The organism is Serratia sp. Ag1, from assembly GCF_000743355.1.
Lineage (GTDB): Bacteria > Pseudomonadota > Gammaproteobacteria > Enterobacterales > Enterobacteriaceae > Chania.
Map to the genome: position 1 here is coordinate 1 of NZ_JQEI01000026.1, position 115343 is coordinate 115343.

Here is a 115343-nt window from a genome sequence, read left to right on the forward strand (position 1 = left end):
CTTATATCAGTGTTGCTGACATCTCCTCAGGCTTGGATGTCCTGACTTTAATATCTGTTAACGCCATGATTATCCCCTCCCCGTTGGTACACGCATTATCGAACCCAAAATACCATCATCTGTACCAACATCTGTTGGTAGATGTGGGTTGATGTCGGTTGACACTGAGAGAGTTAATATAGCGGGAAAGGTAGGTAAATACTGGATTTCAGACATAAAAAAAGACCTCAGTTGAGGTCTATTTACATACTGTTGGTGCGAAGGCCGGACTCGAAAAATTCACACAATCAATTGAAATAGTTGATTTAAATTTATAAAAATATTTTTACCGACCCCCATTCTGACCCCTACACAGTTTTTCGATGGAAATTATTGCATAAAAAATAGACTCTACGATTGCAAATCGTATCCTTTGGGATACTCTAAAAACCATGAATATACTGATCCGCACCGCCGAGTTTGATACTTGGTTAAGACAGCTGAAATTTGGTAGCCAGCCCCTCGCAACTCTGGAGCATAAAGAATGAAAGACCTCAACTTAGCACCATTCGATACTACTTAGCATAGTCACTAACGTGACCGTAATGTATGGTTTTAATTATTGATTATGCAAAGGCTCAGGTGTTTTGACTATTTTAGTGAAGTAATTCACTACTGTTTTTTCAAAATTTCCCGAGCGGTACAATCTATTTTCACTAAAGGTTGATTTGGCTTCCCCCGTAATCTTATCAACAAATGCTCTATTACCAATAGTTGTCTTCAATTTTACATACTCCACAAACCTCCCCCATATTTCATCTAGAATGGAAATATTTTCACTTATAACACATGGGTCAATGTCCATCCCTTGTTTAAAAAATAGCTGGTTGTAAGCATATATTTTAGCATATGTGTCTTTCTGAAGCCTAATATTGGGCTTTCTATCTTTAAGTAACTGACTAAAAACGTAATATCCTACATAGAACCTATCTAGTGAATCATTATTGTTAATATCAAAATTTGGAAATCTATTCTGTTGAAATAATTTTTTCTGAGATCCAAGATTTATGTGACCATTGGCTGAATAATAAATTCTGAAGAACTGATTTCTTTCCACAATAACAGAGCCTTCGATATACCCTGATAAAATTCCATCAGAAAATTCTCCTCGTTTTCTCTCATACAAAATTCCATATCTATCAAAAATTTTCTTCTGTATTGCCTTGTGAAATGATTCATTGGCGAATCTGTCAGCGTTAATTACAGGAGTTTGTTGATTAGTTGCATTTGAAATGTCGTCAATAAGATTAAGTTTATCTTCATCATTACTGTTATTCATTAATGTTATTACTTTAAGTAAAACTTCTTTTCCACCAAAAATGGATTCAAGATCCCCATCTTTGTTTTCCTCATATATTCTGCTAAGCGTATATGTAGTTTGTCCACCGTTAATAATCTGTGGGTTTTTTACTCTTAACTGGGCTCTATTTTTTTGACCTATCCTCTCGTTAATGTAAGTTTCATCAGATAACATAGTTATTCCATTGTTATACAGGGCGAATTCATTTGTTTCTTTATTGAGTATTGTTTCTCTAATAGAGCTATTTACTTTCCTTCCCTCTAGATCCAAATAACTTCTTGGATTAAATTTTAATATTGAGTTCTTATACTTTGTCATCATTTTCGCCAACTCTATTGTTGGCACAAAAAGGGCTGTTATTTCACACTCACTGGCTTTTGTATTTACGGTATAGCTTATTTTTGCTCCTGCGTTTTTATTAGACAAATCGATAGGAATGCTTATATCGCTCGCAGTAAAATATGTACCACTAATTACAGGGAAGACAAGATTTTCATAAGTTTTCATTGCATCAAAAACATCAACAGGATAGCCGCCGGATAGTAGCTTAAGCTTTGCAAGACTGATCCCAGAAAGGTTTGCCAAAACAATCACTTTGTATGTATATCTTGCAATGTCATCAATCTGAGAAACTTCTCTCTGCAACTGTTTTATTTTTCCGTTATATTCGTTGCCGTTTTCGTCAAAGTTTTCTCCTTCTAAAATCCTGTTTATATCCATAGAAAGTAACTCTTCTAGTGTAATTTCCTTTTGTTCAAAGTTAGTTTCATTGGTTCTAAACTTGGCTTGTAGAAGATATAAACACTTTGTTTCTTGGTCAATATAATATCCATCAATTCCACCATCATATGACCCATCTGTAATAACTCTTTCTCTTTCCTCAAAATCGAGCAAACCAAAAGAGACTTTCAAAAACAAATGAATACTTGCCCGTGATCTAGCTTGATTCAATTTTTCAGAATCGAACTCTTCAATTCTATACCTAGCAAATTTTTGGGGTGCTTCTTTTATAATTTGATCAAGGATATTTAGATATACTTTATATTTCATGGTTTTTTTAGTTCCATATGAGAATTAACAACTTATATAGAAAGAGCCCTATCAATGCGATCAGAAATTATTCTACCAGCTTTTATCTATTTTTTACGAACTATAAGTTAACGCTTATTTAATTGTTATTCCATGTATTTTCTATGCTTGATGAATCAGTCTACAAATTATATACAGTCAGTTCACGGTTATAAAAATATCACTCTAGCAGCATTTCTGTAAATTTATCCATTTTTTTGCAATTTGGACAGTAAAAGAAACGATTTTTGATATCTGTTAACATCCGCTTCTGGCACTAAACAGTCGGTTGGATTATCGCAAAACTTATCTCCCTAAATGTCCCCCGAAGATAAACCAGTACAGCTAAATCAAACCAACACCTTCAACCCATGTTTCTGCACCACACTAAGCAGTTTCAGCGATAACCCACTAGGGCGCTTTACGCCACTTTCCCATTTCTGCACCGTTGACACACTGGTATTCAGGTAGCTAGCGAAAACCGGCTGGCTGACGTTCAGCTTCTCACGCAGTGCCTTTATCTCAACAGGTTGAAGATCTTCCACACTATTGAGACATGCTTTGTCAAAGTTGCGCATGGTTTCCTGTGGGATAGCATCAACGCTGAATAATCCAGAAGCCGCGCTGTGGATTGCTTCAAATGCAGGACTCTTGAACTTAGTTTTTGCGGTCATGGCAAATCTCCACCAGTTCTTTATTCTTAATCAGTACCGTAATCTTTTCGTCAGCAAGTGCTGCATAATGCTTTGCCAACTCTCGGAATCCTGACAGTTCACTATCATCAATGTTCGCCATTTCCTGTTTGGCATAAAGAAACGTGTAAAACCAATGATCTCCACCTTTAGCAAGGATGATGGCGCGATCGCGATTCTGGTTCAGGCGTTTTTTGTAAACTCCCCCGCCGAGATCGTCTGCTTTCCCTTCCATTACCGCATCAATAGCCCGGCACAACTCACTATCTTTAATAGCATGGGATTTAGCAGCTTTGGTGAACCATTTGGTTTTAAATACACGCATTAGGCTAACATCCTGTCACCTTAACTATAGCACTTAGTGCTATATTACTCTCTTTAATCACAGAATCAAAGCACTTGAAGTCAGTAAAGCTTTGTCGTAACTTTATCACGTTACTTAGCTGCCAACGACAGCACCCAATGTTTCCAATATCAGGATGATACGAGTGATCTGCGAGAAACGCCTTCGGGTGGTCACAAACCCAAAGTCATAAGGAATGGAGTGTGCTCTGAGACTGACGCTTTCGAGCGACCACTAAAAAGCTACCGAAACCTGAAAGGAAGCGCTTTAAGAGCGGTAACCCCCCTGAGCCTTTGAAAGCGGGGATCGCAGTAAATGCGATGAAGGTATACTTATCCCAGTGAAATGGCTAACAACAAGCATTTCTTAGCCGCCAGTATTGCCAGCCGAGGATACTGTGATTGGCTTTCAACCAAGTGACGACTAGCCATTATCAGGCAACGGCTTTCTAAGCCCCAGACCTGCTAGAGTGCCACTGTCATCACATCCTTAATCCGGGTTGCCCCGCTGCAACTCAGGTTATCTATACCCAAAATCTCTAGCGTCCATTAAACGCTGCTGGCTGCGCTCTGCTATGCCGAAAGGCATATGCTAGCGCCTGCCCTGCTGCGTTTGGTACACGGCGTCACTTTTACTTGTGAAAGTGACGCCGCAGCACGGACCCACTTCAGCATTAGAGATACGCAACTTCACACAAAAGTCATGCATCTGACACACATGTTCTACGTCGGGCTGACCATTTTTTACAGGAGAGTTGAACTGATACCGAGGCAGGCCACAACGGCCTGAGGGGACACCTGCATCGCAGGAGGCTGCACAGAGTGCATTACCGATACCCCGCCATACCTCAACTGCTGCCGCTCTGGCGCACAGGTATCGTTCCAGGCAGATCATCTTGATGCTTCTGCCGTTTAGCCCATGCGCCAGAGAAATGCAGCGTGTTGATATTGTGAGAAGTTTGCTATGAGTAAATTAAGCCGTGAAATGAAAATGCTGGCGAAGCAAGTCGGCGGTAGCTTTAAAACCGTGCATGATCGTACCCGCATTATGGATAGATTTTGTCGTCACCTGCTTGCGCTCAATATTCAGATTCGTGATGTTCAACATCTAAAATCCAAGCATATCGAAAGCTATATTGCCGCTCGTCAATCGGCAGGTATCGCGATCCGTTCCCTTCATAACGAAATGTCGGCACTGCGCACGGTGTTTCGGATGGCGGGTAGGGAAAAGCTAGCCATGTCTGAACGTCTGACCAATAAAGCGCTGGGATTAAGCGGAGCGAGCCGTGCAGGCACCAAGTTCGCGATCCCAGAAGAACGTTTCCAGGCCGTATTACAAAGCGCAAAACAGCATGACAAAGGGCTGGCTTGTGCTCTTCAACTTGCCCGGTTGCTGGGGTTACGTTCCCAAGAGGCGGTGCAATGCGCTAGCTCACTGAAAAAATGGGAACAACAGCTTGAGCGCAATCAATCCACTCTCACCGTTGTTTTTGGTACGAAAGGTGGCAGGCCACGTGAAACGCGGATCATCGATCGCAACGCGGTTCAGCAGGCGGTAAAAGACGCTTTACTGGTTGCTCAAACACGTAACGGCAAATTGATCGATAAACCTGATTTAAAAACCGCCATGAACTTCTGGCGCTCTCATACCGCACGCTTAGGGCTCACTGGCCATTATTCCCCACACAGCCTGCGCTACGCATGGGCGCAGGACGCTATTCGTTTCTACCTGTCACAGGGATTCTCTCACAGTGAAGCCAGGGCGCTCACCTCAATGGATCTTGGGCACGGTGATGGCAGGGGGCGCTACGTTGAGCGCGTTTACAGCAGGAAGGAGGACTAATCATGGCGGATATCAAGTTGTTGCGCTTAACAGATGTGATGCAAAAAACTGGATTCAAGAAATCATGGATTTACCTTTTGATAAATCAGGGTGGTTTTCCTCCTGCGGTCAAAATCGGTTCCCGCTCTGTAGCTTGGGTGGAAAGCGAAGTGAACGCATGGATTGCTGAGCGTATCAACAAACGCGAGGAGACGCTCAAATGATAAATTCTTATTTTTTTCTGGCGGGCCATTTACGATATAATGCTGATGTTGCGGCAAAATCCGCAACCGGAATTGGCGTTCCGAATCCCCTGACGGTTCTCAAATACGCACACAGAGTGTATTTGAGAAATGCTCGTGCACACCTGTTGTCTATGGTAGTCCGGGCAGGGCTTCCGAAAGGAAGGCCGGTATCCGTTGGGGCCGGTACGCCAACCCTGTTCGGGCTACCACCCAATGGGCTTGGCGTCTCTGGTGGTAGCGTAAAAAATACCCCAACGGAGGCGGCCCTATGGCTACTACCCTTCCTTTTTTATACCCGCAATTCTTCATTTCTTCTGCGGGGGTGCATCATGTATGACCCCACACCGCTTACGCTGCAAGAACTCATCGATCAATGCAGGGCGTTGGCTTATGCCATTATCGAACTGAGTAATCCCCTCGCTAAAGAACTGCTGACGTTTATCCTGTGGGAGCGTCTCAACCAGTTGGACCAATCACTGGAAGCGGAGGTGCCTAACGATGAGTAAATTTGTCTCGGATATCGCCGCTAAATGCCGCCACCACTGGCCGTCTGTTCTTGCTGCGCTGAATATCTCGATCCTACCAGGAGGAAAACACGGCCCTTGCCCTGCCTGCGGTGGGAAAGACCGCTTCCGCTTTGACGATAAACAAGGCCGGGGAACGTGGTTCTGTAATCAATGTGGTCATGGTGATGGGCTCGATCTGATCGCCCTGGTAAAGCAATGCGATCTGTCAGCCGCTGCAAAACTGGTGGCGAGTCTGACATTACCAGCATCCACAGCGCCAGCCAGGGAAAAAGCTGTTAACCGTTTACCGCCTCAAGAAAAAATCCAGCATATGCTGGCCCATGCAAGCAGTGGTGAAAGCGCGTATCTGAAAGCCAAAGGTCTATCCGCAATTCTTCCCTGCCTGACCGCACAACAAAAAATGCACATCAGCGGCATTACATTCGATGAAGGTAGCCTTCTGCTAACGCTGCATCGTGTATCTGGTGAACTCACCGGCGCACAGTTGATTAGCACCAGCGGGGAGAAACGGCTAATGCCAGGCTCTCAGTTAAAAGGGGCTTTTATCGCGGTAAGTTTCCTAAAATCACCTGAAACCATCGTGATCGCTGAAGGTTACGCTACCGGCCTTACTCTCAGCCAGATCACAACAGCGGCAGTTGTCGCGGCGGTTTCTGCCAACAACCTGATGAATGTCGCTAAAGCCTTACGCAATGAGTATCCCGAGGCCACCATTATTCTGGCGGGCGATCATGACATTCACACCGATGGTTCAACCAACATCGGTAAAGAGCTGGCAGAAAAGGCCGCGCTAGCCGTGGATGGCTGGGTTTCATTACCTCCTGCCACTACTCTCTGCGACTGGGATGATTTTCGCCAACAATACGGCCTTGAAGCCACCAAAACCGCTTTCAACCAACAACGCTATAAACCAAGTATCATGCCGATACCTCTTACCCGCATTGACTACACCGCACCGGAATTCAACACCTCACTTCCTCTGCGCAAAGGTTCTGACGGCTTTGATACGCGGCAGGACTACCTGATTAAAGGCTATTTACCCAGTTCGTCTGTTGCCAGTGCTTACGGTGCCAGCGGGTCTTATAAATCCTTCCTGGCTGTATCTTGGGGATGCCATATCGCCACTGGCAAACCCTGGGCTGGCAAACCGGTTACACAGGGAGCCGTAATTTATGTCGTCGGTGAAGGTGGGATCGGCGTTCCCCGCCGTATCCGGGCATGGGAACAAACGATTAACGGCGGTAGCCCAATTGATGCGCTTTATCGCGTCGACTGCCCCATCTTTCCGGCCAGCCCTGAGAGCGTGCAACAGGTGATACAAGCCGCCAGCGATGTTAAGGCCGCAACCGGTATGCCGATTCGCCTGATCATTCTGGATACGCTCGCCCGCTGTTTTGGTGGTTCAGATGAGAACGCAGCCAAAGACATGGGCGCTTTCATTCAAGGGTGCGACTACATCAAAGCGGCAACGCAGGCCACGGTGTTGATTATTCACCACTCAGGTAAAGATCAGGACAAAGGCGCACGCGGCTCCAGCGCCTTTCGGGCCGCTTTGGATGTGGAGTTCAACGTGCGCCGTGAGGGTGATGGCGGCGCGTTGATCCTTAGTTGCACCAAAATGAAAGATGCAGAAGAGTCGTCACGACGCGCCTATGACCTGAATTCTGTCGACCTATACGTTGACGATGACGGTGACCTGATCACCTCACTGGTCCTGAACGATGAAGGCCGCGAAGTCAGGGAAGATGATGTCGCTAACGATCCCGATTTAGCCGGTATTTCTCGGCTGACGGAAAATCATGTCGCCCTGTGGCAAGCCATTCGTTCACGCACGGCCAGCGGCGATAGCTGCACCCGCGCCCTGGTTAGAGACGATATGAAAGCGATGGGATTTGATGTGTCCAAGAAGTTTGCCCGTTGGCTGGACAAGCTGGAAAAAGACGGCCTGATCGCATTCGACGGTGAGCACATCACACCGTTACCGCACCGAAACAAAGTGGGGGATTAACTGGGGGGGATGTGGGGGAACCTGGCTATCGGGTTTTAATATCCAGCATGTTCCCCCACTTCCCAGATGTATATATACGCTAAGTGGGGGAAATAAAATAAGCATCTAATAAATAACACTTTTAAGTTAAAATTGGAAACAAGGTGGGGGGAAGAAGTGGCCCACACTTAAGTGGGGGATAAAGTGGGGGAAACTCTTTCTGATCGCTCACCTATCATTCCCCCTTTTCTACTCTGGCCTTTCTCTCAAGTAATCTCCCCGAATCATCAAAATAACGGCTGGGCCAAATCTCCGCAGGGTGTATTTCAAGTGCGTTTGCCACAAGCCATTCCCCTTTCGGCCATGGACGAGAAAGAACATTGCCAAGTGTTGACGAGCTTAGCCCTGCCGAACGTGATAACGCTGACATAGTGGTCCCTCTTTTCCGTAATGCGGCAATGATATCTGCCTGATGCCAGTCTTTTTGTGGTGTCATACCCGCTCCAGTTAAGATCTCAAGTAAACGTCAATACTAAGTATTACTTAGTATATTTTCAAGGCACACAGATGAGAATCGCGACAAGGCACGTTTGAAATCAGGATTCTCATGCTACCCCATCGCTTAAAAGCCGCACGTTTAAAGGCTGGCCTTTCACAGGAACGCTTAGGGATCCTGGCCGGAATCGATGAAGCAACGGCCAGCGCCCGCATGAACCAGTACGAACGCGGTATCCATACGCCAGACTTTGAACTGGCCTGCCGGTTAGCTTCGGTAATGAATATTCCGGCATGTTATTTCTATGCGGTGGAAGATGATCTGGCTGAAATGATACTTGAGTATTATGAATCGCAGAAAAAATCTTCTACATAAGAAAAATGGACGTCATCCTCCTAAAAAAAGAAATTTGTGTGAACAGTATAAAAAACCATCATAGCAACTACGTAGTTTAAAAATTAATACGTAGTGATTCACTAGTCAGTTTAAATAGTTACATACAACTAACCTACAAGACTCTCATCAATTTATTATGGTATTGAAATTTCCATAAGTACTAACTTTTCACTAGTCTATCACATTGATAGGCTTCAATATTAAAAATACATTTTCATTTATAAAATAACCTTTTCAGTTTATAAAAAATAAGGTATTTTTATTACAGTAAGTTAATTAACAACATTTACATTATCCAGCTAATAATTTAGCTGGTTATCAGTAGACAGTTATCGATATTATCTCGCCTATATCTCTCTATTAAAATCATCATGTATCATAGCATCATTTCCCGGAGAATACTCTCGAGATAACCAACTCACCATTATGTACAACATCAAAAGGTTTCGATCTATTATACTCACTATAAATACAGCTCACATTTTCAAAAAAAATACCGGCCAAAGTTGATGCGACGATATGTGGTTTCGGTCCAAACTGAATAATTGATATGTTGTAATCAGACCTAAGTGGCTGAATTAATTGACATAAATTCTCAAATGTAACAGATAAGCTTGATATAGGCAGTTTTAGTAAATTTTGGCCTTCTGATAGCTGATGATCTATAAAATCCTTATTACGGTTTAAAGCAATTTTTTCATAATCAGGTAGTGCACCAGGTGAAGCAATAATACCAAAACTTAATTCTGGCTCTAAAAGATTAAAAAAACTTTGAGGGCCAACATTATCAAATCCCAACATAAAAATCGCACATTTCTTTTTCTTGGTTATTGATGATCCCTCACATCCAGGTAAAATTTTTATATCACCTAATTCAAAATCATAAAAATCATCATTCTTAGGATATTCTGCTGAAGAATAGACCAAATCAATAACAACTTTTTTTGGAAAGAAACGAATGACATAGTTTAGTATAGCAGAATACCAATTTCTGGACATTGAACTATAATCTACTAGTATATGTATACTATCTTTTTCTATCTTAGATAGGTATTTATTCAACGTACCATATACTTCTTTTACATTAGAATGCTCTAACTCTATCGTATGCATTTTGTTAGACCATTTTTTTAAAAGATATTCATAACTTTTAATTTTACTAGAGTTATCTTTACTTTCAACAAATGAAAAAGTAATAATTTCATTTATAGCATTAGTATCCAGTAATTTTGAAACGTATGTGCAGCGAGGTTCGTAACCTAATCCGAGAAAGACAATATCGTATTTTGAACTTAACAATTCAGTTCTAGATATATCTACTATTTTAATCTTCATTGTTAAAGAGCTCCAATTGATCCTCTTCATTAGAGGTTTTGGTGTTGCGAAATATATGATGAAACTTCACAGGTTTACCTACTCTTGGGAAAAGGTTAAAATTAGGTGCTAAACAATTGGCTAAGATAAAGCGACCTTCCTTTGATGGAAATAATGACTTAGCATTCCTATCCTTCTTTATATATGGATAAATCAACCCTAAATCGACAGCAGTTTTTATGCTGTTCCAATGATCATCAGAAACTGTATTATCTATAAGGAAAGACTGAGGTGTATCCGTACCTATCTTTTCCACAAGACTTTTATCCCTAAAATAACTGCCTATTCTATTTATAAAGTTAAACGCATTTATACCATCTTTTTCAAATTTTATAACTTCTAACTCTCTGTAAGAGTAACTCTTTAATCTTTCGCTTTGGCTCGCATCTGCTATTCTATTTTTTTGGTCTTTTAAATTACTCAACAGATGGTTAAACAACCTAAAAATTCGCCTTGGATTACCATCAGAGCATCTGGAAATAATTGCAACACCAGAATACAGGGTAGAGGAGGAGTTCCCAGATTTGTTATTATATTCTTCTCTTAACAACAGTAAACCTCGCAATTTCCTTACGATTGTGTCATCAAACTTTTCTTTATCCGTTGAGTGTAATATCTCAGCTCTTTTTATAGTGTCTTCATTACAGTGTGTATTTATCAATTTAATGACGTAATTTAACTCAGCAATATCTGGTGTTGATTGGCTTAGAACAGATTTTCCAACTAAATCTTCAAATGAGATCTCAGTTTTACCATGAAATTTTAAACGATTAAAAAACAGCCTTTCTGCAAAATCTTGAATTACTGCATCAGATGTCTGTTGATTTAAATGTGATGTCCCAAGTTTGTCTATATAGACATATTCTAAATCATGACCAATATTAATATTCGCATTAACATCAGTATTTAATGTATGGTGTCTATACGGCATTGTCGTAATTTTGAAGACAAGATCACTTGCCGAACGCATAAACGTGTTCAATGTTTTATGATGCGATTTAGTCAGAAACTCTGCTTCGTCAATGCAAATTATCCATTTACTTTCCTCGGGAAGAGCCAATAATCTTTTTGCAATTTTAGCCGCGTACTCAAATGGTTTAAATAATGTAGTATGAAAGCTTTCACCTATTCTCTTTTCATCATTTGACAGTTCAATACTCATTGACTCTTTATTAAACGCAAGATTTTTTTTATACTCCGTTTTCTCAAGCTCATCTCTAATTGAGTTTAAATTATTGAAAACATCGTCTGAAAACCATATTCCAGATATACCTTTACAAATATTTTTTTCAACTACTAACTGTTCGAATTCATCATGTATATAGCAATCAATACAACTTCTTATCGTATCTAATAGCTTAGCACATAAGGATAAGTTTAGACTCCAAACAAAATATTCTTCTTTTTTTTCTTCAAAGTTATTTAAGGAATTCACCCATTCCACTCGCAATGGAACGTACGTAGCTATAAATTTTCTTGAGTCAATTATTTCTTTCGCCTTTGGATAAAGGTCAGACAATTTACTAAGATTGTCATGTGAAAGCATCTTAATTAATGCTGTTTTTCCAGATCCTCTAGACCCTAAAATAACTTGATTTTGGCTTGAAAAAAGCAAATCAAATGATTCAGTCCATATAAACTCACTTGTGAGCTGATTTGTATTCAGACTTCTTGCGTTTGAACTTTCGAATAGTGTACTAATATCATTATAATTCATTATGCTATTCCGCCCATAACAACACAAAATCATCATTTTTACTTGGCATTACTTCATATTGTAACTCTTGTGACAAATCATCAATTACATTCAACAAGAGTATTCTATTACAGTATTTCAAGCTAGATTCTTTCAATATAACATCTGTCCATTTTACATATTTTTTAATGGTTTTCCACTCTGAAATTTCTTTCTTCAATATTCTCTTTAGCTTACTTTTAGACAATACACTTCCAAAATACTCCTCATGACTAATCCTATCTCTATCGTATAGAGAACGTTTCCACTTATGATTCGTAAAGTATGACCATGAGATGACTCTACCTCTTGAATAGTTATTTTCCGGGCAAAAATCATGATGTTCAATTAAATGAATAAAGTTAGCCACCCCATTATGCCAATCCTTTAATTGAGCACTAAAACTTCCCGCACTAAGAATATTTACAGCATAGCCATCTGCATCGATTTGAAAGTTAAAACGGGGAATATGTTTATGACCATGCACAATAAAGTTAAACTCATTCATGCTAGCAAAATGTAAGAAATCCTCTGCATTCTTCATTTGGCTTAAATCTGCATCAGGAAAAGTTCTATCAGTATAAATCTTGGGGTGATGATGTGTTAGTAAAATTTTCAATCGTCTATCTTTCTTTTCTTTCATCTCAAGAAGTTTCTGCTGTAATGTGGATAGACATTTTAAATCAACTTCTCCAAACTTAATTTCTTTATCACAACTATCATATGCGGAAGAGTTTACACCGACGACAACAATTTCATCACTTTCCCAAATAGCGGAAAATGGATCCTTATAGTATGAGGAAAACACTGAGTTATCTAAAATACTTGAGAAAAAATCATTACTTTTGATATTTATATATTTTGCCGATCTAACTTTTTCTAGCTTATCTCCTCTTGAAGACGACTCTCGCTCATGCACCCAGTTTCCATCGTGATTACCAGGAACAAAAAAAACGTTCTTAATATCGATATTTAATATATTTATTATGTCCTGTATTCTCTCTGCTGCCATTTCAAACTCAGATATTTCCCCTCTATCAGTAATGTCACCAGCTATTAATAGATGTGTTGCACTGAGATTTTCAGACTGAACCAATTCTTTGAAATCATCAATAAAATTTTCTGTAATCGCAGAGGCTGAATCGCTATTTAGCGTACAAAAATCTTTAGCACGAGCAGTTGTTCCAACATGTAAATCACTGATTACCAATATTTTCATATAGTTACATGATTCATTAGTTTTTTAATAGCTTATCATTGTTTTGTTCTAATCTACAGTGGGAATGATAAACCTACCAATAGATAATATAATCAAGTTGGGTTGAACTCATACGGCACCACATGCGCCTTGCGGTTCGCATCCAGATAATCCGCCCACCATTGTAGCATCAGCTTACGTTCTTCGATGTGTTCAGCCTTATGGATATAAGCCGCCCGCACGCTATTGCGTTCCTGGTGGCTCATTTGCCGCTCTACTGCGTCCTTTGACCACTGCCCTGACTCAACCAGTGCGCTACAGGCCATGGTGCGGAAACCATGCCCGCATAACTCGGTTGTGGTGTTATATCCCATTACGCGCAACGCATTATTGACGGTATTTTCACTCATGGGTTTGGTAGGACGATGATCGCCAGGGAAAATAAGCTCATGGTTGCCGCTGATCGCCTTGATCTCTTCCAACAGTGCTAAAGCCTGCCGGGATAAAGGCACCAAATGCTCGGTACGCATTTTTGCCCCACGTTGAGAGTGTTTTACACCCGGTATCGCTTCACGTTCAGCCGGTATGGTCCACATAGCACGTTTAAAGTCGATTTCAGTCCAACGGGCAAAGCGCAGTTCGCTGGAGCGGATAAAGACACATAGCGTTAACTTTAAGGCTAAGGTGGTCAACGTCCGACCTTTATAGTGCTCAATCCTTGCCAGAAAATCCGGTAACCTCTCCAGTTTCAAAGCAGGGCGATGGGTGGCCTTTGGCGAAGCTAACGCCCCAGAGAGATCTTGGGCGGGATTACGCTCTATCAGATCGTTCTGTACGGCGTAGCGCATAATGTCGGTCACCCGCTGACGCAGCCGTGACGCCAAATCGAGATGGCCGTTTTGCTCCACCACTTTCAACGGCTCAAGCAAGTCTTTGGCTTTCAGGTCAGCAATGTGTCGCTGCCCTATCGCTGGCAGAATATTGCGTTCCATATCACGCCATACCCTTTCAGCATGCGTTTTTGACCAGCGATTCTGACTAATTTGCTGGAACCAGTCATGCGCCACTTTTTCGAAGGTATTCAGCGCAACCTGCGCTTCTTCTTTTTCTACTTCCCGTTTTTCTGCCGGATTGATGCCATCGGCTAATAACAGCCGTACCTCATCGCGCTTCTCTCTGGCCTTAGCCAACGAGATCAGAGGATAGGCACCAAAAGCAATCCGGCTCTCCTTACCAGCAAAACGGTACTTGAGATACCAGCGCTTAGAGCCGTTAGGATTTACCAAAAGATACAGGCCATGCGCATCCGCGAGTTTGTAGGCTTTCTCGCGTGGCTTGGCGGTTCTAGCTACAACGTCTGTCAGGGCCATAATTGGGGGTCAACTCATTATCGAAGTGGGTTGACCCTCATCTTGACCCCCAAATCATCTGGATGTCAATGGACGAAAAAAGACCACCGTGGATAAAGTAGACAGTCCGTGAAGGTGTAAGGGGATAAAAAATATGTTATTTAACAAAAAGATATGGACTTCAATGGAAGATTGTGGACATAAAAAAAGCCACCCTAAGGTGACTTAATTTCATACTATGGTGCCGAAGGCCGGACTCGAACCGGCACGTATTTCTACGGTTGATTTTGAATCAACTGCGTCTACCGATTTCGCCACTTCGGCACGAAGCAGTATGCGGAAAACGTGGGCATTATACATTCCCGCTTCCCGCACGCAACACTTATCAAGCATTCAATGAGTTGAATGTTGAAAAAAACGCCATCAGGCTATTTACTCCACGCCTTTTGTCTATTTATCACACCCATTTTGATTGCTCAGCACTCGGGCGTTATCCCTGCGCCTGGCCTAATGATTCACTCTGCTATCTTGTGCAAAATAATAGTTGCAATGGCGTATGCTGCGGAGGAATATCTCATTCTGGAACGATGTTTCATTATGAGGAAGACGATGAAAAGGAATATTAAGTCATTATCCTTTATGGTGATTTTTCTGCTTGCTCTGACGGGGTGTGATAACTCGGATAGCGCTACTGCCTCGACGAGCAATCCCGTTAATCCTGCCGAACCCATTAACCCTGTTAATCCTATTGACCCCACTGTACCGATTAATCCCATTGCCCCTGTTGATCCTTCTCCTGTAGAACCTGTGGCCCCTATTGAGCCTATTGAGCCTATTGAGCCCGTTGAACCAGTGACACCACCGGCAGACCGCAGTGGTGCTTGGCCAGCCGCAGCACTTAACGATCCTGAGCTGGTTGGCAAAGAGCCGGTCATGCCCGTGGTCTGCAAAACGCTCTCAGCTGAGTTGACTCAGAATGCAAAAGGGTTGTTGGATGATGCTATCGACGCCGACCCGGATAATTCGCAGCCGGATGCCAGCCGCATTCAGGCAGCGATCAACGCCTGTAGCAGCGGTGCCGTTAAACTGGTTGCAGGCAGCGATGGGGAAAATGCGTTCCTGAGCGGCCCACTGATGCTAAAAAGTGGCGTGACGCTGTGGGTAGAGCAGGGCGTTACCCTGTTTGCCTCACGTAGCCCGGCAGATTATCAGATTGACGCTAAAAATAACTGCGGTGAAACGGCCAGTTCGGATAATGGCTGTAACGCGTTGATTACTGCCACTGATGCGGTGGACAGCGGCGTCGTCGGCGAAGGTATTATCGATGGGCGCGGCGGGGCAGTGCTAACCACGGGTAAATACGCCAATACTCTGACCTGGTGGGACGTCGGCGCACTCACCAAGACGGTTTCAGGTGCCAACCAGAACAACCCTCGGTTGATTCAGGTAACCAACAAGAACTCCGCCAAACCGACCAGCAAGAATTTCACTCTGTATAAGATCACGTTGCAAAATGCGCCTAAATTCCACTTTGTGCCGAGTGGGGTGAATGGCGTGACCGTCTGGGGCGTAAAAGTCTTAACCCCTTCTCTGGCCTATACGGTGCCGGGTTATGACTGCCCGGAAGGCACCACACCGGCAACGTCTGGCACCCCTAACACCACGCGGGCCAGTACCTGTTTTACCCCGGATACCACCAAAAACACCGACGCGATCGATCCTGGTCAATCGCAGAATGTGTTGATTGCCTATAACCATATCAGCACTGGTGATGATGGTGTTGCCATCAAATCCCACAATAGCAGCGCCTGTGTTCCGCCGATTGCCGATAAATACCTGGGGCAGTTATCGATTTATACCGTCAGTAACGTCAAAATTCTGCATAACAGGCTCTACTTTACCCATGGGATGTCGATTGGTAGCGAAACCGACTGTGGGATCAAAGATGTGGAAATCCGCGATCTGACGATTGATGGCCATGATGCTGCTTTTGCTGTCGGCGTGCGTATCAAAACGGATATGAGCGTTGGGGGAGAGGTGAAAAACGTCAACTATGATGGCGTTTGCATCCGCCGCGCCCAAGAGGCGCTAACCATCGATACCTATTACAGCAATAAAACGGGTCAGGCTTACCCGGATATTCACGATGTCACCATCAAGAATTATCACTATGTGGATACCCCTGATTCGATTTATAACGGCAACAACGTTCGGGTGACCTTGCGTGGGTTCAGTTCGGATGGTCAGGATCTGCCACTGAGAAATATCGTGCTCGACAACACGGTGTTTGATAGCACACCGCAGTTAGCCAATAAAGCCTCGGGGAATATACCGGCGTCGCCGTCCTATGCCCAGATCGCAATGGGCCCCGGCTCGGTATCTTTTGCCAACCTGTTGCTGGGCGCGGTAGAAAATAGTGCACCGGAGTTTGAGGTGCTGGATAACCGCAATCTGCCTGCAGAGAATGCCGAAGCGCCTTACGATTGCAGCCAGGCGTTTGCACTCTACCCCTCAAGCGCATCGGCTCTGTAACCGATTAAAGAGTGGGGGATTTCCCCACTCTTTTCACGACGCTATCTGCGTTTCAACAGCATATATATGCTAAGCAGCAGGAACAGCAAGCTCGGCAAAAGAGCCCCCAGCACTGGCGGTATATTGTAAACCAGGCTCAGCGGGCCGAAGATCTGATCCAGCACGTAGAACAGGAAGCCGAAGCTGATACCGGTCACCACGCGCATCCCCATAGGGACGCTGCGCAGCGGGCCAAAGATAAACGACAGTGCCATGAGCATCATCACTGCTACAGAAAGCGGCGAGAAGATTTTGCTCCACATATTCAGTTGATAACGGTTGGCTTCCTGACCGCTTTGCTTCAGGTACTTCGCATAATTGTGCAACCCGCTGATAGACAGCGAATCCGGATCTAACGCCACTACGCCCAGCTTGTCTGGCGTCAGATTGGTTTTCCAAACGCCGGTCAGCGTCTGGGTGCCCGTCACCTGTTTCGCATCGGTCAGATCAGACGTATCCACCTGCGAAAGTTTCCATTCGCCATCTTCAAAATTGGCACTGGCAGCGTAACGCACTTTCTCCAATCTGCGCTGATCGTTAAAGTGATAGATGTTTACCCCAGACAGCTCAGTCTCGCCGGACACCCGCTCGATATAGATGAAGTCATTGCCGTCTTTTGCCCATAATCCGCTTTTGATGGAGAGCAGTGAGCCGCCGTACATCTGCTGTGCACGGTAGTTACGCGCCATCTGTTCACTCTGCGGTGCCACCCATTCGCCAATTGCCATGGTCAGCAACACCAGCGGGATCGCCGTTTTCATCACCGAACCGGCAATTTGCAGACGGGTAAAACCAGCAGCCTGCATCACCACCAATTCGCTACGTGTAGCCAGCGTGCCTAAGCCAAGCAGGGCTCCCAGCAGCGCGGCCATTGGGAAGAAGAGCTCAATATCTTTCGGGGCGCTGAGAAGGGTAAATACCCCTGCGCTGAGCGCCGTATAGTCACCCTGGCCGACTTTACGCAACTGCTCAACGAACTTGATGATGCCGGAAAGCGATACCAGCATAAACAGCGTCATCATAATGGTGTTGAAAATCGTTTTACCGATATAACGGTCTAATACACCAAACATCAGGCCGCTCCTCTCAGGCGTTCGCGCAGTCTGCGCATCGGCACGGTATCCCACAGGTTAAGTACCAGCGCAATCGCCAGATACGCCACGTTCACCAACCATATCCACAGCATGGGATCCAGCTTGCCTTTACCGGCATTGGAGCGCAGCGACGTTTGTATCAGGAAGAAAATAAGATACAGCAGGATAGCAGGCAACATGCTCAGCACGCGGCCCTGACGTGGGTTCACCACGCTTAATGGCACCACCATCAGCGCCATCAGGATGACAGAAACCACCAGCGTCAGGCGCCAATGGAATTCAGCCCTGGCATCCGGGTCGGACGACTCCCACAACATACGCATCGACAGCTGTTCAGACTGGGTGTTATCCAACGTGACGGGGCGATGGCCAATCACCGCTTTGTAATCGCTGAAATCCGTAATACGGAAATCACGCAGCAGCGCGGTGCCCTCAAAGCGGGTGCCTTTGTCCAGCGTGACCACCTGTGAACCATCACGTTTCTGGTTAATCACCCCGTGCTCTGCCACCACCACCGAAGGCCGCTGGTTGCCACTCGGGCGTAACTGTGCCAGGAACACATCATCGAAAGTGTTCCCTTTCACGTTGCCGACAAACAGCACGGCAGTGCCGTCCTGTGAAGGGCGGAACTGGCCTTCGGCCATCCCGGCAATGCTCGGGTTGGCTTTGGCTTCCGCTATCACTTCGTCCTGATTACTGGAAGCCCATGGCCCCAGCCAGAACACGTTTACCGCAGCCAAAGCTGAAGTGAAAAACGCCAACACCATGGCGGCAATAATCAGGGTGCGTTTACCCAGGCCACAAGCGTGCATGACGGTGATTTCGCTTTCGGTATACAACCGCCCAAGCGTCATCAAGAGGCCAAGAAACAGGCTTAACGGCAGGATTAGCTGCGCCATCTTCGGCACACCTAATGCAAGCAGGGATAGTACTAAGTTTGTCGGGATATTACCGTTGACCGCATCACCTAACACCTTGACCAGGTTCTGACAAAAAAAGATCAGGAGCAGGATAAACAGGATGGCAATTTGGCTTTTCAGCGTTTCCCGTACCAGATATCTAATGATGATCACGCTTATTACGCCTGTGAAAACTTGTCTTTTTGCAGGAAAATCGCTAGTTTCATCGCTAATCCGCCATTTTTTATCATCATGTGGCAACCTTCACAGCTAAAATAGTATTAAAACATCAAGCCGTTTGGGTGCCCTATAGGAACAACCCTATAGCCGCCAAAACAGAACATTTACGCAGTTCAGGTTAACATACTCAGTTAACTCAATGACGGAAGTACGCTATGAAGTGGGTTATTCTAGCCGTAGCTACCGCCGTTGTCTTTAAGATTCAGGAGAGTGCATGGAGTTCAGTGTAAAAAGCGGTAGCCCGGAAAAACAGCGTAGCGCCTGTATTGTTGTCGGTGTTTTCGAACCGCGCCGGCTGTCACCTATCGCAGAGCAACTCGACAAAATCAGCGATGGTTACATCAGCGCATTGCTGCGCCGTGGCGAACTGGAAGGCAAGGTCGGGCAGACGTTACTGCTGCACCATGTGCCGAACATTCTCTCCGAACGCATCCTGCTTATCGGCTGTGGCAAAGAGCGTGAGCTCGATGAACGCCAGTACAAGCAGGTGATTCAGAAAACCATCAATACCCTTAACGATACCGGTTCCATGGAGGCTGTCTGCTTCCTGACAGAACTGCACGTTAAAGGCCGTAACACTTACTGGAAGGTGCGCCAGGCGGTAGAAACTGCCAAAGAAACGCTCTACACCTTCGATCAGCTGAAAAGCAACAAAGTCGAACCGCGCCGCCCGCTGCGTAAAATGGTGTTCAACGTGCCGACGCGCCGTGAACTCACCAGCGGTGAACGTGCTATTCAGCACGGCCTGGCAGTGGCTTCCGGCATCAAAGCTGCCAAAGATCTCGGCAATATGCCACCAAATATCTGTAACGCCGGGTATCTGGCGTCACAGGCGCGTCAGTTGGCGGATGCGTTCAGCAGCCATATCACTACCCGCGTCATCGGTGAACAGCAGATGAAAGAGCTGGGGATGAATGCCTATCTGGCAGTGGGTGCTGGTTCGCAGAACGAGTCCTTGATGTCCGTGATGGAATATAAAGGGAATCCGAACCCAGACGCTAAGCCGATCGTGCTGGTGGGCAAAGGGCTGACCTTTGACTCCGGCGGTATTTCGATCAAACCGGCTGACGGTATGGACGAGATGAAGTACGACATGTGTGGCGCCGCCACGGTGTATGGCGTCATGCGCGTCGTTGCCGAATTAAACCTGCCGTTGAATGTGATCGGCGTGCTGGCGGGCTGTGAAAACATGCCCGGCGGGCGTGCTTATCGCCCCGGCGACGTGCTGACTACCATGTCCGGCCAAACGGTCGAAGTGCTGAACACCGACGCCGAAGGCCGCCTGGTGCTGTGCGACACCCTCACTTATGTGGAGCGTTTCGAGCCAGAACTGGTGATTGATATCGCCACCCTGACCGGTGCCTGCGTGATTGCACTCGGCCATCATCTCACTGGTTTGATGTCGAACCACAATCCGCTGGCGCATGAACTGTTGGGTGCTTCTGAGCAGGCCGGGGATCGCGCGTGGCGCTTGCCGCTGGCGGATGAATACTACGAGCAACTGGATTCCAACTTCGCAGATATGGCGAACATCGGTGGCCGCCCAGGTGGGGCGATCACTGCGGGGTGCTTCCTGTCGCGCTTTACCCGTAAATACAGTTGGGCGCACCTGGATATTGCTGGCACTGCCTGGCGTTCCGGCAAGAATAAAGGGGCCACTGGCCGCCCGGTAGCGCTGCTGGTGCAGTTTTTGCTCAATAGAGCCGGTCTGAACGGCGACGATTAAATCCGCGCGGTAAATCAGGTATAATTACCAAGGGCACAGCAAGCTGTGCCCTTGCATTTTTTACCGGCACCCGGCTTATACCCAATAGCTTTCAAGTTGCAGCAAGTCGGCAACCGAAGGAATCCCCAGGAGCTTACATCAGTAAGTGACTGGGGTGAGGGAGGGCAGCCAACACAGCTGCGGCTTGAAAGATGAAGGGTATATGAAACAGGCAACGTTCTACCTCCTCGAACACCCCGATCCCGTTGGCGCGCTCAGTGCACACGAGGCGGTGGCCTGCGCCGTTGCCGCCGAACGCTGGCGCGCAGGCCAGCGGGTGCTGATTGCCTGTGAAAGCCAGGAACAGGCCCAACGGCTGGACGAAGTGCTGTGGCAGCGCGAGCCGCACCAGTTTGTGCCGCACAACCTCGCGGGCGAAGGGCCGAGCTATGGCGCGCCGGTCGAGTTGTGCTGGCCCGGCAAACGCGGCAATGCCCCGCGCGATCTGCTGATCGCCCTGCTGCCGCAGTTTGTAGATTTTGCTACTGCTTTCCATGAAGTGGTAGACTTCGTTCCTTACGAAGACACCTTGAAACAGTTGGCGCGCGAACGTTACAAAGCCTATCGCAGCGTCGGCTTCCATTTGACCACGGCCACGCCGCCAACTTACTGAACAACGAAGCACAATGGAAAAGACAAACAGTCATCTCGATACCGCCTACGACCCGACACAGATCGAACAGAAGCTGTACGATCACTGGGAAAGCCAGGGTTATTTCAAACCGAATGGCGATACCAGCCAGGAAAGCTTCTGCATCATGATCCCGCCGCCGAACGTCACCGGCAGCCTGCACATGGGCCACGCGTTCCAGCAGACCATCATGGATACCATGATCCGCTACCAGCGCATGCAGGGCAAAAACACCCTGTGGCAGGCAGGTACCGACCATGCCGGGATCGCCACCCAGATGGTGGTTGAGCGCAAGATCGCCGCAGAAGAAGGCAAAACCCGCCACGATTATGGTCGCGATGCATTCATCGAGAAAATCTGGCAGTGGAAGGCAGAATCTGGCGGCACCATTACCCGCCAGATGCGCCGCCTCGGTAACTCGGTTGATTGGGAGCGCGAGCGCTTCACCATGGACGATGGTCTGTCCAACGCGGTGAAAGAAGTGTTTGTCCGCCTGTATAAAGAAGATCTGATCTACCGTGGCAAGCGCCTGGTGAACTGGGATCCGAAGCTGCGCACCGCCATCTCCGATCTGGAAGTGGAAAACCGCGAATCCAAAGGTTCCATGTGGCACCTGCGTTACCCGCTGGCTGACGGCGCAACCACCGCTGAAGGCAAGGATTACCTGGTGGTGGCTACCACGCGCCCGGAAACCGTGCTGGGTGATACCGGTGTCGCGGTCAACCCGGAAGATCCGCGTTATAAGGATCTGATTGGTAAAGAGATCATCCTGCCACTGGTTAACCGCCGTATCCGCATCGTGGGTGATGAGCATGCCGATATGGAAAAGGGCACCGGTTGTGTGAAGATCACCCCGGCGCACGATTTCAACGACTACGAAGTGGGTAAGCGCCACGGTTTGCCGATGATCAACATCCTGACTTTCGACGGTGATATCCGTCAGGAAGCCGAAGTGTTCGATACCTTGGGCGAAACCAGCACCGCCTACAGCAGCGAGCTGCCAGCCCAGTTCCGTGGCCTGGAGCGTTTTGCCGCGCGTAAAGCCGTGGTAGCAGCTTTTGACGAGCTTGGCCTGTTGGACGAAATCAAACCGCACGATCTGACCGTGCCTTACGGCGACCGTGGTGGTGTGGTGATCGAGCCAATGCTCACCGATCAATGGTACGTGCGCACCGCGCCGCTGGCGAAAGTGGCGGTAGAAGCGGTTGAGCAGGGCGAAATCCAGTTCGTGCCGAAGCAGTACGAAAACATGTACTTCAGTTGGATGCGCGACATTCAGGACTGGTGTATTTCGCGCCAACTGTGGTGGGGCCACCGTATCCCGGCCTGGTACGACGCTAACGGCAACGTGTACGTGGGCCGTAGCGAAGAAGAAGTGCGTCGCGAAAACAACCTGAGTGCCGACATCGCACTTAATCAGGATGAAGACGTGCTGGATACCTGGTTCTCTTCCGGCCTGTGGACCTTCTCCACGCTGGGTTGGCCAGAGCAGACCGCAGCGCTGAAAACTTTCCACCCGACCAGCGTGATGGTCAGCGGTTTCGACATCATCTTCTTCTGGATTGCCCGCATGATCATGCTGACCATGCACTTCATCAAAGATGAAGACGGCAAGCCGCAGGTGCCGTTCAAAACCGTGTACATGACCGGTCTGATCCGCGACGACGAAGGGCAGAAGATGTCCAAGTCGAAAGGCAACGTGATCGATCCACTGGATATGGTAGACGGCATCTCGCTGGAAGATCTGCTGGAAAAACGCACCGGCAACATGATGCAGCCGCAGTTGGCAGAGAAGATCCGCAAACGTACCGAGAAGCAGTTCCCGAACGGTATTGAGCCGCACGGCACCGACGCCCTGCGCTTTACTCTGGCAGCGTTGGCTTCGACTGGTCGTGATATCAACTGGGACATGAAGCGCCTGGAAGGTTACCGTAACTTCTGTAACAAGCTGTGGAACGCCAGCCGCTTTGTGCTGATGAACACCGAAGCACATGATTGTGGCTTCAACGGCGGTGAGATGCAGCTTTCGCTGGCCGATCGCTGGATCCTGGCCGAATTCAACCGCACGGTGAAAGCCTATCGTGAAGCGCTGGACACCTATCGCTTTGATATTGCGGCAGGCATTCTGTATGAATTCACCTGGAACCAGTTCTGTGACTGGTATCTGGAACTGACCAAGCCAGTGGTCAGCAACGGCAGCGAAGCGGAGCAGCGCGGCACGCGCCATACGCTGATCACCGTGCTGGAAGTGCTGCTGCGTTTGGCGCACCCGATCATTCCATTTATCACCGAAACCATTTGGCAGCGCGTGAAGCCTCTGACCGGCGAAACCGCAGATACCATCATGCTGCAGCCATTCCCGGCCTATGATGCTGCGCTGGAAGACCAACAGGCGCTGAACGATCTGGAGTGGATCAAGCAGGCAATCACTGCGGTGCGTAACATCCGTGCCGAGATGAACATTGCGCCAAGCAAAATGCTGGAAGTGTTGCTGCGCAACGCTAACGGCGATGCTGCGCGTCGCGTGCAGGAAAACCAGAGCTTTATCGAGAGGCTGGCACGTTTGGAATCCATCAGCCTGTTGCCTGCTGGCGATAAAGGCCCGGTATCGGTCACCAAACTGGTGGAAGGCGCGGAGTTGCTGATCCCGATGGCGGGCTTTATTGACAAAGACGCCGAGATCGCACGCCTGACCAAAGAGATGGGCAAACTGGACGCCGAGATCGCCTCTATCGAAGGCAAGCTGTCTAACGAAGGCTTTGTGGCCCGTGCGCCGGAGGCGGTGGTCGTGAAAGAGCGCGAGCGTCTGGCTGCCTGCCAGGAAGGCAAACTGAAGCTGCAGGAACAACAGGCGACCATCGCCGCGCTGTAACTGCCGCTGGGGTGGCCAGGTAGCCGAGTAAAAACAGCGGGTGATTTCCCCGCTGTTTTTTTATCTCGATTGCCAACAGTTGGCCTGAGATGGTATTAAAAAGCACCAAGTGCGGATCATGCCGCAATAACAATGATCTTGATGGCGAGTGTAAACATGACAACAGCAACCCCAGTGTGTCTTCTGGTGCGCCCAATAACGGCGGATGACAACGCCGCTATTGCTCACGTCATTCGCGAAGTCTCTGCCGAACATGGCCTGACGGCGGATAAGGGTTATACCGTTTCCGATCCCAATCTGGACACGTTATACCAAACCTATAGCCAGCCACTCAGCGCGTATTGGGTGGTAGAGATTGATGGCCGGGTTGCGGGCGGTGGTGGCATTGCACCGCTGCAGGGCGGCGAAGCTGACGTTTGCGAATTACAGAAAATGTATTTCCTGCCAGAGTTACGTGGTCAAGGTCTGGCAAAACGCCTGGCGTTACAGGCGCTGGAGTTTGCCCGTGAACAAGGGTTTCGCCGTTGTTATTTAGAAACCACGGCGACTCTGCAACAGGCGATCGGCCTGTATGAGCACCTTGGCTTTGAGCATATCAATCACGCCATGGGCTGTACTGGTCACGGCGACTGCGAAGTCACCATGCTCAAAACGCTTTAACCTTCACCGCTTTCCTACAGGGCCCATTTTGGGCCCTGAGGTTGATGACAAAGTGGCTTTTTAATCCGAGATACCCGGGTCTAGCGCACCGAGGGGCGCTCCGGCGGCTTACGCCGCTACGACCCCTTCGGCACGCTCCCCCTAATAACAGGCTTTATCAACAGTCTGAGGGCCCATTTTGGGCCCTGCATCATCATGGCACCGAGAAGCTAACGGGTTGCCTGCCTGTGATATCAACCGCAAGTTAATCCGCATCGTCCTTAAGGACGATAGTCAGTGTTTTCCTTTCCTTCCTATAGTGATATTGCCGCCTTTGGTGGCCACAACACCAGTTAACCACTGCGGGTCAAACACTATAAAGAGGAAGCAACCATGAACCTGTCGTCACGGCTTCATGCCCAGCTTGAACGGGGTAAGGTCGGGTTCCCCACCACGCTAGCCAGTTCGGTTGGGGTGATTATGGCCAGCCCGGTGATCCTGACCGTGACCAGCGGTTTTGGCATCGGTGGCGATACCTTCGCGCTGGCGATGTTGATCGCCTTTATCATGATGCAAGCGCAACTGACTACCTTCTCCGAAGCGGCGGCGATTATGCCGACCACCGGTTCGGTATATGACTATATTTCCTGCGGGATGGGGCGGTTTTTTGCTATTACCGGCACCCTGTCGGCCTATCTGATCGTGCATATCTTTGCTGGCACCGCTGAAACCATTCTCTCCGGCATCATGGCGCTGGTGAACTTTGAGCATCTCAATACCCTGGTGGAAAGCCACAATGCGTCTTGGACGATCGGCATCGGCCTGGTGATCATCTTTGGTCTGCTGAATGCATTGGGTATTGAGGCCTTCGGCAAAGCGGAAGTGGTACTGACGTTCTGCATGTGGACCACGCTGATGATCTTCTCGATCGCCGGGCTGCTGTTACCCCATGCGGTGCCGCTGGAGGGCTGGTTCGGCAGTACGCTCGACGTGGGCGATCCGCTGGCGGTATTCAGCCTGGTGGGCATGGCGATGTTCATGTTTGTCGGCTGCGAACTGGTGACGCCGATGGCACCGGAGATTAAACGCTCACACCGCGTTATTCCGCGCGCCATGTCGTTGGGGCTGTGCGGTGTGGCGACCTGTATGGCGTTGTACGGTGCCGCACTGAGCCATCAGGTGGAGAACGTGGTGCTTGATGCTGCCAATAACGTCCATCTGCTGGATACACCGATGGCCATCCCGGCATTTGCTGGCCGGGTAATGGGGGACTTTGGCAAATACTGGCTCGGCGTCGGGTTGCTGCTGGCCGGTGCCGCCACCATCAACACCCTGATGGCAGCGGTGCCACGCATCATGTACGGCATGGTGCTGGACGGTGCGCTGCCGCGCATTTTTGCTTACCTGCATCCACGGTTTAAAACCCCGGTGGTTGCGATTGCCGCTGCAGTGTTGATCCCTTGTGTGCATGCCATCGCCATTCAGGGCAATCTCGATCGCATCATTCCGATGGTGCTGGCCGCAGTGTGTGCCTGGGGCGTGGCCTATCTGCTGGTCACCTGTTCGGTGGTGATCCTGCGTATCCGCCGCCCGGATTTGCCGCGTGCCTATAAATCCCCTTGGTTCCCGCTGCCGCAGATTGTTTCCAGCATCGGTATCGTGCTGGCGATCTGCTACATCACACCGCCGGGTATGAACCCGCGTGATGTCTATATTCCGTTCGGTATCATGATTGGCCTGACGGCTGCTTATGCGCTGTTCTGGACTTTGTGCGTGCAGAGAGTGAACCCGTTTAAACCGGTGCCGGTTGAAGAAGTGCTGGAACGTGCCTTTGCCAGAGCGGAAAATGAGGAGGTGGCGTTTGATCGGCTTACTTCCCTCACTTAATCGCGTTTGGCGGCGCGATCCTCCCGGCTATCAACCGGGGGCCACTCTGAACCGTCTGGCCCATAATCTGCAGCCCTATGCCTGCGAGCGGCTGGCGGGCAGCCAACTGCGGCTGACACTGCCGCAGGGGCCGACCATTGATATCTACGAGCAGGTGCAATCGCTGTTTCTGGCGCATATCGTCACCCACCGTTTTCGCCTGCAGGGCCGCACCCGCTTGGCAGAACCGTTGGTGCTGAAGGTGATTACCGGCGGTTGGTTACGCCGCAATGGCGTGATTTATCGCACCAAAGCTCACCATCAGGGTGCTCAGCGGCTGCTTGCTTTGTTGCACCAATATCCACAAATCGCAGCCACCTTGGAGCAGCTCGATTTCCGCCGCGTCACGTTCACCGTGCAACAGGGGCTCTGGCAGTTGGAGATTGAACATTTTGCCGCTTCCGAAGTGGTCAGCCGCTTGCCCGCCAGCCGCCGCTATTTGCGGTTGGAGGCCGAACAGCGGCGTTTGCTGCTGAGCTGCTTCCTGATGTTCAGCCAGTTGATGGAGAAATGCGATGAGTAGAGTGGTGGTGATTACCGGCGGTGGCACCGGCATTGGTGCCGCCTGCGCGCGGTTGCTGGCACAGCAGGGCGACCGGGTGTTTATCATTGGCCGCCGCCATGCGCCGCTGAACGCGCTGGCGGATGAGATCGGTGCGCAGGCCGTGGTGGGCGACGCCGCCAGCGGCGAAAGCTGGCAGCAGACGATCTTACCGGCAATTTTAACCCAGGCCGGGCGTATCGACTGCCTGATCGGTTGCGCTGGTGGTATGGGGTTGGGGCGTATTACCGAAATGAGCGACAGCCAGTGGCAGCAGGCATTGGACAGCAATCTTAACAGCGCCTTTGCCAGTGCGCGCGCTTGTTTGCCGGAACTGGTGAAGCGCGGTGGCAATTTGTTGTTTGTCGCCTCGATCGCTTCATTGGCCGCCGGGCCAGAGGTTTGTGGCTACGTGACGGCTAAACATGCGTTGATCGGCCTGATGCGTTCTATCGCCCGCGATTACGGCCCGCAGGGCGTGCGTGCCAATGCGGTATGCCCAGGTTGGGTGACCACACCAATGGCTGATGAAGAGATGCAGCCGCTGATGGCGGCACACAACGTAACGCTGGAACAGGCTTACCAGCTGGTCTGCCGCGATGTACCGCTGCGCCGCCCGGCCAGCGCTGAAGAAATTGCGCAGGTGTGCCGGTTCCTCTGTTCGCCGCAGGCATCGATTATTACCGGCGCGACGCTGGTGGCCGATGGCGGTGCGACGATTGTCGATGTCCCTACCCTAGCTTTTACCTCTTTGTAAGGAGCAACAGATGAGTTCAGAAGCGGTATTTATTCAGGTTGGCGCACTGGCGGAAGGCTTTGCCCCGCACAGCCATACGCTGGAACAGCAGGATTTGGCCGGTGTTGAGCTGGTTTTCCATTTCTCCGCAGGGGAAACGGTGAACTGCTCTTTCAATGACGACCAAACCCTGCAGTGGGCGGAGCAGCGCGTTGATTATCGTGCTACCAGTATCCGCTCGGGGATCCTGTTTATCGATTTTCTCGAACCGCAGCGTGCCAACGGCAGCATCACGTTGGTGTGCGATCGCCAGCAGGGCAATTTCACCGCAGTGTATGGCCAATTACCTGATGAAACGCAGGTGCGGTTAGACGCTTTCACCCGGGTTGAACAGGGGTTGCCATTGACGGCGGTGGAGGTGGAACTGCGTTTTGGCCGTTTGGATCGCAGTACCGCGCCGTTGCCGCAGTTGACTAACGAACTGATCGGCATGCGTAATCTGTATACCTACAGCCCGACCGAACGTTACGAACATATCTATCTGAATGACAATTTCTACGCCTGGCAGTGTTTAGATGGCGTGGAAAAAGGGCTGGCGGATGTTGATCGCTGCCATTATGTGAAAGTAGCTGAAAAGCTCTACCTGTTCGTCTGGCGCGAAAAGATCGTGCCGACGCTCGGCGTGGTGATGATCGATCTGCAAAGCATGCGCACCGATGGCAAGATCCTTGGCTATCAGGGCAGTGATTTCAACGCGTTGAGCAACTTTGCCGTGGGCGCTCATGCGCAGATCCTGAATATCACTCAGCACCCGTAACCCGATCGATAACGAGTTGCAGCGCCGTTGGCTGCAGCTCTAGTTACTGCTCGTCGGAATCAATCGCTGTGTCGTCTGGTTGTTTATCACCTAACTGAGTCAATTCCCCCAGCAACCCCATCAGTTGCTCCATCTTCTGGCGCGAAAACGCCGCTTCAATTTCCTGATACCCCTGTTCCACCTGATGGCGTGCCAATTCATACAGCTCTTGGCCCTGCTGGGTCAGCGAGACGTACAGCTTGCGCTGATCGTTGACTGGCTTAAGGCGGAAGATCAGTTTGTCCCGCTCCATGCGTGACAGAATACCGGTCAGGCTGGGGCGCAGGATACAGGTTGCTGCGGCCAGTTCGTGGAACTCAATCGAACGGTTATTGGCCAACACGCGAATGATACGCCATTGCTGTTCCGTCAGATTATGGCTTTTCAGGATCGGTCGGAAGAACCCCATAGCGGTTTCACGCGCCTGCAACAGGGCGATGGTGAGCGATTCATGCATGTATATGGCCTTTACTTTCAAAACGTTCAGTCTGTTGAAGAGGGGTTTTGTTAACAACTTAATAGTAGCCAACTTTGCAGCACGGGAGGAAGTAAAAGTACCCGCCGTAATGAAATAAAACCCTGTAAAAAGTTAACGGATTGAATAATAGCAGCAATGTTTTTATTTTGTGAATATTTCGTTATCGCGATCACAAATTAAATTAACCGCATTGCGTAAAAGCTGAACAGCGTATAAAAGTAATTATTAACATATTAATGAATAGTGACTGCGCTGTTTTTGCCATCGAAGGAGTTTCTATGAAAGGCACCGTATTCTCCGTTGCACTAAATCACCGTAGCCAGCTTGATGCCTGGGATCAGGCGTTTCGCGCGGCCCCGTATCAAACTCCGCCAAAGACGCCGGTATGGTTTATCAAACCGCGTAATACCCATCTCATCAATGGCGGCAGCATTCCGTTTCCTGCCGGTGAAACCGTGCAAAGTGGCGCGACGCTGGCGGTCGTGATCGGCAGCACCGCCCGTAAAGTACCGGTTGCGAAGGTGGCTGATTATATCGCCGGTTACGCGCTGGCGAACGACGTTAGCCTGCCGGAAACCAGTTTTTACCGCCCGGCGATCAAAGCCAAATGCCGCGACGGTTTCTGCCCGCTCGGCGAAGTGGTGCCATTGAGCCATGTCGAGCAATTGCAGATCGTCACCGAAATCAACGGGGTAGAACAGGATCGCTGGTCAACCGCCGATCTGGTGCGTTCGGTGCCGGAACTGATCGCCGCCATCAGCGACTTCATTACTCTGCAACCGGGCGACGCGGTGTTGGTGGGTACGCCGCACCAGCGGGTGGAAATCAAACCGGGCGATCAAGTCACGGTGCGTGCCGTAGGCTCACCTTTACCAACCCTGACTAACCGCGTGATGCAGGTAGGAGAATAATCATGAAACACGCTCGTATCCGCCACCAGGGCCAGATTGTTAACGTCACCGTTGATGACCATTTGCAGATTACGCTGCCAGACGGCAGCACGCTTGATGAATACGACGTTGAATGGCTGCCGCCCGCGCAGGGCACGGTGTTTGCCCTCGGCCTGAATTACGCCGATCACGCCAGTGAGCTGGAGTTTAAAGCGCCGGAAGAACCGCTGGTATTCCTCAAAGGGCCAAACACGCTGACCGGTCACCGCCAGGTATCGGTACGCCCGGCGGGCGTTGATTACATGCACTACGAAGCCGAGCTGGTGGCGGTGATCGGCAAAACCGCGCGCAACGTCAGCCGCGAGCAGGCCATGGAATATGTGGCCGGTTACACCCTGTGTAACGACTACGCGATCCGCGACTATCTGGAAAACTACTACCGGCCCAATCTGCGGGTAAAGAGCCGCGATACGTTGACGCCGATCGGCCCGTACATCGTCGATCGTGACGATGTTAACGATCCACACAACCTGACGCTCAGCACCTACGTCAACGGTGAACTGCGCCAGCGCGGTACCACCGCTGACATGATCTTTGATATTCCATTCCTGATTGCTTACCTGAGCGAATTCATGACGTTGCACCCGGGCGATATGATCGCCACCGGCACGCCAAAAGGCTTGGCTGATGTGCAACCAGGTGACGAAGTGGTGGTGGAGATCGAAGGCATTGGCCGTTTGGTCAACCACATTATCAGTGAAAAAGAGTACGAGGAGAGCCTGAGATGAAAACCATCAACCATTGGATCAACGGTAAAAACGTCGCCAGTAAAGAATATTTTACCACCACCAACCCGGCCAACGGTGAAGTGCTGGCGGAAGTGGCTTCCGGCGGCCAGTTGGAAATCGATCAGGCGGTGGCTGCGGCTAAAGAGGCTTTCCCGAAATGGGCCAATACGCCGATGAAAGAGCGTGCACGCCTGATGCGCCGCCTGGGTGAACTGATCGACCAGAACGTACCGCAGATTGCCGAGATGGAAACCGCCGATACCGGTTTGCCGATCCATCAGACCAAAAATGTCTTGATCCCGCGCGCTTCACACAACTTTGAGTTCTTTGCCGAAATCTGCCAGCAGATGAATGGCCGCACCTACCCGGTGGACGACAAAATGCTCAACTACACGCTGATCCAGCCGGTAGGCGTGTGTGCGCTGGTGTCGCCGTGGAACGTGCCGTTTATGACCGCGACCTGGAAGACCGCGCCTTGTCTGGCATTGGGCAACACCGCAGTGCTGAAAATGTCCGAATTGTCGCCGCTGACCGCCGACCGTCTGGGGGAACTGGCGTTAGAGGCCGGGATCCCTGCCGGGGTGCTGAATGTGGTGCAGGGCTACGGTGCGACCGCAGGGGACGCGCTGGTGCGCCATAAAGACGTGCGGGCGGTGTCATTCACCGGTGGTACCTCGACGGGTCGCCGCATTATTGAAAGCGCCGGGCTGAAGAAGTTCTCGATGGAACTGGGCGGCAAATCGCCGGTGCTGATCTTTGAAGATGCCGACATTGAGCGTGCGTTGGACGCTGCGCTGTTCACCATTTTCTCCATTAACGGTGAACGCTGCACCGCCGGTTCGCGCATTTTTATTCAGCAGAGCATCTACCCGGAATTCGTCAAACGCTTTGCCGAGCGTACCAACCGCTTGCGCGTTGGCGATCCGCAAGATCCCACTACTCAGGTGGGGGCGCTGATCAGCCCGCAGCACTGGGACAAAGTTTCTGGCTATATCCGCCTGGGCATTGAAGAGGGGGCAACCCTGTTGGCGGGCGGCCCGGACAAACCGGCGGGCCTGAGCCACGGCAACTTCCTGCGCCCGACGGTGCTGGCGGATGTCGACAACCGTATGCGCGTCGCGCAGGAGGAGATTTTCGGGCCAGTGGCCTGCCTCCTGCCGTTCAGATCAGAAGAAGACGGCCTGCGCATGGCCAACGATGTGGAGTATGGCCTGGCATCGTACATCTGGACGCAGGATGTGAGCAAGGTACTGCGTCTGGCCCGCAACATTGAGGCGGGGATGGTGTTCGTCAACACCCAGAACGTCCGCGATTTGCGTCAGCCGTTTGGCGGGGTGAAAGCCTCTGGCACCGGGCGCGAAGGGGGCGAGTACAGCTTCGAGGTGTTTGCCGAAATGAAAAACGTCTGTATCTCCATGGGGGATCACCCGATCCCACGCTGGGGCGTGTAACTCGTTCCGCGCCCTTTAGTTTAACCAAGGATTTATATACCTAATAGATTTCGAATTGCAGCCGACCACGCTGCAATTTGAAAGATGAAGGGTATGGAGGATATATGGGTAAGTTAGCATTAGCTGCAAAGATCACACACGTTCCCTCGATGTATCTGTCTGAGCTGCCGGGTAAGCACCACGGCTGTCGCCAGGCGGCCATCGACGGCCATAAAGAGATCGGTGCACGCTGCCGTGAACTGGGCGTCGACACCATTATCGTATTCGACACCCATTGGCTGGTGAACAGCGCCTACCACATCAACTGCACCTCACATTTCAAAGGGATATATACCAGCAACGAACTGCCACACTTCATCCGCGACATGGCCTATGAATATGACGGCAACCCGGAACTGGGCCATCTGATCGCTGATGAAGCCTGCAAGCTCGGGGTGCGCGCCAAGGCACATGAGATCCCAAGCCTGGAACTGGAATACGGCACGCTGGTGCCGATGCGTTACATGAATAGCGACCGACACTTCAAGGTGGTGTCGATTTCTGCCTTCTGTACCGTGCATGATTTTGCCGACAGCCGCCGCATGGGCGAAGCGATCAGAACCGCGATCGAGAAGTACGACGGCACCGTGGCGGTACTGGCCAGCGGCTCGCTGTCACACCGTTTTATCGACGATCAGCGTGCCGAGCAGGGCATGAACAGCTACACCCGTGAGTTTGACCATCAAATGGATGAGCGCGTGGTGAAGCTGTGGGCGGAAGGGCGCTTCCCCGAGTTCTGCGAAATGCTGCCGGAGTATGCCAACTACTGCTACGGCGAAGGCAACATGCACGACACCGTGATGCTGCTCGGCCTGTTGGGCTGGGATCAGTACCACGGCCAGGTGGAGTTTGTCACCCCACTGTTTGCCAGCTCCGGTACCGGGCAGGTGAATGCTGTGTTCCCTCTCCCTGCTGAAGCCTGAGGTGCCTGAATGCCCCACTTTTATGCTGAATGTACTGACAATATCCGCCAAGAGGCGGATTTGCCCGCGCTGTTTGCCAAGGTGCATCACGCGCTGGCAGAAACCGGTATTTTCCCGCTGGCGGGCATCCGCAGTCGCGCCATCTGGCTGGATACCTGGCAGATGGCCGATGGCAAGCAGAACTACGCCTTCGTGCATATGACGCTGAAAATCGGCCATGGCCGCAGCCTGGAAAGCCGCCAACAGGTGGCAGAAATGCTGTTTATCCTGATCAAGGATCATTTTGCTGCGTTGATGGCCAACCGTTATCTGGCGCTCTCGTTCACCCTGGAAGAGCTGGATCCGGTGCTGAATTACAAGCAGAACAACGTCCACGCGCTGTTTAGTAAAAACTGAATAAGAGGAAGGGCCATCCATGCTGGATAAAGACGTACTGAGCCGAGCCGTGCAGCGCCTGCATCAGGCGGAACAGAACCGGGAACAGATCCGTGCGCTGTCGCTCGATCACCCGGAGATCACCATCGAAGATGCCTATGCCATCCAGCGCCAATGGGTTGAGCTGAAGATTGCCGAAGGGCGCACCTTGAAAGGCCACAAGATCGGCCTGACGTCGCGCGCGATGCAGATGAGTTCGCAGATCACCGAGCCAGATTATGGTGCGCTGCTGGACGATATGTTCTTCAACGACGGCAGCGATATTCCTTTCGATCGCTTTATTGTGCCGCGTGTGGAAGTGGAACTGGCATTTGTGCTGGCGAAACCGCTGCGCGGGCCGAACTGCACGCTGTTTGATGTGTACAACGCCACCGACTACGTGATCCCGGCGCTGGAGATCATCGATGCGCGCAGCCACAACGTCGATCCGCAAACCCAGCGGCCACGCAAGGTATTCGACACCATCTCAGACAATGCTGCCAACGCGGGCGTGGTAATGGGCGGGCGGCCAATCAAGCCGGACGCGCTGGATCTGCGCTGGATCGCGGCGTTGCTGTATCGCAATGGGGTGATTGAAGAGTCTGGCGTGGCGGCGGCGGTGCTGAATCACCCGGCCAACGGCGTGGCATGGTTAGCGAATAAGCTGTTCCCGCATGACGTAGAGCTGGAAGCCGGGCAGATCATCCTCGGGGGATCGTTTACCCGGCCAGTGCCTGCACGGCGTGGCGATACCTTCCATGCAGACTATGGCCCGATGGGTTGCATCAGTTGCCGCTTTGTCTGATCGCCCCCCTCTCCCTGAGAGGAGAGGGGGAAATACCTGATGGAGAACACCATGTTAACTAACCAATTTAAACAGGCCTTGCAGGAAAAACGCCCGCAGATTGGCCTGTGGCTGGGGCTATGCAGCAGCTATAGCGCCGAACTGCTGGCGGGATCCGGGTTTGACTGGCTGCTGATCGACGGCGAGCACGCACCAAACAATGTGCAGACGGTGCTGGGCCAATTACAGGCGATAGCGCCCTATCCCAGCCACCCGGTGGTACGCCCGGCCTGGAACGACGCGGTGTTGATCAAACAACTGCTGGATGTCGGCGCGCAGACCTTGTTGATCCCGATGATCCAGAACGCCGAGCAGGCGCAGGCCGCAGTGCGTGCTACCCGCTATCCGCCACAGGGTATTCGTGGCGTGGGCAGTGCGCTGGCACGGGCTTCTCGCTGGAACCGGGTGCCCAACTATCTGCAACAGGCCGACAGCCAGATGTGCGTGCTGGTGCAGATCGAAACCCGCGAAGCGGTGAGCCATCTGGACGCCATTTTACAGGTGGAAGGCGTAGACGGGGTGTTTATCGGCCCGGCGGATCTGAGTGCGGATATGGGCTTTGCGGGCAACCCGCAGCACCCGGAAGTGCAACGCACCATTGATGACGCCATCGCACGCATCAGCGCTGCTGGCAAAGCCCCCGGCATCCTGACGGCGCAGTTGGAACTGGCGCAGCATTATCTGGAGTCCGGTGCGCTGTTTGTCGCCGTTGGGGTGGATACCACTCTGCTGGCGCGGGCGGCTGAATCCTTGGCAGGCCAATTCAAGCGGGGCAAACCGGCTATGCAGCCCCCGGGCGTTTACTAATCGGAGTCATTATGAGCAACGTCGATTCGCTGAAGCCGCTCAACCCGGCACAGCAACATAAAGCGTTAACCGCCACCGAGCAGTCGGTGATTAAAAAGTTATTTCGGCGCCTGATTATTTTCTTATTTGTGTTGTTTGTTTTCTCGTTCCTTGACCGCATCAACATCGGGTTTGCCGGTTTGACCATGAAGCAAGACCTCGGTCTTAGCTCTACCATGTTCGGCCTGGCCGCAACGCTGTTTTATGTTACCTACGTGATCTTCGGCATCCCCAGCAACATCATGCTGAGTATCGTCGGTGCGCGGCGTTGGATCGCCACTATCATGGTGCTGTGGGGTATTGCTTCTACCTGCACCATGTTCGCCACCGGGCCGACCAGCCTGTATATCTTGCGGATGATCGTCGGTATTACCGAAGCAGGTTTTCTGCCGGGGATCCTGGTGTATCTCACTTACTGGTTCCCGGCGTTTTATCGCGCCCGTGCCAACGCGCTGTTTATGATCGCCATGCCGGTGACCATGGCGTTGGGTTCACTGGTGTCTGGCTATATCTTGGCGCTGGACGGGGCAATGAACCTGAAAGGCTGGCAATGGCTGTTCCTGTTGGAAGGCATTCCTTCGGTGATCCTGGGCGTGGTGGTGTGGTTCTATCTCGATGACACGCCAGCCAAAGCCAAATGGCTGACCGACGAAGAGAAAAGCAGCCTGAAAGCGATGATGGAAGCCGACAAACTGCAACTGGTGCAGCCGGGTGGGCCAAGCAGCCATCGGGCCTTGCAGCAGCGCAGTTTGTGGCGAGAAGTGCTGACGCCGATTGTGCTGATGTATACGCTGGCCTATTTCTGCCTGACTAATACCCTGAGTGCGATCAATATCTGGACGCCGCAGATCCTGCAAAGCTTTAACCAGGGCAGCAGCAATATTGTGATCGGCATTCTGGCAGCGATCCCGCAGATCTGTACCATCGCCGGTATGATTTGGTGGAGTAAGCGCTCGGATCGTCTGCAGGAGCGTAAATACCATACCGCGTTGCCGTACCTGTTTGCTGCGGTAGGCTGGCTGCTGGCTTCGGCCACCAATCACAGCATGATTCAGTTGCTGGGGATTGTGATGGCGTCGGTAGGTTCCTTTACGGCTATGGCGATCTTCTGGACGACGCCGGATCAGTCGATCAGCCTTGAGGCGCGCGCGGTAGGGATCGCGGTGATCAACGCGACCGGTAATATCGGTTCAGCCGTCAGCCCGCTGCTGATCGGCTGGTTTAAGGATGTGACCGGCAGCTTCAATTCCGGGCTGTACTTTGTTTCGGTGTTACTGATCATGGGTGCCGTACTGGTCTGGCGTATCCCGATGAAAGATTCGCGGCCACGTGCCACGCCTTAAACTCAACAACCAGGGGTTCAGGTTAGGCAGAACCCCGCTATTGTTATTTTCGGAGGACAGCGTGCAGAAAAATACCGGCTTTATCGTCAATATCGATATTTGCAAAGAGTATGACGCGCATTATGCCGCCGATGAAGTGCACTACGAAACCTTCGCTGGCTTGGCGGCATTTTTTGGCCGTGATATGCAGGTGCACTGGCATGAAAGCTTCTTTCAGGTGCACTTTCTGGAAACCGGCAAAATAGAGCTGCAACTCGACGATCAGCATTATTCGGTGCAGGCTCCGTTGTTCATCCTCACGCCGCCTTCGGTGCCACACACCTTTTTCACCGAGCCGGACAGCGACGGACACGTGCTAACGGTGCGCCAGGAACTGGTCTGGCCGCTGCTGGAACGCCTGTACCCCGGCAGCAATCTGGTGCTGGAGATGCCGGGGATTTGCCTTTCCCTGGCCGATGCACCGCAGGAATTGGCGGCGCTCAACCATTATTGGGCGTTGATCCGCCGTGAGTTCAGCCAAAAGATGGCGGGGCGTGCGCAGACGCTGGCGCTGTTGGCGCAGGCGGTATTAACACTGCTGTTACGCAATACCTCTTTAGAAGATAAGGCCGCAAGCGGGATGCGTAGCGAACTGAAGCTGTTTCAGCGCTTTAACAAGATGGTGGATGAGCGCTTCCGTGAGCATCTGGCCGTGCCGGAATATGCGCAGTCGCTTGGGGTAACGGAGTCGCGGCTCAATGATTTGTGCCGCCGTTTTGCCAACCGATCGCCCAAGCGGCTGATTTTTGATCGCATGCTGCGTGAGGCCAAACGTATGCTGCTGTTCAGTGCCTGTACGGTGCACGAAACGGCTTATAGTCTGGGGTTCAAAGATCCGGCCTATTTCGCGCGCTTTTTCAACCGGCTGGAAGGCTGTTCCCCATCGGTTTATCGCTCCCGCTGAGGGAGATGCCCTGAGTTATTCGAGTTGCCGTTAATACGGCGGCAACTCGAATTATTTTGGGTATCTATCAGCCTTTATTGGCCACTAACTCGCCCACCAACCGATTGACCGGATCGCTCATATTGGTGAACTTGGTCAGCTCCGAGCGGGTCACCACCACGAAGACGCCGATATTTTTATGCGGCACCATCGCCATATAGGTAATAAAACCGCCGCCGCCGCCGGTTTTCTGAATGATACCCGGCAGGCCATCTTTCGGTGACATATACACCCAGCCTAACCCCAGTTCATCTGCTGTACCGGGAACATCCATCCCTGTCAGCGATGCCAGATCTTTACGCTGGAAATACATGGTTTGCTCACTCATGGCCGTCAGCTTGCGTGGCCCGGTCAGGTTAGAGGAGAGAAACTGCTGCATCCAGCGTTGCATATCGCGTGGGGTGGAATAAATGCCACCGCTACCGGCAGCGGCGGTGGTATCACGGCAGGTACTTGATCCAGTGGCGGCAACCATCAGGCGTGAGCACTGTTCGAGACTGGGGGTCAGTGTGGTATCCACCATCCCCAGCGGGGCGGTGATTTGTTCACGCAGCAACGCGTTGTAGGATTTGCCCGCAGCGCGTGACAGGGCGTCTGCCAGCAGATCGTAAGCCAGGTTGGAGTAAGCGGCCCGCACGCCCGGCGGTACGGTGATGTTGGCATGTGCCAGCCACTGCCAGCGCTGGGCTTTGGTCGGCCAGGTAAAGACCGGCGTTTTAGGCGGTTTCTTGCCGGGTTGCTCACGCGGCAGGGAACTGGTGTGAGTGGCCAGATTCAGCAGGGTAATCGGCTGGCGTGCGTTGTAAGACGGGACATTGGCCCCTTTGGGGGCATACTTGCGCAGCGGATCTGTGAGCTTTATTTTGCCTTCGGCTGCCATTTTCACCATCACTTCGCTGGTCATCAGCTTGGTGATCGAGGCAATACGGATCAGCGAATCCGGGCTTGGGCGCACATCGTTGCCCGGTTTGGTATCGCCAAAACTGCGGTTAACCACCTGATTATTATCGATGACGACCAGCGCCATGCCGGTTGCACCGCTATTGAAGAAAATGTGTTCGGCATACTGATCGACAATCTGTGACGTCAGTTGTGTGCTGGCCTGGCTGACCAGCGGCGTGGCACATAGGCCCAGCGCCAGCAATAAAGCGGAGAATGAAGTCTTCAACGGTCTTTTTCCATTTCAAAGAGCTACAAGGAAAAGCAAAAGTCGCTGCTTATACCCTTCATGCTTCAGGTTGCTTGGATGTTGGCTTCGTTACTCGGCTCGCCCCTTTGGGGCGCTGCAAGCAACTCGAATTATTTTGGCTACAGTGTAATGCGCGATCGGCGGAATGACCTATGGAAAAAGGCCCGATGGTGAATTTTTCCTACGACAATGTGCCAGCCAACGCCCGGTTGGCGGTCAACACATGGCGTTTTGTGCACTGTTAGCTCGTTGAATATTGTTACGGCCACTGCTTTTGGCCCGATAGAGCGCGGCATCAGCGGAGCAGATGGCAGAATCGACATCCAGTTTGTCCAGGTTGGCAATACCGGCACTCAGCGTCACCCTGGTGATCTCCTGCGGATGGAGATGATGCTGGATGAGCAATTCCTGCACGGATTGGCGCACGCTCTCTGCCAGAGAAGTTGCGTACTCTTCGCTGACGTTAATCAGCAGCACCAGAAACTCTTCACCACCGTAACGCACTACGATATCTCGCGAGCGCACGGTATCACGAATGGTACGAGCCACCTGCAGCAGCGCCTGATCGCCCATGGTGTGGCCGTAGCGATCGTTGTAAGCCTTGAAATGATCGATATCGAGCAGCAGCACGAAATGGCCGCCAGTGGTGGGTGCCTGCAACTGATTGAGCCTATTTTCCAGACCACGGCGGTTATAGAGGCCGGTTAATGGATCCAGCATGCTCAGATCGCTGAATTTATCCCGTTCATGGTACAGATTGGTCACCAGAGCCTGGGTAAAGGCTTCACTGCGTTTCAGCATCAGGTGATGAATTGAAAAAGCCACAATTGGCAACAGAATCGTGAACAGGATGCGCAGGGTATTGTGCATGTCGTCCAGCCACAGAATGGTCAGCGCCGAGGGCAGAGCGTTCAGACAGAAGGCAATCACGTTATCCGTCAGGGAAATCGCGCTGATAAAGAAAATGCTGAGCAGGCTGATTAGCAGAAAGCTGTGGCTATCGTTGGGAAGGTATTGATGTTTGATGTAGGTATGTGCCGCCCACAGCAGGCCGAAAACGGTAGCAGACAGGTTCAGTTTTCTGATGTATTGCCGTGGTGAACGCCGTATGTACTCTATGGCCGCCAGACAGCATAGCGGAATACCGATTAATGGCAGCGTGAAGGCTGGCGTTGCCTGGAAAGGTATCAATAAAGTAAAGACGGCAGAGACGGTATTTATTGATATAAAAAGCAATAACGATAATCGGTGCTTGTTGTTTTGCAGCTCCAGATAAGAACGTGCATTCATACAGGGATCACTCTTTGCCCAATTGTTCTGCCGGAAGAAGAAGGTTGTAGAAAATTCCCAGTGCGTAGGTTGAGCACCTGCGGTGAATAGGTATAGTTAAGTATTGCTAATGGACTAATTTTTCTAGGAATTTACTTAGATAAATTATCATTTTTTCACCGGGCCGTCATCAGTGTTCCGTCTGTTGGGGTAAATGATGCGTCGGGAAAATAAATGCTATATGATATTGCTTATCATTATCATTTTTTGAAATGAGGTTATCATGATTACCGCAATAATTACGGCATGTGGGCTCTGGGCCATCAGTGGGTGCCTGGGGCAACGGCTGGCCAGCGCTTGGGGGATATTGCTGCCCGGTGCTCTGATGCCGTTAATTGTGCTGATTGATCTCAATATGATGCAGTTGCGTGCTCTGATCGTCATTGCCATGCTGGTGACGTTGGCGATGTTGTTTAACCGCCACCTGCGGCATTATTTGCTGTTGCCTTCTTTTATGGCGTTGGCTGGCGGATTAGCGGCCATCAGCCTGCGTTTCAGCGTGGTTGGCTAACAGAGCAATATGCATTAACGTGTGGGTTTATAACGGAATTTAACGCTGAGGAATTGCTGGGGAGAGTTCATCAATTGGTGCGAAGAGAGGGACTTGAACCCTCACGTCCGTAAGGACACTAACACCTGAAGCTAGCGCGTCTACCAATTCCGCCACCTTCGCACAGTCGATGTTGTTGCTTTGCTTTCGATTTATATCACCAGCTTGGTGCGAAGAGAGGGACTTGAACCCTCACGTCCGTAAGAACACTAACACCTGAAGCTAGCGCGTCTACCAATTCCGCCACCTTCGCCTTGATGCTGTGCAATATAAATCATGTGGTTATTGGTGCGAAGAGAGGGACTTGAACCCTCACGTCCGTAAGGACACTAACACCTGAAGCTAGCGCGTCTACCAATTCCGCCACCTTCGCTTACCAGAAACACTACCGGAGTAATGCTACCACGGAGGCGAATTCTAGAGATTTTGGCGGGTACGTCAATAGTTATTTCCTGGTTTAAGGGCGTTCGCTGTAAAAAACGCCACATCCTCTTCCTCTTTCAAGCTGCAGCGTTGTTGATAGCCCTCAAACAGAGCAATCAGCCAATCAATCAATACCCTGACGCGTGGCGCAAGGAAGCGGCCAGGGGGATACATGATGTAGATCGGCATCGGCGGCGGCGGTGTTGCCGCCAACACCTCCACCATTTCCCCGGTCTTTAACCAGGAGGCCACCGAGTAGCGGGAGCCTTGAATCAAGCCCATCCCGGCGCGACAGGCGCTGGTATAGGCATCAGCACCGCTGACGCTCAGCCTGCTTGGCAATTCACGCAGTTCGAGCTTGCCGTCGCGGCAGAATTCCAGCGGGTAATTGCGGTTATTAACCAACGAAAAATAGCCCACCGCCTGGTGGCGCTGCAGATCGTCGATTGACTCCGGGATGCCGAAGGTTTGCAGATAGGTGGGGGATGCACAGGTCAATTGTGGCATTTGGGCAATCAGCCGGGCGACCAGAGTGTCGTCTTCGGTGTCCCAGGCGCGCAGCACACAGTCCACACCTTCACGCAGCAGATCGACATGGGTGTCGTTGGCACCGAGCGCTAGCTCAATCTCTGGGTAACGGTGATAAAAATCCGCCAACGCCGGAATCACAATCTCCCGCGCCAGCGAGTGTGGCATATCGATGCGCACTTTGCCCGCAGGCTGCTGTTTGTGCTGGTGGAACAAGGTATCCGCTTCTTCCAGTGCATCCAGCAGTTGCAGGCAACGCTGATAATACAGCGTGCCCTCGGCGGTGATCTGTACCTGCCGTGTGGTGCGTAATAACAGGCGAACGCCGAGCCGTTGCTCCAGCCACTTCAACGCATTGCTGACCGTGGCGCGCGGCAGTTGCAGGCGTTCCGCCGCGCGGCTGAAGCTACCCAGTTCGACGATCCGGGTGAAGATACGCATGGCCTGAATCTGTTCCATTTCTCCGCCATTGTTAGCTATTTATAAACAGTGATGTGCGATCTGCATTATTTATCTTTGTAGCGTAAACAACCAGACTTTGTTACGACATAGACCGCTCAATAAGGAAAGTGCAATGCAACAACGTAAATTAGGTTCTAATGGCCCCGCCGTTTCAGCCCTGGGTTTAGGCTGCATGGGAATGAGCGATTTTTACTCGACCGCCAGTGATGAAAAAGAGGCGATCGCCACGCTGCACCGGGCATTGGAACTGGGCGTCACGCTGTTGGATACTGCCGACATGTATGGCCCGCATACCAATGAGCAACTGATCGGCAAAGCGATTAAAGGCAAGCGCGATAACGTCTTTCTGGCGACCAAGTTCGGTATTGTGCGCGATCCCGCCGATCCTAACGCGCGTGGCGTGAGCAGCAAACCGCAATATATCCGCCGCTCGGTCGAGGGCAGCCTGCAACGTTTGGGGGTGGAAACCATCGATCTTTATTATCAGCACCGCGTCGATCCACAGGTGCCGATCGAAGAGGTGGTGGGCACCATGGCGGATCTGATTAAAGAGGGCAAAATCCGCTATATCGGTTTAAGCGAAGCCTCGGTTGCCACGCTCGAGCGGGCACACAAAGTGCATCCGATTACCGCATTACAGACGGAGTATTCACTGTGGACACGGGATGCAGAACAAGGGCAACTGGCAACCTGCGAGCGCCTGGGTATTGGTTTTGTGGCCTACAGCCCGTTGGGGCGCGGTTTCCTGACTGGGGCGATCCAGCGCCCGGAAGATCTGGCTGAAGACGATTTCCGCCGTGGGAATCCACGTTTTCAGGGGGAAAACTTCGCCCGCAACCTGGAATTGGTGGAAAAAGTCAGTGAACTGGCCCGGCAGAAGGGCGTTGCACCTTCACAGTTAGCGTTGGCGTGGGTGATGGCACAGGGGCAACATATTGTGCCTATCCCCGGCACCAAACGCAGACGTTATCTGGAAGAAAATGTGGCAGCAGCGGAGATTAGGCTGAATGCGCAGGAACTGGCGGCGATCGAAGCGGTATTCCCATTGGCGGGTGCGGCTGGCGCGCGTTATACGCAGGTGGGGATGGAGTTTATTAACGGCTAGTTGGGTAACACGGGCGCTAAATGCGCCCGTATCATTGTATTCAGAAAACCCCCAGCTAGGCTGGGGGTTCCGTCAAGCTTCCAGCTTTGAGTCGGCTCTTTTAATGGCCAGTAACGCTTGTGGTCAGGTAGCAACAAAGCACCTCTGGAGATAGGTAAACCGCTAATAGTTGCTGAGAAAGGCTTAGCGCATACCCGATGAATGAGAGAAGTACCCACACGTTACTTATTCAGTGTCTTGGGGGGTAAGTACAAAGGAAACTGTCATATGCGCTAAGGAAGATATGTGTATAGAAAGATGTGGTGGTAACTACAGTCGCCCTTACATTGATGTAGCCCGTTTACGGGCAGTAAGTAACAGAAGTAATGCAAATGTGAGGTAGTCATGCGCCTGTTAGGGCGCGGCAGGTAAGAGAGCCTTACAGGCGCATATGAAAAACCTCCGGCTATGCCGGAGGATATTTATTTTAATGCAGCGTTATTTTTTCTTCTTCGGATCGCGCGGCGGGCGGCCAACGGTGGCCTGATACACCTTGAAACGGCCATTCTGCGCCAGCACTTCATGGCTGCCGAAGGTGGCATCCAGAATATCCGGGTACGGTAAGAAAGCATTGGCGACGATGCGCAGTTGCCCACCGATTGGCAGATGCTTTACTGCGCCACGGATCAGGGTTTCTGCCGCAGTCAGGCTGGTTGCCAGGCCATCGTGGAATGGCGGGTTGGAAATGATCATGTCAAAGCGGCCAGTAATATCGGAATAGACGTTACTGACGATCACTTCACCTTCAATACCATTAGCCGCCAACGTGGCACGGCTGGATTCTACCGCAGCGGCATTCACGTCGCTCAGCGTCAGCTTCACTTTGGGGGACAGTTTCGACATCACCGCAGCCATCACACCGGCACCACAACCCACATCCAGCACTTTGCCTTTCATGTGCTTTTCCAGCGTCGACAGCAGCAACGAACTGCCGACATCCAGCCCATCACGGCTGAAGACACCCGGCAGGGTTTTCACTTCCAGGTCGTGCAACTGATAGCTTTCCCACCAGTCGGCCAGAGCGAAGGTGGTTTGCTGATCAATGCGGCCATGATACAGGCCACAACGGCGCGCGCTGTCGATTTTTGCCAGCGTTGCGCGGCCTTCCAGGATTTGCTCTGCGCTGCGCACACCGCTGCGGTTTTCACCGACCACAAAAATTTCTGCACCAACCGGCAGCAAAGATAACAGATTGCACAGTTGGAACTGCGCTTCCTGTTTGCTCTTGGGCCAGTAATAGATCAGCGTGTCGCAAGCGGCAGCGAAAGTAGGATCGACCGTCAGGCCAAATTGTGCATTGTCGCCCATCATCCGGTTCAGTAACTGCCAATGATGGTATTGCTGGGTGTGGACACGCACGTCAGCGGCCTCGAATTGGGCCGGCAGGGTATCCTGCAGATCGCCTGCGAACAGGACGCGGCGTTCAACAAACTCATCACTGTGGCGCAGCATGACTTCACTGGCGGGGGTTAATGCAGACATCAGTTTTTGGCTCCTCAAGATTAAGCTGGCGATTATAGAGCTTTGTGGCGAGATGTTCGACGGGTTTATCCACACTTGGCTAGATATGCCATAGCGTGAGCTGAGCGGGTTTGTTAGCATAGCGCGGCACAGGGTAGGCATTGTGCGCAACACACGGGAATCGGTATGGCATCAAAACGTGATTGGCTGTTACAACAACTGGGGATTACGCAGTGGACATTGCGCCGCCCTGGCGCGTTGCACGGCGAGATCGCTGTCAGCCTGCCTGCAGAAGTACGCCTGCTGGTGGTGGCGCATAGATTGCCCGATCCGCAGGATCCTTTGTTCTGCGACGTGTTGCGCAGCCTGGGGCTGCAACCGGTGCAAACCTATGGTTTGACACCCGATCAGGCCGCGATGCTACCGGCAGACACCGAATGTAACAGTTGGCGGTTGGGCATTACGGAGCCGCTTGCGGTAGCCGGTGCGCAGCTATACAGCCCGGCGCTGGCCGAGCTTTCTCAAGATGCGGGTGCTAAACGCGCACTCTGGCAGCAGATTTGTCACCATGAACAGCATTTCTCCCCTGACGGCAGCCGATCTGGCCACCGCCTTCAAGATTGAACAAACCAGCCATGCTTTCCCCTGGACGGAAGCAACATTTGCCAGTAATCAGGGCGAGCGCTATCTCAACCTGAAGCTGGAAGCCGCTGGGCAGATGGCGGGTTTTGCCATCACCCAAATCGTGCTGGATGAAGCCACGCTGTTTAATATTGCCATCCACCCGGATTGGCAGCGCCAGGGTTTTGGCCGCACGCTGTTAACTGCGTTGATCGCACAGCTCGAAGCGCGTGGCGTGGTGACGCTGTGGCTGGAGGTGCGTGCTTCCAACCGTGGGGCGATTGCGCTTTACGAAGATCTCGGGTTTAACGAAGTGACGGTACGCCGCAACTATTATCCGGCTGCCAATGGCCGCGAAGATGCGATCGTGATGGCGCTGCCGCTGGGATAGCGAGAGGCTCGATCGTTCTATGCCTGATTTTATCTGCTGACCGGAAAAACCATTGATTGTCAGCGGTTGGTAAATCAGCGAAAATGCCCCACTGTGACCTTTTCATTACCGCTTTGCCTGGCACCGCTATTGACGCGTTTGCGATGATTGCAGGGCGGACTAACTGTAGAATCTGAAAAACATGTCTCCTAGTGAATTCGCTCGCGAAGTCTCGAAAAGAAGAACTTTCGCTATTATCTCGCACCCCGATGCCGGTAAAACCACCATTACCGAAAAGGTGCTGCTGTTCGGACAGGCCATTCAGACCGCCGGTACGGTAAAAGGCCGTGGCTCAAGCCAGCACGCCAAATCCGACTGGATGGAGATGGAAAAGCAGCGTGGTATTTCGATCACCACCTCGGTGATGCAGTTCCCCTACCGCGAATGCCTGGTCAACCTGTTGGATACCCCAGGGCACGAAGACTTCTCTGAAGATACCTATCGTACTCTGACTGCGGTGGACTGCTGCCTGATGGTGATCGACGCCGCAAAAGGCGTTGAGGATCGTACCCGCAAGCTGATGGAAGTGACCCGTCTGCGTGATACGCCGATCCTGACCTTCATGAACAAACTTGACCGTGATATCCGCGATCCGATGGAAGTGATGGATGAAGTGGAGCGTGAGCTGAAAATCGCCTGCTCGCCGATCACCTGGCCAATTGGTTGCGGCAAGCTGTTCAAAGGGGTTTATCACCTTTATAAAGATGAAACCTACCTGTACCAGACCGGTAAAGGCCACACTATTCAGGAAGTGCGCATCGTCAAAGGGTTGAATAACCCGGATCTCGACGCCGCCGTGGGTGAAGATCTGGCAGCGCAATTGCGTGAAGAGCTGGAACTGGTGCAAGGGGCTTCGCATGAGTTTGAGCTGGAAGCCTTCCTGGCCGGTGAACTGACCCCGGTATTCTTCGGTACTGCACTGGGTAACTTTGGTGTGGATCATATGCTGGACGGCTTGGTGGCTTGGGCACCTGCGCCGATGCCACGCAAAACCGATACCCGTGAAGTGGTGGCCGCAGAAGAGAAATTCACCGGTTTCGTGTTTAAAATTCAGGCGAATATGGATCCGAAACACCGTGACCGCGTGGCCTTTATGCGTGTGGTGTCTGGCCGTTATGAGAAAGGCATGAAATTGCGCCAGGTTCGTACCGGTAAAGATGTGGTGATCTCCGATGCGCTAACCTTTATGGCCGGTGACCGTTCTCACGTGGAAGAAGCCTACCCAGGCGATATCATCGGTTTGCACAACCACGGCACCATTCAGATTGGCGATACCTTTACGCAGGGCGAGGATATGAAGTTCACCGGCATCCCGAACTTTGCCCCGGAACTGTTCCGCCGCATCCGCCTGCGCGATCCACTGAAACAGAAGCAACTGCTGAAAGGGTTGGTGCAACTGTCGGAAGAGGGTGCAGTACAGGTGTTCCGCCCAATTTCCAACAACGATCTGATCGTTGGGGCTGTAGGTGTGCTGCAGTTCGATGTGGTGGTTGCGCGCTTGAAGTCCGAATACAACGTGGAAGCGCTGTATGAGTCGGTAAACGTCTCTACTGCCCGCTGGGTGGAGTGTAATGACGTGAAGAAATTCGAAGAGTTCAAGCGCAAGAACGAACTGAACCTGGCGTTGGACGGTGGCGATAATCTCTCCTATATTGCACCGACCATGGTGAACCTCAACCTGACGCAGGAACGTTATCCAGACGTGGTGTTCCGCAAAACCCGCGAACACTAATCTGCCGTATCGGCACCGTATTCTCGCGGTGCCGATTATCCTCTCCGCTATTGCACATCCAGCAATTATCTTGCTAATTAATAAAATTAATTTATCTATTTCACTTTCATTTATTGACTAAAAGCGTTGTTGGTATCCTGCTGCAGCTTTTATCTGATGGGCTATATTTGTCAGGGGAGATGTCGTTTGATAAGTAAAAATAACTGCTATTCAATGACTTTCTAGAAGGTTATCTTGGGTTGTTGCTGATTGACGACGGTTGAGTGCGAGCAATATCAATAAGATAGCAAAAATCGGCTTGAATAGGGCTATTACTGTCGTTGATAGGCAACATTTTTTGGCTTAAACACGATGCTTCGGTTCTTTTATTATTGAATTTAAAGGATTTTAAATATTGGCATAGACATTGCTTCAGTCTTGTCGTGAACGTTTGATAGTAGAGTAATCGTGAAGTATTCACTCAAGCTTGCCGTGATATCACGGTATAGGAGTCCACCGCCGAGGGGGATTCACAAAATAAGAAGGAAGAGATCGATGAAAAATACCAAGTTTACGCATTCTTTGATGGCTATCGTGTTGGGTGCTGTTCTGGTGAATGGTAATGCGTTGGCGCAAGAATCGCTGCTCAACAAAGCCACCAGCGTGGTTGATAAAACCGGTGACAAAATCGATAGCTCGATGAAAAAGGTCGACAGTTACATGGATGACAGTGCGATAACTGCAAAAGTGAAAAGCGTGCTGTTGGAAGACAAAGCTATCAAAAGCACTGAGGTCTCGGTGGTTACTGAGAAAGGAGTGGTAACGCTCAGTGGTTTTGTCAGCAGCCAGGCACAAGCTACCCGGGCCGTTGCGGTAGCCGGTAAGGTGGCAGGGGTGAAGTCTGTCAGCGATAAATTACACGTGAAAGATGAGGCTACGCAGTCTGTGAAGGCTTACGCGGGTGATGCTGCAACCACCAGCGAGCTGAAAGCCAAATTGCTGGCGGACGATCTGGTCCCTTCCCGCCATGTAAAAGTAGCAACCACCGATGGGGTGGTGCAACTTTCTGGTACGGTGAAAACGCTGGCGCAATCCGAACGGGCAGAGAGTATTGCCAAAACCATTGATGGCGTGAAAAGCGTTAAGAACGATCTGGCAGTTAAACCCTGAACCCAGTTTTAACGCGTTATCAAGCTTAGTTCCTTTTCTCGTTGTTGGAGAGTTCAGTCATGAATAGCGACATCATTATTGGCCGCTGGAAGCAGTGGAAAGGCCAGGTCTGGCAGGCGTTAGCGGAGTTCTCCGGTAGTGATTATGCCTGGTTGTCCGGGAGTAATGACTGTCTCTCCGGTGTATTGCAAGAAGATTACGGAAGAGAGCAAGAAGAGTTATCCTCAAGAAAACAGCCACATTAAGGATGCAGGCTGGAGATAGTGAAATCGTTCTTCGGGTGATTTTTCTGTGGGTGATAGAGGTGTGCTGTGAATTACGTTTTTACCGATACCCACTGCCATTTTGACTTCCCGCCCTTTAGCGGGCACGAGGCCCAAAGCCTGATGCTGGCCGCACAAGCTGGCGTGCAGCGGATCATTGTGCCCGCAGTAACGGCGGATCGTTTTGCCCTGGTGTTGAAGCTGGCGCACGATCATGCCCCTGTGTTTGCCGCTCTGGGGCTGCATCCGTTGTACATTGCGCAGCACCAGAGTGAACAGCTCGAACGATTGGCAGAGTTTCTAGCCATTCAACCAGCCAAACTGGTGGCGGTGGGGGAAATTGGGCTGGATCTGTATATGGAGAACCCTCAGTTTGATCGTCAGCAGGCGTTGCTTAAGCAACAGCTTGAATTAGCGAAACGCTACGATCTGCCGGTGATCCTGCATTCCCGCCGCAGCCACGATCAACTGGCGGCTGCATTGCGCCGTGCCGATGTGCCACGCCGTGGTGTGGTACATGGCTTTGCTGGCAGTTTGGCGCAGGCGCAGGCGTTTATCCGGTTGGGATATTCTATTGGCGTTGGCGGCACCATCAGCTACGAACGAGCGCAAAAAACACGCAGCGTAATGGCACAATTACCGCTGGAATCATTGTTGCTGGAAACCGATTCGCCGGATATGCCGCTGGCGGGTTATCAGGGGCAACCGAACCGCCCTGAACGGGCTGCCGACGTCTTTCAGGTGCTTTGCCAGTTACGGCCCGAGCCGCCTGATGAGATTGCTGCACAGTTGCAGTTGAACACCGAGTCTTTATTTCACCTGGTTTCTTGTCCGCCAAAAACGTGATTTGAATCACGTTATTAAATTTCCATTTGCATCTTGTTGTATTCATCTGTGACATATAGTGAGGCGAATTTCGCAGCGCTCAGTATAATTGCTCCCTGTTATCTACTCCAAAGCAACCCTGCAGGTTCACCTGGCAGGGATTTATTACTTTTTCGCAACAGGGATATTCTCACATGCAACTCATCATGAGCCTGGTCGGTATGTTGGTACTGATCGCCATTGCTGTGCTGCTTTCCAGCAACCGACGCGCTATTAAAGTGCGCACCGTGCTCGGGGCATTTATTATTCAGATCGCCATTGGCGCTCTGGTGCTGTATGTCCCTTTGGGCCGCCGCATTCTTGGTGGTATGTCTGAAGGGGTTGCCAACGTCATTGCTTATGGTAATGAAGGGATTTCCTTCATTTTTGGCGGCCTGGTTTCCGACAAAATGTTTGAAGTGTTTGGCGGTGGTGGTTTTGTGTTCGCGCTGCGCGTGCTGCCGGTAATCGTATTTTTCTCCTCGCTGATCGCCGTGCTCTATTATCTGGGCATCATGCAACTGGTGATTAAAGTGCTTGGTGGCGGCCTGCAAAAACTGCTGGGCACTTCGCGCACCGAATCACTGTCAGCAACGGCCAACATTTTCGTTGGTCAGACCGAAGCGCCTCTGGTGGTACGGCCCTATATCGCCACCATGACCCAGTCTGAACTGTTTGCGGTGATGTGTGGTGGTTTGGCGTCGGTGGCGGGTTCGGTATTGGCAGGCTATGCCCAGATGGGCGTGCCGTTGGAGTATCTGATCGCGGCATCCTTTATGGCTGCACCTGGCGGGTTGCTGTTTGCCAAGCTGATGGTGCCGGAAACCGAGAAAACTCACGATAAAGACGATGCGATGAAGCTTATCGCCGAAGAGGATCGCCCGGCTAACGTGATTGACGCAGCGGCTTCAGGCGCGGCCTCGGGGATGCAACTGGCGCTGAACGTGGGCGCAATGCTGCTGGCGTTTATTGCTCTGATTGCCTTGCTGAACGGCATGCTGGGCGGCATTGGTGGCTGGTTCAACTTCCCGCAGCTGTCGCTGGAGCTGATATTGGGGTGGATCTTCTCCCCGGTTGCTTACCTGATCGGCGTGCCGTGGAGTGAAGCCATGGTGGCCGGTTCGTTTATCGGCCAGAAAGTGATCGTCAACGAATTCGTCGCTTATATGAACTTTGGCGCGTACCTGCGCCCGGACGATGTCGTGGCCGCTGAGGGCTTGCAGGTGTTGTCACAGCACACCAAGGCGATCATCTCATTTGCGCTGTGCGGCTTTGCTAACCTGTCTTCGGTGGCGATTCTGCTCGGTGGTCTGGGCAGTATGGCACCGAATCGTCGGCACGATATCGCCCGTTTTGGCCTGAAAGCCGTGGCTGCCGGTACGCTCTCTAACCTGATGAGTGCCACCATCGCCGGGTTCTTTTTGGCGCTGTAAGCTAAACTTGAAACAGTCCCCGGCAGTTCTTGCTGGGGAAACTGCGCGATTTCCTGATACGGGCATTCTGTGGAGTGCCCGCCATTGATTACCCACCCGTTTAACGAGTTTGTGAACGAAGTCGCGTTATATTGTGATTTAAATCACATATAATTCTATTTCGTTGCATTTTTATTTCATATTATGTGAATTAAAACACGAATCAGCCAAGGCTATCGTGTTCCAATAGCTGACGATATACGCGGTGAGAAGGAGCTCAGTTGCCGCCGTGAGGAAGTTGCTCAGTGGCTGTCTTCAAGGAACCAAGTCCGCTCGCCAACACCCATGCAACTTGAAGTATGACGAGTAAAGTTGGAGAGTTTTATGACCGAACTAACCGCAGCAGCGCAACGTGCGCTGAACCTGATGGATTTAACCACGCTCAATGATGACGACACCGACGAGAAAGTGATCGCGCTGTGTCGCCAAGCCAACAGCCCGGCGGGGCATACTGCCGCCATCTGCATCTATCCACGCTTTATCCCGATCGCGCGCAAAACGTTGCGTGAGCAAGGGACGCCGGATATCCGCATTGCAACCGTGACCAACTTCCCGCATGGCAATGATGACATTGACATTGCGCTGGCAGAAACCCGCGCGGCGATCGCCTACGGGGCTGACGAAGTGGATGTGGTGTTCCCGTATCGCGCCTTGATCGCGGGTAACGACAAGGTGGGCTTTGAGCTGGTGCAACAGTGCAAACAGGCCTGCGCTGCTGCCAACGTGTTGCTGAAAGTGATCATCGAAACCGGTGAACTCAAACAGGCGAATCTGATCCGCCAAGCTTCTGAAATTGCTATCAACGCCGGGGCGGATTTTATCAAAACCTCCACCGGTAAAGTGCCGGTGAACGCCACGTTGGAAAGCGCTGAACTGATGATGACGGTGATCCGCGATCTGGGCGTCAGCAAAACTGTGGGCTTTAAACCTGCCGGTGGTGTGCGCACGGCGGAAGATGCGCAACATTATTTGCAACTTGCTGCTCGTATCCTGGGGGCTGGTTGGGCCGATGCGCGCCATTTCCGCTTTGGGGCCTCGAGCCTGTTGGCCAGCCTGCTGACGACGCTGGGCTACAGCGCTCAAACGGCCAGCAACGGTTACTGATGCTGTAGCGCATTGCGCTGATGGCGCGGTGAAATTAATTAGCTCAAACAGGGGGATGCCTTGTTCCTGGCGCAAGAAATAATCCGTAAAAAACGTGACGGCCAGCCGTTGAGCGAAGCGGAAATCCGTTTCTTCATCAATGGGGTGCGTGACAATGTGGTTTCCGAAGGGCAGATTGCCGCGCTGGCGATGACCATCTACTTCCACGATATGAACATGGCAGAACGCGTGGCGCTCACCATGGCGATGCGTGATTCCGGTACGGTGCTGGACTGGAAAAGCCTGGCGCTGAACGGCCCGATTGTCGATAAGCATTCCACTGGCGGCGTAGGCGATGTGACTTCACTGATGCTTGGCCCAATGGTCGCGGCCTGTGGCGGCTACGTGCCGATGATTTCTGGCCGTGGTTTAGGCCATACCGGTGGTACGCTGGATAAGCTGGAAGCCATTCCGGGCTTTAATATTTTCCCCGACGACAACGCGTTCCGTAAAATGATCAAAGACGTCGGTGTGGCGATTATCGGCCAAACCAGCTCGTTGGCACCGGCGGATAAGCGTTTCTACGCCACGCGCGACATTACTGCGACCGTCGATTCCATTCCGCTGATCACCGCCTCGATCCTGGCAAAGAAGCTGGCGGAAGGGTTGGATGCGCTGGTGATGGATGTCAAAGTGGGATCGGGTGCCTTTATGCCGACTCATCAGCTTTCGCAAGATCTGGCGCAGGCGATTGTCGGCGTAGCCAACGGTGCAGGGTGCAAAACCACCGCGTTGTTGACCGACATGAATCAGGTGCTGGCTTCCAGTGCCGGTAACGCGCTGGAAGTGCGCGAAGCGGTGCGCTTCCTGACCGGTGAATACCGCAACCCGCGTCTGCTGGAAGTGACCATGGCGCTGTGTGTAGAAATGCTGCTTTCCGGTGGCTTGGCGACGGACGGTGTGGAGGCTCGGGCCAAACTGCAGGCGGTATTGGACAATGGTAAAGCGGCAGAGGTCTTTGGCCGTATGGTGGCGGCGCAACAGGGGCCGGTGGATTTTGTCGAGCGTTACGACAACTACTTGCCGACCGCTACCTTGAGCAAGCCGGTTTATGCCGAAAAACCAGGTATCATTACCGCGATGGATACCCGGGCGCTGGGGATGGCGGTGGTGGCATTGGGCGGTGGCCGCCGCCGCGCTGCCGACAGTATCGATTACAGCGTTGGCCTGACGGAAGTGGCGCGTTTGGGCGCCAACGTGGGGACACAGCGCCCGCTGGCGCTGATCCACGCTAACGATGAAGAGAGTTGGCAACTGGCGGCAGATGCGGTGCGCAAGGCGATGGTGATGGGCGATAAAGCCCCGGCAGCCACGCCGGTGGTGTACCAGCGCATCACGGAATAACCGCGATTTTTAAAGAATCAGGAGCAGTAGCGGCTGGTACGCTGCTGCCCGTAGCAGGAGAACAGAATGAAACGCACCTATATTATGGTACTGGATTCGTTCGGGATCGGCGCAAGCGCCGACGCCAAACGTTTTGGTGATGAAGGTTCCGATACTCTTGGCCATATCGCGGCAGCTTGTGCGCGCGGTGAAGCCAATGTGGGCCGCAGCGGCCCGCTGACGCTGCCAAACCTGAGCCGTTTGGGCCTGGGCAAAGCGGCGGAGGAATCCACCGGCAAATTCCCGACAGGATTGGATCAACATGCCGAGATCATTGGCGCTTACGGCTATGCCAGCGAGCTTTCCTCCGGTAAAGACACGCCGTCTGGTCACTGGGAAATCGCCGGTGTACCCGTCTTGTTCGACTGGGGATATTTCCACGACGAACACAACAGCTTCCCACAGGAACTGCTGGACAAACTGGTGGTGCGCGCCAACCTGCCGGGTTACCTCGGCAACTGCCACTCTTCCGGCACGGTGATCCTCGATCAACTGGGTGAAGAGCACATGAAAACCGGCAAGCCGATTTTCTACACCTCGGCGGATTCGGTGTTCCAGATCGCCTGCCACGAAGAAACCTTTGGCCTGGATCGCCTGTACGAACTGTGTGAAATCGCCCGTGAAGAGCTGACCGAAGGCGGTTATAACATTGGCCGCGTGATTGCGCGCCCGTTCGTTGGCGACAAGCCGGGCAATTTCCAGCGCACCGGCAACCGTCATGATTTAGCGGTGGAACCCCCGGCTCCGACCGTGCTGAAGAAGCTGGTTGATGAAAAAGGTGGTGAAGTGGTTTCCATCGGCAAGATTGCCGATATCTACGCCAACGTCGGCATTACCCAGAAAGTAAAAGCCAACGGCATTGATGCGCTGTTCGATGCCACACTGCGCGAAATGGAAAAAGCCGGTGATAACACCATTGTGTTCACCAACTTCGTTGACTTCGACTCCTCCTACGGCCACCGCCGCGATGTGGCCGGTTACGCCGCCGCGCTGGAGCAGTTTGACCGCCGCTTGCCGGAACTGCTGGAGCGCGTTACCGGTGACGATATCATTATTTTTACTGCCGACCATGGTTGTGATCCGACCTGGGCAGGTACCGATCACACTCGCGAGCACATTCCGGTGCTGGTGTATGGCCCGAACGTGAAGCCGGGTTCGCTTGGGCACCGTGAAACGTTCGCCGATATCGGCCAGACCGTCGCCAGCTATTTTGGTCTGTCGCCGATGGACTACGGTAAATCCATGTTTTAAGACTTTTTAATAAGCATTGAGGGAAGAGATTATGGCTACGCCACATATTAACGCTGAGATGGGTGATTTCGCTGACGTGGTGCTGATGCCAGGCGATCCGCTGCGGGCAAAATACATCGCTGAAACCTTCCTGGAAGGGGCGGTGGAAGTGAACAACGTGCGCGGCATGTTGGGTTTCACCGGCACTTACAAAGGCCGCAGGATCTCGGTGATGGGCCACGGCATGGGCATCCCGTCTTGCTCTATCTATGCGCGCGAGCTGATTGCGGAATTTGGCGTGAAGAAAATCATTCGTGTCGGCTCCTGCGGTGCCGTACGTGATGATATCAAACTGCGTGACGTGGTGATCGGTATGGGAGCTTGTACCGATTCCAAAGTGAACCGTATGCGTTTCAAAGATCATGACTATGCTGCGATTGCGGATTTTGACATGGTGCGTAATGCGGTAGACGCAGCGGCGGAGCAGGGCATCCCGGCGCGCGTGGGCAACATTTTCTCCGCCGAACTGTTCTATACGCCAGATCCAGATATGTTCCAGGTGATGAAGAAGTACGGCATTCTGGGTGTGGAAATGGAAGCGGCGGGCATCTACGGCGTAGCCGCAGAGCTGTATGAAGAGTTCGGCTGTAAAGCGCTGACTATCTGCACCGTGTCCGATCATATCCTGCGTCACGAAGCCACCACCGCTGCAGAGCGCCAGACCACCTTTAACGACATGATCGTTATCGCGCTGGAGTCCGTGCTGCTGGGTGATAAAGCGTAAATAGCGTGTGGGCGCAGCGCGCTGCGCCCTTTACCAATCTATTCATATTGCCATAAACCTATCTGATTAATTCTTTACCTTTCCGCTAATTAGCGCTATTACTCTATTTACCAATCTATTCACTATTCTATTCAATCATGAGCACTGTCGAGCAAATTTTGCGTCATGGCCCAGCCACGGCTCGCGCCCTCACCGACGCGCTGGGTATCAGCCAGCCAACGCTATCGCGCCGGATCCGCGCTGTGGCGGGAGCGGTGCTGACCATCGGTAAAGGCAAGGCGACGCGCTATGTGTTAAGGCGTGAGATCGGCGGTGAGGCACATTTCCCGTTGTACCGTATTGATGAGTTGGGCAAAGCGCATGGGTTTGCCACGCTTTATCCTTTGTACCCGGCAGATAGCTGTGCGGTGCGCTATGAGCAAAGCGGTGAATGGCGGCTGTACGAAGGCTTACCCTGGTATCTGAACGACTTGCGTCCGATAGGCTTTCTTGGCCGCGCCTGGGGAAAAGGCGCTGCACGACAACTCAGGTTGCCGGAAGACGTTCGGCTATGGAATGAAGATCAGCGTCTGCTGGCGCTTGCTCACTATGGCGAGGATATGAGTGGCGATCTGTTACCGGGGGTAGGCAGTTATCAACGCTGGCTGATGCGTGATCCTGAAATCCCGGTTCCGTTGGCGGACAAAGCCGTACAGTACGCCGCGCTCTCTGCACGTGCGTTGGCAGGGGAACTGATTGGATCTTCCGCCGGTGGCGAACAACCCAAGTTTATCGTCTATGCCGAACTGGCAGGGGCGCGCTATGGTCATGTTTTGGTGAAATTCAGCGCCGCGCCGGAGAATGTTATTGCCCGGCGTTGGAGCGATTTACTGATCGCCGAGTCATTAGCGTTGCAGGTGGTGGCGGAAGCCGGATTGCCTGCTGCACCTGCAAAGCTATTGTTTGGCGAGAACCGGCAGTGTTTTTTGGAACTTGAGCGCTTCGATCGCGTTGGTGAATATGGTCGCGTTGCCATGGTTTCGCTGGAGGCTCTGGATGCCGAATTCAGTGGTAGTGGTGGCGCTAACTGGGTCACGGCGGCTGAACGGCTATTACAGCAAGGAATCATCAACCGTCATACTTACCAGAAAATTGCCCTGTACTGGGCGTTTGGCCGGTTGATCGCCAACAGTGATATGCATCAGGGAAATCTATCGTTTCTGCGCCCGCAGCAGCAGCCCGTGGAACTGGTACCGCTGTATGACATGTTGCCAATGGCGTTTGCACCAGCCAATAGCGGCAATATGCGGCAGGAAACGTTGGAAATCAGCTTGAGCAACGAAGTCAGCGGCGCGGTTTGGCGGCAAGCCGAGCTGATGGCGCTGGAGTTCTGGCAACGCACGGCGCAACACCCACAGATCGGCAAGCCATTCCGCACTATCGCCGCACACATGCAAATACAGATCCAAACGCTGAATGAACGCATTCAGCGTTTGGCTTAGTCCTTTTTCACTTCTTCTGGCTCTTCTGCCTTGTCGTCATCGCCTTCTGCCAGCGGTGTGTTGGCCGTTAACAGGTACGGCGACTGCTGCCAGCGGCTGCGGCGACCCTGCAATAACGTGCGGGCCAGAATAATGCCGATAGCCAACGCCAGCAGGATCATCAGGCGCAGCAGGTTGGTGGTGTTATCCACCTGCTTGGTTTCGGTGCCCAGCACGTGAGTATCAAGCGTGACGCGGATAAAGCCGATGGGGCCATCTTTGCCCTGAATTGACTCGACCAACTGATGATTGAAATAGCTGCCCGCGCGTTTGCCGTCGAGTGACAGACGATCGCGCACGCTGATCTGTTCGCCGGAGTGGGCCATCAGTGTGCCATCGAGCTTGTAGACGCTGGCGTCAAGAATGCGGCTGTGGTGGGTGAGCTGTTGCAGAATGCTGTCAATACGCTGGTTGTCGATATCGCCGTCATCATCCAACAGCGGAGCCAGGCTAAAAGCCACTTGCTTGGTCAGCGTTTTTGCCAGTTCTTCTACCTGTTCCGAGCGCGCCATTTGGTGGCTCAGGCTAAAATAGGAGGCACCTTGCATTAACATCACCAGCAAAGCCAGGCAAATCAGAATAATAGCGGTGCGGTGCAGGCGGAATTTCAGTTTTGCTTTAGCCATACGGCTTCCTTGGTCTTTTGGACGCTTTATGTTGCCAGAAGCAAGGGCTATAGGATAGCTTTACCCGTCGTCTTTCAAGCTGCAGTTTTTAGGAGCCAATAATGCCAAATCGTCTGACCTATTGCGATCTCCCGGCGGAGATCTCTCAATGGCCGGGTCTTCCCCTTTCGCTGAGCGGTGACGAAGTCATGCCGCTGGATTATCGGGCAGGCCACACCGGTTGGCTATTATATGGCAGAAAACTGGACAAAGAGCGCATTACCCAGTTCCAGCGCAAGCTGGGGGCGGCGATGGTGATCGTTGCCGCCTGGTGGGTGGAAGACTATCAGGTGGTACGTTTGGCAGGAGCGCTGACGGCGCGTGCCAAGCTGCTGGCCGCTGAAAATGGGCTGGATGTGGCGCCGCTCGGCAAGATCCCGCATTTGCGTACGCCGGGCCTGTTAGTGATGGATATGGACTCTACCGCGATCCAGATTGAATGCATCGACGAGATCGCCAAACTGGCCGGGGTCGGCGAACAGGTAGCCGAAGTTACTGAACGCGCGATGCGCGGTGAGCTTGATTTCACCGCCAGCTTGCGGCAACGCGTCGGTACGCTAAAAGGGGCTGATGCCAATATCCTGAAACAGGTACGTGATGAACTGCCGCTGATGCCTGGGCTGACCAGCCTGGTGGGCAAACTGCAGGCGCTGGACTGGCATGTTGCCATCGCTTCCGGTGGTTTTACCTATTACGCCGAATACTTGCGCGATAAGCTGAAACTGGTGGCCGTGGCCGCCAACGAGCTGGAAATCCGCGATGGCAAATTAACCGGTGAAGTGCTGGGGCCGGTCGTGGATGCACAACATAAAGCCGACGTGCTGGTGAAACTGGCAGAAAAACTGGGCATTCCGCCACAGCAAACTGTGGCGATCGGCGACGGTGCCAACGATCTGAAAATGATGCAGGTGGCCGGGTTAGGTATTGCCTACCACGCTAAGCCCAAGGTGTATGAAAAGGCGCAGGTGTCGATTCGCCATGCCGATCTGCTGGGGGTGCTCTGTGTGCTTACCGGCAGTTTGAAACATGAGGTGAGGTAATCGTGGCTAAAGCAGTAAAACGGGCGTTTGTCTGTAATGAATGCGGGGCTGATTATCCGCGCTGGCAGGGGCAGTGCAGTGCTTGCCATGCCTGGAACACCATTACGGAAGTGCGCCTGGCTGCGGTATCTGCATCTTCTGCCCGTACCGAGCGCTTCAGTGGTTATGCCGGTGATGCGGGCGTCAGCCGGGTGCAGAAGCTGTCGGACATCAGCCTGGAAGCGTTACCGCGCTTCTCTACCGGCTTCCTCGAGTTTGACCGCGTGCTGGGCGGTGGAGTGGTGCCGGGCAGCGCCATTCTGATCGGCGGCAACCCTGGGGCGGGTAAAAGTACCCTGCTGCTGCAAGTGCTGTGCAAACTTTCCGAACAGATGAAAACCCTGTATGTCACTGGCGAAGAATCGCTGCAACAGGTGGCGATGCGTGCTCACCGTTTGGGCTTGCCAACCGGCGGCCTGAATATGCTGTCGGAAACCAGCATTGAGCAAATTTGCCTGATCGCTGAGCAGGAACAGCCAAAGCTGATGGTGATCGACTCGATCCAGGTGATGCATATGGCGGATATCCAGTCTTCGCCGGGCAGCGTGGCGCAGGTGCGTGAAACCGCCGCTTACCTGACGCGCTTTGCCAAAACGCGCGGCGTGGCGATCGTGATGGTCGGCCACGTGACGAAAGACGGTTCGCTGGCCGGGCCAAAAGTGTTGGAACACTGTATCGACTGCTCGGTATTGCTCGACGGCGATGCCGACTCCCGTTTCCGTACCTTGCGCAGCCACAAAAACCGCTTTGGCGCGGTGAATGAGCTGGGCGTATTCGCCATGACCGAACAGGGCCTGCGTGAAGTCAGCAACCCTTCCGCCATCTTCCTCAGCCGTGGCGATGAAGTCACCTCCGGCAGTTCGGTGATGGTGGTGTGGGAAGGCACACGCCCGCTGTTGGTAGAGATTCAGGCGCTGGTGGATCACTCGATGATGGCCAACCCGCGCCGCGTAGCGGTGGGGCTGGAGCAGAACCGTTTGGCGATCCTGCTGGCGGTGCTGCATCGCCACGGTGGATTGCAGATGTCCGATCAGGATGTGTTCGTCAACGTGGTGGGCGGCGTGAAGGTCAGTGAAACCAGCGCCGATCTGGCGTTGTTGCTGGCGCTGGTGTCCAGTTTCCGCGATCGTCCGTTGCCTGACGACTTGGTGGTGTTTGGCGAAGTCGGGCTGGCAGGGGAGATCCGCCCGGTGCCAAGCGGCCAGGAGCGTATCTCCGAGGCGGCAAAACACGGCTTCAAACGCGCTATCGTGCCGCATGCCAACGTGCCGAAAAAGTCACCAGCGAATATGCAGGTGTTCGGCGTGAAGAAACTGGCGGATGCCTTGAGCATTCTGGATGAGCTTTAGCAGTGTCCAAGGGCGGGTAGAATATGCTATTTTGTTTAGCATATTAAACAGGAGGGGTTATGCGGCAGTTCGATTACCTGAAAGCAGCAATTAAGCAAAAAGGTTGTACCTTACAACAGGTGGCCGATGCCAGTAGGATGACCAAAGGCTACCTTAGCCAACTGCTGAACGACAAAATCAAAAGCCCCAGTGCGCAAAAGCTGGAAGCGGTACACCGTTTTCTCGGGCTGGAATTCCCGCGCCGCGAGAAAAAAGTCGGTGTGGTGTTTGGTAAATTTTACCCGTTGCACACTGGCCATATTTATCTGATCCAACGTGCCTGCAGCCAGGTAGACGAGCTGCACGTGATCCTGTGTCATGACGAGCCGCGCGATCGTGAACTGTTCGAGAACAGTTCGATGTCACAGCAGCCGACGGTCAGCGATCGCCTGCGCTGGCTGCTGCAAACCTTCAAATACCAAAAAAACATCCACATTCACTCCTTCGACGAAAAGGGCATTGAACCTTATCCGCACGGCTGGGATGTGTGGAGTAATGGTATGAAGCACTTTATGGAACAGAAGGGCATCGTGCCGAGCTTTATCTATTCCAGCGAAGAGCAGGATGCACCGCGCTATCGTGAACACTTGGATATCGAAACCATTCTGGTAGATCCCGAGCGTTCGTTCATGAACATCAGCGGCCGCCAGATCCGCCAGGATCCGTTCCGCTACTGGGACTATATCCCGACCGAAGTGAAACCGTTCTTTGTGCGCACCGTGGCGATTTTAGGCGGTGAATCCAGCGGTAAATCCACGCTGGTGAACAAGCTGGCGAATATCTTCAATACCACCAGCGCCTGGGAATATGGCCGTGATTATGTGTTCTCCCACCTGGGTGGTGACGAGATGGCGCTACAGTATTCCGATTACGACAAGATTGCGCTTGGGCAGGCGCAGTATGTGGATTTTGCGGTGAAATACGCCAACAAAGTGGCGTTTATTGACACCGATTTTGTGACCACTCAGGCGTTCTGCAAGAAATACGAAGGGCGCGAGCACCCGTTTGTGCAGGCGTTGATCGACGAGTACCGTTTCGATCTGGTGATCCTGCTGGAGAACAATACGCCGTGGGTGGCTGATGGTCTGCGTAGCCTGGGGAGTTCGGTCGATCGCAAAGCGTTTCAGCGCCTGTTGGAAGAGATGCTGCGTGCTAATAACATTGAATATGTACACGTAGAATCCAGCGACTATGAGGAGCGCTTCCTGCGTTGCGTTGAACTGGTCAAGCAACTGCTGGCGGCAGATGCCAGCCGGTTGGTGGGCGTTTCCCCCCTGTTGCGTTGAAAGAAGGGCGCAGCAGGCTGCGCCCTGAAATCGTTAGTAAACAATCACCAACTTACCCTGCATATGGCCTTGCAACAGCTTGGTATGAGCAGCGGCGACCGTTTCCACCGTCAGGCCATGCAGTGTTTCGCTCAGCGTGGTGGTCAGTTTCCCGGCATCCAGCAGTTGCGCCATTTGCTTGAGGATTTCCCCTTGCTGGGCGATATCCGGCGTATTAAACATGCTGCGGGTAAACATAAATTCCCAATGCAGCGCGGCGCTTTTCAGCTTCAGCGCGTTCTGATCCAGCGGCTGGCTGTTCTCTACGATGGTGCAGATATGGCCCAGCGGAGCGATCAACTCGCTGATGGCTGGCCAGTGGCCGTCGGTATCATTCAGGCACAGAATATAATCGACGTGCTTGATGCCCTCTTTGGCCAGATTGGCTTGCAGATCGCGGTAATCCACCACCAGTTCGGCACCGCGCTCGCGGCACCAGGCGGCAGACTCCGCACGTGACGCGGTGGCAATCACTTTCACTTTACTGCGCTGTGCGGCCAATGGGATCGCCAGTGAGCCCACGCCACCGGCTCCGCCGATGATCAGCAACGTTTTATCTGCTGTCGCATCCTGGATCTGCAAATGTTCAAACAGCGCTTCCCAGGCTGTGAGGGCGGTCAGCGGCATGGCGGCGGCTTCGGCCCAGTTCAGCGTGCGCGGTTTGTGCGCACTAATACGTGAGTCGATCAGTTGTTGAGTGCTGTTGCTGCCAGGGCGGGTAATATCCCCGGCATACCACACCTCATCACCCGGCTTGAACCCCGTGACGTGGCTGCCGACTGCCAGCACCACGCCGCTGGCATCCCAGCCGAGAATGCGTGGTTGCTGTAGGCCATTTTTCTGCAGGTTAGCATGGACCTTGGTATCGACCGGGTTAACGGAAACGGCTTTCACCTCCACCAGCAGATCGTACTGGCCCGGCGTGGGCTGTTCTGGCGCGATCTCGATAAAGCGGGCGGGATTTTGTGGATCGACGGCAATGGCCTTGATTGACATGATGCTGCTCCTTCGAATGAATGCCTTTAATCTCTCCGGCGGATAATATAGTCCGGTGCGGGTTTGTTTCAGTGCAGATGATGCGTAGGGATAAGAAAAAGCCCGCAGAGTGCGGGCTGAATCAGGTTACTTGGTGACTCTTTTGTACTTGATGCGGCGGGGTTCCAACGCTTCGGCACCCAGAGTGCGCTTTTTGTACTCTTCGTATTCGGTAAAGTTACCTTCGAAGAATTCAATTTTGCCTTCATCCTGATAATCCAGAATGTGGGTGGCAATACGGTCAAGGAACCAGCGGTCGTGCGAGATCACCATGGCGCAGCCTGGGAATTCCAGTAAGGCGTTTTCCAGCGCGCGCAGGGTTTCGATATCCAGGTCGTTGGTCGGTTCATCGAGCAGCAGCACGTTGCCGCCAACCTGCAGCAGCTTGGCTAAGTGCAGACGGCCACGTTCACCACCGGACAGCTCACCAACGCGTTTGCCCTGATCGACACCCTTGAAGTTAAAGCGGCCAACGTAAGCACGGCTTGGCATTTCGGTGTTGCCGATGCGCATGATGTCCTGACCGCCGGAAACTTCTTCCCACACGGTTTTGGAATTATCCATGCTGTCGCGGAACTGATCGACAGACGCCAGCTTGACGGTATCACCCAGCGTGATGCTACCGGAATCAGGCTGTTCCTGACCGGACATCATGCGGAACAGGGTAGACTTACCTGCGCCGTTCGGGCCGATAATGCCGACAATCGCGCCCTTCGGTACCGAGAAGGAGAGATCGTCGATCAACAGGCGATCGCCGTAAGATTTGCGCAGGTTGCTGACTTCCACCACTTTATCGCCCAGGCGTGCGCCCGGTGGGATAAACAGTTCGTTGGTTTCGTTACGTTTCTGGTATTCGGTGCTGTTGAGTTCTTCAAAGCGTGCCAGACGGGCTTTACCCTTAGACTGACGGCCTTTAGCGCCTTGACGCACCCACTCCAGCTCTTTCTCAATCGACTTGCGGCGAGCGGCTTCGGCAGAAGCTTCCTGTGCCAGACGGGCGTCTTTCTGCTCCAGCCAGGAAGAGTAGTTACCTTCCCACGGAATACCCTCGCCACGGTCCAGCTCGAGGATCCAACCCGCGACGTTGTCGAGGAAGTAACGGTCGTGGGTGATCGCCACTACGGTGCCTTCGAAGTCGTGCAGGAAGCGCTCCAGCCAGGCCACGGATTCAGCATCCAGGTGGTTGGTGGGTTCGTCCAGCAGCAGCATGTCCGGTTTTTCCAGCAGCAGGCGGCACAGCGCAACGCGGCGGCGTTCACCACCGGAAAGGTTGGCGATTTTGGCGTCCCATTCCGGCAGGCGCAGCGCATCGGCGGCGCGCTCAAGCTGGGTGTTGAGGTTGTGGCCATCGTGAGCCTGAATGATCTCTTCCAAGCGGCCCTGTTCTGCAGCCAATTTGTCGAAATCAGCCCCTTCTTCCGCGTACAGTGCATACACTTCATCAAGGCGTTTCAGAGCCCCCACCACTTCTGCCAACGCTTCTTCTACCGACTCGCGCACGGTATGTTCCAGGTTGAGCTGCGGTTCCTGTGGCAGATAGCCAATCTTGATACCCGGTTGTGGGCGCGCTTCCCCTTCGATATCGGTATCGATGCCGGCCATAATGCGCAGCAGGGTGGATTTACCGGCGCCGTTCAGGCCCAGCACGCCAATTTTGGCCCCAGGGAAAAAACTCAGGGAGATATTTTTCAGAATATGACGCTTCGGCGGAACCACTTTGCCGACGCGATGCATGGTATAGACGTATTGAGCCACGTTGCTCCGAGCCTCTTAGTTACTAGTGTTTATGATGTCCCACTCTTCTCATGGGGCATTTTTGCTTAACTTTGAATTTAACAGTGCTAGTTGGCCAGTATTGTGATCTGGTATCCAGTCGTCGTACACATTAAACAGCCTCTGCGTCGAGGTATGCCCATCTGTGTTGAAATAAACGCAGGATTAGCTCCAGCAGATAATGACCAGCACACATAAGTATGGCGAGACTGGTACGCCTTACGATGCCGTAGTTTAGCCCGTTTCAATGTTTTATCCCAGTTATCAATGTTTGCATTTGAAGAGCAGTGACATCCAGCATCGTTTTGTGAACCTCCCACTGATGTAATCACAGCTAAGAAAAGGGAACGGTCGCTCACATTTTTAATAGACCCCTGATTATTCTCAATGAATCTATAGACTGACTAGTCAATAGATTCAAGGGGGGGAGTTATATTAAGATTTTTCGAGGAGTATTATAGATATTAAAAATTTCTTGACATCTCTGATGTTTGCATGGGAGTAGTTAGGATTTCTACTTCATACTCCAGATATATCAAAAGTACTAGATACCAACTCACAACGATTAAATCTTATCTTGAAAACAATCTGTTTGGCTATTTGTGATAATAGGTACTATTTTTGGCCAGGAGTTTGAGTATTCTTCATTTTTTTAAACTAACTTCAAAATAAACTTCCGGCATAAAGCATGACATTAGGTTATAGGGGCTGTAAAATATCCTTGATATATGAAAATGCTCTTTTAATGATAATTTGAGAACTCGGTAATCAAATCCCATATGGTCAAAGTGAAAATTAAAATTGGAGGTTATTTTTCCGACAGGCCTGTTTTTGGGAGGGTTTTTTAGGGTGGCTGAAATTATGTGTGATATTTTTGTGTCGAAAGTATTTCTCCGACGCGTTAGGCGGAATAAGCCCTTGTATATGGCTGGAAAACCAATTTCAACAGGAACGCCAATTATTAATTTCCCATCATTTTTCAATATGCGTGTAATGTCTCTTAACGCCTCTATGGTTTCATTATTAGGTAAGTGTTCAAAAACCTCCAAACAAAAGACATAATCCATGCTTGAGGATGGAATAGAGTTTACATCTTGTGTAAATGACACATTTTTTACGTTTGACAAATTTTCTTTTGCTTGTTCAATTAGCTCGGGTGACGGTTCATAACACGTTAGTAACGTGTTCCCTTCAGGGACTAGTTTCAAAAGCTCCCCATTACCTGAACCAAAATCACAAACATGCATTATCCTTTCAGAATCAGAAGGTGTATAGCTGGATAGTGCGATAACAAGCCTTTTTCTCTGTAAAGCTCTTTTTATTGGATTTTTATCCAAAAACGTAATGCTTGAATATGACATTATCGACTCATTCATGAAAATCAACTTAGTCAACACACTATAAATGTCAGAGTTTTTTTTTTCAATGCCTGCATGTAATAAGGTCTATATAGCATAAAAATGGTTTTCTTTGGGAGAGGCAGAAAGAAAACGCCCGGCAGAGTGTGCCGGGCGCTGAGTTCAAGCGGATGCAGGGATTATGCTGCTGGTTTGCGGTTCGCCCGGATACGGACGATAACCCATTTCTCAACTTCCACAATCAGGAACAGCGCGATCGCAATCAGCAGTGTGATGCCCCAGTAGAACAGCGGCAATGGTGCGGTACCGAACAGCGAGTTCATGAATGGCAGATAGATGATAGCCATCTGCAACAGCAGCAACACGCCACTCACCAGCCACAGGCCTTTGTTCATAAACACCTGACGATTCAACGGGAAGCGATCGGCGGTGCGGCAGTTGAACATGTAAACCCATTGCGCGGTCACCAGGGTTTGCAGCAACACGGTGCGGATGAATTCGCTGCTGTAGCCGCGTGGTGCCATCCAGGCTTCCAGTATGAAGGCGCTGATAGCGATCAGAATACCGACAAAGCCGATGCGCCAGATGGCATGCAGATCCAGCACGTTGCTGCCAGGCACGCGTGGTTTACGGTGCATCAATCCTTTCTCAGCCGGTTCATACGCCAGGCCGAACGACAGGGTGGTTGAAGTGGCCATGTTCATCCACAGGATCTGGATCGGGGTTAACGGCAGTATCGCACCCGCCAGAATGGCGATGATGATCAACAGACCCTGCGCCAGGTTGGTGGGGAGCACGAACAGGATGGTTTTTTTCAGGTTGTCATACACCCGGCGGCCTTCTTTCACCGCACTGGCGATGGTGGCGAAGTTATCGTCGGTCAAGACCATATCAGCGGCTTCTTTGGTGACCTCGGTGCCTTTGATCCCCATGGCGATACCGACATCAGCCTGTTTCAGTGCTGGCGCATCGTTGACCCCGTCGCCGGTCATGCCGACCACTTCACCCCGGTTCTGCAACGCTTTCACCAGGCGCAGTTTGTGTTCCGGGCTGGTGCGGGCAAAGATATCGTAGTGCGCTGCGGCTTCTGCCAGCGCTTTATCATCCATATGCTCCAACTGGTTACCGGTGATGGAGTCCTGGCTGTTGCCAATACCGAGCATGGCACCGATAGCCATGGCGGTGGTCTGGTGATCGCCTGTGATCATCTTCACGCGGATACCGGCCTGCTGGCATTCTGCGATCGCTGCAATCGCTTCAGGACGAGGTGGATCCATCACCCCGGCGATACCGATAAACACCATCTGCTGGCGGATATCGTCATGACCCAGTTCCACCGCGTCATCTGGCGCGGTTTTGCTGGCGGCAGCCACCATACGCAAGCCTTGTTCGGCAAAGCGTGACATCTCCTGTTCCCAGTAGTCGCGGCGGAACGGTTTGATGCCGGATTCGGTCAGTTCCAACTCGCACAGCGAGAACAACACATCGGGGGCACCGGTGAGGAACACCTGATTTTTACCCGCCACCTGGCTGCGCACTGCCATGTATTTATAGCTGGAATCGAACGGGATCTTCGCCAGTTGGCGGGCTTCGCCGATCGCCAACTCGGCTTTCATCGCCAACACTTTCAACGCACCTTCGGTCGGGCTGCCGGTGATGATCCAGCGGCCACTGTCGTCCTGTTTCACCTGGCTGTCGTTACACAGAGTAATGGCGGTGATGAACTGGGCCAGCGTAGGGATATCCTGTACCCGCGCCTGTTTGTTGCTGTCGGCGAAGAAAATGCCGCCGGTGGGTTGATAACTTTCGCCTTCTACGCGGAAGGCGTGGTCGGCCATGATGACGTTTTTCGCCGTCATTTCGTTCATGGTCAGGGTGCCGGTTTTGTCGGAACAGATCACCGTCATTGAGCCAAGGGTTTCTACCGTTGGCAGTTTGCGGATGATCGCACGGTTGCGCGCCATCGCCTGCACGCCCAGCGACAGAATGATCGAAATGATCGCGGGCAGACCCTCTGGCACCGAGGCCACTGCCAGGCTGATTAACGCCAGCAGTAATTCCCCGATCGGCATATCGCGCAGCGTTAAGGCAAACAGCCCCAACAGCACCATCATCACCAGAATCAGGATAAAGATCCCTTTGCCCAGACGATCCATTTGTTGCAGCAATGGGGTGCGCTGGGTTTCAACGGTGGAAATCATCTCGCTGATATGGCCGAGTTCGGTGTGGCCACCCGTGGCGATGACCACGCCTTTGGCGTTCCCGGCGCTGATGGTGGTGCCGGAAAACAGCAGGTTGGTACGATCGCCAATCATGACTTCTTCAGCGATTGCATCGGTTTGTTTGGAGACCACGGTTGATTCACCGGTCAGGATCGCTTCTTCCACCTGCAGGTTGTGCGATTCCAACAGGCGCAGGTCTGCTGGGATTCTGTCCCCAGGGCGCAGCAACACGATATCGCCGGGTACCAGGTCTTCAGCATTCACCGTATGATTAATCCCGTCACGTACCACAAGCGCCTGGCTGGAAAGCATGTTCTGAATGCCTTTCAGTGATTTCTCGGCGCTGTTTTCCTGTACGAAACCGATCAGAGCATTGATGACAGCAACGCCCAGAATAACTACGGTATCGATCCAGTGGCCCATCACTGCCTTAAGAAACGCCGCAGCCAGCAGGATATAAATCAGCACATCTTTGAAGTGGGCAATAAAGCGCATAAAGGCGCTTTTCCCGGCTTTTTCAGGCAGCGCGTTGGGGCCGAATTTTGCCAGGCGCGCTGTGGCCTCTTGCTCACTCAGGCCTTCGGGCTGGCTGTCTAAATGCTGAAGAGTCTCTTTGATATCATACTGATACCATGCTTTCTCCGGTGTAATGGGAGCATGGTGCTCATGGGGGGTATGTGTTGACATTTAACGCATCTCCTAAACGTAAATTGAATCTGTATTCCCACTGGCGTTGGCAGCCCTTTTGCCGGGTTTGATATCCCTTGCTTTGTTGTTATGCAGGTGTGGATGTTGATGATTTTCAATATCTCTGTGGGTAAGTTATTGGCCGCAGCTTAAGAAAACTATAGAACACCACACATTTTGTGTGATGAAAAAAGTGCAGATAATCAGGTGAGTTATCAACATTATCAGGGGGAGCGCGACTGCTGCATAATGCACCCCCCTGAAGCAGTAAACTTCTTATACTGTAATGAATGGATAGGCGTTTCTGCTGTCTATGATAGATATCAAGTGCTGCCGTGGTGCAGAGCTTCTTGGCAAGACAACCCAGTAAGGAAAGAGTAAGTATGGATAAATGGCGGCTTTTGGCATTGGGCCTGTGTCTCACTGCATTTTCTGGTGCAACACTGGCGGACTCTTTGGATGCCCAGCGTCAGCGTTACCTGCAAGTCAAACAGGCTTGGGACAGTAATCAGACAGCGGTCGTGCAGCAATTGATGCCGACGCTGCGGGATTACCCACTGTATCCGTATCTGGAATACCGGCAGCTGACGCAGGATCTTTCGACGGCCAGCGTTGCGCAGGTGAGCCAATTCCTGCAGATGCACCCAACGTTGCCACCAGCCCAATCGTTGTCAGCCCGCTTTGTCAATGAATTGGCAAGCCGCGAGGACTGGCGCACGCTGCTGACATTCAGCCCGCAGGCACCAAAGCCGGTTGCGGCGCGTTGTAATTACTATTACGCCAAATGGGTGACCGGCGATCAGCAGGCTGCCTGGAGTGGTGCAGACGAGATCTGGTTGAGCGGTAAAACCTTGCCAGGTTCCTGTGACAAGCTGTTCGGTGTTTGGCAGGCGGCTGGCAAGCAAACGCCGCTCAACACGTTGGCGCGTATGAAGCTGGCACTGGCCGAGGGTAACAGCAGCCTGGTGAACTACCTGTATCGCCAGCTACCCGCTAGTTATCAGACCATGGGCGATGCTTTGGTGCGCTTGCAGAATGATCCAACCACGGTGGAATCCTTTGCCCGTAGCGTTGGCCCAACCGACTTTACCCGTTCGGCTACCAGTATCGTTTTCGCCCGCCTGGCGCGTCAGGATGCGGAAAGTGCTCGTGCGATGATCCCAACCCTGGCCCGTTTGCAGAAAATGAGTGACAGCGAGAAACTGGAGCTGGAAGAAGCGGTGGCCTGGCGCCTGATGGGTAGCGATGCCACTTTTGAGCAGACTCAGTGGCGCGATCAGGTGATCTTGCGCAGCCAGTCCCCAGCGCTGCTGGAGCGCAGGGTGCGTATGGCGCTCGGGGTTGGCGATCGTGCCGGGGTGAAAACCTGGTTGGCACGTTTACCGGAAGAGTCGCGTAATAAAGACGAATGGCGTTACTGGCAGGCCAGTCAACTGATTGACGACGGTCAGCGCAGCGAAGGGGAGCAAATACTGCGTAGCCTGATGAATGAGCGCGGTTTTTACCCCATGGTAGCGGCACAAAAACTGAATACGCCTTACCCGATCAAGGTGCTAGCCGCCACCAAGCCTAGCGCTGCTTTGGTGAATGGCCCGGAAATTGCCCGCGTGCGTGAACTGATGTACTGGAATATGGATAACCTGGCGCGCAGCGAATGGGGTTCATTTGTCGCCAGCCGCAGCAAGCCGGAGCAGGAAGCTTTAGCGCGCTATGCGTTTGAACAGAAATGGGCCGACCTGAGCGTACAGGCTACCATTGTCGCCAAACTGTGGGATCATCTGGAGGAACGTTTCCCGATGGCATGGTCGCAGGACTTCCATCGCGCCACCGAGGACAAAGGTATTACGCCAAGCTATGCCATGGCGATTGCCCGGCAGGAAAGCGCCTGGAACCCGAAAGCCCAATCACCCGTGGGCGCATCCGGGTTAATGCAGGTGATGCCGCGTACCGCTCAGCATACGGTGCAGATGTACGGTATTCCCGGGTATGCCAGCCCGAGTCAACTGTTTGATCCTCAAACCAACATCAACATTGGTACCAGTTACCTTGAGTCGGTATACCAGCAATTTGGCCGCAACCGTATTTTATCTTCGGCTGCGTATAACGCTGGCCCATCGCGGGTGAATACCTGGTTGGGTAACACCGATGGCCGCGTTGATGCGGTGGCGTTTGTCGAAAGTATTCCATTCTCGGAAACCCGTTCTTATGTGAAGAACGTTTTGGCTTACGACGCATTTTACCGTTACTTTATGCATCGCCCGGCCAAAGTGTTGACCGATGCGGAGTGGCAACGGCGCTATTGATGTTGAAGGCATGCCCTGCTGGCCTGAGTTTGGTCGGCCAGTGGGGATATGTTATGCTCTCGTACTAGTTTAATAGTATGGTGGCTGCCATGACGCAATTATCACTCAACGATCCCGCCCTCTCCGAACAAGGCAATGACGATTGGCTGCGCTTTGTGGCGCTGTTGCAAAGTTCGTTTGCCCAAGACTTGCATCAACAACTGATGCAACTGCTTTTGACACCGGATGAACGCACCGCACTCGGGACACGTGTGCGGATCATTCAGGAATTGATGCGTGGTGAAATGAGTCAGCGCGAATTGAAGAATGAATTGGGTGCAGGGATTGCCACCATTACCCGTGGTTCAAACAGCCTTAAAGCGGCATCTCCAGCGCTGAAGCAGTGGTTGGAGCAGCAGTTGCTGGGCGATGCACAATAGCATCACCTCAGCGGATTTATTGATGCGGTGTATTGCTAGTGTGGTTGCGATAAATCGGGTTGTGGAATGGCACCAGTGCCAACAGCAATGCCTGATGGTAAACGCTGGTGCGGCTCAGCCTGCCATCAGTGAAAATACCGATCGCGCCGCCTTGGCGTTTGACCTCGGTATTGCCCGTCAGCTCTGCCATTTCACTGCCCAGTTCGCGACCAGCTCGGATTCCCTGTAAAATAGCTTCTGGCAGCATCAGGCTGGCAGAACGCGATTCACCACGGGTTTGTGGGTTTTCTATCGTCATCCAGGCGAAGGTCATGTTTTCTTCGATCCCGGCTTCTACACCAACCCAAAAATCGGCTTCTGGCCGCACTTGCCGTGCTTCCATTACCCGCTGCCGGGCACCGGTACGCGTTTCGACATTGCCTATTGGCTGCATTGAGACTCCGCTGGCGACGTCGACGGACTCGATGCGGCACTGGCCTTCGCCAAAAGTATCTTCAAAGGCCAGTTGAATAGCCTTAATCTTTGCCGGGTTGGTAGTTGCAGCAATAACATGGTACATAACGGGTCTAATATCCTTCTAGCCGATACGTCAGGCGCCGTTATAAGTGGCCGCCGGGCGCAGATAAACTCAAGTTTCACGCAGTATAACGGAAAACAAACATGTTACAGGTATACCTTGTTCGCCATGGTGAAACGGAATGGAACGCGGCACGCCGTATTCAAGGCCAGTCCGACAGCCCATTAACCGCCACAGGTGAATATCAGGCACAACAGGTTGCCAATCGCGTGTGCCTTGAAGGCATTACGCACGTGATTACCAGCGATCTGGGCCGCACTCGTCGCACCGCACAAATTATTGCTGAGGCGTGTGGTTGTGACGTGATTAATGATGTTCGGTTGCGCGAGCTGCATATGGGGGTGCTGGAGGAGCGCCTGATCGACAGCCTGACGCCACAGGAAGAGCAGTGGCGTAAACAGATGGTCGATGGTACTGCTGATGGCCGTATTCCTCAAGGTGAATCCATGGTGGAGTTAGGCGTGCGCATGCGTGCTGCGCTGGAAAGCTGCCTGCAGTTGCCGCCAGGCAGCAAGCCGTTGCTCGTCAGCCACGGTATCGCATTGGGTTGCCTGATAAGCACCGTGCTGGGGTTGCCAGCCTATGCAGAGCGTCGCCTGCGTTTGCGTAACTGTTCACTGTCACGCGTCGATTATCAGCAAAGCCCATGGCTGGCTTCTGGCTGGATCGTCGAAACCGCAGGTGATGTCTCGCATCTGAGCATGCCAGCGTTGGACGAACTGCAACGCTAACGCCGGATCGGGATCAGGTAATCACACTTGATCTCGGTCGATGCTTGCGGCGGTCTGCGGTCACTCTGCGGATAAAAGCGCTCAATATCATGGCCTTTACGGCGCGTCAGTTCGAGCGCCGGTAGGCAAGTGCCATACAGCATCAGGATAAAGTCCTGCAGGCCCGAGCTTGGCCCCTGATAGTTAAACCTGACATACTCGCCACCCGGCAGTATCACGGGCTGGCCTTCCTGCGCGTTCGCCGGAACGTGGTTCGGTTCCAGTGCGGTGGTATACAGCACTTCCTGTTCATCGTCTCTTTCTGGGTTGGGCCGCGAATGGTGCAGGCCGTACAGCACTGGTGGCAGGGTTTCCGCCTCACCCAGAAACTGACACCAGAACTGCGCACGCAGCTCATTACGGAAATTGGAGATTTGCTCCAGGTTGCAGGAGTAGCTCTGGGTCAGGCCAATCAGGTGCTGTTCCGGCTGAGTGACAAACTCCGGCTTTGGCAAGGTGAAGGCCCCCAAACGTATTGGTGGACAGATACCGAAAGCGCTCCAGTCTTCCAGGCGGCGATACAAGGCTGGGGTTTGAGCAAATTGTTTTTTGAACGCGCGGGTGAACGTCTGCTGTGAATCAAAGCGATATTGTAGGGCAATATCCAGAATCGGGCGGCTGGTTAAGCGTAATGCGACAGCGGCTTTGGATAGCCGTCTGGCGCGGATGTAAGCGCCGATGGCATGACCAGTGATATCTTTGAACATCCGTTGTAGATGCCATTTAGAGTAACCCGCTTTTGCGGCCACGTTGTCCAGTGACAAAGGTTGGTCCAAATGGCTTTCCAGCCAGCTAAGCAGATCACGAATGATACCGGCTTGATCCATAGATCTTCCTCGTAAAACTGTGGGGTCGTAACCCGAACGATTTAATTTATCACGCTGGTACCTGATGCTAACTGACTCATTCATTAATCAGTTGCACTGCACGCATGCCCCTCTCTCTGCGCCGGGAGGCTGCGTGGGAGGGAATGCAATAGCGGGCACAAAGAAACGATAACGCCGCATAATAGCAACTTTTTTACTCTGCGACTCCCAAAGATTTTTTCTCCGCGCTGTGTTAAAAATGGCGACTTGGGCCGAGAAAATCCCTTATCTGTGACGTAAAACATCAGCGTTCTTCATGAGTGCCTCGTTTTCCCTTAGGCTGTTCTCTAGGAGTTAAGTGAATGAAAAAAGGATGGATATTCTGCTTTAGCCTCGCTTGCGCTGCTATCGGTAGTGCACAGGCGGAACAGGTGGGCTCCGTCGATACGGTATTTAAGCTGTTTGGCCCAGACCACAAAATCGTGGTTGAAGCGTTCGATGATCCTGACGTTAAAAATGTAACCTGTTATATCAGCAGGGCAAAAACCGGCGGGTTAAAGGGCGGGCTCGGGTTGGCAGAGGATACCTCGGATGCCGCCATTTCCTGCCAGCAGGTTGGGCCGATTGCCTTGAGCGACAAGATTAAGAATGGTAAATCGGAAGGCACCGTGGTGTTCCAGAAACGGACTTCACTGGTGTTCAAAAAGCTGCAGGTCGTGCGTTTTTATGATGCCAAACGCAATGCGCTGGTGTATTTGACCTATTCAGACAAAGTGATTGAGGGCTCCCCGAAGAACGCGTTGAGCGCGGTGCCAATCATCCCATGGGGCGAAGCCAGATAAAGCAAAAGGGGTTCAGTATCCTGAACCCCAAACTCAACCGTTGCAGCCGTTATTCTTCCAGATCGCCGCAGAAGCGGTAACCTTCACCATGAATGGTGGCAATGATCTCCGGTGTATCCGGCGTCGATTCGAAGTGCTTACGAATGCGGCGGATGGTGACGTCTACGGTACGATCGTGTGGTTTCAGCTCGCGACCGGTCATCTTCTTCAGTAACTCGCCACGGGATTGGATTTTGCCCGGGTTTTCACAGAAGTGCAGCATGGCGCGGAATTCGCTGCGTGGCAGTTTGTATTGTTCACCTGCCGGACCGATCAGCGAGCGGCTGTTGATGTCCAGTTCCCAGCCGTTGAACTTATAGCTTTCAACCAGCTTGCGTTCTTCACCGACGCTACCCAGATTCATGGTGCGTGACAGCAGGTTGCGCGCACGGATAGTCAGTTCGCGCGGGTTGAAAGGTTTGGTGATGTAATCATCAGCACCAATTTCCAGGCCAAGGATTTTATCCACTTCGTTATCACGGCCAGTCAGGAACATTAACGCTACGCTGGCTTGTTCACGCAGTTCGCGTGCCAGCAGTAGGCCGTTCTTGCCCGGCAGGTTGATATCCATGATAACCAGGTTGATATCATTTTCAGACAGGATGTTATGCATTTCTGCACCATCATTGGCTTCATGAACAACGTAGCCTTCCGCCTCGAAAATGCTCTTCAGGGTGTTACGAGTGACTAACTCGTCTTCGACAATCAGAATGTGCGGGGTCTGCATATTTGCTACCTAAAATTGCCAACAAAATAGAAAATAGGAAGTACAGAAGTCTTTGTATTCTTCTTGGAGGGCAGAGATACCGCTCACATTCCCTCAATGGTCAAACGACTAAAGTACGTAAACTCGTTCTTGATGCACTTTCCATCAATGTCAACAAGATCGCTAGCTTGGAGGAGACGCTGTTATCAGCATTCCCAAATGATGCCAAAACGGCGCATATCCTAACCCTATTAACAGCAATATAACAGTGCGTGCCGAATTCATCACCCAACAAAACTACGCTTTGTTGACATATATCAAATTCAATTCTAGCACGTTAACAGATTTGTGAAAAACACTTACAGAAATGCCAGCTTAAGTCATAGATTAACAAATACTGTGAACGATTCAGCATTGCTATAGCCAATGCGCTACAATCGTTGTTTGAATGCGATTGGTTTTTTATTAACTCAATGATTAATAATTAGATTAATGATATTTATTTAATTATAGGTGTTTCGTTATATTTACATAACTAACGGTGTGTTTTACAACATTGTTGGAGTGGATTAGTATGTTAAGTATTTGTAAATATAATCATGCTGGCCGCGACAATAAAAGAACTATTTCTACTTTTTTGCTGGAGTAATGATGCAGTTTCATATCGTGTTAGTGGCTCCGGCCAGGCCAGAAAACGTGGGTGCAGCGGCGCGGGCGATGAAAACCATGGGGTTCAATTCGTTGCGTATTGTGGATAGCGAAGCCCACCTGCAACCGGCAGCGCGCTGGGTGGCCCACGGTGCCGGTGACATTCTGGACGCAGCGCAAACATTCCCCTGTTTGCAGCAGGCGCTGGCCGATGTGGACTTTACCGTTGCGACCACCGCCCGTAGCCGCGCTCGTTTTCATTACTACTGCACGCCACAGCAACTGACCGGCCAACTGCAGGAACGCCAGCAATGGGGGCAACAGGCCGCATTGGTGTTTGGCCGCGAGGATTCCGGCCTGACCAATGAGGAGTTGGCGCTGGCAGATTTGCTGACCGGTGTGCCGATGGTTGCTGATTATCCTTCGCTTAATCTCGGTCAGGCGGTGATGGTGTATTGTTACCAGCTTGCTGAACTGATGAAAGTCACTGCGCCGCAAGAACCGATAGCCCATGCTGGGCAACTGCGGGCCTTGCGCGAGCGGGCAGATCGGTTGTTGCACGCGCTTGAGGTCAGTGATGACCAAAAATTGCACGATTGGCTCCATCAGCGGCTGGGCGTATTACAACAGCGCGATATAGTGATGTTGCATACGCTGTTGCATGACATTGAAAAAAAATTACTGAAGTGATGTTAATGTTATTTTTTGTAAAACCAGTGTAATTGACTGCTTTATTGGCTTTTTATCGATTTTTTATTCCGTCATTCGGTGGCTTGTCTGTTGCATTGCGCACAATCCGGTTTGGTTGTTAAATGATCAAATTGAAGAAATAATTTGACTTGGGAAAGCGATTGCTTTAACCAATATAGGGGACAAGATTCTAATGAGACAGACAGACCAATGCGTTACATCAGCCTGAACACCACAATTATTACCACCACCGATACCACAGGTAACGGGGCGGGCTGACGCGCACAGGAAACAAAAGAAAAAGCCCGCACCTAACCAGTGCGGGCTTTTTTTTCGTCATAAATTCAGGAGATAACATAAATGCGAGTGTTGAAATTTGGTGGAACTTCGGTGGCGAATGCAGAACGCTTTCTGCGCGTTGCCGATATCGTGGAAAATAACGCGCGTCAGGGACAGGTAGCCACGGTATTGTCCGCCCCCGCCAAGATCACCAATCACTTGGTGGCGATGATAGAGAAAACGGTGGCAGGCCTTGATATTCAACCCAATATGAGCGATGCAGAGCGCATTTTTGCTGAGTTGCTGAGTGGTCTGGCCAAGGCATTACCGGGCTTTGAGTACGATCGCCTGAAAGCGTTGGTCGATCAGGAGTTTGCGCAGCTGAAACAGGTGCTGCATGGCGTGGCGTTGCTGGGGCAGTGCCCGGATAGCGTCAATGCTGCCATCATCTGCCGTGGTGAAAAGCTTTCGATTGCCATGATGGAAGGCGTATTCAAAGCCAAGGGTTATCCGGTTACCGTGATCAACCCGGTGGAAAAACTGCTCGCGCAGGGTCATTACCTGGAATCAACGGTTGATATTGCCGTGTCCACACAGCGTATTGCCGCCGCTGCAATTCCTGCGGATCATATCGTGCTGATGGCAGGTTTCACCGCCGGTAATGACAAAGGCGAACTGGTGGTGCTGGGGCGTAATGGTTCCGATTATTCCGCTGCGGTGCTGGCGGCCTGCCTGCGTGCAGATTGCTGTGAGATCTGGACTGATGTCGACGGCGTTTATACCTGCGATCCGCGCACAGTGCCGGATGCCCGATTGCTGAAATCGATGTCGTATCAGGAAGCGATGGAGCTTTCTTACTTCGGTGCCAAAGTGCTGCACCCGCGTACCATCACCCCGATTGCCCAGTTCCAAATTCCCTGCCTGATTAAAAATACCGCCAATCCGCAAGCTCCCGGCACCTTGATCGGTGGCGAAAGCGTGGATGCGGATATGCCGGTGAAAGGGATCACCAACCTGAACAACATGGCGATGATCAACGTGTCCGGCCCTGGCATGAAAGGGATGGTGGGCATGGCGGCGCGGGTGTTTGCTGTGATGTCGCGTGCGCGCATCTCCGTGGTGCTGATCACCCAATCCTCTTCCGAATACAGCATCAGCTTCTGTGTGCCGCAGAGTGAACTGCTGCGCGCCCGCCGTGCATTGGAAGAAGAGTTCTATCTGGAACTGAAAGACGGTGTGCTGGAGCCATTGGACGTGATGGAACGCCTTGCGATTATCTCGGTGGTGGGCGATGGCATGCGCACCTTGCGCGGTATTTCGGCACGTTTCTTCTCGGCGCTGGCACGTGCCAACATTAATATCGTGGCGATTGCTCAGGGCTCTTCCGAACGTTCTATTTCTGTCGTGGTTGACAATGATTCTGCGACGACCGGCGTGCGCGTCAGCCACCAGATGCTATTCAACACCGATCAGGTGATTGAGGTGTTTGTGATTGGCGTCGGTGGTGTCGGTGGGGCATTGATCGAACAGATTTATCGCCAACAGCCATGGCTGAAGCAAAAGCATATCGATCTGCGCGTTTGTGGGATCGCCAATTCGCGCGCGATGCTGACTAACGTGCACGGTATTGCGCTGGAAAGCTGGCGCGATGAACTGGGCAGCGCCCAGGAGCCGTTCAACCTTGGCCGTCTGATTCGTCTGGTGAAAGAATACCATCTGTTGAACCCGGTGATTGTTGACTGTACTTCCAGCCAGGCAGTGGCCGATCAGTATGCCGATTTCCTGGCCGATGGCTTCCACGTGGTGACGCCAAACAAGAAGGCCAACACCTCATCAATGAACTATTACCAGCAACTGCGCAGCGCGGCTGCGGGGTCACGCCGCAAATTCCTGTATGACACCAACGTGGGTGCAGGCCTGCCGGTGATCGAGAACCTGCAGAACCTGCTCAATGCCGGTGATGAACTGGTGCGTTTCTCCGGTATCCTGTCGGGTTCACTGTCGTTTATCTTTGGCAAGCTGGATGAAGGGATGTCGCTGTCGGCAGCCACGCTGAAAGCGAAAGCCAACGGCTTTACCGAGCCCGATCCGCGTGATGATCTTTCAGGTATGGATGTGGCGCGCAAACTGCTGATTCTGGCGCGTGAGGCGGGTTATACGCTTGAGTTGAGCGATATCGAGGTGGAGTCGGTATTGCCAGCGTTCTTTGATGCTTCGGGCGATGTCGAGACCTTCATGGCCCGTTTGCCTGAGTTGGATGCTGAATTTAGCCGCCGCGTGGCTGCTGCTGCCGAACAGGGCAAGGTGTTACGCTACGTGGGTGTCATCGAAGAAGGCCGTTGCCAAGTGCGTATTGATGCGGTAGATGACAACGATCCATTGTATAAAGTGAAGAACGGCGAGAATGCTCTGGCTTTCTACAGCCGTTATTATCAACCCATTCCGCTGGTGCTGCGCGGTTATGGTGCGGGTAATGATGTGACTGCGGCAGGGGTCTTTGCCGATCTGTTGCGCACATTGTCATGGAAGCTGGGAGTTTAATATGGTTAAGGTGTATGCACCGGCCTCAATTGGTAATGTCAGTGTCGGATTCGACGTCTTGGGGGCGGCAGTTTCCCCCATCGACGGTTCGCTGCTGGGCGATTGCGTGAGCGTGGAAGCCGCTTCCCGTTTTAGTCTGGAGAATGCCGGGCGTTTTGTCAGCAAGCTGCCAACGGATCCGCAAGAGAACATCGTTTACCAGTGCTGGGAGCGTTTCTGTCAGGAGATTGGCCGTGAGATCCCGGTGGCGATGCGGCTTGAGAAAAACATGCCGATCGGTTCTGGATTAGGTTCCAGCGCCTGTTCGGTGGTAGCTGGCCTGATGGCCATGAATGAGTTCTGCCATCGTCCGTTGGATAACATGCAGTTGCTGGCGCTGATGGGCGAACTGGAAGGGCGGATTTCTGGCAGCGTGCATTATGACAATGTTGCGCCGTGCTATCTTGGCGGCCTGCAGTTGATGCTGGAAGAAGAAGGCTTCATCAGCCAGGAAGTGCCCTGCTTTAAAGAGTGGCTGTGGGTGATGGCTTACCCCGGCATTAAGGTTTCCACTGCCGAAGCGCGCGCTATTTTGCCTGCGCAGTACCGCCGTCAGGACTGTATCAGCCATGGCCGCTATCTGGCGGGCTTTATTCACGCTTGCCACACGCAACAACCGCGCTTGGCCGCCAAACTGATGCAGGATGTGATTGCCGAACCTTATCGTACCCGCCTGCTGCCCGGTTTTGCTGAGGCGCGCAAAGCCTCACAGGAGATTGGCGCGCTGGCCTGCGGTATTTCCGGTTCTGGTCCAACGCTGTTTGCGATCTGTGATGACAGCGCGACCGCGCAACGCATGGCTGATTGGCTGACTAACCACTATCTGCAAAACGACGAAGGTTTTGTTCATATTTGCCGCCTGGATACTGCTGGCGCTCGACTATTGGGATAACGCATGAAACTGTACAACCTTAAAGACCACAATGAACAGGTCAGCTTCGCGCAGGCGATCAAACAGGGGTTGGGCAAACAGCAGGGGCTGTTTTTCCCGCTGGAATTGCCCGAGTTTGAGCTGAGCGGGATCGAACAACTGCTGGAGATGGATTTCGTTACCCGCAGCACCAAGATCCTGGCTGCTTTTATCGGGGATGAGATCGATGAGAAAGCATTGCATCAGCGGGTAGAAGCTGCTTTTGCCTTCCCGGCCCCGGTTGCACCGGTTGAGAAAGATGTGGCTTGTCTGGAACTGTTCCATGGCCCAACGCTGGCGTTTAAAGACTTTGGTGGACGTTTTATGGCGCAGATGCTGGCAGAAGTGGCAGGCGATCAGCCGGTGACCATTCTGACCGCGACCTCCGGTGATACCGGTGCTGCCGTGGCTCACGCTTTCTACGGGCTGAAAAACGTGCGTGTGGTGATCCTGTATCCACAGGGTAAGATCAGCCCGCTGCAGGAAAAGCTGTTCTGTACTCTGGGTGGCAACATCCACACTGTGGCGATCGACGGCGATTTCGACGCTTGTCAGGCGTTGGTCAAACAGGCGTTTGACGACCAGGAGCTGAAAGATGCGGTGCATCTGAACTCCGCCAACTCGATCAATATCAGCCGCCTGTTGGCGCAAATCTGTTACTACTTCGAAGCCGTGGCCCAATTGCCTCAAGAAGCGCGCAATCAGTTGGTGATTTCGGTACCGAGCGGTAACTTTGGCGATCTGACCGCTGGGCTGCTAGCGAAATCCTTGGGGTTGCCGGTGAAGCGTTTTATTGCTGCCACCAATGCTAACGATACCGTGCCGCGTTTCCTCAGCAATGGCGAATGGCAGCCGCACGCTACCGTGGCAACGCTGTCCAATGCCATGGATGTCAGCCAGCCTAATAACTGGCCGCGGGTGGAAGAGTTGTTCCGCCGCAAGATCTGGCAGCTCAAAGAATTGGGCCACGCTGCGGTGAGTGATGAAACCACTAAAGACACCATGAAAGAGCTGGCAGCGCTGGGTTATCTTTCCGAACCGCACGCGGCTATCGCTTACCGCGCGTTGCGCGATCAGTTGAAAGAAGGGGAGTTCGGCCTGTTCCTGGGGACGGCGCACCCGGCCAAGTTCAAAGAGAGCGTTGAGGCGATCCTGGGTCAGGAGTTACCGCTGCCAGCAGCACTGGCCGCGCGTGCCGATCTGCCGCTGTTGTCGCACCATATGTCGGCTGACTTTGCCAAATTGCGTCAGTTCCTGATGGCTCTCCCGGCCTGATGAAGGGGGCGCTCAGCGCCCCTGCCAGGGTATCAAGGCCGCTTGTTTACAGGCGGCTTTACTGTTCTGGGCGTTTGAACACCAGTTCGTTACCTGCCGAGGATGTTTCATCAAAAGCATAACCTTCCAGATTGAAATCAACCAGTTGTTCACTCTTGGTCAGGCGGTTTTTGATGATGAAGCGGCTCATCAGCCCACGCGCTTTTTTGGCATAGAAACTGATCACTTTATATTTGCCGTTTTTCTCATCAAGGAATACCGGCTTGATCAACGATCCCTGTAATTTGGCTGGCTTTACCGATTTGAAGTATTCGTCAGAAGCCAGGTTAACGATCACCTCATCACCTTGCTGCTGCAGCGCTTCGTTCAGTTTTTTGGTGATCCGATCGCCCCAGAAACTGTACAAGTCCTTGCCTTTCGGGTTTTCCAGCTTGATCCCCATTTCCAGGCGGTAAGGCATCATCAGATCCAATGGGCGCAGTACGCCATACAAGCCAGAAAGCATACGCAGATGCTGCTGGGCAAAGTCGAAATCTTCCTCGCTGAAATCCTGTGCCTGCAGCCCGGTATACACATCGCCTTTAAACGCCAGCAGAGCCTGACGGGCATTTTCTGGGGTGAACTCAGGCTGCCACTCGCTGAAACGTGCCGCATTCAGGCCCGCCAGTTTATCGCTGATGCTCATTAGGCTGGCAATTTGCGCGGGCGTCAGTTTACGGCAAATGTTGATCAGCGCTTTCGATTGATCCAGCAGCTCAGGTTGCGTAAAACGTTTGGTCGCCAGTGGGCTTGCATAGTCAAGGGTCTTGGCAGGTGAAATAATAACGAGCATGGCCACATCCTGTTTATCAAAGAACAGATACTGTAACAAAAAGCGCGGCAGAAGGGATAAATGGCTGTGATAGGGCGCGCTTGGCGCACGCCCTAAGGGGTGATTACGGTTTTTTGCGTTCCCAGATACCGGGTTCTAACTGCGATTTCAACTCAGGATAATAGCTCACATCGAAGGTCGGCAATCTGCCGATCGAACGCTGGTGGTTATAATCCCTGGTCAGCTTTAAAGCCACGCCAGACAGCAACAAAATCGCCGTCAGATTGGTGATAGCCATCATCGCCATTGAGATATCCGCCAAGCGCCATACCGTTGGCAGTTCGGCCATGGCGCCGAACATCACCATGCCCATGACTACGCAGCGGAAAATCAGCAGCACAGCCGGATGATGGCGCTCAAGAAACAGCAGATTGCTTTCGGCATAGGAGTAATTGGCGATGATCGACGTAAAGGCAAAGAAGAAAATAGCCACGGCGATGAAAGGCGAACCCCAAGCGCCGAGAGCGTTGCTCAGTGCCCGTTGGGTCAGGTCAATACCGCTGATATTGGTTGGGGGATGATCCAGTGCACCGGACGCCAGAATGATCGCGGCGGTCGCGCTGCAAATGACAATGGTATCGATAAATACGCCGAGCATCTGCACATAACCCTGTGACACGGGATGAGGCGGATACGGCGTGGCAGAGGCTGCCGCGTTGGGGGCGGAACCCATGCCCGCTTCGTTGGAGAATAATCCCCGCTGTACGCCCTGAGTCATGGCCTGTGAAATACCATAACCAATGGTTCCTGCAGCGGCTTCCTGCAGGCCGAAGGCGCTTTTAAAAACCAACAGCAGGATCGCAGGCATATGCTCAATATTCTGGGCGATAACCCACAGCGCCAGCAGCAGATAAATGGCCGCCATCAGCGGCACCACTTTTTCAGCAACGCGGGCAATGGCACGAATACCGCCAAAAATCACCAGGCTGCTCAGAATGGCCAAGGCAATTCCGACGTGCATCGGTTTAAGATTAAAAGCGACGGCGCTGGCTTGGGCGATCGAGTTAGCCTGCACGGCATTGAACACCAGGCCAAAGGCGATGATCAGGAAGATGGAGAACAACACGCCCATCCAGCGCATGCCCAGCCCTTTTTCCATGTAGTAAGCCGGGCCACCGCGGTAGTTACCTTTATCGTCTTTGGTTTTGTAGAGCTGGGCCAAGGTACTTTCAATGAAAGAGGTTGCCATACCAATAAAGGCCACCACCCACATCCAGAAGATAGCACCGGGGCCACCCGCAGTGAGGGCGATGGCGACGCCGGTCAGGTTGCCAGTGCCAACGCGGGCGGCCAGCGACGTACAGAGCGCCTGGAAAGAGGAGATACCGGCGCTGTCGCTCTTGGTGCTGTTTTTCAACACTGAGAACATGTGGCCGAAGTGGCTGATCTGGATGATGCGGGTACGCAAAGTGAAGTAAAGACCTGTACCCAGCAATAAATAGATGAGCACTGATTTCCAAAGAATATTGCTGATAAAGTTGATTAGATCTGTCACAGATCTCTCCTTGTTAAGCTCTACAGCGCAATGCGCTCCATTGACTCAAGGTGGAAAGCTATCTTCAAATGATTATACCCTTCATACTTCAAGTTGCTTGGGTGTTGGCCGCGTGACTCGGCCCATGCTGGGCCTCGCCCCTTCGGGGCCGCCGCAAGCGGCGTTCAAATCTGCCAAGCAGATTTGTCATTCACCCTGGTCACATAGTTTATCTATGCTCCCAGGGCTTCACTCAGTTGCCGCCTACAAGCAACTCGAATTATTTTGGGTATACAATCAATGAGCTGAATTTTATTTGATTTCAGCGGGGTGAGATTTTTCTTGGATTGTAGACATAAATAGATTAATTGGCGCAAATTTAACATAATTTATAACGGCGAGTGCACGGTAATGCCGTTCTGTTTCCTCGTGATTTACGAAGGTTACTGATGTAAACGGTTGCTTCAACAAGAACGAAACCTGCGCCGTAAGGCGGTGATTCTCCAGCCTTGCACCGGGCCTTGCGCATGTTATTATCAGCCTAGGGCATGGTTGAACGATGCCAAGAGTTCATGCACAAACGATGAGATAATACCAACATGACCGATAAATTAACTTCCCTACGCCAGTTTACTACGGTGGTTGCGGATACGGGCGATATTGCTGCAATGAAGCTGTATCAACCGCAAGATGCCACAACCAACCCTTCGCTGATCCTTAATGCAGCCCAAATTCCTGAATACCGCACACTGATTGATGAAGCTATCGCCTGGGCGCGTAAGCAGAGCAGCGATCGCGAACAACAAGTTGCCGACGCCGCAGATAAGCTGGCGGTCAACATTGGTCTGGAAATACTGAAATTGATCCCAGGCCGTATTTCTACCGAAGTGGACGCGCGTCTGTCTTATGACACCGAAGCCAGCGTGGCCAAGGCCAAGCGCCTGATCAAACTGTACAACGAAGCAGGGATCGGTAACGACCGTATCCTGATCAAACTGGCTTCAACCTGGCAGGGGATCCGCGCCGCTGAACGCCTGGAAAAAGAAGGCATTAACTGTAACCTGACGCTGCTGTTCTCCTTCGCCCAGGCGCGTGCCTGTGCCGAAGCCGGTGCCTATCTGATTTCTCCGTTTGTTGGCCGTATCCTTGATTGGTACAAAGCCAATGGCGACAAAAAAGAGTTTGCTCCGCACGAAGATCCGGGTGTGATTTCCGTGACTGAAATCTATCAGTACTACAAACAGCACGGGTATGAAACCGTGGTGATGGGTGCAAGCTTCCGCAACGTTGGCGAAATCATCGAGCTGGCCGGTTGTGACCGCCTGACCATCGCACCTGCGCTGCTGAAAGAATTGGCAGAGAGTGCAGGGGCACTGGAGCGTAAACTGTCCTATACCGGCGAAGTGAAGGCGCGCCCGGCACCGCTGACTGAACCTGAGTTTTACTGGCAGCACAACCAGGATCCCATGGCGGTTGAGAAACTGACCGATGGTATCCGCAAATTTGCCGTAGACCAGGGCAAGCTGGAAAAAATGATCGCCGATCTGCTGTAATTAACGGCAACTCGCGTGGAAAAGGTGGCTCAGGCCGCCTTTTTTGTGCCTGTTTTCCCACGTTGGAGTGCAGACACCGTATACTTCCGGGATGAGTCATTGGGTAGGAAATGAACCTGCCCGTAGCATTTTAGCGACAGAGGTTAAGCATGGACACATTACGCATTGGTTTGGTTTCAATTTCTGACCGCGCTTCCGGCGGCGTTTATCAGGATAAAGGGATTCCTGCCTTGGAAGCCTGGCTGAGTAGCGCACTGGCAACGCCTTTTGAACTGGAAACCCGGCTGATCCCCGATGAGCAGATGCTGATTGAAAATACACTGTGTGAATTGGTCGATGAAATGGGCTGCCATTTAGTGCTGACGACCGGCGGTACCGGCCCGGCGCGCCGCGATGTAACCCCTGATGCCACGTTGGAGATTGCCGATCGGGTGATGCCCGGCTTCGGCGAGCAAATGCGGCAAATCAGCCTGCACTATGTGCCAACCGCGATTCTTTCGCGTCAGGTTGGTGTGATCCGCAAACAGGCACTGATCATTAACCTGCCGGGGCAGCCCAAGTCGATCCAGGAAACATTAGAAGGGGTGAAGGACGAGCAGGGCAAGGTGGTCGTGCAAGGTATTTTTGCCAGCGTTCCTTATTGCATTCAACTGCTTGAGGGGCCTTATGTAGAAACCCATGAGGCCGTGGTCGCCGCATTTCGCCCTAAAAGTGCGCGCCGCGAGATAAATTAATAAATTTCAACCATCTGCGAAATAACGCTCAACCTATTTGGTGTGAAAATAATTTGCCGTTATAGTAAGGATTCGTTTACAAAAAGCGGCGTGCTTTTTTCTTGTTACAGTTCCCTTTAACGGTACCTTATGCACCACGACAATAATCGCCGGTTGAACCGGCAAGACTATAAAACTCTGACACTGGCAGCCTTGGGCGGCGCGTTGGAGTTTTATGATTTTATCATTTTTGTTTTCTTTGCTGCGGTAATGGGCGAGCTGTTTTTCCCGGCGGATATGCCGGAATGGCTGCGTCAGGTGCAGACTTTCGGTATTTTTGCAGCGGGCTATCTGGCTCGTCCACTGGGCGGCATCATTATGGCGCACTTCGGCGATCTGGTGGGCCGCAAGAAGATGTTCACACTGAGTATTCTCTTGATGGCGTTACCCACGCTGGCGATGGGGATGTTGCCAACCTATGCCAGCATCGGTATCGCGGCACCGTTGTTACTGCTGCTGATGCGGGTATTGCAGGGAGCGGCGATCGGCGGTGAAGTGCCAGGGGCATGGGTTTTTGTGGCCGAACACGTACCGCGCAAGCGTATTGGTTTTGCCTGCGGCACCCTCACTGCGGGGCTGACAGCCGGTATCCTGCTGGGTTCGCTGGTCGCAACTGCGATCAATACCACGCTCAGCCAGCAAGCGATCCTCAACGGCGGTTGGCGTATTCCGTTCTTCCTCGGCGGTATTTTTGGTTTGTTTGCCATGTATTTACGCCGCTGGCTGCAGGAAACGCCGATCTTTATCGAAATGCAGGCGCGCAAAGCACTGGCGGACGAATTACCGCTGAAGTCAGTGGTCGCCAATCACAAGAAAGAGGTTGCGGTATCCATGCTGCTGACCTGGCTGCTGTCGGCGGGTATTGTGGTGGTGATCCTGATGACGCCAACTTATCTGCAGAAACAGTTCGCTATTGCCCCGGCGTTGTCATTGCAGGCTAACAGTATTGCCATCGTGATGCTGACGATTGGCTGTATTACGGCAGGTTTGGCCGCCGATCGTTTCGGGGCCAGCAAGACTTTTATCGTGGGCAGTCTGTTGCTGGCGGGTTGCAGTTGGCTGTTTTATCACTCGATAGGCACGCATCCTGAAATGTTGTTTGCGACCTATGCTCTGGTGGGGTTCAGCGTGGGGATCGTCGGGGCGGTGCCTTATGTTCTGGTGCGGGCGTTCCCGGCAGAAGTGCGGTTTAGCGGGATCTCATTCTCCTATAATGTGGCCTACGCCATCTTTGGTGGATTAACCCCAATCTTTGTGACGCTAATCATGAGGTTAACGCCACTGGCACCGGCTTACTATGTATTGGCGCTGTCGATGATCGGGTTACTGTTAGGGATCTACCTGCGCCGTGATCTGAACGGGGAAAGCCGACTTTAACACCTCGGTTTCCAAACGTTAAAAAAGCCCTGGCGTTGTTGAAACTCCAGGGCTTTTTGTATGGGACTTTATCAATCAGGCGGTTGCGGTAATTTTCGCTGCTTGTGGCGCGGTGACGCTGCCGATTGGCAGGACGGTGCGGCCCAACTGTTCGTTGAGTACTTCTGCCATCGCCAGATAAATTGCACTGGCACCGCAAATGATCCCTTCATAACCGGCAAAGGTCAGGATGGCGTGGTTACCGGTGATGTTACCGATCGCCAGCAGGGCAAACAGCAGCGTCAGGCTGGCGAACACAAATTGCAGCGCACGGTTGGCGCACAGCGTGCCAAAGAACATGAACAGGGTGAAGACGCCCCACAGCGCCAGATAGACACCGAGCACGGTGGCATCGGTAGGTTCTGCCAAGCCCATACGCGGCAGCAGGAGAACCCCCACCAGGCTCAGCCAGAAGCAGCCATAAGAGGTAAAGGCGGTCAAACCGAAGGTATTACCTTTCTTGAATTCAAGAATGCCAGCAAAAATCTGAGCCATACCGCCGAAGAAAATCCCCATGCTGATAATGACGGAAGTCAGTGGGAAAAAGCCCGCATTGTGCAGATTCAGCAAGACGGTAGTCATTCCGAAGCCCATCAGACCGAGAGGGCCTGGATTCGCCAACTTGTTGGTGTGCATATGTCCTCTGTAATAACAGAATATTAACGAAAATGGATATGCCCGCTGTCTTTCAAGCCACTTGAAATATTTTGGGTATAGGTCATGGTCTGAAGGGCCGAAAAAACCTCGCTTCCATCAGAGCGCGCGGCATCATAATGATCCCCATGGCAGGAAACAATGATCTGACAGCGGGTAAAAACGAAATTTTTTTTGCTCAGGCCCTTGATGCTGCTCCGGATGGCCCCATCTTATTGACAACCGCAGTTGCCAACCGCGGATATCTCCTTCAGCTTGTAAATTGCCATCTGTTTTGCAGTTCACACGTTGAAGGGGATAAGACTGGAATATCGGGCAGTTGAAAAACGAAGAATTGCCCGCATATAGGTTAGCAACCTGACCGATTATGAATTTATTAGTGGAGATGTTTAGATGGGCAAAATTATTGGTATCGACCTGGGTACTACCAACTCTTGTGTAGCCATTATGGATGGTGGTAAGGCGCGTGTGCTGGAGAATGCCGAAGGCGACCGCACCACACCTTCAATCATCGCATATACCCAGGATGGTGAAATTCTGGTTGGCCAGCCTGCTAAGCGTCAGGCTGTCACTAACCCACAAAATACCCTGTTTGCGATCAAGCGCCTGATTGGCCGCCGTTTCCAGGACGACGAAGCACAGCGTGATAAAGCCATCATGCCGTACAGCATCGTTGCTGCCGATAACGGCGATGCCTGGCTGGAAGTGAAAGGCCAGAAGATGGCACCTCCGCAGATCTCTGCTGAAGTGCTGAAGAAAATGAAGAAAACAGCAGAAGATTATCTGGGTGAGCCGGTAACTGAAGCGGTAATCACGGTTCCTGCTTACTTCAACGATGCTCAGCGTCAGGCAACTAAAGATGCTGGCCGTATCGCTGGTCTGGAAGTGAAGCGTATCATCAACGAACCTACTGCTGCGGCGCTGGCTTACGGCCTGGACAAAGAAGTGGGCAACCGCACCATCGCGGTATACGACCTGGGTGGTGGTACTTTCGATATCTCTATTATCGAAATTGATGACGTTGATGGTGAAAAGACTTTCGAAGTATTGGCAACCAACGGTGATACCCACCTGGGTGGTGAAGACTTCGACAGCCGCCTGATCAACTACCTGGTAGAAGAATTCAAGAAAGACCAGGGCATGGATCTGCGCAACGATCCGTTGGCGATGCAGCGCCTGAAAGAAGCCGCTGAAAAAGCGAAGATTGAACTGTCTTCTGCTCAACAGACCGACGTGAACCTGCCGTACATCACTGCAGATGGTTCCGGTCCAAAACACATGAACATCAAGGTGACCCGTGCGAAGCTCGAGTCATTGGTAGAAGATCTGGTTGCGCGTTCTATTGAGCCGCTGAAAGTGGCTCTGAAAGATGCAGGCCTGTCGGTTTCTGACATTCAGGACGTGATTCTGGTCGGTGGCCAGACTCGTATGCCAATGGTTCAGAAGCAAGTTGCTGATTTCTTCGGTAAAGAACCACGTAAAGACGTTAACCCAGACGAAGCGGTTGCCGTAGGTGCTGCGGTTCAGGGCGGCGTGTTGGCCGGTGATGTGAAAGACGTTCTGCTGCTGGACGTGACCCCGCTGTCGCTGGGTATCGAAACCATGGGCAGCGTGATGACGCCGTTGATCACCAAAAACACCACTATCCCAACCAAGCACAGCCAGGTGTTCTCGACTGCCGAAGACAATCAGGCGGCGGTGACCATCCATGTGCTGCAGGGTGAGCGTAAGCGCGCTAACGATAACAAGTCATTGGGTCAGTTCAACTTGGACGGTATCCAGCCTGCACCACGCGGTATGGCGCAGATCGAAGTGACTTTCGACATCGATGCCGACGGTATTCTGCATGTGTCTGCTAAAGACAAAAACACCGGTCGTGAGCAGAAGATCACCATCAAGGCTTCTTCTGGTCTGAACGAAGAAGAAATCCAGAAAATGGTACGCGATGCGGAAGTGAACGCTGAAGCAGACCGTAAGTTCGAAGAGCTGGTGCAGACTCGTAACCAGGCGGATCACCTGATCCACGGTACCCGTAAGCAGTTGGAAGAAGCGGGCGATAAACTGCCAGCCGAAGACAAAACGGCGATCGAAGCCGCGCTGAAAGATCTGGAAGCGGCGGTTAAAGGCGAAGATAAAGCCGAGATCGAAGCCAAAACCCAGGCTCTGGTGCAGGTTTCTGGCAAGCTGCTGGAGATGGCACAAGCTCAGGCGCAGGCTCAGGGTGCTGATGCAGGTGCAGACAACGCGGCGAAGAAAGACGACGACGTGGTTGACGCCGAGTTCGAAGAAGTTAAAGACAAAAAATAATCGCCCTTAAGCGGGCACGGTGAGGCCAAAGGCCGTAACCGGAAACCAGCACGGGCGTCGAGGCAACTCTACGCCCGTGCACGCATGTTAAGGGTAAGTGAAATAATGGCGAAGAAAGATTGTTACGAGGTGCTCGGCGTCGCCAAGACGGCGGATGAGCGTGAGATCAAAAAGGCGTACAAGCGCCTGGCGATGAAGTATCACCCTGATCGCAATCAGGAAAAGGACGCCGAAGCCAGATTTAAAGAAATCAAGGAAGCCTACGAGATCCTGAGCGACGATCAAAAGCGTGCTGCTTACGATCAGTACGGTCATGCCGCCTTTGAACAAGGTGGTATGGGCGGCGGTGGCGGCGGGGCCGATTTCAGCGATATCTTTGGTGACGTGTTTGGCGATATCTTTGGTGGTGGGCGTCGCCAGCGTGCCAGCCGGGGTTCAGATCTGCGTTACAACATGGATCTGACGCTGGAAGAAGCCGTGCGCGGTGTGACCAAAGAGATCCGGATTCCAACGCTGGAAGAGTGTGACTCTTGCCACGGTAGCGGTGCAAAACCAGGCAGTTCGCCTGTCACCTGCCCAACCTGTCACGGTCAGGGCCAGGTGCAGATGCGCCAAGGGTTCTTCACCGTGCAGCAGGCTTGTCCGCATTGCCATGGGCGTGGGCAGATCATCAAAGATCCTTGCACCAAATGCCATGGCCATGGTCGGGTAGAAAAATCCAAAACGCTGTCGGTGAAAATCCCGGCAGGTGTTGATACTGGCGATCGTATCCGCTTGGCCGGTGAAGGTGAAGCGGGTGAACACGGCGCACCTGCGGGCGATCTGTACGTTCAGGTGCAGGTGAAGGCACACCCGATTTTCGAGCGTGAAGGCAATAACCTGTATTGCGAAGTGCCGATTAACTTCGCGATGGCCGCATTAGGTGGCGAGATTGAAGTGCCGACGCTTGATGGCCGCGTTAAGCTGAAAGTTCCTGCTGAAACCCAGACGGGTAAGTTGTTCCGCATGCGTGGCAAAGGGGTGAAATCAGTGCGTGGTGGCAGCCAGGGCGATCTGCTGTGCCGCGTGGTGGTAGAAACGCCGGTGAATCTGAACGATAAGCAGAAGCAGTTGCTGAAAGAGCTGGAAGAAAGCCTGGGTGGCCCTTCGGGGGATAAAAACAGCCCGCGCTCGAAAAGCTTCTTCGATGGCGTGAAAAAGTTTTTTGACGACCTGACGCGTTAAGCACATTTCTGCAGGTACCTTAAAAAACCCTGGTTTTTAAATACCGGGGTTTTTTTATTGCTGTTACTCACGTGATAACCATACTAAAAGTGTGATAAATGCCGCTGATTGATCGTATTTAACGAGCTATTTAGCACTTATAAACTTATTTTTTCGAAATGATACAGCATCTATACTCATAACATTGTCTCAACGCTAAGGCGTATACCCAAAATAATTCGAGTGGATTGTAGGTGGCAACTGAACGAAGCCAACACCCAAGCAACTTGAAGTATGACGGGTATATTCGCTAGGTTCAGATCTGGAGTGATGTACAGTGACTAATATTATTCGTCAATTCTTACGCCAAGAGGCGGCAGGGGGGATTATTCTGATCGTGGCCGCCGTCGTGGCGCTGATCATGGCTAATACCCCGATGCAGGCCCTGTATCAGGCGTTCCTCAATCTACCCATCATGGTCAAAGTCTCCTCGTTGGAGATTGCGAAGCCGCTGTTGCTGTGGATCAACGATGGGCTGATGGCCATCTTTTTCCTGGTGGTTGGCCTGGAGGTTAAGCGTGAGTTGATACAAGGCTCATTAGCAGGCCGTGATAAAGCCATATTTCCGGCGATCGCCGCGTTGGGCGGCATGTTAGTGCCTGCGCTGGTTTATCTGCTGTTCAACGGTGCCGATGAGGTCACGCGCCAAGGTTGGGCGATCCCGGCAGCGACCGATATCGCCTTTGCCTTGGGCGTTATGGCATTGCTGGGGAATCGTGTACCAACCAGTTTGAAGGTCTTCCTGCTGGCTCTGGCGATTATCGACGATTTGGGCGTGATTATTATTATTGCGCTGTTCTATACCCACGACGTGTCAATGGTGGCGTTGGGCGTCGCCGCTGCGGCAATTACCGCTTTGGCGCTGATGAACTGGCGCGGAGTGGGGCAAACCTCACTGTATATGATTGTCGGGTTAGTGTTATGGGTAGCAATTCTTAAATCTGGGGTACATGCCACGCTAGCGGGGGTGATTGTCGGCTTTATGATCCCGCTGAAGGTCAAAAATGAACCTTCGCCTTCTGAAACGCTGGAACATGAATTGCACCCTTGGGTCGCATTCTTGATTTTGCCATTGTTCGCATTTGCTAATGCCGGAGTTTCGTTACAGGGAGTATCCTTGAGCGGATTGACTTCCCTGTTGCCATTGGGGATTGCCGCGGGTTTGTTTATCGGTAAACCACTGGGGATTTTCGCTTTTAGCTGGCTGGCAGTGAAATTGGGGATTGCGCAGTTGCCTCAAGATATTGGATTTAAACAAGTGTTCGCTGTTGCGGTACTATGTGGTATTGGTTTTACCATGTCGATCTTTATTGCCTCATTGGCGTTTGCTGATGCGGATGCGGCTCTCAGTACCTATTCGAAGTTGGGAATACTCTTGGGTTCGACGAGCGCCGCTGTGGTTGGTTATGTTTTGCTGCGCTGCACGTTACCTCGATACAGATAATCCTTTGGGGTTATTCGTAGGAGAGGCTGAAGGCAATAGCGCTGGGACGAAGCAGCACAGTATGCATGCTGCTTCGACTATTTCTAACTCTGTGCTGTACACATAAAGGAAAGGGAATTTGTCGCTCATCACGGTAAAGCGTGTGCTGATGAGAAACCCAAGGAGAGTCGCTTGTGAGAATGTCACACATCAATTTTAACCATCTGTATTACTTCTGGCAGGTTTGTAAGGCGGGATCGGTGGTTGGGGCTGCGGAGGCACTATTCCTTACGCCACAAACCATCACCGGCCAAATCAAAGCGTTGGAGGAGCGGCTCAATGGCAAGTTGTTCAAGCGCCAGGGGCGCGGGCTGGTGCCTTCAGAACTTGGCCAACTGGTTTTTCGCTATGCCGATAAAATGTTCATGCTCAGCCAGGAAATGCTGGATATCGTCAACTACCGCAAAGAATCCAACCTGTTGTTTGATGTTGGGGTCGCGGATGCGTTATCCAAACGTTTGGTCAGCCAGGTACTGGAAACGGCAGTGGTGGATAACGAGCAAATCCACCTGCGTTGTTTCGAATCCACACATGAGATGCTGCTTGAGCAACTGAGCCAGCACAAACTGGATATGATCCTGTCGGATTGCCCAGTGGACTCCAGCCAGCAGGAAGGGCTGTTTTCGCTGAAACTGGGAGAATGCAGTATCAGTTTTTTCTGCCGCCAACCGGCACCGGATCTGCCGTTCCCGGCCTGTTTGGAGCAACGGCGGTTACTGATCCCTGGTCGGCGTTCGATGCTGGGGCGCAAACTGCTCAACTGGTTCAACACTCAGGGGATTAAAGTCGAAATACTCGGGGAGTTTGACGATGCGGCTTTAATGAAAGCGTTTGGTTTGTACCACAATGCCGTCTTCGTGGCGCCGACACTGTATGTGCAGGATACTTATAACGATGATGATGTTGTGGAGATTGGCCGCATCGATAGCGTGCAGGAAGAGTATTACATCATTTTTGCTGAGCGCATGATCCAGCACCCGGCGGTGCAGCGGGTATGCAACAAAGATTTCTCGGCGTTGTTTGCCCTCTGACCAGGAATTACAGGCGTAAAAAAACCTGCCGAGGCAGGTTTTTTTAACAAGCAGACAACGTAAGGCTTATTGCATTGCGTTGATACGCGCAGTCAAGTTTGACTTATGGCGTGCTGCTTTGTTTTTGTGGATCAGGCCTTTAGCAGCCTGGCGATCCACAAGTGGTTGCATTACGAGGAATGCATTTTGTGCTGCTTCTTTGTCGCCAGCTGCGATAGCCGCGTCTACCTTCTTGATAAAGGTACGCACCATTGAGCGACGGCTAGCGTTATGCTTGCGGCGTTTCTCAGACTGTATGGCGCGTTTCTTAGCTGATTTGATATTAGCCAAGTTCCAACTCCCAAATATATTCTATTGAGGACAATTCAAAGGCCGAGGAATATGCCCTTTTAGCCTTCGTTTGTCAATGGATTTGTGCAAATAAGCGCCGTTTGTACGGGCGGCACTTGCTACGTTGTGATGGCGCAGGATTTTACCAGCTTCGGCCATGGGAATACAGTGTTTCGCGAGAAAAATCGCCATGTGTTTTACCGCGTATTCTGTGAACGGCGGCTGACAATGAGTTATCCCCGGTTTTTCAAGCTGCTGCCAAAGGGTTGGCGTGAAAACCGTCGGTTAAGATACCCCGGATCAGGCTGGATAAACGGGTAGTTAAGGCCGCTAACCTCCGGTATGGTATGACTATCTATATCAAAGGAAACAATCGCCGGTTAACCTTAACCGCTGTACAAGGTATAATCCGCCGATTTCCACTGTTTTGAGTCAGCTATGCAGCTAATTCGCGGCATTCACAATATCCGAGCGCGCCACCATGGTTGCGTGCTTACCATTGGCAACTTCGACGGCATACATCGCGGTCACAAGGCGCTATTGGAGCAGTTAAAGCATCAGGGGCAACGCCTCGGGTTGCCGGTGATGGTCATGATCTTTGAGCCGCAGCCGCTGGAACTGTTTGCCGCCGACAAGGCCCCAGCGCGTCTCACGCGTTTGCGTGACAAGACTAAATATCTGGCGCAGGCCGGGGTTGATTACCTGCTGTGCGTCAAGTTCGATCCTCGTTTTGCTGCCAACACCGCGCAGGCGTTTGTCGCCGAACTGTTGGTAGAAAAGCTGGGCGTACAATTCCTGATGGTGGGGGATGATTTCCGCTTTGGTGCTGGCCGCGTGGGGGATTTCACCCTGCTGCAGAAAGCCGGGGAAGAATACGGCTTTGAGGTGGTCAGTACGCCGACTTTCCGTGAAGGTGAGTTGCGTATCAGCAGCACAGCGATTCGTAACGCGCTGCGTGATGATGATCTGCCGCTTGCTGAAATGCTGCTTGGCCACCCCTACAGTATTTCAGGCCGCGTAGTGCATGGCGATGAACTGGGGCGCACGATTGGTTTCCCCACCGCCAACCTGCCGCTCAAGCGCCTGGTGGCGCCAGTGAAAGGGGTTTATGCGGTCGATGTTTACGGCCTTGGCCCTGAGCCATTGCCGGGCGTGGCCAATATTGGCACCCGGCCAACGGTTGCTGGCGTGCGTCAGCAACTGGAAGTCCATCTGTTAGATGTCGTGATGGATCTGTATGGATGCCACTTAGACGTGGTGCTCCGTGCAAAATTGCGTAATGAACAGCGTTTTGCCTCGCTTGATGCGTTGAAACAGCAAATCGCTAATGATGTGGTGACGGCCCGGAAATTCTTCGGGCTACAGACACCGATTTAATGTCTATACCCTAAATAATTCGAGTTGCAGGAAGGCGGCAACGCAGTGAGTCACCAGGCGCTTACATGAGTAAGTGACTGGGGTGAGCGAAGAGTCAACGCACCTGCAACTTGAAGTACGACGGGTATATAGCCGAAACGGAACCGAGAATCTAATGAGTGACTATAAGAACACCCTGAACTTGCCGGAAACAGGGTTCCCGATGCGCGGCGATCTGGCCAAGCGTGAACCTGGCATGCTAGCACGTTGGTATGAGCAGGATCTGTATGGGATGATTCGTGCCGCCAAGAAAGGCAAGAAATCCTTTATTTTGCATGACGGCCCTCCGTATGCGAATGGCAGCCTGCATATTGGTCACTCCGTAAACAAGATTCTTAAAGATATTATTATCAAGTCGAAAGGGATGGCCGGTTTTGACTCGCCTTACGTTCCCGGCTGGGACTGCCATGGTCTGCCGATTGAACTCAAGGTTGAGCAGTTGTACGGCAAACCGGGCGAGAAATTGACCCCGGCAGAATTCCGTCAGAAATGCCGTGAGTATGCGGCTGACCAGATCGCTGGGCAGAAGAAAGATTTCATCCGTATGGGGGTTCTGGGCGACTGGGAACATCCGTACCTGACCATGGACTTCAAAACAGAAGCCAACATCATTCGTGCGCTGGGCAAGATCATCAGCAATGGTCATCTGTTGAAAGGTGCCAAACCGGTGCACTGGTGTACCGATTGTGGTTCATCGCTGGCAGAAGCGGAAGTGGAGTATTACGACAAAACCTCTCCGTCGATCGATGTGGCCTTCCACGCGGTGGATGTGGCGGCGGTTGTGGCCAAATTTGGCGTGTTCAGCGTTGATGGCCCGGTTTCTCTGGTGATCTGGACGACCACACCTTGGACTTTGCCTGCTAACCGTGCGATCTCGCTGAACCCGGAATCGGCTTACCAACTGGTGCAGATCGATGGCCAATGCCTGATCCTGGCGGCGGATCTGGTTGAAAGCGTAATGAAGCGCATCGGCGTGACGCAATGGGCTGTGCTGGGCGATTGTAAAGGGGCCGATCTGGAACTGATGCGCTTTACCCATCCGTTCATGGGCTTTGATGTGCCTGCGATCCTGGGCGATCACGTTACGCTGGATGCCGGTACCGGTGCGGTACACACTGCGCCAGGTCACGGCCCGGACGACTTCGTGATCGGCCAGAAGTATGGCCTGGAAGTGGCTAACCCGGTTGGCCCGAACGGTTGCTATCTGCCAGGAACCTATCCAGCTCTGGATGGCAAATTTGTGTTCAAGGCTAACGATCTGATCGTTGAACTGCTGCGTGAAAAAGGCGGGTTACTGCACGTTGAGAAACTGCTGCACAGCTATCCATGCTGCTGGCGCCACAAGACGCCGATCATCTTCCGCGCCACTCCGCAATGGTTCGTCAGCATGGATCAAAAAGGCCTGCGCCAGCAGTCGCTGCAAGAGATCAAAGGCGTTAAGTGGATCCCGGATTGGGGCCAGGCGCGTATTGAAATGATGGTGGCAAACCGCCCGGACTGGTGTATCTCACGCCAGCGTACCTGGGGGGTGCCAATGGCGCTGTTTGTACACAAAGACACCGAGCAGCTTCACCCGCGCAGCGTTGAACTGATGGAAGAAGTGGCGAAACGCGTTGAGCAGGATGGGATCCAGGCGTGGTGGGATCTGGACGCCGCCGACATCCTTGGCGCTGAAGCGGCTGACTACGTGAAAGTGCCCGACACGCTGGACGTGTGGTTTGACTCTGGTTCAACCCATTCCTCGGTCGTGGATGTGCGCCCTGAGTTCAATGGCCACGGTGCCGATATGTATCTGGAAGGCTCTGACCAGCATCGCGGCTGGTTTATGTCATCCTTGATGATCTCGACCGCCATGAAAGGTAAGGCCCCTTATAAAGAAGTGCTGACCCACGGTTTCACCGTGGATGGTCAGGGCCGCAAGATGTCCAAATCCATCGGTAACACCGTCAGCCCGCAGGATGTGATGGACAAACTGGGTGGCGACATTCTGCGTCTGTGGGTGGCTTCTACCGATTATACCGGCGAGATCGCGGTTTCTGACGAGATCCTCAAGCGTGCCGCCGACTCTTATCGCCGTATCCGCAATACCGCGCGTTTCCTGCTGGCGAACCTGAACGGGTTTGATCCCAGCACCGATTGCGTAGCAGCGGACGAGATGGTGGTGCTGGATCGCTGGGCGGTGGGTCGTGCATTGGCAGCGCAGCAGGATATCGAACAGGCTTATGCCAACTACGATTTCCACGAAGTCGTACAGCGCCTGATGCAGTTCTGCTCGGTCGAGATGGGCTCTTTCTATCTGGATATCATCAAAGATCGCCAGTACACCGCGAAGAGCGACAGCGTCGCTCGCCGTAGCTGCCAGACTGCGTTGTTCCACATTGCCGAAGCGATGGTGCGCTGGATGGCACCGATCATGTCCTTTACCGCCGATGAAATCTGGGGCTTCCTGCCAGGTAAACGCGCGCCATATGTGTTTACCGAAGAGTGGTACGCTGGCCTGTTTGGGTTGGCCGAAGGCGAAAGCATGAACGATGCCTTCTGGGAAGATCTGCTGAAAGTGCGTGGTGAAGTCAACAAAGTGCTGGAGCAGGCGCGTGCGGATAAGCGCATCGGTGGTTCGCTGGAAGCGGCAGTGACTCTGTATGCGGACAACGATCTGGCAGCACGCCTGAACAGCCTGCAGGATGAATTGCGTTTTGTGCTGCTGACCTCAGGGGCCAATGTGGCTCCGCTGGCGGATGCTCCGGCAGACGCGCAACCCAGCGAGTTGCTGAAAGGGCTGAAAATCGCGTTCAGCACTGCGGAAGGCGAGAAGTGCCCACGCTGCTGGCATTACACTACCGATATCGGCCAAGTGGCAGAACATGCGGAGCTCTGTGGCCGTTGTGTCACCAACGTCGCTGGTGACGGTGAAAAGCGTAATTTTGCCTGATAACTGAATGCCTGATGAATGAGCGACTGATGAGTAGACCGATAAGTTCGACCGGCTTGCGCTGGCTTTGGCTGGTAGTTGTGGTGCTGGCGCTGGATCTGGCCAGCAAACACTGGATCCTGAGTAACTTCGTGCTGGGTCAAACCCAGCCGTTGTTCCCGTCATTCAACCTGTACTATGCACGTAACTACGGTGCGGCGTTCAGTTTCCTGGCGGATCACGGTGGTTGGCAACGCTGGTTCTTTGCCGGGATTGCTGTTGCTATTGTGGTGACCCTGCTGGTGATGATGTACCGCAACAGCGCACAGCAGAAGCTGAGCAATATCGCTTATGCTCTGATCGTTGGTGGCGCGCTCGGTAACCTGTTTGATCGCCTGTGGCATGGGTTTGTCGTGGATTTTATCGATTTCTATATCGGTAACTGGCATTACCCAACTTTCAACCTGGCCGACAGTTTTATCTGCGTTGGTGCAGCGATGATCGTGCTGGAAGGTTTTCTGCCAGCGAAGAAAAGCGCGAAGAGCGAAGGTAAGTAATATGAAGGCTCAGGTTAACAGCAACAGCGCTGTACTGGTGCATTTTACGCTGAAACTGGCAGATGGCTCGACGGCAGAATCTACCCGTGGCAATGGCAAGCCTGCGCTGTTCCGTTTGGGTGATGGCAGCCTGTCGGCACCCTTGGAGCAGCAACTGATGGGTTTGCAGGCAGGCGACAAGTGCTTTTTCACTCTGCAACCGGAAGCGGCATTCGGCACACAGAACCCGGATCTGATCCAGTTCTTCTCACGCCGTGATTTTGCTGAAACGGGCGTGCCAGAGGTGGGAACCATCATGCTGTTTACCGCCATTGATGGTAGCGAAATGCCTGGTGTAGTGCGCGAAGTGGCGGAAGATTCTATCACCGTTGATTTTAACCATCCGTTGGCGGGGCATCCGGTCACCTTTGATATTGAAGTGCTGGAGATCGACCCGCAGCAGGAGGAAACGCATGCAAATATTGCTGGCTAACCCACGCGGTTTCTGTGCTGGGGTTGATCGTGCGATCAGCATTGTGGAGCGCGCGCTGGAGATTTACGGCGCACCGATTTATGTGCGGCATGAAGTGGTGCATAACCGCTATGTGGTAGACAGCCTGCGCGATCGCGGCGCGGTGTTTATTGAAGAGATCTCGGAAGTGCCGGACGGTTCGATCCTGATCTTCTCCGCGCATGGGGTTTCTCAGGCGGTACGTGCCGAAGCGAAAGCGCGTGAGCTGACCATGCTGTTCGATGCCACCTGCCCGCTGGTGACCAAGGTGCATATGGAAGTGGCCCGTGCCAGCCGTAAAGGCACCGAGGCTATTCTGATCGGCCACGCCGGGCACCCGGAAGTGGAAGGCACCATGGGCCAGTACAGTAACCCGCAAGGGGGAATGTACCTGGTCGAGTCGCCGGAAGATGTCTGGCAGTTGCAGGTGAAGAACGAAGGTAACCTGTGCTTTATGACGCAGACCACGCTGTCGGTGGATGATACTTCCGAAGTGATCGATGCGTTGCGCAAGCGCTTCCCGAATATTATCGGGCCACGCAAAGACGATATCTGCTATGCCACAACCAATCGCCAGGAAGCGGTGCGGAATTTGGCGAGCGATGCTGATGTGGTGCTGGTGGTGGGGTCAAAAAACTCTTCCAACTCTAACCGCTTGGCTGAATTGGCACAGCGCGTGGGTAAACCGGCTTACCTGATCGATTCGGCGGCAGATATTCAGGAATCCTGGCTGAAAGATGCGGCTAACGTGGGTGTGACGGCGGGCGCTTCTGCGCCAGACGTGCTGGTTCAAGACGTTATCAGCCGCTTGAAAGCCTTGGGCGGTCAGGATGTTCATGAGCTAAGTGGTCGTGAAGAGAGCATTGTGTTTGAAGTGCCGAAAGAGCTGCGGATGGATATCAAGCAGGTCGATTGAGTACCATCGGCGCGGTTAAACAACGGGGAGCTTCGGCTCCCCGTTTTGTCTTTCAGTCTCTGAACAGGTATTCATCTAAATGCATAATTATGTAATTTCATCTGCTTGCCTGATTGTTAATCAATTGATAGCGTTACTGATAACTGTATCGGGATATCATAATTTTCTAATTCTGCGTTAAATACTCTGGCAGTGATCAGGTGGCGCAGTTAATCTGAACCTCAGGCTCGTGAGATGAGCACAAAATCAAGAAGAGAGAAGAGTATGACTGATTCACAGATCCGTATCGCGATTGCGGGTTCCGGTGGGCGCATGGGGCGTCAATTGATTCAGGCGGTGCATCAGGCGCAAGGTGTGGTGTTAGGCGCTGCATTGGAGCGCCCCGGTTCAAGCCTGGTGGGAACCGATGCAGGTGAACTGGCCGGGATCGGAGCATTGGACGTTACCGTCAGCGACAGCTTGGAACAGGTGGCTAATGACTTCGACATTCTGATCGATTTCACCCGCCCGGAAGGCACATTAGCGCATCTGGCATTTTGCGTGGCGCATAATAAAGACATGGTAATCGGCACCACGGGTTTTGATGAGGCTGGCAAAGTAGCGATTCGTGACGCTGCACAGCAGATTGGCATTGTGTTTGCGGCCAATTTCAGCGTTGGCGTCAATGTGATGCTCAAATTGTTGGAAAAAGCCGCTAAAGTGATGGGCGACTATACTGATATTGAAATTGTCGAAGCCCACCATCGCCACAAAGTTGATGCTCCTTCCGGCACGGCGCTGGCGATGGGCGAAGCGATCGCTGGGGCTTTGGGGCGTGATTTAAAGGAATGTGCTGTTTATCAGCGTGTTGGCTACACTGGTGAGCGCGATCCAAAGAGCATTGGTTTTGCCACAATACGCGCAGGGGATATTGTTGGTGAGCATACCGCCATGTTTGCTGATATCGGCGAGCGGGTGGAAATTACCCATAAAGCATCAAGTCGCATGACTTTTGCCAACGGTGCCGTGCGTGCGGCAGATTGGCTTGCTAAGCAGCAAAAAGGACTGTTTGATATGGGGAATGTTCTCGATTTAGACCAGTTATAATTTTTTGCATACCATCGTGATGTGGTTGTGTTGATCATAGTGCTATGATAATTGGGCAATAATATTATTGTCCTTTTTTTTAACCTTGATTATTGGCGTTACGTCTGGTTTTTCGGTCATGATCTGATTTTTTATCAGTTATCTTTTGGTTTCTATCCTGTTTTCTCCTCTTTCTGTTCATTGAGGCCGCATTTGCGCAGCTGGTATGGGTTTTTTCTATCATTGTGCCTCGCAACCGTTTACTAGCCCAAGTTTGCGTATGTTTTTGTCGGTGTAGAGCCTGGAAAGCTATGAGGTTCGCAAAAATACGATAAAAAATGGAGCTTTGAGTAGACAAGCAAGATGCCCATCATTAAAATGCGCCCAATTTGCCAAAAATTAGCCCTGAGGGCTGTTTTTGCATTGATTTAGGCGGTAAATCTGAATTAATATGCAAATATTATGATTGATTATTCCTTGGAGGGTGTTTTGATTAAGTCAGCGCTATTGGTTCTGGAAGACGGAACCCAATTCCACGGTCGGGCCATCGGGGCAGAAGGGACGGCAGTGGGGGAAGTGGTCTTCAATACGTCGATGACCGGCTATCAAGAAATCCTCACTGATCCTTCCTACTCCCGCCAGATCGTTACTCTTACTTATCCCCATATCGGCAATGTCGGCACCAATGCTTCCGACGAAGAATCCTCCGCTGTTCATGCTCAAGGCCTCGTCATTCGTGACCTCCCACTGATTGCCAGCAACTACCGCAACGAAGAAGGCCTTGCCGAGTATCTCAAGCGCAACAACATCGTGGCGATCGCCGATATTGATACCCGTAAACTGACCCGCTTGCTGCGCGAAAAGGGCGCACAAAACGGCTGTATTATTGCCGGTGATGTGACCAATGCTGAATTGGCACTGCAGAAGGCTAACGCTTTCCCTGGCCTGAAAGGTATGGATCTGGCGAAAGAGGTCACTACCAAAGAAGCCTATGCCTGGCAACAGGGCAGTTGGACCCTGGAAGGCGAGCTACCAGAAGCTAAAGCGGCGAGCGAATTGCCCTACCATGTGGTGGCCTACGATTTTGGTGCCAAACGCAACATCCTGCGCATGCTGGTGGATCGCGGCTGCCGCCTGACAGTGGTGCCTGCACAAACTTCCGCCGAAGCGGTGCTGAAAATGAATCCGGACGGCATCTTCCTGTCCAACGGCCCGGGTGACCCGGAACCGTGTGATTACGCGATTGCCGCCATCAAACAGTTCCTGGAAACCGATATTCCGGTCTTTGGTATTTGCCTGGGTCATCAACTGTTGGCGCTCGCCAGCGGGGCGAAAACCGTGAAAATGAAGCTCGGCCATCACGGCGGTAACCATCCGGTCAAAGATCTGGATAACAATACCGTGATGATCACGGCGCAGAACCACGGGTTTGCAGTAGATGAAAACAATCTGCCAGCCACGCTGCGCGTCACACATAAATCCCTGTTCGACCACACGGTGCAAGGGATCCACCGCACCGACAAAGCGGCATTCAGCTTCCAGGGGCACCCAGAGGCCAGCCCTGGCCCGCACGATGCTGCGCCGCTGTTCGATCACTTTATCGAACTGATTGAGACATACCGTTCCAACGCCAAATAATCAGGAGCCATAAAAATGCCAAAACGTACTGATATAAAAAGCATCCTGATCCTCGGCGCTGGCCCGATCGTTATCGGCCAGGCGTGTGAGTTCGACTACTCTGGTGCCCAGGCGTGTAAAGCGCTGCGTGAAGAGGGTTACCGCGTGATTCTGGTCAACTCTAACCCGGCAACCATCATGACCGACCCGGAAATGGCCGATGCAACCTATATCGAGCCGATTCACTGGGAAGTGGTGCGTAAGATCATCGAAAAGGAGCGCCCGGATGCGGTGCTGCCGACCATGGGCGGCCAGACGGCGCTGAACTGTGCGTTGGAACTGGAGCGCCAAGGCGTGCTGGCCGAGTTCGGCGTGACGATGATTGGTGCGACCGCAGATGCTATCGATAAAGCGGAAGATCGCCGCCGTTTCGACATCGCGATGAAGAAAATCGGCCTGGATACCGCCCGTTCCGGTATTGCCCATAATATGGAAGAAGCGCTGGCGGTGGCCGCTGACGTCGGCTTCCCGTGCATTATCCGCCCATCCTTTACCATGGGCGGCACTGGCGGTGGTATCGCTTACAACCGCGAAGAGTTTGAAGAGATCTGTGAACGCGGCCTGGATCTGTCGCCGACCAAAGAGCTGCTGATCGATGAGTCGCTGATCGGTTGGAAAGAGTATGAAATGGAAGTGGTGCGGGATAAGAACGACAACTGCATCATTGTCTGCTCGATCGAAAACATCGACGCGATGGGTATCCATACTGGTGACTCCATCACCGTGGCCCCGGCGCAGACGCTGACCGACAAAGAATACCAAATCATGCGTAACGCCTCGATGGCGGTGCTGCGCGAAATCGGCGTTGAGACCGGTGGCTCCAACGTGCAGTTCTCGGTAAACCCGAAAACTGGCCGCCTGATTGTGATCGAAATGAACCCGCGCGTGTCCCGTTCTTCCGCGTTGGCATCAAAAGCCACCGGTTTCCCGATTGCTAAAATTGCCGCCAAGCTGGCGGTGGGTTACACCCTCGACGAACTGATGAATGACATCACCGGGGGCCGTACTCCGGCGTCCTTTGAGCCGTCTATCGACTACGTGGTGACCAAAATTCCTCGTTTTAACTTCGAGAAATTTGTTGGCGCCAACGATCGCCTGACCACCCAGATGAAGTCGGTCGGTGAAGTGATGGCGATTGGCCGCACCCAGCAGGAATCCCTACAGAAAGCGCTGCGTGGCCTGGAAGTGGGTGCGACCGGTTTTGATCCGAAAGTCAGCCTGGACGATCCAGAAGCGCTGACCAAGATCCGCCGCGAACTGAAAGATGCCGGTTCTGATCGTATCTGGTACATCGCCGACGCTTTCCGTGCCGGGATGTCTGTAGACGGCGTGTTCAACCTGACCAATATCGATCGCTGGTTCCTGGTACAGATCGAAGAGCTGGTACGTTTGGAAGAGCAGGTGGCTGAGGCCGGTATTAACGGCCTGAACGCCGAGTTCCTGCGCACCTTGAAGCGTAAAGGCTTTGCCGATGCGCGCCTGGCTACGCTGGTGGGGGTTTCGGAAAACGAAATCCGCAAGCTGCGCCACAGCTTCAATCTGCACCCGGTCTACAAACGTGTGGATACCTGTGCGGCTGAATTCGCTACCGACACCGCGTATATGTATTCCACCTATGAAGAAGAGTGTGAATCCAACCCAACCAACGATCGCCCGAAAGTGATGGTGCTGGGCGGTGGCCCGAACCGTATCGGCCAGGGGATCGAATTCGATTACTGCTGTGTACATGCCTCGCTGGCGCTGCGCGAAGACGGTTACGAAACCATCATGGTCAACTGTAACCCGGAAACCGTTTCTACCGATTACGACACCTCGGATCGCCTGTACTTTGAGCCGGTGACGTTGGAAGACGTGCTGGAAATCGTGCGCATTGAGAAGCCAAAAGGTGTGATCGTGCAGTATGGTGGCCAGACGCCGCTGAAGCTGGCGCGTGAGCTGGAAGCCGCAGGCGTACCAATTATCGGTACCAGCCCGGATGCGATTGACCGTGCTGAAGACCGTGAACGTTTCCAACAGGCGGTTAATCGCTTGGGCCTGAAGCAACCGGCTAACGCTACTGTTGCCACCATTGAGCAGGCGGTCGAGAAAGCCGCTGGCATCGGTTATCCGCTGGTGGTGCGCCCGTCCTACGTGTTGGGTGGCCGCGCAATGGAGATCGTTTATGACGAAGTCGACCTGCGTCGTTACTTCCAGAATGCGGTCAGCGTGTCTAACGACGCCCCGGTGCTGCTGGATCGCTTCCTGGATGATGCGATAGAAGTGGACGTTGATGCCATCTGTGACGGCGAACGCGTGCTGATCGGCGGCATCATGGAGCACATCGAACAGGCAGGTGTACACTCCGGTGACTCCGCGTGTTCACTGCCTGCTTACACCCTGAGCAAAGATATTCAGGACGTGATGCGTCAGCAGGTTGAAAAGCTGGCGTTTGAGTTGCAGGTACGTGGTTTGATGAACGTGCAGTTTGCGGTGAAAAACAACGAAGTCTACCTGATCGAAGTCAACCCGCGTGCGGCACGTACCGTACCCTTCGTCTCCAAAGCGACCGGCGTGCCGTTGGCGAAAGTGGCAGCACGCGTGATGGCTGGCAAATCGTTGGCTGAGCAAGGCGTGACCGAAGAGGTTATCCCGCCCTATTACTCGGTGAAAGAAGTGGTGCTGCCGTTCAACAAATTCCCTGGCGTCGACCCGATCCTGGGGCCGGAAATGCGCTCGACGGGGGAAGTGATGGGCGTTGGCCGCACCTTTGCCGAGGCTTTCTCCAAAGCGATGCTGGGTAGCAACTCTGGGATGAAAAAGCAGGGCCGTGCACTGCTGTCGGTGCGTGAAGGTGATAAAGCCCGCGTGGTGGATCTGGCCGCCAGCCTGCTGAAACAGGGCTTTGAACTGGATGCGACTCACGGTACTGCCGTAGTGTTAGGCGAAGCAGGGATTAACCCACGCTTGGTCAACAAGGTGCATGAAGGCCGCCCGCACATTCAGGATCGCATCAAGAATGGCGAGTACACCTACATCGTTAATACTACAGCAGGCCGCCAGGCGATTGAGGATTCCAAGCTGATTCGCCGCAGCGCGCTGCAATACAAAGTGCATTACGACACCACACTTAACGGTGGTTTTGCTACGGCGATGGCGTTGAAGGCGGATCCTACCGAGCAGGTCACTTCGGTGCAGGAGCTGCACGCGCGTATCAAGTAAGCACGCTATTACTCAAGGCGTTGCAGATTGGGGCCAAAGGGCGGGAACAACCCGCCCTTTCTCTTTTCTCTATCAAGCAATTTGCTCACTCTCAATAAAAATTTCCGCTATTAATCCCACCCCAAACTGTCACGATATAAGCTTGATATAAGGCACGAAACGACGAGAGCCACATGATCCTGATTATTTACGCCCATCCTTATCCCCGGCATTCTCATGCCAATCAACGATTGTTGCAGGCGGTAAAAGACATTCCCGGTGTGGAAATCCGTTCGCTGTATGAGCTATACCCAGATTTCAATATCGATATCAGCGCCGAACAGCGGGCGTTAGAGCAGGCCGATATGGTGGTGCTGCAACATCCTATGCAGTGGTACAGCTTGCCGCCGTTGCTGAAACTGTGGATCGACAAAGTGTTGGAACACGGTTGGGCTTATGGTCACGATGGCAACGCACTGGTGGGTAAAGAGTGCCTGTGGGCGGTGACCAGTGGTGGCGATGAACAGCATTTTGAACTGGGTGATTACCCCAACTTTGCCGCATTGGCCCAACCGCTGCAGGCCACGGCCATTTATTGTGGAATGAAGTGGCAGCCTTACTTTGCGGTACATAACACTTTCACCTGTAATGAACCGGCGCTGATTGCGGCTGGCGAGGCTTACCGCCAGCGGTTGGTGCAATATCTGATGGAGCACAGCGAACCTGCGGCAAATCAGGAGCCTGCTCATGGATAATCACTCTATGATGATTGAAGGGCTGATCTATCTTGGTGCCGCCGCGCTGTTCGTGCCGATTGCGGTGCGGTTCGGCTTGGGGTCGGTGCTGGGTTACCTGATTGCTGGCTGCATTATCGGCCCTTGGGGGCTGAAGCTGGTTTCAGATGCTGAATCGATCTTGACCTTTGCCGAAATCGGTGTGGTATTGATGCTGTTTATCATCGGCCTGGAGCTGGATCCACGGCGCTTGTGGACGTTACGCGCGGCGGTATTCGGCGGTGGCATTATCCAGATGGTGGGCTGTGGGCTGGTGTTAAGCGTTTTCTGTTACTTTCTCGGGCTGGACGGGAAAGTGGCGCTGCTGATTGGGCTCACGTTGGCACTGTCTTCAACGGCCATTGCCATGCAGGCAATGAGTGAACGTAATTTAACCCCAGCGCCGATTGGCCGCAGCGCGTTTGCGGTATTGCTGTTTCAGGATATTGCGGCGATCCCGCTGGTGGCGATGATTCCATTGCTGGCTAGCAGCGGCGCAGCTACCACTTTAGGGGCTTTTGCGCTGTCTGCCGCTAAAGTGGTTGGTGCATTGGTGATGGTGATCTTGCTGGGGCGCTATGTGACCCGGCCATTGCTGCATTTTGTTGCGCGGTCTGGAATGCGCGAAGTCTTCAGCGCCGTGGCACTGTTTCTGGTGTTTGGCTTCGGTATCTTGTTGGAAATGGCTGGCCTTTCGATGGCGATGGGCGCTTTTCTTGCTGGCGTGCTGCTGGCGAGTTCCGAATATCGTCATGCGCTGGAAAGCGACATTCAGCCGTTTAAAGGATTGCTGCTTGGTTTGTTCTTTATTGGCGTTGGGATGTCGATTGATTTTGGTACCCTGTTCCATCACCCGCTGTTGATCGCCTCATTGTTGCTGGGTTTCATGTTGCTGAAAGCGTTGCTGCTGTGGCTGGTGGCACCGCTCCTTGGCGTGCCGAAGCGCCAGCGTGGGCTGTTTGCCATTTTGTTGGGGCAGGGCAGTGAATTTGCCTTTGTGATCTTTGGTGCCGCGCAGATGGCAGGGGTTTTACCGCAGGAATGGGCTAAAGCGCTGACGCTGGCGGTGGCGCTTTCAATGGCGGCGACGCCGCTACTGCTGGTGATCGCTGCCTCTTTAGAAAAGAATGTGCCAAAAGACGATCGCCCGGCAGACGAGATCGACGAAGACAATGCCAGCGTGATCATCGCCGGGTTTGGCCGCTTTGGCCAGATCGCAGGCCGTATGTTGTTGGCTAACGGCGTGCGGACCGTGGTGTTGGATCACGATCCCGATCATATTGAAACGCTGCGCAAATTTGGTACCAAGGTGTTTTATGGTGATGCCACGCGCGTAGATCTGCTGGAGGCGGCAGGCGCGGCGCGGGCCAAAATCTTGATCAACGCCATTGATGATGTGGCAGCCAACCTGCAATTGACGGAACTGGCGAAACATCATTTTCCGCACCTGAAAATAGTGGCGCGTGCGCGCGATGTGGATCATTGGTATCAATTGCGGCAGTTGGGGGTAGAAAGTCTGGAGCGTGAAACCTTTGAAAGTTCGTTGCGCATTGGGCGTGAAACGTTGGAATTACTGGGGCTGGATGCTTATGAAGCGCGCGAGAAGGCTGATACTTTCCGCCGCTATAATCTGAAGATGCTGGAGGATACGCTGGAGAATTATCAGGATACCGCGTTCCGCATCGCCAGTTTGCAGCGGGCGAAAGAGATGCTGTCGGCGGCTATCGAACAGGATCAGCGGCGTTTGGCGCATGATCAACAGGCTGGCTGGCGCGGCAGTATTGACGGCAAAGCCCCCGAGGACGAAGTGGTAGAAGCGAAAAGATAATGATGGTTTGGCCCTTTTCCATCAGGAAGGGGCCAAAGGTAAATTTGGGTTTCCTCTAGCCCCTTCGATTGTCTGACTGCAAGCAACTTGAATGGTTTTGGCTATAAAAGCGCTGGTAATAACACGATTCCCCCTGATGCGCATCAACCTATTGGGGGCATCTTTGGTTATATGATGCACGTTCACTCAGGGGAGGTGGTTGGGGAATATGAAGCAGGAATTGAACAGTGAAATGCCAGGTGTACACCGGCAGCAGCGTGACATAACCCGCCTGTGTATTCAGTGCGCATTGCTGTTGTTGCAGCATGGTGCGGAAAGCATGGTGGTGGAACAGTTATCAACCCGTCTCGGTTTGGCACTCGGGATGAACAGTGTGGAAAGCTCGATTTCGGCCAATGCTGTGGTGCTGACCACTATCAGTAATGATGCTTGCCTGACGACCACGCGTAAAAACGTCGATCGCGGTATCAATATGCAGATCGTCACCGAGGTGCAGCATATTGTGATCCTCGCAGAGCACCGTTTGGCTGATGCTCAGGATGTGGCACGGCGTTTTGACAAGATCCGCCCGTTGCGTTATCCGCGTGGGCTGGTGGTGCTGATGGTGGCACTGTCGTGCGGCTGTTTCAGCGTGCTTAATGGTGGCGGAGCAGATGCATTCGCGGTGACTTTTCTGGCCAGTGGAGTGGCGATGTTTGTCCGCCAGATGCTTACGGCCCGTCATATGAACCCGCTGATTAACTTTTGCCTGACGGCGTTCGTCGCCACGTCGGTTTCTGGCTTATTGTTGCGGCTACCGGTGTTTAACCAGACTTCGAGCGTGGCGATGGCAGCCAGCGTTTTGCTCCTGGTGCCAGGATTCCCGCTGATTAACGCGGTAGCCGATATGTTTAAAGGCCATGTGAATACCGGGCTGGCACGCTGGGCGATGGCCAGTTTGCTGACGCTGGCGACCTGTATCGGTGTGGTCATGGCGATGTCCATGTGGGATCTGCGGGGGTGGTCATGAGTCTGTTGTGGGCACTTTTGCAGGATATGTTGCTGGCGGCGGTGCCAGCGCTGGGCTTTGCCATGGTGTTTAACGTGCCAGCGCGCGCGCTGCGCTATTGTGCCCTGCTTGGCGCGGTGGGCCATGGTTCGCGTATGCTGATGATGCACGTTGGCATGAATATCGAATGGGCTTCGTTTTTGGCGGCTATCCTGATCGGTATTATTGGGATCCAGTGGTCACGCTGGTTGCTGGCTCACCCGAAGGTATTCACCGTTGCAGCAGTTATCCCGATGTTCCCCGGCATTTCAGCCTATACCGCAATGATTAGCGTGGTGGAGATTTCGCACCTGGGTTACAGCGAAGCATTGATGTCAGTAATGATATCCAACTTCCTCAAGGCCTGTTTTATTGTGGGAGCGCTGTCGATTGGCCTGTCGGTGCCAGGGTTATGGCTGTATCGGAAACGCCCAGGAGTGTGAGGCGTGGCGCAATGTCAGGCCGCTGTTTAGCACCGGCCTGACATTAATCGGTGAGATAAGGTTAGGTATTAGTGAAAATTATAAGACCCGTCTTATATATTCATATTAGATGATTAGCCTATCGACGGTTGCAGGGGGTTTCCGTATAGTGTGAGCAATTTTGCTGCCTATACAGGGTTAAACAATGATTATCAGCCTGATCGCTGCCTTGGCGGCGGATCGCGTAATTGGTATGGAAAACGCCATGCCGTGGCATTTGCCAGCAGACTTGGCGTGGTTTAAACGTAATACGTTGAATAAGCCGGTTATTATGGGTCGTAAGACCTTTGAGTCTATTGGCCGCCCACTGCCGGGCCGCCATAATATCGTTTTAAGTAGCCAGCCTGGTCACGCAGCCGATGTGACCTGGGTGACTTCTCTGGATGAAGCGCTGGCTGCGGCTGGCCCGGTGGAAGAAGTGATGGTGATGGGCGGGGGCCGGGTTTATAGCCAGTTCCTGTCTCGCGCCAATCGGTTGTACCTGACGCACATCGACGCTGAAGTTGAGGGTGATACTCACTTCCCGGATTATGAACCGGATGAATGGGAAACCTCATTCAGTGAGTTCCATGACGCTGATGAACTGAACTCTCACGGTTATTGCTTTGAGATCCTGGAACGCCGTTAATCAGCGTGGGGCACAGCGTTTGGTGCCCCAGCCTGAGCCTGAATCTTATGATGCTGCCAGCCCGTCGTCACCCTCGCAGGTTTCACGGCGGTTGGAAGGTTGAGTAAAGTACTGTTTGTCTTCCCAGCGCAACAGCGTGAGATTACCTCCCCAGCAGCAGCCAGTATCCAGCCCGATAACGCCTTCTGGCGTGCCTTTACCTTCCAGCGAAGCCCAGTGACCAAAAATAATGGTGTACTCAGGGGAGACTTTGCGCTGCAGCTCAAACCAGGGTTTCAACGGCGGGGGAGCACTGCCGGGAGCATCTTTGCAGATCATATCCAGCTGACCGTTCGGGAAGCAATAGCGCATGCGGGTCAGGGCATTGGTACTGAAGCGCAAGCGGGCCAAACCGCTCAGATCGGTGCTCCAGTTGTTCGGCATATCGCCGTACATGGCATCCAGAAACAGCGGGTAGCTGTCGCTGCTCAATACGGCCTCTACCTCACGCGCGCATATTTGTGCGGTATCGATATCCCACTGCGGGGTGATACCGGCATGGCCCATGATCAGCTTGCGCTCATCATCCACCTGTAGCACTGGCTGACGCCGCAGCCAATTGATCAGTTCGTCCCGATCGGGGGCTTCCAGCAGCGGAGTGAGCAGATCTTTCGGTTTGTTGCGGCTGATACCGGCATACACGGCCAGCAGATGCAGATCGTGATTGCCCAGCACCATACGCACGGCGGGCCCGAGTGAACGCACGTAGCGCAGCACTTCAAGCGAAGCGGGGCCACGGGCGACCAGATCGCCAGTCAGCCACAGTTGGTCGTGCTGTGGATCGAAAGAAACCTGGGCTAACAGTGCCTGCAACTCTTCGAAACAGCCATGGATATCGCCGATAAGATAAGTCGACATATTAATGAATCAACGCTGGAATGGCTAAACGGAACACGGGAATGGCGGTGCGGAAGGTTTGACCTTGGTGATCAACCATTTCGTAGTGCCCTTCCATGGTGCCCAGCAGCGGCGTTTCGAGAACGGCACCGCTGGTATATTGAAACTCGCAGCCGGGCTGGATAACCGGCTGTTCGCCGATCACCCCTTCGCCCTGAACTTCAGTCTGGCGGCCATTACTGTTGGTAATCAACCAGTAACGCCCCAAGAGTTGCACGTCGAAACGCCCCAGATTACGGATGGTGATGGTATAAGCGAAAACGTAACGCTCTTCCTCAGGTATCGATTGTGATTCCACATAAATACTTTGTACCTGAATACATACGCGAGGCGAATCAATCATGACGACTACTCCTTATTGCTGCTGCGCTGAAAGCCAGTTTGCCAGCTTGCAGTACTGCGCCACAGAAATATTTTCTGCTCTGAGCGCCGGATCGACGCCGAGTTCCGTCAGTTGCTCTGGGGTGAACAGATCGCCCAGGCTGTTACGGATGGTTTTCCTGCGCTGGTTAAATGCCTGAGTAGTGATACGGCTTAGCATGCGGACATCCCCCACGGGATGAGGGATCACGCGGTGCGGTACCAAGCGGACCACGGCAGAATCAACTTTAGGTGGTGGAGCGAACGCAGTAGGCGGCACTTCCAGCACCGGTATAACGTTGCAATAATATTGCGCCATCACGGTGAGTCGCCCATAAGCTTTGCTGTTCGGGCCAGCCACCAGGCGGTTTACCACTTCCTTTTGCAACATGAAGTGCATGTCGTGTATAGCGGAAGTATAGCTGAAAAGGTGGAACATCAACGGCGTCGAAATGTTATACGGCAGGTTGCCGAACACGCGTAGCGACTGGCCGGCTTCTGCTGCCAATTCGGCGAAATTCACCGTCATGGCATCTTGCTGGTGGATCGTCAGTTTGTCTTTCAGCTGTGGATGCGTGGCCAGACGAGCGGCCAGATCGCGATCCAGCTCGATCACCGTCATGCGATCCATACGTGCACCAACCGGTTCGGTCAGTGCGCCCAGGCCTGGGCCGATCTCAATCACGGCTTCACCCGGCTGAGGATGAATGGCCGAGACAATGCTATCAATGACAAACTGATCGGTTAAAAAGTTCTGTCCAAAGCGTTTGCGGGCAAAGTGCCCTTGGTGGACTCTATTATTCATTACAATTAATTATCATTTTAATGGCGAGATTTAAGGCCGTTTTGAAGCTGCCTGCATCGGCGGTGCCGGTGCCAGCCAGTTCCAACGCGGTACCATGGTCGACCGAGGTACGGATAAAAGGCAAACCGAGCGTGATATTCACTGCTCGGCCAAACCCTTGGTATTTTAGCACTGGCAGACCCTGATCGTGATACATCGCCAGCACGGCATCTGCATGTTGCAGGTATTTAGGCTGGAACAGGGTGTCTGCAGGTAATGGGCCAATCAGGTTAATGCCACGGCGGCGCAGGATATCCAGGGCTGGAATGATCACATCCAGCTCTTCACGCCCCATATGGCCGCCTTCCCCGGCATGCGGGTTCAGACCGCACACGTAGATCTGCGGCTGCTTGATGCCAAATTTGCTTTTCAGATCGCTGTCGAGAATGGTGATCACTTCAAACAGGCTCTGCTGCGTAATAGCGTTTGGCACGGCAAGCAGGGGCAAATGCGTGGTCGCCAACGCAACGCGCAGTTCTTCGGTAGCCAGCATCATCACTACACGATCGCAGTGGCTGCGATCGGCAAAGAATTCGGTGTGGCCGGTAAACGGGATACCGCCATCGTTAATCACGCTTTTGTTGACCGGCCCGGTAATCAGTGCGGCAAACTCCCCGTTCAGGCAGCCATCGCAGGCGCGGGCCAGAGTATCGACGACGTAAGCACTGTTGGCGACGTTCAGTTCACCCGGCACTACGGTTACGGCAGTT

General features: G+C 52.5%; 100 protein-coding genes, 4 tRNA genes, 4 pseudogenes and 1 other annotated feature (1 of these 109 running past the window's edge). Of the genes and pseudogenes, 72 read left to right on the plus strand and 36 right to left on the minus strand.

All coding sequences use genetic code 11. The features are described from left to right. Positions 1–598 precede the first annotated feature (598 nt). From IV04_RS16150 to IV04_RS16160, 3 genes are all read right to left on the minus strand, one after another. A complete protein-coding gene (locus IV04_RS16150) occupies positions 599–2389 on the minus strand; it encodes an AIPR family protein (protein WP_051916836.1) in 1791 nt (596 codons plus the stop codon). 368 nt (positions 2390–2757) lie between these two features. Then, positions 2758–3081 (minus strand): DNA-binding transcriptional regulator, encoded by a 324-nt coding sequence (locus IV04_RS16155; RefSeq protein WP_037398708.1) that lies wholly within the window; start codon positions 3079–3081, stop codon positions 2758–2760. After that, positions 3065–3424, minus strand: coding sequence for a type II toxin-antitoxin system RelE/ParE family toxin (locus tag IV04_RS16160; protein ID WP_037398707.1), 360 nt, complete (start codon positions 3422–3424; stop codon positions 3065–3067). The genes IV04_RS16155 and IV04_RS16160 overlap by 17 nt, the downstream gene beginning before the upstream one ends. Before the next feature lie 981 nt (positions 3425–4405). Here IV04_RS16160 and IV04_RS16165 point away from each other — a divergent pair. The 6 genes and pseudogenes from IV04_RS16165 (at position 4406) to IV04_RS26830 (ending at position 8043) form a co-directional block, all read left to right on the plus strand. After that, entirely contained in the window at positions 4406–5284 is an 879-nt protein-coding gene (locus IV04_RS16165; RefSeq protein ID WP_037398706.1) for an integrase domain-containing protein, read from the plus strand. A 2-nt stretch (positions 5285–5286) separates the two neighbouring features. Beyond that, positions 5287–5487 carry an AlpA family transcriptional regulator gene (locus IV04_RS16170; protein WP_037398704.1) on the plus strand — a complete coding sequence of 67 codons (201 nt, stop codon included), beginning with the start codon at positions 5287–5289 and terminating at the stop codon, positions 5485–5487. Continuing rightward, a pseudogene (locus IV04_RS26815) lies at positions 5484–5771 on the plus strand (ash family protein); the annotation flags it as partial. The gene IV04_RS16170 and the pseudogene IV04_RS26815, both read left to right, overlap by 4 nt. A 66-nt stretch (positions 5772–5837) precedes the next feature. Further along, the gene (locus tag IV04_RS26820) at positions 5838–6014 is read left to right on the plus strand and encodes a hypothetical protein (protein ID WP_231566271.1); all 177 of its coding nucleotides are present in this window, start codon (positions 5838–5840) and stop codon (positions 6012–6014) included. Further along, a pseudogene (locus IV04_RS26825) lies at positions 6007–6843 on the plus strand (primase-helicase zinc-binding domain-containing protein); the annotation flags it as partial. The gene IV04_RS26820 and the pseudogene IV04_RS26825, both read left to right, overlap by 8 nt. Before the next feature lie 111 nt (positions 6844–6954). Continuing rightward, the gene (locus IV04_RS26830; RefSeq protein ID WP_231566270.1) at positions 6955–8043 is read left to right on the plus strand and encodes a helicase RepA family protein; all 1089 of its coding nucleotides are present in this window, start codon (positions 6955–6957) and stop codon (positions 8041–8043) included. 214 nt (positions 8044–8257) lie between these two features. Here the strand turns inward: IV04_RS26830 and IV04_RS25340 are convergent, their stop codons facing one another. Then, positions 8258–8518: a helix-turn-helix transcriptional regulator gene (locus IV04_RS25340; protein ID WP_072010909.1), complete on the minus strand. Its 261-nt coding sequence runs from the start codon at positions 8516–8518 to the stop codon at positions 8258–8260. A 111-nt stretch (positions 8519–8629) separates the two neighbouring features. On the opposite strand from IV04_RS25340, the gene IV04_RS16185 reads away from it, so the two are divergent. Beyond that, positions 8630–8893: a helix-turn-helix transcriptional regulator gene (locus tag IV04_RS16185; protein ID WP_037398699.1), complete on the plus strand. Its 264-nt coding sequence runs from the start codon at positions 8630–8632 to the stop codon at positions 8891–8893. 405 nt (positions 8894–9298) lie between these two features. On the opposite strand, the gene IV04_RS16190 is transcribed toward IV04_RS16185, so the two are convergent. The 5 genes from IV04_RS16190 to IV04_RS16210 form a co-directional block, all read right to left on the minus strand. Beyond that, the gene (locus tag IV04_RS16190; RefSeq protein ID WP_037398697.1) at positions 9299–10249 is read right to left on the minus strand and encodes a hypothetical protein; all 951 of its coding nucleotides are present in this window, start codon (positions 10247–10249) and stop codon (positions 9299–9301) included. Next, positions 10239–12005 (minus strand): hypothetical protein, encoded by a 1767-nt coding sequence (locus IV04_RS16195; protein WP_051916837.1) that lies wholly within the window; start codon positions 12003–12005, stop codon positions 10239–10241. Before IV04_RS16195 ends, IV04_RS16190 begins: the two co-directional genes overlap by 11 nt. A 4-nt stretch (positions 12006–12009) precedes the next feature. Then, complete coding sequence (locus IV04_RS16200; RefSeq protein WP_037398695.1) at positions 12010–13242, minus strand: metallophosphoesterase; 1233 nt, start codon at positions 13240–13242, stop codon at positions 12010–12012. Between the two features lie 92 nt (positions 13243–13334). Then, positions 13335–14591, minus strand: coding sequence for an integrase arm-type DNA-binding domain-containing protein (locus IV04_RS16205; protein ID WP_037398693.1), 1257 nt, complete (start codon positions 14589–14591; stop codon positions 13335–13337). Positions 14592–14809: 218 nt separating this feature from the next. Beyond that, positions 14810–14894: transfer RNA gene (locus tag IV04_RS16210), tRNA-Leu, on the minus strand. A 285-nt stretch (positions 14895–15179) separates the two neighbouring features. Between IV04_RS16210 and IV04_RS16215 the strand changes: the two genes are divergently transcribed. After that, the gene (locus IV04_RS16215; RefSeq protein WP_152562897.1) at positions 15180–17102 is read left to right on the plus strand and encodes a glycoside hydrolase family 28 protein; all 1923 of its coding nucleotides are present in this window, start codon (positions 15180–15182) and stop codon (positions 17100–17102) included. Between the two features lie 41 nt (positions 17103–17143). Here the strand turns inward: IV04_RS16215 and lptG are convergent, their stop codons facing one another. Together lptG and lptF are read right to left on the minus strand one after the other, a co-directional pair. Further along, the gene (gene lptG / locus IV04_RS16220; protein ID WP_037398691.1) at positions 17144–18214 is read right to left on the minus strand and encodes an LPS export ABC transporter permease LptG; all 1071 of its coding nucleotides are present in this window, start codon (positions 18212–18214) and stop codon (positions 17144–17146) included. Continuing rightward, positions 18214–19308, minus strand: coding sequence for an LPS export ABC transporter permease LptF (gene lptF / locus IV04_RS16225; RefSeq protein WP_037398689.1), 1095 nt, complete (start codon positions 19306–19308; stop codon positions 18214–18216). The genes lptG and lptF overlap by 1 nt, the downstream gene beginning before the upstream one ends. 280 nt (positions 19309–19588) lie before the next feature. On the opposite strand from lptF, the gene pepA reads away from it, so the two are divergent. From pepA to IV04_RS16265, 8 genes are all read left to right on the plus strand, one after another. After that, complete coding sequence (gene pepA / locus IV04_RS16230; protein ID WP_037398687.1) at positions 19589–21100, plus strand: leucyl aminopeptidase; 1512 nt, start codon at positions 19589–19591, stop codon at positions 21098–21100. 202 nt (positions 21101–21302) lie between these two features. After that, on the plus strand, positions 21303–21752 hold the full coding sequence (locus tag IV04_RS16235; protein ID WP_037398713.1) for a DNA polymerase III subunit chi: 450 nt from the start codon (positions 21303–21305) through the stop codon (positions 21750–21752). A gap of 13 nt (positions 21753–21765) precedes the next feature. Beyond that, the gene (locus IV04_RS16240) at positions 21766–24642 is read left to right on the plus strand and encodes a valine--tRNA ligase (protein ID WP_037398685.1); all 2877 of its coding nucleotides are present in this window, start codon (positions 21766–21768) and stop codon (positions 24640–24642) included. Between the two features lie 156 nt (positions 24643–24798). Beyond that, positions 24799–25302, plus strand: a complete 504-nt coding sequence (locus IV04_RS16245) for a GNAT family N-acetyltransferase (protein ID WP_037398684.1) — start codon at positions 24799–24801, stop codon at positions 25300–25302. A gap of 372 nt (positions 25303–25674) precedes the next feature. Further along, positions 25675–27168 carry an APC family permease gene (locus IV04_RS16250; RefSeq protein ID WP_037398681.1) on the plus strand — a complete coding sequence of 498 codons (1494 nt, stop codon included), beginning with the start codon at positions 25675–25677 and terminating at the stop codon, positions 27166–27168. Next, positions 27143–27730: a DUF3156 family protein gene (locus IV04_RS16255; RefSeq protein WP_037398679.1), complete on the plus strand. Its 588-nt coding sequence runs from the start codon at positions 27143–27145 to the stop codon at positions 27728–27730. Before IV04_RS16250 ends, IV04_RS16255 begins: the two co-directional genes overlap by 26 nt. Next, entirely contained in the window at positions 27723–28505 is a 783-nt protein-coding gene (locus IV04_RS16260) for an SDR family NAD(P)-dependent oxidoreductase (protein WP_037398677.1), read from the plus strand. Before IV04_RS16255 ends, IV04_RS16260 begins: the two co-directional genes overlap by 8 nt. Before the next feature lie 10 nt (positions 28506–28515). Next, on the plus strand, positions 28516–29301 hold the full coding sequence (locus IV04_RS16265) for a MoaF C-terminal domain-containing protein (protein WP_037398675.1): 786 nt from the start codon (positions 28516–28518) through the stop codon (positions 29299–29301). Between the two features lie 43 nt (positions 29302–29344). On the opposite strand, the gene hpaR is transcribed toward IV04_RS16265, so the two are convergent. Then, positions 29345–29797: a homoprotocatechuate degradation operon regulator HpaR gene (gene hpaR, locus IV04_RS16270; protein WP_037398673.1), complete on the minus strand. Its 453-nt coding sequence runs from the start codon at positions 29795–29797 to the stop codon at positions 29345–29347. 299 nt (positions 29798–30096) lie between these two features. Between hpaR and IV04_RS16275 the strand changes: the two genes are divergently transcribed. The 9 genes from IV04_RS16275 (at position 30097) to hpaA (ending at position 38299) form a co-directional block, all read left to right on the plus strand. Continuing rightward, on the plus strand, positions 30097–30729 hold the full coding sequence (locus IV04_RS16275) for a fumarylacetoacetate hydrolase family protein (RefSeq protein ID WP_037398671.1): 633 nt from the start codon (positions 30097–30099) through the stop codon (positions 30727–30729). A 2-nt stretch (positions 30730–30731) separates the two neighbouring features. Then, positions 30732–31496: a fumarylacetoacetate hydrolase family protein gene (locus IV04_RS16280; protein ID WP_037398669.1), complete on the plus strand. Its 765-nt coding sequence runs from the start codon at positions 30732–30734 to the stop codon at positions 31494–31496. Continuing rightward, complete coding sequence (hpaE, locus tag IV04_RS16285; protein WP_037398667.1) at positions 31493–32947, plus strand: 5-carboxymethyl-2-hydroxymuconate semialdehyde dehydrogenase; 1455 nt, start codon at positions 31493–31495, stop codon at positions 32945–32947. Before IV04_RS16280 ends, hpaE begins: the two co-directional genes overlap by 4 nt. Positions 32948–33051: 104 nt before the next feature. After that, positions 33052–33909, plus strand: a complete 858-nt coding sequence (gene hpaD, locus IV04_RS16290; RefSeq protein ID WP_037398666.1) for a 3,4-dihydroxyphenylacetate 2,3-dioxygenase — start codon at positions 33052–33054, stop codon at positions 33907–33909. 9 nt (positions 33910–33918) lie between these two features. Beyond that, positions 33919–34305 (plus strand): 5-carboxymethyl-2-hydroxymuconate Delta-isomerase, encoded by a 387-nt coding sequence (locus tag IV04_RS16295; RefSeq protein ID WP_037398664.1) that lies wholly within the window; start codon positions 33919–33921, stop codon positions 34303–34305. 19 nt (positions 34306–34324) lie between these two features. Further along, positions 34325–35128 (plus strand): 2-oxo-hept-4-ene-1,7-dioate hydratase, encoded by an 804-nt coding sequence (hpaH, locus tag IV04_RS16300; protein WP_037398662.1) that lies wholly within the window; start codon positions 34325–34327, stop codon positions 35126–35128. A 51-nt stretch (positions 35129–35179) separates the two neighbouring features. Beyond that, entirely contained in the window at positions 35180–35974 is a 795-nt protein-coding gene (gene hpaI, locus IV04_RS16305) for a 4-hydroxy-2-oxoheptanedioate aldolase (RefSeq protein ID WP_037398660.1), read from the plus strand. An 11-nt stretch (positions 35975–35985) separates the two neighbouring features. Next, on the plus strand, positions 35986–37356 hold the full coding sequence (gene hpaX, locus IV04_RS16310) for a 4-hydroxyphenylacetate permease (protein ID WP_037398659.1): 1371 nt from the start codon (positions 35986–35988) through the stop codon (positions 37354–37356). A gap of 61 nt (positions 37357–37417) precedes the next feature. Further along, on the plus strand, positions 37418–38299 hold the full coding sequence (gene hpaA / locus IV04_RS16315) for a 4-hydroxyphenylacetate catabolism regulatory protein HpaA (RefSeq protein WP_037398658.1): 882 nt from the start codon (positions 37418–37420) through the stop codon (positions 38297–38299). Positions 38300–38366: 67 nt separating this feature from the next. On the opposite strand, the gene ampH is transcribed toward hpaA, so the two are convergent. Then, entirely contained in the window at positions 38367–39506 is a 1140-nt protein-coding gene (ampH, locus tag IV04_RS16320) for a D-alanyl-D-alanine-carboxypeptidase/endopeptidase AmpH (RefSeq protein ID WP_037398657.1), read from the minus strand. Between the two features lie 237 nt (positions 39507–39743). Then, complete coding sequence (locus IV04_RS16325; protein WP_037398655.1) at positions 39744–40817, minus strand: GGDEF domain-containing protein; 1074 nt, start codon at positions 40815–40817, stop codon at positions 39744–39746. 262 nt (positions 40818–41079) lie between these two features. Between IV04_RS16325 and IV04_RS16330 the strand changes: the two genes are divergently transcribed. After that, positions 41080–41367: a DUF1435 domain-containing protein gene (locus IV04_RS16330; RefSeq protein ID WP_037398654.1), complete on the plus strand. Its 288-nt coding sequence runs from the start codon at positions 41080–41082 to the stop codon at positions 41365–41367. Positions 41368–41442: 75 nt separating this feature from the next. Here IV04_RS16330 and IV04_RS16335 read toward each other — a convergent pair. From IV04_RS16335 to IV04_RS16350, 4 genes are all read right to left on the minus strand, one after another. Continuing rightward, a tRNA-Leu gene (locus IV04_RS16335) sits at positions 41443–41529 on the minus strand. Positions 41530–41572: 43 nt separating this feature from the next. Then, positions 41573–41659, minus strand: a tRNA-Leu gene (locus tag IV04_RS16340). Positions 41660–41692: 33 nt separating this feature from the next. Then, positions 41693–41779, minus strand: a tRNA-Leu gene (locus IV04_RS16345). Positions 41780–41844: 65 nt separating this feature from the next. Then, the gene (locus IV04_RS16350; protein WP_037398652.1) at positions 41845–42816 is read right to left on the minus strand and encodes a LysR family transcriptional regulator; all 972 of its coding nucleotides are present in this window, start codon (positions 42814–42816) and stop codon (positions 41845–41847) included. Positions 42817–42931: 115 nt separating this feature from the next. On the opposite strand from IV04_RS16350, the gene IV04_RS16355 reads away from it, so the two are divergent. Then, positions 42932–43924 carry an aldo/keto reductase gene (locus tag IV04_RS16355; protein WP_037398650.1) on the plus strand — a complete coding sequence of 331 codons (993 nt, stop codon included), beginning with the start codon at positions 42932–42934 and terminating at the stop codon, positions 43922–43924. Between the two features lie 477 nt (positions 43925–44401). Here the strand turns inward: IV04_RS16355 and rsmC are convergent, their stop codons facing one another. Beyond that, the gene (gene rsmC, locus IV04_RS16360; RefSeq protein WP_037398648.1) at positions 44402–45445 is read right to left on the minus strand and encodes a 16S rRNA (guanine(1207)-N(2))-methyltransferase RsmC; all 1044 of its coding nucleotides are present in this window, start codon (positions 45443–45445) and stop codon (positions 44402–44404) included. A 165-nt stretch (positions 45446–45610) separates the two neighbouring features. On the opposite strand from rsmC, the gene IV04_RS16365 reads away from it, so the two are divergent. The 12 genes from IV04_RS16365 to yjjJ all read left to right on the plus strand — a co-directional run bounded on the left by IV04_RS16365 (position 45611) and on the right by yjjJ (position 57976). Continuing rightward, entirely contained in the window at positions 45611–46048 is a 438-nt protein-coding gene (locus tag IV04_RS16365) for a DNA polymerase III subunit psi (RefSeq protein ID WP_037398645.1), read from the plus strand. Then, positions 45993–46436, plus strand: a complete 444-nt coding sequence (gene rimI / locus IV04_RS16370) for a ribosomal protein S18-alanine N-acetyltransferase (RefSeq protein ID WP_037398642.1) — start codon at positions 45993–45995, stop codon at positions 46434–46436. The genes IV04_RS16365 and rimI overlap by 56 nt, the downstream gene beginning before the upstream one ends. 181 nt (positions 46437–46617) lie before the next feature. Then, positions 46618–48207 (plus strand): peptide chain release factor 3, encoded by a 1590-nt coding sequence (prfC, locus tag IV04_RS16375; protein WP_037398639.1) that lies wholly within the window; start codon positions 46618–46620, stop codon positions 48205–48207. A 534-nt stretch (positions 48208–48741) separates the two neighbouring features. Then, on the plus strand, positions 48742–49356 hold the full coding sequence (gene osmY / locus IV04_RS16380) for a molecular chaperone OsmY (protein WP_037398637.1): 615 nt from the start codon (positions 48742–48744) through the stop codon (positions 49354–49356). A gap of 59 nt (positions 49357–49415) precedes the next feature. Further along, positions 49416–49601 (plus strand): stress response protein, encoded by a 186-nt coding sequence (locus IV04_RS16385; RefSeq protein WP_037398634.1) that lies wholly within the window; start codon positions 49416–49418, stop codon positions 49599–49601. 66 nt (positions 49602–49667) lie between these two features. After that, on the plus strand, positions 49668–50465 hold the full coding sequence (locus tag IV04_RS16390) for a TatD family hydrolase (RefSeq protein ID WP_037398631.1): 798 nt from the start codon (positions 49668–49670) through the stop codon (positions 50463–50465). A 173-nt stretch (positions 50466–50638) separates the two neighbouring features. Beyond that, the gene (locus tag IV04_RS16395; protein ID WP_037398628.1) at positions 50639–51916 is read left to right on the plus strand and encodes a NupC/NupG family nucleoside CNT transporter; all 1278 of its coding nucleotides are present in this window, start codon (positions 50639–50641) and stop codon (positions 51914–51916) included. Between the two features lie 363 nt (positions 51917–52279). Then, the gene (deoC, locus tag IV04_RS16400) at positions 52280–53059 is read left to right on the plus strand and encodes a deoxyribose-phosphate aldolase (protein ID WP_037398625.1); all 780 of its coding nucleotides are present in this window, start codon (positions 52280–52282) and stop codon (positions 53057–53059) included. 60 nt (positions 53060–53119) lie between these two features. Further along, complete coding sequence (deoA, locus tag IV04_RS16405; RefSeq protein WP_037398621.1) at positions 53120–54442, plus strand: thymidine phosphorylase; 1323 nt, start codon at positions 53120–53122, stop codon at positions 54440–54442. A 66-nt stretch (positions 54443–54508) separates the two neighbouring features. Next, complete coding sequence (gene deoB / locus IV04_RS16410; protein ID WP_037398618.1) at positions 54509–55732, plus strand: phosphopentomutase; 1224 nt, start codon at positions 54509–54511, stop codon at positions 55730–55732. Positions 55733–55763: 31 nt separating this feature from the next. Continuing rightward, on the plus strand, positions 55764–56495 hold the full coding sequence (gene deoD, locus IV04_RS16415) for a purine-nucleoside phosphorylase (protein WP_037398615.1): 732 nt from the start codon (positions 55764–55766) through the stop codon (positions 56493–56495). Positions 56496–56632: 137 nt separating this feature from the next. After that, positions 56633–57976: a type II toxin-antitoxin system HipA family toxin YjjJ gene (gene yjjJ, locus IV04_RS16420; RefSeq protein WP_037398612.1), complete on the plus strand. Its 1344-nt coding sequence runs from the start codon at positions 56633–56635 to the stop codon at positions 57974–57976. On the opposite strand, the gene IV04_RS16425 is transcribed toward yjjJ, so the two are convergent. Beyond that, positions 57973–58641 (minus strand): YtjB family periplasmic protein, encoded by a 669-nt coding sequence (locus tag IV04_RS16425; protein WP_037398609.1) that lies wholly within the window; start codon positions 58639–58641, stop codon positions 57973–57975. The two genes, yjjJ and IV04_RS16425, sit on opposite strands and share 4 nt — an antisense overlap. Before the next feature lie 101 nt (positions 58642–58742). Between IV04_RS16425 and serB the strand changes: the two genes are divergently transcribed. The 3 genes from serB to nadR are packed head-to-tail and all read left to right on the plus strand — an operon-like array spanning position 58743 to position 62433. After that, entirely contained in the window at positions 58743–59720 is a 978-nt protein-coding gene (gene serB, locus IV04_RS16430) for a phosphoserine phosphatase (RefSeq protein WP_037398606.1), read from the plus strand. Positions 59721–59722: 2 nt separating this feature from the next. Further along, on the plus strand, positions 59723–61108 hold the full coding sequence (radA, locus tag IV04_RS16435) for a DNA repair protein RadA (RefSeq protein WP_037398603.1): 1386 nt from the start codon (positions 59723–59725) through the stop codon (positions 61106–61108). 59 nt (positions 61109–61167) lie between these two features. Then, positions 61168–62433 (plus strand): multifunctional transcriptional regulator/nicotinamide-nucleotide adenylyltransferase/ribosylnicotinamide kinase NadR, encoded by a 1266-nt coding sequence (gene nadR, locus IV04_RS16440; RefSeq protein ID WP_037398600.1) that lies wholly within the window; start codon positions 61168–61170, stop codon positions 62431–62433. Between the two features lie 33 nt (positions 62434–62466). On the opposite strand, the gene IV04_RS16445 is transcribed toward nadR, so the two are convergent. The 5 genes and pseudogenes from IV04_RS16445 to IV04_RS16460 form a co-directional block, all read right to left on the minus strand. After that, a complete protein-coding gene (locus tag IV04_RS16445) occupies positions 62467–63468 on the minus strand; it encodes a zinc-binding alcohol dehydrogenase family protein (protein WP_037398596.1) in 1002 nt (333 codons plus the stop codon). A gap of 126 nt (positions 63469–63594) precedes the next feature. Further along, positions 63595–65262, minus strand: coding sequence for an energy-dependent translational throttle protein EttA (ettA, locus tag IV04_RS16450; RefSeq protein ID WP_037398593.1), 1668 nt, complete (start codon positions 65260–65262; stop codon positions 63595–63597). 48 nt (positions 65263–65310) lie between these two features. After that, a pseudogene (locus IV04_RS26835) lies at positions 65311–65546 on the minus strand (integrase); the annotation flags it as partial. A gap of 378 nt (positions 65547–65924) precedes the next feature. Next, the gene (locus IV04_RS16455; protein WP_037398591.1) at positions 65925–66641 is read right to left on the minus strand and encodes a bifunctional 2-polyprenyl-6-hydroxyphenol methylase/3-demethylubiquinol 3-O-methyltransferase UbiG; all 717 of its coding nucleotides are present in this window, start codon (positions 66639–66641) and stop codon (positions 65925–65927) included. 176 nt (positions 66642–66817) lie between these two features. Continuing rightward, positions 66818–69547 (minus strand): cation-transporting P-type ATPase, encoded by a 2730-nt coding sequence (locus tag IV04_RS16460; RefSeq protein WP_037398588.1) that lies wholly within the window; start codon positions 69545–69547, stop codon positions 66818–66820. 383 nt (positions 69548–69930) lie between these two features. Here IV04_RS16460 and sltY point away from each other — a divergent pair, with 383 nt between their 5' ends. Together sltY and trpR are read left to right on the plus strand one after the other, a co-directional pair. Further along, a complete protein-coding gene (sltY, locus tag IV04_RS16465; RefSeq protein WP_037398585.1) occupies positions 69931–71850 on the plus strand; it encodes a murein transglycosylase in 1920 nt (639 codons plus the stop codon). A gap of 89 nt (positions 71851–71939) precedes the next feature. Then, positions 71940–72269 carry a trp operon repressor gene (trpR, locus tag IV04_RS16470; protein ID WP_037398582.1) on the plus strand — a complete coding sequence of 110 codons (330 nt, stop codon included), beginning with the start codon at positions 71940–71942 and terminating at the stop codon, positions 72267–72269. 16 nt (positions 72270–72285) lie between these two features. Here the strand turns inward: trpR and yjjX are convergent, their stop codons facing one another. Beyond that, positions 72286–72828 (minus strand): inosine/xanthosine triphosphatase, encoded by a 543-nt coding sequence (yjjX, locus tag IV04_RS16475; RefSeq protein WP_037398580.1) that lies wholly within the window; start codon positions 72826–72828, stop codon positions 72286–72288. 101 nt (positions 72829–72929) lie between these two features. Here yjjX and gpmB point away from each other — a divergent pair, with 101 nt between their 5' ends. Beyond that, a complete protein-coding gene (gene gpmB / locus IV04_RS16480; RefSeq protein WP_037398577.1) occupies positions 72930–73577 on the plus strand; it encodes a 2,3-diphosphoglycerate-dependent phosphoglycerate mutase GpmB in 648 nt (215 codons plus the stop codon). Here gpmB and robA read toward each other — a convergent pair. Then, a complete protein-coding gene (gene robA, locus IV04_RS16485; RefSeq protein WP_037398574.1) occupies positions 73574–74443 on the minus strand; it encodes an MDR efflux pump AcrAB transcriptional activator RobA in 870 nt (289 codons plus the stop codon). The genes gpmB and robA overlap by 4 nt on opposite strands. A 341-nt stretch (positions 74444–74784) precedes the next feature. On the opposite strand from robA, the gene creA reads away from it, so the two are divergent. Next, positions 74785–75264 carry a protein CreA gene (gene creA, locus IV04_RS16490; RefSeq protein WP_037398571.1) on the plus strand — a complete coding sequence of 160 codons (480 nt, stop codon included), beginning with the start codon at positions 74785–74787 and terminating at the stop codon, positions 75262–75264. A gap of 49 nt (positions 75265–75313) precedes the next feature. On the opposite strand, the gene arcA is transcribed toward creA, so the two are convergent. After that, entirely contained in the window at positions 75314–76030 is a 717-nt protein-coding gene (arcA, locus tag IV04_RS16495) for a two-component system response regulator ArcA (RefSeq protein ID WP_037398567.1), read from the minus strand. A gap of 107 nt (positions 76031–76137) precedes the next feature. Here arcA and IV04_RS27130 point away from each other — a divergent pair. The 6 genes and pseudogenes from IV04_RS27130 to thrC all read left to right on the plus strand — a co-directional run. Beyond that, positions 76138–76275 (plus strand): annotated as a pseudogene (locus IV04_RS27130) (hypothetical protein); the annotation flags it as partial. A gap of 385 nt (positions 76276–76660) precedes the next feature. Beyond that, positions 76661–77347: a tRNA/rRNA methyltransferase gene (locus tag IV04_RS16500; protein WP_037398564.1), complete on the plus strand. Its 687-nt coding sequence runs from the start codon at positions 76661–76663 to the stop codon at positions 77345–77347. A 210-nt stretch (positions 77348–77557) separates the two neighbouring features. Next, positions 77558–77626 (plus strand): thr operon leader peptide, encoded by a 69-nt coding sequence (thrL, locus tag IV04_RS26160; protein WP_126533494.1) that lies wholly within the window; start codon positions 77558–77560, stop codon positions 77624–77626. Further along, positions 77565–77682: a sequence feature (Thr leader region), on the plus strand. (Overlaps the previous gene by 62 nt.) 25 nt (positions 77683–77707) lie before the next feature. After that, positions 77708–80167, plus strand: coding sequence for a bifunctional aspartate kinase/homoserine dehydrogenase I (gene thrA, locus IV04_RS16505; RefSeq protein ID WP_037398561.1), 2460 nt, complete (start codon positions 77708–77710; stop codon positions 80165–80167). 1 nt (position 80168) lies between these two features. Beyond that, entirely contained in the window at positions 80169–81098 is a 930-nt protein-coding gene (gene thrB / locus IV04_RS16510) for a homoserine kinase (protein ID WP_037398558.1), read from the plus strand. 3 nt (positions 81099–81101) lie between these two features. Continuing rightward, complete coding sequence (thrC, locus tag IV04_RS16515; protein WP_037398556.1) at positions 81102–82391, plus strand: threonine synthase; 1290 nt, start codon at positions 81102–81104, stop codon at positions 82389–82391. A gap of 58 nt (positions 82392–82449) precedes the next feature. Here the strand turns inward: thrC and yaaA are convergent, their stop codons facing one another. After that, positions 82450–83223, minus strand: a complete 774-nt coding sequence (gene yaaA, locus IV04_RS16520; protein WP_037398552.1) for a peroxide stress protein YaaA — start codon at positions 83221–83223, stop codon at positions 82450–82452. 103 nt (positions 83224–83326) lie between these two features. Continuing rightward, positions 83327–84757: a sodium:alanine symporter family protein gene (locus IV04_RS16525; RefSeq protein WP_037398548.1), complete on the minus strand. Its 1431-nt coding sequence runs from the start codon at positions 84755–84757 to the stop codon at positions 83327–83329. Between the two features lie 578 nt (positions 84758–85335). On the opposite strand from IV04_RS16525, the gene tal reads away from it, so the two are divergent. From tal to IV04_RS16540, 3 genes are all read left to right on the plus strand, one after another. Continuing rightward, positions 85336–86289, plus strand: a complete 954-nt coding sequence (gene tal, locus IV04_RS16530) for a transaldolase (RefSeq protein WP_037398545.1) — start codon at positions 85336–85338, stop codon at positions 86287–86289. 149 nt (positions 86290–86438) lie between these two features. After that, positions 86439–87023 (plus strand): molybdopterin adenylyltransferase, encoded by a 585-nt coding sequence (gene mog / locus IV04_RS16535; RefSeq protein ID WP_037398542.1) that lies wholly within the window; start codon positions 86439–86441, stop codon positions 87021–87023. Between the two features lie 129 nt (positions 87024–87152). Further along, the gene (locus tag IV04_RS16540) at positions 87153–88439 is read left to right on the plus strand and encodes an MFS transporter (protein WP_037398539.1); all 1287 of its coding nucleotides are present in this window, start codon (positions 87153–87155) and stop codon (positions 88437–88439) included. A 75-nt stretch (positions 88440–88514) separates the two neighbouring features. On the opposite strand, the gene satP is transcribed toward IV04_RS16540, so the two are convergent. Then, positions 88515–89114, minus strand: coding sequence for an acetate uptake transporter (gene satP / locus IV04_RS16545; protein ID WP_037398535.1), 600 nt, complete (start codon positions 89112–89114; stop codon positions 88515–88517). Between the two features lie 411 nt (positions 89115–89525). Here satP and dnaK point away from each other — a divergent pair, with 411 nt between their 5' ends. The 4 genes from dnaK to nhaR all read left to right on the plus strand — a co-directional run bounded on the left by dnaK (position 89526) and on the right by nhaR (position 95216). Next, the gene (dnaK, locus tag IV04_RS16555; RefSeq protein ID WP_037398528.1) at positions 89526–91439 is read left to right on the plus strand and encodes a molecular chaperone DnaK; all 1914 of its coding nucleotides are present in this window, start codon (positions 89526–89528) and stop codon (positions 91437–91439) included. A 105-nt stretch (positions 91440–91544) separates the two neighbouring features. Continuing rightward, positions 91545–92663, plus strand: coding sequence for a molecular chaperone DnaJ (dnaJ, locus tag IV04_RS16560; RefSeq protein ID WP_037398525.1), 1119 nt, complete (start codon positions 91545–91547; stop codon positions 92661–92663). 316 nt (positions 92664–92979) lie between these two features. Then, complete coding sequence (gene nhaA, locus IV04_RS16565; protein WP_037398522.1) at positions 92980–94146, plus strand: Na+/H+ antiporter NhaA; 1167 nt, start codon at positions 92980–92982, stop codon at positions 94144–94146. 179 nt (positions 94147–94325) lie between these two features. Further along, complete coding sequence (nhaR, locus tag IV04_RS16570) at positions 94326–95216, plus strand: transcriptional activator NhaR (RefSeq protein ID WP_037398518.1); 891 nt, start codon at positions 94326–94328, stop codon at positions 95214–95216. 66 nt (positions 95217–95282) lie between these two features. On the opposite strand, the gene rpsT is transcribed toward nhaR, so the two are convergent. Beyond that, positions 95283–95546, minus strand: a complete 264-nt coding sequence (rpsT, locus tag IV04_RS16575) for a 30S ribosomal protein S20 (protein ID WP_037398515.1) — start codon at positions 95544–95546, stop codon at positions 95283–95285. 438 nt (positions 95547–95984) lie between these two features. On the opposite strand from rpsT, the gene ribF reads away from it, so the two are divergent. From ribF to folA, 13 genes are all read left to right on the plus strand, one after another. Further along, positions 95985–96923, plus strand: coding sequence for a bifunctional riboflavin kinase/FAD synthetase (gene ribF / locus IV04_RS16580; protein ID WP_037398513.1), 939 nt, complete (start codon positions 95985–95987; stop codon positions 96921–96923). Between the two features lie 154 nt (positions 96924–97077). Beyond that, on the plus strand, positions 97078–99894 hold the full coding sequence (gene ileS / locus IV04_RS16585) for an isoleucine--tRNA ligase (protein WP_037398510.1): 2817 nt from the start codon (positions 97078–97080) through the stop codon (positions 99892–99894). A gap of 29 nt (positions 99895–99923) precedes the next feature. Beyond that, complete coding sequence (gene lspA, locus IV04_RS16590; RefSeq protein WP_037398508.1) at positions 99924–100430, plus strand: signal peptidase II; 507 nt, start codon at positions 99924–99926, stop codon at positions 100428–100430. A gap of 1 nt (position 100431) precedes the next feature. Beyond that, positions 100432–100902, plus strand: a complete 471-nt coding sequence (gene fkpB, locus IV04_RS16595; RefSeq protein ID WP_037398504.1) for an FKBP-type peptidyl-prolyl cis-trans isomerase — start codon at positions 100432–100434, stop codon at positions 100900–100902. Continuing rightward, on the plus strand, positions 100883–101836 hold the full coding sequence (ispH, locus tag IV04_RS16600; RefSeq protein WP_037398500.1) for a 4-hydroxy-3-methylbut-2-enyl diphosphate reductase: 954 nt from the start codon (positions 100883–100885) through the stop codon (positions 101834–101836). The genes fkpB and ispH overlap by 20 nt, the downstream gene beginning before the upstream one ends. A gap of 264 nt (positions 101837–102100) precedes the next feature. After that, positions 102101–102922, plus strand: coding sequence for a 4-hydroxy-tetrahydrodipicolinate reductase (dapB, locus tag IV04_RS16605; RefSeq protein WP_037398497.1), 822 nt, complete (start codon positions 102101–102103; stop codon positions 102920–102922). Positions 102923–103390: 468 nt separating this feature from the next. Continuing rightward, complete coding sequence (gene carA / locus IV04_RS16610; RefSeq protein WP_037398711.1) at positions 103391–104539, plus strand: glutamine-hydrolyzing carbamoyl-phosphate synthase small subunit; 1149 nt, start codon at positions 103391–103393, stop codon at positions 104537–104539. A 15-nt stretch (positions 104540–104554) separates the two neighbouring features. Further along, positions 104555–107776, plus strand: a complete 3222-nt coding sequence (gene carB, locus IV04_RS16615) for a carbamoyl-phosphate synthase large subunit (RefSeq protein WP_037398494.1) — start codon at positions 104555–104557, stop codon at positions 107774–107776. A 173-nt stretch (positions 107777–107949) separates the two neighbouring features. Beyond that, entirely contained in the window at positions 107950–108510 is a 561-nt protein-coding gene (gene kefF / locus IV04_RS16620) for a glutathione-regulated potassium-efflux system oxidoreductase KefF (RefSeq protein ID WP_037398492.1), read from the plus strand. Further along, the gene (kefC, locus tag IV04_RS16625) at positions 108503–110356 is read left to right on the plus strand and encodes a glutathione-regulated potassium-efflux system protein KefC (protein WP_037398489.1); all 1854 of its coding nucleotides are present in this window, start codon (positions 108503–108505) and stop codon (positions 110354–110356) included. Before kefF ends, kefC begins: the two co-directional genes overlap by 8 nt. 208 nt (positions 110357–110564) lie before the next feature. Then, a complete protein-coding gene (locus IV04_RS16630; RefSeq protein ID WP_037398487.1) occupies positions 110565–111365 on the plus strand; it encodes a threonine/serine exporter ThrE family protein in 801 nt (266 codons plus the stop codon). Then, a complete protein-coding gene (locus tag IV04_RS16635) occupies positions 111362–111826 on the plus strand; it encodes a threonine/serine exporter (protein WP_037398485.1) in 465 nt (154 codons plus the stop codon). The genes IV04_RS16630 and IV04_RS16635 overlap by 4 nt, the downstream gene beginning before the upstream one ends. A 184-nt stretch (positions 111827–112010) precedes the next feature. Then, positions 112011–112493, plus strand: a complete 483-nt coding sequence (folA, locus tag IV04_RS16640; protein ID WP_037398482.1) for a type 3 dihydrofolate reductase — start codon at positions 112011–112013, stop codon at positions 112491–112493. A gap of 45 nt (positions 112494–112538) precedes the next feature. On the opposite strand, the gene apaH is transcribed toward folA, so the two are convergent. The 4 genes in view from apaH to pdxA are tightly spaced (at most 12 nt apart) and all read right to left on the minus strand, a layout consistent with a single transcriptional unit that may run on beyond the window. Then, a complete protein-coding gene (gene apaH, locus IV04_RS16645) occupies positions 112539–113390 on the minus strand; it encodes a bis(5'-nucleosyl)-tetraphosphatase (symmetrical) ApaH (protein WP_037398479.1) in 852 nt (283 codons plus the stop codon). A 1-nt stretch (position 113391) separates the two neighbouring features. Continuing rightward, complete coding sequence (apaG, locus tag IV04_RS16650) at positions 113392–113772, minus strand: Co2+/Mg2+ efflux protein ApaG (RefSeq protein WP_037398476.1); 381 nt, start codon at positions 113770–113772, stop codon at positions 113392–113394. A gap of 12 nt (positions 113773–113784) precedes the next feature. Continuing rightward, positions 113785–114594: a 16S rRNA (adenine(1518)-N(6)/adenine(1519)-N(6))-dimethyltransferase RsmA gene (gene rsmA, locus IV04_RS16655; protein WP_037398472.1), complete on the minus strand. Its 810-nt coding sequence runs from the start codon at positions 114592–114594 to the stop codon at positions 113785–113787. Continuing rightward, positions 114587–115343 carry the 3' portion of a 4-hydroxythreonine-4-phosphate dehydrogenase PdxA gene (pdxA, locus tag IV04_RS16660; RefSeq protein ID WP_037398710.1) on the minus strand. The gene runs 236 nt beyond the window's last position, so 757 of the gene's 993 nt are visible here — the last part of the coding sequence; its start codon lies beyond the right edge, outside the window; the stop codon is at positions 114587–114589. The genes rsmA and pdxA overlap by 8 nt, the downstream gene beginning before the upstream one ends.

Bases quoted from the DNA above. Each gene is read 5' to 3' on its own strand.
- yjjX (WP_037398580.1), bottom strand. From the start codon at position 72,828: ATGTACCATGTTATTGCTGCAACTACCAACCCGGCAAAGATTAAGGCT.
- deoC (WP_037398625.1), top strand. From the start codon at position 52,280: ATGACCGAACTAACCGCAGCAGCGCAACGTGCGCTGAACCTGATGGAT.
- nadR (WP_037398600.1), top strand. From the start codon at position 61,168: ATGCGGCAGTTCGATTACCTGAAAGCAGCAATTAAGCAAAAAGGTTGT.
- IV04_RS16460 (WP_037398588.1), bottom strand. From the start codon at position 69,547: ATGTCAACACATACCCCCCATGAGCACCATGCTCCCATTACACCGGAG.
- IV04_RS16155 (WP_037398708.1), bottom strand. From the start codon at position 3,081: ATGACCGCAAAAACTAAGTTCAAGAGTCCTGCATTTGAAGCAATCCAC.
- IV04_RS16425 (WP_037398609.1), bottom strand. From the start codon at position 58,641: ATGGCTAAAGCAAAACTGAAATTCCGCCTGCACCGCACCGCTATTATT.
- apaH (WP_037398479.1), bottom strand. From the start codon at position 113,390: ATGTCGACTTATCTTATCGGCGATATCCATGGCTGTTTCGAAGAGTTG.
- deoB (WP_037398618.1), top strand. From the start codon at position 54,509: ATGAAACGCACCTATATTATGGTACTGGATTCGTTCGGGATCGGCGCA.
- IV04_RS16265 (WP_037398675.1), top strand. From the start codon at position 28,516: ATGAGTTCAGAAGCGGTATTTATTCAGGTTGGCGCACTGGCGGAAGGC.
- IV04_RS16245 (WP_037398684.1), top strand. From the start codon at position 24,799: ATGACAACAGCAACCCCAGTGTGTCTTCTGGTGCGCCCAATAACGGCG.
- IV04_RS26820 (WP_231566271.1), top strand. From the start codon at position 5,838: ATGTATGACCCCACACCGCTTACGCTGCAAGAACTCATCGATCAATGC.
- yjjJ (WP_037398612.1), top strand. From the start codon at position 56,633: ATGAGCACTGTCGAGCAAATTTTGCGTCATGGCCCAGCCACGGCTCGC.
- IV04_RS16280 (WP_037398669.1), top strand. From the start codon at position 30,732: ATGAAACACGCTCGTATCCGCCACCAGGGCCAGATTGTTAACGTCACC.
- IV04_RS16240 (WP_037398685.1), top strand. From the start codon at position 21,766: ATGGAAAAGACAAACAGTCATCTCGATACCGCCTACGACCCGACACAG.
- thrC (WP_037398556.1), top strand. From the start codon at position 81,102: ATGAAACTGTACAACCTTAAAGACCACAATGAACAGGTCAGCTTCGCG.
- IV04_RS25340 (WP_072010909.1), bottom strand. From the start codon at position 8,518: ATGACACCACAAAAAGACTGGCATCAGGCAGATATCATTGCCGCATTA.
- IV04_RS16350 (WP_037398652.1), bottom strand. From the start codon at position 42,816: ATGGAACAGATTCAGGCCATGCGTATCTTCACCCGGATCGTCGAACTG.
- IV04_RS16215 (WP_152562897.1), top strand. From the start codon at position 15,180: ATGAAAAGGAATATTAAGTCATTATCCTTTATGGTGATTTTTCTGCTT.
- deoD (WP_037398615.1), top strand. From the start codon at position 55,764: ATGGCTACGCCACATATTAACGCTGAGATGGGTGATTTCGCTGACGTG.
- IV04_RS16160 (WP_037398707.1), bottom strand. From the start codon at position 3,424: ATGCGTGTATTTAAAACCAAATGGTTCACCAAAGCTGCTAAATCCCAT.
- yaaA (WP_037398552.1), bottom strand. From the start codon at position 83,223: ATGCTCGTTATTATTTCACCTGCCAAGACCCTTGACTATGCAAGCCCA.
- IV04_RS16325 (WP_037398655.1), bottom strand. From the start codon at position 40,817: ATGAATGCACGTTCTTATCTGGAGCTGCAAAACAACAAGCACCGATTA.
- thrB (WP_037398558.1), top strand. From the start codon at position 80,169: ATGGTTAAGGTGTATGCACCGGCCTCAATTGGTAATGTCAGTGTCGGA.
- creA (WP_037398571.1), top strand. From the start codon at position 74,785: ATGAAAAAAGGATGGATATTCTGCTTTAGCCTCGCTTGCGCTGCTATC.
- IV04_RS16355 (WP_037398650.1), top strand. From the start codon at position 42,932: ATGCAACAACGTAAATTAGGTTCTAATGGCCCCGCCGTTTCAGCCCTG.
- dnaK (WP_037398528.1), top strand. From the start codon at position 89,526: ATGGGCAAAATTATTGGTATCGACCTGGGTACTACCAACTCTTGTGTA.
- IV04_RS16385 (WP_037398634.1), top strand. From the start codon at position 49,416: ATGAATAGCGACATCATTATTGGCCGCTGGAAGCAGTGGAAAGGCCAG.
- IV04_RS16195 (WP_051916837.1), bottom strand. From the start codon at position 12,005: ATGAATTATAATGATATTAGTACACTATTCGAAAGTTCAAACGCAAGA.
- IV04_RS16630 (WP_037398487.1), top strand. From the start codon at position 110,565: ATGAAGCAGGAATTGAACAGTGAAATGCCAGGTGTACACCGGCAGCAG.
- IV04_RS16540 (WP_037398539.1), top strand. From the start codon at position 87,153: ATGCACCACGACAATAATCGCCGGTTGAACCGGCAAGACTATAAAACT.
- IV04_RS16185 (WP_037398699.1), top strand. From the start codon at position 8,630: ATGCTACCCCATCGCTTAAAAGCCGCACGTTTAAAGGCTGGCCTTTCA.
- IV04_RS16205 (WP_037398693.1), bottom strand. From the start codon at position 14,591: ATGGCCCTGACAGACGTTGTAGCTAGAACCGCCAAGCCACGCGAGAAA.
- folA (WP_037398482.1), top strand. From the start codon at position 112,011: ATGATTATCAGCCTGATCGCTGCCTTGGCGGCGGATCGCGTAATTGGT.
- arcA (WP_037398567.1), bottom strand. From the start codon at position 76,030: ATGCAGACCCCGCACATTCTGATTGTCGAAGACGAGTTAGTCACTCGT.
- carB (WP_037398494.1), top strand. From the start codon at position 104,555: ATGCCAAAACGTACTGATATAAAAAGCATCCTGATCCTCGGCGCTGGC.
- IV04_RS16200 (WP_037398695.1), bottom strand. From the start codon at position 13,242: ATGAAAATATTGGTAATCAGTGATTTACATGTTGGAACAACTGCTCGT.
- trpR (WP_037398582.1), top strand. From the start codon at position 71,940: ATGACGCAATTATCACTCAACGATCCCGCCCTCTCCGAACAAGGCAAT.
- IV04_RS16235 (WP_037398713.1), top strand. From the start codon at position 21,303: ATGAAACAGGCAACGTTCTACCTCCTCGAACACCCCGATCCCGTTGGC.
- lspA (WP_037398508.1), top strand. From the start codon at position 99,924: ATGAGTAGACCGATAAGTTCGACCGGCTTGCGCTGGCTTTGGCTGGTA.
- rsmC (WP_037398648.1), bottom strand. From the start codon at position 45,445: ATGTCTGCATTAACCCCCGCCAGTGAAGTCATGCTGCGCCACAGTGAT.
- tal (WP_037398545.1), top strand. From the start codon at position 85,336: ATGACCGATAAATTAACTTCCCTACGCCAGTTTACTACGGTGGTTGCG.
- hpaX (WP_037398659.1), top strand. From the start codon at position 35,986: ATGAGCAACGTCGATTCGCTGAAGCCGCTCAACCCGGCACAGCAACAT.
- nhaR (WP_037398518.1), top strand. From the start codon at position 94,326: ATGTCACACATCAATTTTAACCATCTGTATTACTTCTGGCAGGTTTGT.
- rsmA (WP_037398472.1), bottom strand. From the start codon at position 114,594: ATGAATAATAGAGTCCACCAAGGGCACTTTGCCCGCAAACGCTTTGGA.
- IV04_RS16190 (WP_037398697.1), bottom strand. From the start codon at position 10,249: ATGAAGATTAAAATAGTAGATATATCTAGAACTGAATTGTTAAGTTCA.
- gpmB (WP_037398577.1), top strand. From the start codon at position 72,930: ATGTTACAGGTATACCTTGTTCGCCATGGTGAAACGGAATGGAACGCG.
- IV04_RS16330 (WP_037398654.1), top strand. From the start codon at position 41,080: ATGATTACCGCAATAATTACGGCATGTGGGCTCTGGGCCATCAGTGGG.
- thrA (WP_037398561.1), top strand. From the start codon at position 77,708: ATGCGAGTGTTGAAATTTGGTGGAACTTCGGTGGCGAATGCAGAACGC.
- hpaD (WP_037398666.1), top strand. From the start codon at position 33,052: ATGGGTAAGTTAGCATTAGCTGCAAAGATCACACACGTTCCCTCGATG.
- IV04_RS16250 (WP_037398681.1), top strand. From the start codon at position 25,675: ATGAACCTGTCGTCACGGCTTCATGCCCAGCTTGAACGGGGTAAGGTC.
- IV04_RS16445 (WP_037398596.1), bottom strand. From the start codon at position 63,468: ATGTCAATCAAGGCCATTGCCGTCGATCCACAAAATCCCGCCCGCTTT.
- satP (WP_037398535.1), bottom strand. From the start codon at position 89,114: ATGCACACCAACAAGTTGGCGAATCCAGGCCCTCTCGGTCTGATGGGC.
- dnaJ (WP_037398525.1), top strand. From the start codon at position 91,545: ATGGCGAAGAAAGATTGTTACGAGGTGCTCGGCGTCGCCAAGACGGCG.
- fkpB (WP_037398504.1), top strand. From the start codon at position 100,432: ATGAAGGCTCAGGTTAACAGCAACAGCGCTGTACTGGTGCATTTTACG.
- IV04_RS16635 (WP_037398485.1), top strand. From the start codon at position 111,362: ATGAGTCTGTTGTGGGCACTTTTGCAGGATATGTTGCTGGCGGCGGTG.
- prfC (WP_037398639.1), top strand. From the start codon at position 46,618: ATGTCTCCTAGTGAATTCGCTCGCGAAGTCTCGAAAAGAAGAACTTTC.
- robA (WP_037398574.1), bottom strand. From the start codon at position 74,443: ATGGATCAAGCCGGTATCATTCGTGATCTGCTTAGCTGGCTGGAAAGC.
- ispH (WP_037398500.1), top strand. From the start codon at position 100,883: ATGCAAATATTGCTGGCTAACCCACGCGGTTTCTGTGCTGGGGTTGAT.
- IV04_RS16275 (WP_037398671.1), top strand. From the start codon at position 30,097: ATGAAAGGCACCGTATTCTCCGTTGCACTAAATCACCGTAGCCAGCTT.
- kefF (WP_037398492.1), top strand. From the start codon at position 107,950: ATGATCCTGATTATTTACGCCCATCCTTATCCCCGGCATTCTCATGCC.
- ileS (WP_037398510.1), top strand. From the start codon at position 97,078: ATGAGTGACTATAAGAACACCCTGAACTTGCCGGAAACAGGGTTCCCG.
- hpaI (WP_037398660.1), top strand. From the start codon at position 35,180: ATGTTAACTAACCAATTTAAACAGGCCTTGCAGGAAAAACGCCCGCAG.
- apaG (WP_037398476.1), bottom strand. From the start codon at position 113,772: ATGATTGATTCGCCTCGCGTATGTATTCAGGTACAAAGTATTTATGTG.
- IV04_RS16365 (WP_037398645.1), top strand. From the start codon at position 45,611: ATGGCATCAAAACGTGATTGGCTGTTACAACAACTGGGGATTACGCAG.
- mog (WP_037398542.1), top strand. From the start codon at position 86,439: ATGGACACATTACGCATTGGTTTGGTTTCAATTTCTGACCGCGCTTCC.
- dapB (WP_037398497.1), top strand. From the start codon at position 102,101: ATGACTGATTCACAGATCCGTATCGCGATTGCGGGTTCCGGTGGGCGC.
- lptG (WP_037398691.1), bottom strand. From the start codon at position 18,214: ATGTTTGGTGTATTAGACCGTTATATCGGTAAAACGATTTTCAACACC.
- hpaR (WP_037398673.1), bottom strand. From the start codon at position 29,797: ATGCATGAATCGCTCACCATCGCCCTGTTGCAGGCGCGTGAAACCGCT.
- hpaH (WP_037398662.1), top strand. From the start codon at position 34,325: ATGCTGGATAAAGACGTACTGAGCCGAGCCGTGCAGCGCCTGCATCAG.
- serB (WP_037398606.1), top strand. From the start codon at position 58,743: ATGCCAAATCGTCTGACCTATTGCGATCTCCCGGCGGAGATCTCTCAA.
- pepA (WP_037398687.1), top strand. From the start codon at position 19,589: ATGGAGTTCAGTGTAAAAAGCGGTAGCCCGGAAAAACAGCGTAGCGCC.
- IV04_RS16165 (WP_037398706.1), top strand. From the start codon at position 4,406: ATGAGTAAATTAAGCCGTGAAATGAAAATGCTGGCGAAGCAAGTCGGC.
- IV04_RS16170 (WP_037398704.1), top strand. From the start codon at position 5,287: ATGGCGGATATCAAGTTGTTGCGCTTAACAGATGTGATGCAAAAAACT.
- IV04_RS16395 (WP_037398628.1), top strand. From the start codon at position 50,639: ATGCAACTCATCATGAGCCTGGTCGGTATGTTGGTACTGATCGCCATT.
- rimI (WP_037398642.1), top strand. From the start codon at position 45,993: ATGAACAGCATTTCTCCCCTGACGGCAGCCGATCTGGCCACCGCCTTC.
- IV04_RS16260 (WP_037398677.1), top strand. From the start codon at position 27,723: ATGAGTAGAGTGGTGGTGATTACCGGCGGTGGCACCGGCATTGGTGCC.
- kefC (WP_037398489.1), top strand. From the start codon at position 108,503: ATGGATAATCACTCTATGATGATTGAAGGGCTGATCTATCTTGGTGCC.
- IV04_RS16295 (WP_037398664.1), top strand. From the start codon at position 33,919: ATGCCCCACTTTTATGCTGAATGTACTGACAATATCCGCCAAGAGGCG.
- IV04_RS16500 (WP_037398564.1), top strand. From the start codon at position 76,661: ATGCAGTTTCATATCGTGTTAGTGGCTCCGGCCAGGCCAGAAAACGTG.
- IV04_RS16150 (WP_051916836.1), bottom strand. From the start codon at position 2,389: ATGAAATATAAAGTATATCTAAATATCCTTGATCAAATTATAAAAGAA.
- ribF (WP_037398513.1), top strand. From the start codon at position 95,985: ATGCAGCTAATTCGCGGCATTCACAATATCCGAGCGCGCCACCATGGT.
- IV04_RS16455 (WP_037398591.1), bottom strand. From the start codon at position 66,641: ATGTCATATTCAAGCATTACGTTTTTGGATAAAAATCCAATAAAAAGA.
- IV04_RS26830 (WP_231566270.1), top strand. From the start codon at position 6,955: ATGCCGATACCTCTTACCCGCATTGACTACACCGCACCGGAATTCAAC.
- sltY (WP_037398585.1), top strand. From the start codon at position 69,931: ATGGATAAATGGCGGCTTTTGGCATTGGGCCTGTGTCTCACTGCATTT.
- osmY (WP_037398637.1), top strand. From the start codon at position 48,742: ATGAAAAATACCAAGTTTACGCATTCTTTGATGGCTATCGTGTTGGGT.
- hpaE (WP_037398667.1), top strand. From the start codon at position 31,493: ATGAAAACCATCAACCATTGGATCAACGGTAAAAACGTCGCCAGTAAA.